At 73.0% G+C, this 111,201-nt stretch carries 105 protein-coding genes, 1 tRNA gene, 3 pseudogenes and 1 riboswitch (1 of these 110 cut by a window edge); of the genes and pseudogenes, 69 read left to right on the forward strand and 40 right to left on the reverse strand.

The features are described 5' to 3' along the window. Positions 1-23 precede the first annotated feature (23 nt). Complete coding sequence (locus tag IF129_RS14955; RefSeq protein ID WP_191210155.1) at positions 24-1,844, reverse strand: bifunctional metallophosphatase/5'-nucleotidase; 1,821 nt, start codon at positions 1,842-1,844, stop codon at positions 24-26. A gap of 131 nt (positions 1,845-1,975) precedes the next feature. On the opposite strand from IF129_RS14955, the gene mshD reads away from it, so the two are divergent. From mshD to IF129_RS14975, 4 genes are all read left to right on the forward strand, one after another. Further along, positions 1,976-2,890, forward strand: coding sequence for a mycothiol synthase (gene mshD / locus IF129_RS14960; RefSeq protein WP_191210156.1), 915 nt, complete (start codon positions 1,976-1,978; stop codon positions 2,888-2,890). A 337-nt stretch (positions 2,891-3,227) separates the two neighbouring features. After that, complete coding sequence (locus IF129_RS14965; protein ID WP_191210157.1) at positions 3,228-5,492, forward strand: RNA degradosome polyphosphate kinase; 2,265 nt, start codon at positions 3,228-3,230, stop codon at positions 5,490-5,492. Next, complete coding sequence (locus tag IF129_RS14970) at positions 5,476-6,618, forward strand: CHAD domain-containing protein (protein WP_381480009.1); 1,143 nt, start codon at positions 5,476-5,478, stop codon at positions 6,616-6,618. The genes IF129_RS14965 and IF129_RS14970 overlap by 17 nt, the downstream gene beginning before the upstream one ends. After that, entirely contained in the window at positions 6,599-7,078 is a 480-nt protein-coding gene (locus IF129_RS14975; protein ID WP_191210158.1) for an NUDIX hydrolase, read from the forward strand. The genes IF129_RS14970 and IF129_RS14975 overlap by 20 nt, the downstream gene beginning before the upstream one ends. 497 nt (positions 7,079-7,575) lie before the next feature. Here the strand turns inward: IF129_RS14975 and IF129_RS14980 are convergent, their stop codons facing one another. Then, on the reverse strand, positions 7,576-9,009 hold the full coding sequence (locus tag IF129_RS14980) for a glycosyltransferase family 39 protein (RefSeq protein ID WP_318153753.1): 1,434 nt from the start codon (positions 9,007-9,009) through the stop codon (positions 7,576-7,578). Positions 9,010-9,384: 375 nt separating this feature from the next. Between IF129_RS14980 and IF129_RS14985 the strand changes: the two are divergent. After that, a pseudogene (locus tag IF129_RS14985) lies at positions 9,385-9,534 on the forward strand (NUDIX domain-containing protein); the annotation flags it as partial. A 59-nt stretch (positions 9,535-9,593) separates the two neighbouring features. Here IF129_RS14985 and IF129_RS14990 read toward each other — a convergent pair. Both IF129_RS14990 and IF129_RS14995 read right to left on the reverse strand, forming a co-directional pair. Beyond that, complete coding sequence (locus IF129_RS14990; protein WP_318153754.1) at positions 9,594-10,838, reverse strand: hydroxymethylglutaryl-CoA reductase; 1,245 nt, start codon at positions 10,836-10,838, stop codon at positions 9,594-9,596. Between the two features lie 80 nt (positions 10,839-10,918). Then, positions 10,919-11,722: a class I SAM-dependent methyltransferase gene (locus tag IF129_RS14995; protein WP_191210161.1), complete on the reverse strand. Its 804-nt coding sequence runs from the start codon at positions 11,720-11,722 to the stop codon at positions 10,919-10,921. Positions 11,723-11,860: 138 nt separating this feature from the next. Here IF129_RS14995 and mshA point away from each other — a divergent pair, with 138 nt between their 5' ends. The 8 genes from mshA (at position 11,861) to IF129_RS15035 (ending at position 21,184) form a co-directional block, all read left to right on the forward strand. Continuing rightward, a complete protein-coding gene (gene mshA / locus IF129_RS15000) occupies positions 11,861-13,180 on the forward strand; it encodes a D-inositol-3-phosphate glycosyltransferase (RefSeq protein ID WP_318153755.1) in 1,320 nt (439 codons plus the stop codon). After that, positions 13,173-13,664, forward strand: coding sequence for a type III secretion system chaperone family protein (locus IF129_RS15005; RefSeq protein ID WP_191210162.1), 492 nt, complete (start codon positions 13,173-13,175; stop codon positions 13,662-13,664). Before mshA ends, IF129_RS15005 begins: the two co-directional genes overlap by 8 nt. A gap of 177 nt (positions 13,665-13,841) precedes the next feature. Continuing rightward, positions 13,842-14,840 carry a class I SAM-dependent methyltransferase gene (locus tag IF129_RS15010; RefSeq protein ID WP_191210163.1) on the forward strand — a complete coding sequence of 333 codons (999 nt, stop codon included), beginning with the start codon at positions 13,842-13,844 and terminating at the stop codon, positions 14,838-14,840. A 527-nt stretch (positions 14,841-15,367) separates the two neighbouring features. Further along, positions 15,368-16,204 carry an alpha/beta fold hydrolase gene (locus tag IF129_RS15015; protein WP_191210164.1) on the forward strand — a complete coding sequence of 279 codons (837 nt, stop codon included), beginning with the start codon at positions 15,368-15,370 and terminating at the stop codon, positions 16,202-16,204. A 195-nt stretch (positions 16,205-16,399) separates the two neighbouring features. After that, positions 16,400-17,407 (forward strand): helix-turn-helix transcriptional regulator, encoded by a 1,008-nt coding sequence (locus IF129_RS15020; protein WP_191210165.1) that lies wholly within the window; start codon positions 16,400-16,402, stop codon positions 17,405-17,407. Positions 17,408-17,559: 152 nt separating this feature from the next. Beyond that, positions 17,560-19,413: an alpha/beta hydrolase gene (locus IF129_RS15025; RefSeq protein WP_318153756.1), complete on the forward strand. Its 1,854-nt coding sequence runs from the start codon at positions 17,560-17,562 to the stop codon at positions 19,411-19,413. A gap of 300 nt (positions 19,414-19,713) precedes the next feature. Next, entirely contained in the window at positions 19,714-20,613 is a 900-nt protein-coding gene (locus IF129_RS15030) for an AraC family transcriptional regulator (protein WP_191210166.1), read from the forward strand. A gap of 25 nt (positions 20,614-20,638) precedes the next feature. Continuing rightward, the gene (locus tag IF129_RS15035; RefSeq protein WP_191210167.1) at positions 20,639-21,184 is read left to right on the forward strand and encodes a GNAT family N-acetyltransferase; all 546 of its coding nucleotides are present in this window, start codon (positions 20,639-20,641) and stop codon (positions 21,182-21,184) included. 58 nt (positions 21,185-21,242) lie between these two features. Here IF129_RS15035 and IF129_RS15040 read toward each other — a convergent pair whose 3' ends face one another. Continuing rightward, positions 21,243-22,445, reverse strand: a complete 1,203-nt coding sequence (locus IF129_RS15040; RefSeq protein WP_191210168.1) for an extracellular catalytic domain type 1 short-chain-length polyhydroxyalkanoate depolymerase — start codon at positions 22,443-22,445, stop codon at positions 21,243-21,245. A 239-nt stretch (positions 22,446-22,684) separates the two neighbouring features. On the opposite strand from IF129_RS15040, the gene IF129_RS15045 reads away from it, so the two are divergent. The 9 genes from IF129_RS15045 (at position 22,685) to IF129_RS15085 (ending at position 31,860) form a co-directional block, all read left to right on the forward strand. Then, positions 22,685-23,950 carry a substrate-binding domain-containing protein gene (locus tag IF129_RS15045; protein WP_191210169.1) on the forward strand — a complete coding sequence of 422 codons (1,266 nt, stop codon included), beginning with the start codon at positions 22,685-22,687 and terminating at the stop codon, positions 23,948-23,950. After that, positions 23,947-24,690 carry an ABC transporter ATP-binding protein gene (locus IF129_RS15050; protein WP_318153757.1) on the forward strand — a complete coding sequence of 248 codons (744 nt, stop codon included), beginning with the start codon at positions 23,947-23,949 and terminating at the stop codon, positions 24,688-24,690. The genes IF129_RS15045 and IF129_RS15050 overlap by 4 nt, the downstream gene beginning before the upstream one ends. An 8-nt stretch (positions 24,691-24,698) precedes the next feature. Next, positions 24,699-25,457, forward strand: a complete 759-nt coding sequence (locus IF129_RS15055) for an ABC transporter ATP-binding protein (RefSeq protein ID WP_191210333.1) — start codon at positions 24,699-24,701, stop codon at positions 25,455-25,457. Next, positions 25,457-26,386, forward strand: coding sequence for a branched-chain amino acid ABC transporter permease (locus tag IF129_RS15060; RefSeq protein ID WP_191210170.1), 930 nt, complete (start codon positions 25,457-25,459; stop codon positions 26,384-26,386). The genes IF129_RS15055 and IF129_RS15060 overlap by 1 nt, the downstream gene beginning before the upstream one ends. Further along, positions 26,383-27,444, forward strand: a complete 1,062-nt coding sequence (locus tag IF129_RS15065) for a branched-chain amino acid ABC transporter permease (protein ID WP_191210171.1) — start codon at positions 26,383-26,385, stop codon at positions 27,442-27,444. Before IF129_RS15060 ends, IF129_RS15065 begins: the two co-directional genes overlap by 4 nt. After that, positions 27,441-28,361 carry an alpha/beta fold hydrolase gene (locus IF129_RS15070; RefSeq protein ID WP_191210172.1) on the forward strand — a complete coding sequence of 307 codons (921 nt, stop codon included), beginning with the start codon at positions 27,441-27,443 and terminating at the stop codon, positions 28,359-28,361. Before IF129_RS15065 ends, IF129_RS15070 begins: the two co-directional genes overlap by 4 nt. A gap of 11 nt (positions 28,362-28,372) precedes the next feature. Further along, positions 28,373-28,999, forward strand: coding sequence for a universal stress protein (locus tag IF129_RS15075; protein WP_191210173.1), 627 nt, complete (start codon positions 28,373-28,375; stop codon positions 28,997-28,999). A gap of 126 nt (positions 29,000-29,125) precedes the next feature. Then, positions 29,126-29,896: a 3-hydroxybutyrate dehydrogenase gene (locus IF129_RS15080; RefSeq protein ID WP_191210174.1), complete on the forward strand. Its 771-nt coding sequence runs from the start codon at positions 29,126-29,128 to the stop codon at positions 29,894-29,896. A gap of 5 nt (positions 29,897-29,901) precedes the next feature. Further along, a complete protein-coding gene (locus IF129_RS15085) occupies positions 29,902-31,860 on the forward strand; it encodes a helix-turn-helix domain-containing protein (RefSeq protein ID WP_191210175.1) in 1,959 nt (652 codons plus the stop codon). Here the strand turns inward: IF129_RS15085 and IF129_RS15090 are convergent. The 3 genes from IF129_RS15090 to IF129_RS15100 form a co-directional block, all read right to left on the reverse strand. After that, on the reverse strand, positions 31,816-33,240 hold the full coding sequence (locus IF129_RS15090; RefSeq protein ID WP_191210176.1) for an MFS transporter: 1,425 nt from the start codon (positions 33,238-33,240) through the stop codon (positions 31,816-31,818). The two genes, IF129_RS15085 and IF129_RS15090, sit on opposite strands and share 45 nt — an antisense overlap. A gap of 171 nt (positions 33,241-33,411) precedes the next feature. Continuing rightward, positions 33,412-34,512 carry a DNA alkylation repair protein gene (locus IF129_RS15095; protein ID WP_191210177.1) on the reverse strand — a complete coding sequence of 367 codons (1,101 nt, stop codon included), beginning with the start codon at positions 34,510-34,512 and terminating at the stop codon, positions 33,412-33,414. Positions 34,513-34,575: 63 nt separating this feature from the next. After that, positions 34,576-34,881, reverse strand: a complete 306-nt coding sequence (locus IF129_RS15100) for a hypothetical protein (protein ID WP_191210178.1) — start codon at positions 34,879-34,881, stop codon at positions 34,576-34,578. Between the two features lie 107 nt (positions 34,882-34,988). Here IF129_RS15100 and IF129_RS15105 point away from each other — a divergent pair, with 107 nt between their 5' ends. From IF129_RS15105 to IF129_RS15115, 3 genes are read left to right on the forward strand one after another with little or no spacing between them, the layout of a single operon-like run. Further along, entirely contained in the window at positions 34,989-35,534 is a 546-nt protein-coding gene (locus IF129_RS15105; RefSeq protein ID WP_191210179.1) for an ABATE domain-containing protein, read from the forward strand. 45 nt (positions 35,535-35,579) lie between these two features. After that, positions 35,580-36,368: a DUF72 domain-containing protein gene (locus tag IF129_RS15110; RefSeq protein ID WP_191210180.1), complete on the forward strand. Its 789-nt coding sequence runs from the start codon at positions 35,580-35,582 to the stop codon at positions 36,366-36,368. A gap of 10 nt (positions 36,369-36,378) precedes the next feature. Next, positions 36,379-37,140, forward strand: a complete 762-nt coding sequence (locus IF129_RS15115) for a phosphoglyceromutase (RefSeq protein ID WP_191210181.1) — start codon at positions 36,379-36,381, stop codon at positions 37,138-37,140. Between the two features lie 92 nt (positions 37,141-37,232). On the opposite strand, the gene IF129_RS15120 is transcribed toward IF129_RS15115, so the two are convergent. Continuing rightward, a complete protein-coding gene (locus tag IF129_RS15120) occupies positions 37,233-37,673 on the reverse strand; it encodes an ATP-binding protein (RefSeq protein WP_191210182.1) in 441 nt (146 codons plus the stop codon). 323 nt (positions 37,674-37,996) lie between these two features. On the opposite strand from IF129_RS15120, the gene IF129_RS15125 reads away from it, so the two are divergent. Then, the gene (locus tag IF129_RS15125; RefSeq protein ID WP_191210183.1) at positions 37,997-38,755 is read left to right on the forward strand and encodes a GntR family transcriptional regulator; all 759 of its coding nucleotides are present in this window, start codon (positions 37,997-37,999) and stop codon (positions 38,753-38,755) included. A 1,162-nt stretch (positions 38,756-39,917) separates the two neighbouring features. Here the strand turns inward: IF129_RS15125 and IF129_RS15130 are convergent. Next, a complete protein-coding gene (locus IF129_RS15130) occupies positions 39,918-40,499 on the reverse strand; it encodes an HD domain-containing protein (RefSeq protein ID WP_191210184.1) in 582 nt (193 codons plus the stop codon). Positions 40,500-40,519: 20 nt separating this feature from the next. Beyond that, positions 40,520-41,518: an XRE family transcriptional regulator gene (locus IF129_RS15135; protein WP_224755008.1), complete on the reverse strand. Its 999-nt coding sequence runs from the start codon at positions 41,516-41,518 to the stop codon at positions 40,520-40,522. A 332-nt stretch (positions 41,519-41,850) separates the two neighbouring features. Between IF129_RS15135 and IF129_RS15140 the strand changes: the two genes are divergently transcribed. Continuing rightward, complete coding sequence (locus tag IF129_RS15140; RefSeq protein ID WP_191210186.1) at positions 41,851-42,777, forward strand: TauD/TfdA family dioxygenase; 927 nt, start codon at positions 41,851-41,853, stop codon at positions 42,775-42,777. Here IF129_RS15140 and IF129_RS15145 read toward each other — a convergent pair. Next, positions 42,774-43,547 carry a glycosyltransferase family 2 protein gene (locus tag IF129_RS15145; protein WP_191210187.1) on the reverse strand — a complete coding sequence of 258 codons (774 nt, stop codon included), beginning with the start codon at positions 43,545-43,547 and terminating at the stop codon, positions 42,774-42,776. The genes IF129_RS15140 and IF129_RS15145 overlap by 4 nt on opposite strands. Before the next feature lie 66 nt (positions 43,548-43,613). Between IF129_RS15145 and IF129_RS15150 the strand changes: the two genes are divergently transcribed. Beyond that, a complete protein-coding gene (locus IF129_RS15150) occupies positions 43,614-44,870 on the forward strand; it encodes a nucleotide sugar dehydrogenase (protein WP_191210188.1) in 1,257 nt (418 codons plus the stop codon). Between the two features lie 227 nt (positions 44,871-45,097). Here the strand turns inward: IF129_RS15150 and IF129_RS15155 are convergent, their stop codons facing one another. Further along, the gene (locus tag IF129_RS15155; RefSeq protein WP_191210189.1) at positions 45,098-45,454 is read right to left on the reverse strand and encodes a hypothetical protein; all 357 of its coding nucleotides are present in this window, start codon (positions 45,452-45,454) and stop codon (positions 45,098-45,100) included. Between the two features lie 84 nt (positions 45,455-45,538). Next, entirely contained in the window at positions 45,539-46,117 is a 579-nt protein-coding gene (locus IF129_RS15160) for a helix-turn-helix domain-containing protein (protein WP_191210334.1), read from the reverse strand. Positions 46,118-46,207: 90 nt separating this feature from the next. Between IF129_RS15160 and IF129_RS15165 the strand changes: the two genes are divergently transcribed. After that, the gene (locus tag IF129_RS15165) at positions 46,208-47,221 is read left to right on the forward strand and encodes an NAD(P)/FAD-dependent oxidoreductase (RefSeq protein ID WP_191210190.1); all 1,014 of its coding nucleotides are present in this window, start codon (positions 46,208-46,210) and stop codon (positions 47,219-47,221) included. Then, complete coding sequence (locus IF129_RS15170) at positions 47,221-48,468, forward strand: MFS transporter (protein WP_191210191.1); 1,248 nt, start codon at positions 47,221-47,223, stop codon at positions 48,466-48,468. Before IF129_RS15165 ends, IF129_RS15170 begins: the two co-directional genes overlap by 1 nt. Before the next feature lie 47 nt (positions 48,469-48,515). On the opposite strand, the gene IF129_RS26965 is transcribed toward IF129_RS15170, so the two are convergent. Together IF129_RS26965 and phoU are read right to left on the reverse strand one after the other, a co-directional pair. Beyond that, complete coding sequence (locus IF129_RS26965; protein WP_191210192.1) at positions 48,516-49,868, reverse strand: Fic family protein; 1,353 nt, start codon at positions 49,866-49,868, stop codon at positions 48,516-48,518. Positions 49,869-50,692: 824 nt separating this feature from the next. Then, on the reverse strand, positions 50,693-51,388 hold the full coding sequence (gene phoU, locus IF129_RS15180; RefSeq protein WP_191210193.1) for a phosphate signaling complex protein PhoU: 696 nt from the start codon (positions 51,386-51,388) through the stop codon (positions 50,693-50,695). A gap of 345 nt (positions 51,389-51,733) precedes the next feature. Between phoU and IF129_RS15185 the strand changes: the two genes are divergently transcribed. Both IF129_RS15185 and IF129_RS15190 read left to right on the forward strand, forming a co-directional pair. After that, positions 51,734-53,176 (forward strand): sensor histidine kinase, encoded by a 1,443-nt coding sequence (locus IF129_RS15185; RefSeq protein ID WP_224755009.1) that lies wholly within the window; start codon positions 51,734-51,736, stop codon positions 53,174-53,176. Continuing rightward, a complete protein-coding gene (locus IF129_RS15190) occupies positions 53,173-53,856 on the forward strand; it encodes a response regulator (RefSeq protein ID WP_191210194.1) in 684 nt (227 codons plus the stop codon). The genes IF129_RS15185 and IF129_RS15190 overlap by 4 nt, the downstream gene beginning before the upstream one ends. A gap of 139 nt (positions 53,857-53,995) precedes the next feature. Here the strand turns inward: IF129_RS15190 and IF129_RS15195 are convergent, their stop codons facing one another. Then, entirely contained in the window at positions 53,996-54,766 is a 771-nt protein-coding gene (locus tag IF129_RS15195; RefSeq protein WP_191210195.1) for a DUF461 domain-containing protein, read from the reverse strand. Positions 54,767-55,305: 539 nt separating this feature from the next. On the opposite strand from IF129_RS15195, the gene IF129_RS15200 reads away from it, so the two are divergent. The 7 genes and pseudogenes from IF129_RS15200 (at position 55,306) to IF129_RS15230 (ending at position 62,335) form a co-directional block, all read left to right on the forward strand. Further along, the gene (locus IF129_RS15200) at positions 55,306-55,788 is read left to right on the forward strand and encodes a CarD family transcriptional regulator (protein WP_031508181.1); all 483 of its coding nucleotides are present in this window, start codon (positions 55,306-55,308) and stop codon (positions 55,786-55,788) included. 448 nt (positions 55,789-56,236) lie between these two features. Then, on the forward strand, positions 56,237-57,019 hold the full coding sequence (gene ispD / locus IF129_RS15205; protein WP_191210196.1) for a 2-C-methyl-D-erythritol 4-phosphate cytidylyltransferase: 783 nt from the start codon (positions 56,237-56,239) through the stop codon (positions 57,017-57,019). Further along, positions 57,009-57,503 carry a 2-C-methyl-D-erythritol 2,4-cyclodiphosphate synthase gene (gene ispF / locus IF129_RS15210; protein ID WP_191210197.1) on the forward strand — a complete coding sequence of 165 codons (495 nt, stop codon included), beginning with the start codon at positions 57,009-57,011 and terminating at the stop codon, positions 57,501-57,503. Before ispD ends, ispF begins: the two co-directional genes overlap by 11 nt. A 138-nt stretch (positions 57,504-57,641) precedes the next feature. After that, positions 57,642-58,055 carry a PPOX class F420-dependent oxidoreductase gene (locus IF129_RS15215; RefSeq protein ID WP_191210198.1) on the forward strand — a complete coding sequence of 138 codons (414 nt, stop codon included), beginning with the start codon at positions 57,642-57,644 and terminating at the stop codon, positions 58,053-58,055. Between the two features lie 118 nt (positions 58,056-58,173). Further along, positions 58,174-59,574: a cysteine--tRNA ligase gene (cysS, locus tag IF129_RS15220; protein WP_191210199.1), complete on the forward strand. Its 1,401-nt coding sequence runs from the start codon at positions 58,174-58,176 to the stop codon at positions 59,572-59,574. A 53-nt stretch (positions 59,575-59,627) separates the two neighbouring features. Next, positions 59,628-60,590 carry a 23S rRNA (guanosine(2251)-2'-O)-methyltransferase RlmB gene (rlmB, locus tag IF129_RS15225; RefSeq protein ID WP_191210200.1) on the forward strand — a complete coding sequence of 321 codons (963 nt, stop codon included), beginning with the start codon at positions 59,628-59,630 and terminating at the stop codon, positions 60,588-60,590. A 93-nt stretch (positions 60,591-60,683) separates the two neighbouring features. Next, positions 60,684-62,335 (forward strand): annotated as a pseudogene (locus IF129_RS15230) (DoxX family membrane protein). A 142-nt stretch (positions 62,336-62,477) separates the two neighbouring features. Here IF129_RS15230 and IF129_RS15235 read toward each other — a convergent pair. The 3 genes from IF129_RS15235 to IF129_RS15245 form a co-directional block, all read right to left on the reverse strand. After that, positions 62,478-63,278: a nucleotidyltransferase family protein gene (locus IF129_RS15235; RefSeq protein ID WP_191210201.1), complete on the reverse strand. Its 801-nt coding sequence runs from the start codon at positions 63,276-63,278 to the stop codon at positions 62,478-62,480. 42 nt (positions 63,279-63,320) lie between these two features. After that, complete coding sequence (locus IF129_RS15240) at positions 63,321-63,743, reverse strand: hypothetical protein (protein WP_191210202.1); 423 nt, start codon at positions 63,741-63,743, stop codon at positions 63,321-63,323. A gap of 257 nt (positions 63,744-64,000) precedes the next feature. Then, positions 64,001-65,119: an ABC transporter ATP-binding protein gene (locus tag IF129_RS15245; RefSeq protein WP_191210203.1), complete on the reverse strand. Its 1,119-nt coding sequence runs from the start codon at positions 65,117-65,119 to the stop codon at positions 64,001-64,003. Positions 65,120-65,351: 232 nt separating this feature from the next. Here IF129_RS15245 and IF129_RS15250 point away from each other — a divergent pair. From IF129_RS15250 to IF129_RS15275, 6 genes are all read left to right on the forward strand, one after another. Beyond that, positions 65,352-65,426: transfer RNA gene (locus tag IF129_RS15250), tRNA-Thr, on the forward strand. A gap of 200 nt (positions 65,427-65,626) precedes the next feature. Further along, the gene (locus tag IF129_RS15255) at positions 65,627-66,466 is read left to right on the forward strand and encodes a helix-turn-helix domain-containing protein (protein ID WP_191210204.1); all 840 of its coding nucleotides are present in this window, start codon (positions 65,627-65,629) and stop codon (positions 66,464-66,466) included. After that, positions 66,442-66,654: a DUF397 domain-containing protein gene (locus tag IF129_RS15260; RefSeq protein WP_191210205.1), complete on the forward strand. Its 213-nt coding sequence runs from the start codon at positions 66,442-66,444 to the stop codon at positions 66,652-66,654. The genes IF129_RS15255 and IF129_RS15260 overlap by 25 nt, the downstream gene beginning before the upstream one ends. Before the next feature lie 66 nt (positions 66,655-66,720). After that, the gene (locus IF129_RS26765) at positions 66,721-68,115 is read left to right on the forward strand and encodes a hypothetical protein (RefSeq protein ID WP_191210206.1); all 1,395 of its coding nucleotides are present in this window, start codon (positions 66,721-66,723) and stop codon (positions 68,113-68,115) included. A 96-nt stretch (positions 68,116-68,211) separates the two neighbouring features. After that, on the forward strand, positions 68,212-68,970 hold the full coding sequence (locus tag IF129_RS15270) for a peptidoglycan recognition protein family protein (protein WP_191210207.1): 759 nt from the start codon (positions 68,212-68,214) through the stop codon (positions 68,968-68,970). 53 nt (positions 68,971-69,023) lie between these two features. After that, the gene (locus IF129_RS15275) at positions 69,024-69,686 is read left to right on the forward strand and encodes a pentapeptide repeat-containing protein (protein ID WP_191210208.1); all 663 of its coding nucleotides are present in this window, start codon (positions 69,024-69,026) and stop codon (positions 69,684-69,686) included. A gap of 46 nt (positions 69,687-69,732) precedes the next feature. On the opposite strand, the gene IF129_RS15280 is transcribed toward IF129_RS15275, so the two are convergent. Continuing rightward, on the reverse strand, positions 69,733-70,227 hold the full coding sequence (locus IF129_RS15280; RefSeq protein ID WP_191210209.1) for a hypothetical protein: 495 nt from the start codon (positions 70,225-70,227) through the stop codon (positions 69,733-69,735). Between the two features lie 172 nt (positions 70,228-70,399). Here IF129_RS15280 and IF129_RS15285 point away from each other — a divergent pair, with 172 nt between their 5' ends. Beyond that, the gene (locus IF129_RS15285; RefSeq protein ID WP_191210210.1) at positions 70,400-71,227 is read left to right on the forward strand and encodes a class I SAM-dependent methyltransferase; all 828 of its coding nucleotides are present in this window, start codon (positions 70,400-70,402) and stop codon (positions 71,225-71,227) included. Here IF129_RS15285 and IF129_RS15290 read toward each other — a convergent pair. The 3 genes from IF129_RS15290 to IF129_RS15300 form a co-directional block, all read right to left on the reverse strand. Beyond that, entirely contained in the window at positions 71,151-72,251 is a 1,101-nt protein-coding gene (locus IF129_RS15290) for a monodechloroaminopyrrolnitrin synthase PrnB family protein (RefSeq protein WP_318153758.1), read from the reverse strand. The two genes, IF129_RS15285 and IF129_RS15290, sit on opposite strands and share 77 nt — an antisense overlap. Positions 72,252-72,253: 2 nt before the next feature. Beyond that, the gene (locus tag IF129_RS15295; protein ID WP_191210211.1) at positions 72,254-72,961 is read right to left on the reverse strand and encodes a methyltransferase domain-containing protein; all 708 of its coding nucleotides are present in this window, start codon (positions 72,959-72,961) and stop codon (positions 72,254-72,256) included. A gap of 132 nt (positions 72,962-73,093) precedes the next feature. After that, positions 73,094-73,669, reverse strand: a complete 576-nt coding sequence (locus tag IF129_RS15300) for a TerD family protein (protein WP_191210212.1) — start codon at positions 73,667-73,669, stop codon at positions 73,094-73,096. Between the two features lie 155 nt (positions 73,670-73,824). Here IF129_RS15300 and arfB point away from each other — a divergent pair, with 155 nt between their 5' ends. From arfB to nagA, 3 genes are all read left to right on the forward strand, one after another. Next, positions 73,825-74,262, forward strand: coding sequence for an alternative ribosome rescue aminoacyl-tRNA hydrolase ArfB (gene arfB, locus IF129_RS15305; RefSeq protein WP_191210213.1), 438 nt, complete (start codon positions 73,825-73,827; stop codon positions 74,260-74,262). Positions 74,263-74,349: 87 nt separating this feature from the next. Further along, the gene (locus IF129_RS15310) at positions 74,350-75,282 is read left to right on the forward strand and encodes an ROK family protein (protein ID WP_191210214.1); all 933 of its coding nucleotides are present in this window, start codon (positions 74,350-74,352) and stop codon (positions 75,280-75,282) included. Then, positions 75,279-76,445 (forward strand): N-acetylglucosamine-6-phosphate deacetylase, encoded by a 1,167-nt coding sequence (gene nagA / locus IF129_RS15315; RefSeq protein ID WP_191210215.1) that lies wholly within the window; start codon positions 75,279-75,281, stop codon positions 76,443-76,445. Before IF129_RS15310 ends, nagA begins: the two co-directional genes overlap by 4 nt. Positions 76,446-76,465: 20 nt before the next feature. Here the strand turns inward: nagA and IF129_RS15320 are convergent, their stop codons facing one another. Next, positions 76,466-77,509 (reverse strand): hypothetical protein, encoded by a 1,044-nt coding sequence (locus IF129_RS15320; protein WP_191210216.1) that lies wholly within the window; start codon positions 77,507-77,509, stop codon positions 76,466-76,468. A gap of 90 nt (positions 77,510-77,599) precedes the next feature. Next, a complete protein-coding gene (cdgB, locus tag IF129_RS15325) occupies positions 77,600-79,276 on the reverse strand; it encodes a diguanylate cyclase CdgB (RefSeq protein ID WP_191210217.1) in 1,677 nt (558 codons plus the stop codon). A gap of 293 nt (positions 79,277-79,569) precedes the next feature. On the opposite strand from cdgB, the gene IF129_RS15330 reads away from it, so the two are divergent. From IF129_RS15330 to otsB, 3 genes are read left to right on the forward strand one after another with little or no spacing between them, the layout of a single operon-like run. Further along, a complete protein-coding gene (locus tag IF129_RS15330) occupies positions 79,570-80,181 on the forward strand; it encodes a flavin reductase family protein (RefSeq protein ID WP_318153759.1) in 612 nt (203 codons plus the stop codon). Between the two features lie 53 nt (positions 80,182-80,234). Continuing rightward, the gene (locus tag IF129_RS15335; RefSeq protein WP_224755010.1) at positions 80,235-80,540 is read left to right on the forward strand and encodes a DUF3263 domain-containing protein; all 306 of its coding nucleotides are present in this window, start codon (positions 80,235-80,237) and stop codon (positions 80,538-80,540) included. Positions 80,541-80,550: 10 nt separating this feature from the next. Next, positions 80,551-81,384, forward strand: a complete 834-nt coding sequence (otsB, locus tag IF129_RS15340) for a trehalose-phosphatase (protein WP_191210218.1) — start codon at positions 80,551-80,553, stop codon at positions 81,382-81,384. Between the two features lie 16 nt (positions 81,385-81,400). Here the strand turns inward: otsB and IF129_RS15345 are convergent, their stop codons facing one another. The 3 genes from IF129_RS15345 to IF129_RS15355 all read right to left on the reverse strand — a co-directional run bounded on the left by IF129_RS15345 (position 81,401) and on the right by IF129_RS15355 (position 84,468). Next, positions 81,401-81,898: a GNAT family N-acetyltransferase gene (locus tag IF129_RS15345; protein ID WP_191210219.1), complete on the reverse strand. Its 498-nt coding sequence runs from the start codon at positions 81,896-81,898 to the stop codon at positions 81,401-81,403. A 76-nt stretch (positions 81,899-81,974) separates the two neighbouring features. Then, complete coding sequence (locus tag IF129_RS15350; protein WP_191210220.1) at positions 81,975-83,432, reverse strand: alpha,alpha-trehalose-phosphate synthase (UDP-forming); 1,458 nt, start codon at positions 83,430-83,432, stop codon at positions 81,975-81,977. Positions 83,433-83,508: 76 nt separating this feature from the next. Next, complete coding sequence (locus IF129_RS15355; RefSeq protein WP_191210221.1) at positions 83,509-84,468, reverse strand: glucosyl-3-phosphoglycerate synthase; 960 nt, start codon at positions 84,466-84,468, stop codon at positions 83,509-83,511. 158 nt (positions 84,469-84,626) lie between these two features. Next, a riboswitch (SAM riboswitch) is annotated at positions 84,627-84,780 on the forward strand. Between the two features lie 17 nt (positions 84,781-84,797). Between IF129_RS15355 and thrC the strand changes: the two genes are divergently transcribed. The 3 genes from thrC (at position 84,798) to IF129_RS15370 (ending at position 87,084) form a co-directional block, all read left to right on the forward strand. Next, positions 84,798-86,099: a threonine synthase gene (gene thrC / locus IF129_RS15360; protein WP_191210222.1), complete on the forward strand. Its 1,302-nt coding sequence runs from the start codon at positions 84,798-84,800 to the stop codon at positions 86,097-86,099. Positions 86,100-86,134: 35 nt separating this feature from the next. Next, positions 86,135-86,416: a MoaD/ThiS family protein gene (locus IF129_RS15365; protein WP_191210223.1), complete on the forward strand. Its 282-nt coding sequence runs from the start codon at positions 86,135-86,137 to the stop codon at positions 86,414-86,416. Between the two features lie 464 nt (positions 86,417-86,880). Beyond that, a complete protein-coding gene (locus IF129_RS15370) occupies positions 86,881-87,084 on the forward strand; it encodes a cold-shock protein (RefSeq protein WP_004929928.1) in 204 nt (67 codons plus the stop codon). An 83-nt stretch (positions 87,085-87,167) separates the two neighbouring features. Here the strand turns inward: IF129_RS15370 and IF129_RS15375 are convergent, their stop codons facing one another. Then, complete coding sequence (locus IF129_RS15375) at positions 87,168-87,695, reverse strand: transmembrane transport protein (RefSeq protein ID WP_191210224.1); 528 nt, start codon at positions 87,693-87,695, stop codon at positions 87,168-87,170. Beyond that, a complete protein-coding gene (locus IF129_RS15380) occupies positions 87,692-88,258 on the reverse strand; it encodes an RNA polymerase sigma factor (protein ID WP_318153762.1) in 567 nt (188 codons plus the stop codon). Before IF129_RS15380 ends, IF129_RS15375 begins: the two co-directional genes overlap by 4 nt. A gap of 340 nt (positions 88,259-88,598) precedes the next feature. On the opposite strand from IF129_RS15380, the gene groL reads away from it, so the two are divergent. From groL to IF129_RS15395, 3 genes are all read left to right on the forward strand, one after another. Then, positions 88,599-90,227 carry a chaperonin GroEL gene (gene groL, locus IF129_RS15385; protein WP_191210226.1) on the forward strand — a complete coding sequence of 543 codons (1,629 nt, stop codon included), beginning with the start codon at positions 88,599-88,601 and terminating at the stop codon, positions 90,225-90,227. Positions 90,228-90,487: 260 nt separating this feature from the next. Beyond that, the gene (locus IF129_RS15390; protein WP_191210227.1) at positions 90,488-91,945 is read left to right on the forward strand and encodes an alanine/glycine:cation symporter family protein; all 1,458 of its coding nucleotides are present in this window, start codon (positions 90,488-90,490) and stop codon (positions 91,943-91,945) included. A gap of 204 nt (positions 91,946-92,149) precedes the next feature. Continuing rightward, complete coding sequence (locus IF129_RS15395; protein WP_191210228.1) at positions 92,150-93,655, forward strand: hypothetical protein; 1,506 nt, start codon at positions 92,150-92,152, stop codon at positions 93,653-93,655. Positions 93,656-93,698: 43 nt separating this feature from the next. On the opposite strand, the gene IF129_RS15400 is transcribed toward IF129_RS15395, so the two are convergent. Then, complete coding sequence (locus tag IF129_RS15400; RefSeq protein WP_191210229.1) at positions 93,699-94,091, reverse strand: STAS domain-containing protein; 393 nt, start codon at positions 94,089-94,091, stop codon at positions 93,699-93,701. Between the two features lie 354 nt (positions 94,092-94,445). Between IF129_RS15400 and IF129_RS15405 the strand changes: the two genes are divergently transcribed. Genes IF129_RS15405 through IF129_RS15415 form a run of 3 tightly spaced genes read left to right on the forward strand, consistent with a single transcriptional unit; the run spans position 94,446 to position 97,821 of the window. Continuing rightward, positions 94,446-95,681 (forward strand): PP2C family protein-serine/threonine phosphatase, encoded by a 1,236-nt coding sequence (locus IF129_RS15405; RefSeq protein WP_191210338.1) that lies wholly within the window; start codon positions 94,446-94,448, stop codon positions 95,679-95,681. Beyond that, positions 95,663-97,378, forward strand: a complete 1,716-nt coding sequence (locus IF129_RS15410) for a sensor histidine kinase (protein ID WP_191210230.1) — start codon at positions 95,663-95,665, stop codon at positions 97,376-97,378. The genes IF129_RS15405 and IF129_RS15410 overlap by 19 nt, the downstream gene beginning before the upstream one ends. Next, positions 97,375-97,821, forward strand: coding sequence for a response regulator (locus IF129_RS15415; RefSeq protein WP_191210231.1), 447 nt, complete (start codon positions 97,375-97,377; stop codon positions 97,819-97,821). The genes IF129_RS15410 and IF129_RS15415 overlap by 4 nt, the downstream gene beginning before the upstream one ends. A gap of 193 nt (positions 97,822-98,014) precedes the next feature. Here IF129_RS15415 and IF129_RS26425 read toward each other — a convergent pair. Continuing rightward, positions 98,015-98,500 (reverse strand): annotated as a pseudogene (locus tag IF129_RS26425) (MarR family winged helix-turn-helix transcriptional regulator); the annotation flags it as partial. 183 nt (positions 98,501-98,683) lie between these two features. On the opposite strand from IF129_RS26425, the gene IF129_RS15425 reads away from it, so the two are divergent. Both IF129_RS15425 and IF129_RS15430 read left to right on the forward strand, forming a co-directional pair. Further along, a complete protein-coding gene (locus IF129_RS15425; RefSeq protein WP_224755012.1) occupies positions 98,684-99,220 on the forward strand; it encodes an NUDIX domain-containing protein in 537 nt (178 codons plus the stop codon). A gap of 36 nt (positions 99,221-99,256) precedes the next feature. Next, the gene (locus tag IF129_RS15430; protein ID WP_191210233.1) at positions 99,257-100,072 is read left to right on the forward strand and encodes a MerR family transcriptional regulator; all 816 of its coding nucleotides are present in this window, start codon (positions 99,257-99,259) and stop codon (positions 100,070-100,072) included. A gap of 33 nt (positions 100,073-100,105) precedes the next feature. Here the strand turns inward: IF129_RS15430 and murQ are convergent, their stop codons facing one another. Next, positions 100,106-101,032: an N-acetylmuramic acid 6-phosphate etherase gene (murQ, locus tag IF129_RS15435; RefSeq protein WP_191210234.1), complete on the reverse strand. Its 927-nt coding sequence runs from the start codon at positions 101,030-101,032 to the stop codon at positions 100,106-100,108. Between the two features lie 63 nt (positions 101,033-101,095). Next, positions 101,096-102,097 (reverse strand): MurR/RpiR family transcriptional regulator, encoded by a 1,002-nt coding sequence (locus IF129_RS15440; protein WP_224755013.1) that lies wholly within the window; start codon positions 102,095-102,097, stop codon positions 101,096-101,098. A gap of 80 nt (positions 102,098-102,177) precedes the next feature. On the opposite strand from IF129_RS15440, the gene IF129_RS15445 reads away from it, so the two are divergent. Both IF129_RS15445 and IF129_RS15450 read left to right on the forward strand, forming a co-directional pair. After that, positions 102,178-102,540 carry a hypothetical protein gene (locus tag IF129_RS15445; RefSeq protein ID WP_191210236.1) on the forward strand — a complete coding sequence of 121 codons (363 nt, stop codon included), beginning with the start codon at positions 102,178-102,180 and terminating at the stop codon, positions 102,538-102,540. Next, the gene (locus IF129_RS15450) at positions 102,537-102,821 is read left to right on the forward strand and encodes a DUF4031 domain-containing protein (RefSeq protein WP_191210237.1); all 285 of its coding nucleotides are present in this window, start codon (positions 102,537-102,539) and stop codon (positions 102,819-102,821) included. Before IF129_RS15445 ends, IF129_RS15450 begins: the two co-directional genes overlap by 4 nt. Here the strand turns inward: IF129_RS15450 and IF129_RS15455 are convergent. The 3 genes from IF129_RS15455 to IF129_RS15465 all read right to left on the reverse strand — a co-directional run bounded on the left by IF129_RS15455 (position 102,733) and on the right by IF129_RS15465 (position 105,168). Further along, positions 102,733-103,347, reverse strand: coding sequence for a flavin reductase family protein (locus tag IF129_RS15455; protein WP_191210238.1), 615 nt, complete (start codon positions 103,345-103,347; stop codon positions 102,733-102,735). The two genes, IF129_RS15450 and IF129_RS15455, sit on opposite strands and share 89 nt — an antisense overlap. Positions 103,348-103,432: 85 nt before the next feature. Then, positions 103,433-104,371, reverse strand: coding sequence for a dihydrodipicolinate synthase family protein (locus tag IF129_RS15460; protein WP_191210239.1), 939 nt, complete (start codon positions 104,369-104,371; stop codon positions 103,433-103,435). Continuing rightward, entirely contained in the window at positions 104,368-105,168 is an 801-nt protein-coding gene (locus IF129_RS15465) for an aldolase (protein ID WP_191210240.1), read from the reverse strand. The genes IF129_RS15460 and IF129_RS15465 overlap by 4 nt, the downstream gene beginning before the upstream one ends. A 216-nt stretch (positions 105,169-105,384) precedes the next feature. Between IF129_RS15465 and IF129_RS15470 the strand changes: the two genes are divergently transcribed. Then, the gene (locus IF129_RS15470) at positions 105,385-105,954 is read left to right on the forward strand and encodes a helix-turn-helix domain-containing protein (RefSeq protein WP_191210241.1); all 570 of its coding nucleotides are present in this window, start codon (positions 105,385-105,387) and stop codon (positions 105,952-105,954) included. Between the two features lie 77 nt (positions 105,955-106,031). Continuing rightward, positions 106,032-106,385: a VOC family protein gene (locus IF129_RS15475; protein WP_191210242.1), complete on the forward strand. Its 354-nt coding sequence runs from the start codon at positions 106,032-106,034 to the stop codon at positions 106,383-106,385. Between the two features lie 34 nt (positions 106,386-106,419). Here IF129_RS15475 and IF129_RS15480 read toward each other — a convergent pair whose 3' ends face one another. Beyond that, positions 106,420-107,844 carry an amidase gene (locus IF129_RS15480; RefSeq protein ID WP_191210243.1) on the reverse strand — a complete coding sequence of 475 codons (1,425 nt, stop codon included), beginning with the start codon at positions 107,842-107,844 and terminating at the stop codon, positions 106,420-106,422. A gap of 155 nt (positions 107,845-107,999) precedes the next feature. Between IF129_RS15480 and IF129_RS15485 the strand changes: the two genes are divergently transcribed. After that, a complete protein-coding gene (locus tag IF129_RS15485; RefSeq protein WP_191210244.1) occupies positions 108,000-108,482 on the forward strand; it encodes a hypothetical protein in 483 nt (160 codons plus the stop codon). 41 nt (positions 108,483-108,523) lie between these two features. On the opposite strand, the gene IF129_RS15490 is transcribed toward IF129_RS15485, so the two are convergent. Continuing rightward, positions 108,524-109,087 carry a TIGR03086 family metal-binding protein gene (locus tag IF129_RS15490; RefSeq protein ID WP_191210245.1) on the reverse strand — a complete coding sequence of 188 codons (564 nt, stop codon included), beginning with the start codon at positions 109,085-109,087 and terminating at the stop codon, positions 108,524-108,526. Positions 109,088-109,227: 140 nt separating this feature from the next. On the opposite strand from IF129_RS15490, the gene IF129_RS15495 reads away from it, so the two are divergent. After that, on the forward strand, positions 109,228-111,201 hold the 5' portion of the coding sequence (locus tag IF129_RS15495; protein ID WP_191210246.1) for a SpoIIE family protein phosphatase. Its footprint extends 480 nt past the window's final position; 1,974 of the gene's 2,454 nt are visible here — the first part of the coding sequence; the start codon lies at positions 109,228-109,230; its stop codon lies beyond the right edge, outside the window.

Below are 111,201 nucleotides of genomic sequence, written 5' to 3' on the forward strand. Positions count from 1 at the left end.
GCGTCCGGCTGGCGCGCCGTGCGTCAGCGGACGACGGTGATGCGGTCCGCGGCGGGGGCGTCCAGCGGATCGGCCGCCGAGGAGTGCGCGAGCAGGTACTCCTCCAGGGCCCGCAGGTCGTCGCCGCCGACCAGCGGGTCCGTGCCCCGGGCCAGCGTCGCGAAGCCGTCCCCGCCCCCGGCCAGGAAGGAGTTGACGGCCACGCGGTAGGTGCGGTCGGCCTCCAGCGGCTCGCCGTTCACCCGGACGGAGTCGGCCACGACGCGCTCGGCTCCGGAGCGCGTGAGGTCCAGCGTGTAGGTGAACCCGTCCGACACCTGGAGGATCTTCGGCGCGTCGGCGTTCGCCCCGCTGACCTGCTCGCGCAGGACCGCGAGCACCTGGTCACCCGTCAGCGACACGATGTTGACGGTGTTCGTGAAGGGCTGGACGGTGTAGCCCTCGGCGTAGGTGACGACGCCGTCGCCCTCGGAGCCGGAGGCCGCGTAGGTGAGGTCGGCGCGGATGCCGCCGGGGTTCATCAGCGCCAGGTCGGTGGCCGCGTCCTGGGTGCGGGCGTGCGCGAGCTGGGCGTCGGCGATGAGGTCGCCGAGCGGCGTCTCCGGCACGGTGCGGTCGGCGGTGATGTCCTCCGAGACGTGCCCGATCGGCCGGTTCGCGACCGGCGCGGCCAGCTCCTTCCACCGGTCGATGAGCGAGGTGAGGTCCCGCGCCCTGGGCTGCTCGCGGTCCACCACGTGGTTCGTCCCCGTGACCGAGGTGCGCACGACGTCCCTGGTGCGCCGGTCGTACTCCATGTTCAGCTCGGTGAACAGGCGGCCGTAGGAGGCGGCCGACGTCACCAGCCGGTCGTTGCCCTCCGGATCGGGCAGGCTGCACACGTACGGCTGGTGGGTGTGGCCGGTGACCAGCGCGTCCACCCCGGCGTCCGTGCGCGCGGCGATGTCCACGATCGGGCCGGAGACGCCGCCGCCCGAGGCGTCGCAGTCCGCGTTGTACGCCGGGGAGGCCGGGTAGCCGCCCTCGTGCACCAGGGCGATCACGGCGTTGACGCCCTTGCGGCGCAACTCCTTCGTGTACCGGTTGATGGTCTCCGCCTCGTCGAGGAACGTCAGGCCCTCGATGCCCTCCGCCGAGACGATGTCGGGCGTGCCCTCCAGGGTGACGCCGATGAAGCCCACCTTGACACCGCGCATCTTCTGCACCGTGTAGGGCTTCAGCAACGGCCGACCGGTGTCCTCGTGCACCACGTTGGCGGCCAGGATCGGGAAGTCGGCGCCCTCGAACGTCCGGTCCTCGGCGTAGCAGCCGTCCACCGGGTGGCAGCCGCCCCGCTGCAACCGCTTCAGCTCGTCCTGGCCCTCGTCGAACTCGTGGTTGCCGACGCCCACGACGTCCATGCCGAGCGCGTTCATCGCCTCGATGGTCGGCTCGTCGTGGAACAGGCCCGAGAGCAGCGGGCTGGCGCCCACGACGTCGCCGGGCGCGACCGTCACCGAGTGGCGCTCGCCCCGGCGGGCCTCGCGCAGCGCCGTCGCCAGGTACTCCACGCCGCCCGCGTCGATCTGCTCCGTCGAACCGTCGGGGTGCTCGTGCGTGACACGGCCCGAGGAGCCGGTGGGCGGCTCCAGGTGGCCGTGGAAGTCGTTGACGGCCAGCACCTGGAGGTCCACGACGCGGCCGTGGCCCGGCGTGCCGGGCCGGTCGCCGTGCCGCTCGGGAGCGGCCTGGGCGGACGGGAGGGCTGCCGCGCCGAGCGCGAGCGTGGCGGCGAGGCCCGCCGCGGTCGCGGCGAGTCGGCGCGGCAGCCGTCGCCCGGAGGCGGTACCGGGGGCTTTGGACATGGGTGTCCCCTTCGCGGAGGGTCGGATCGACGCTGTTCGAGCAAGCGGCAGCCTACGGTCAACGCGCGTAGCGTGTCAGGAGCCGTGCGGTAACCGGCAGGTGGCGATCTGCGGGCGTACGCTTCGGTCCCATGAACGACGTGGTGGTGACAGACCGGGTGTCCGACGAGGTCGTCGGCGAGGCACTGGCCCTCATCGAGGCGGCGGCCCGCACCGACGGCCAGGCCGCGGTGTCCGAACAGGGAAGACTGCAACTGCGCGGCGGACACCGTCCGGGTGTCACGCATTTCCTCGTCCGTTCCGGTGGCGAACTCGTCGGCTACGGACAGCTGGAGGAGACCGACCCCGTCGAGGCCCCCGCCGGGGAACTCGTCGTCCACCCCGCCCACCGGGGCCAGGGGTACGGCCGCGCCCTCGGCCTCGCCCTGCTGACCGCCTCCGGGCGCCGGCTGCGGCTGTGGGCCCACGGCGGGCACGCCGCCGCCCGGCACCTCGCGCAGACGCTCGGCCTCACCCTCTTCCGCGAACTCCGCCAGCTGCGCATGCCGCTGGCCGCCGACGCCCTGCCCGAGGCCGAGCTGCCCCCCGGCGTCTCCCTGCGCACCTTCGTCCCCGGCAAGGACGACGCGGCCTGGCTGGAGGCCAACGCCGCCGCCTTCGCCCACCACCCCGAGCAGGGCTCCCTCCTCCAGCGCGACCTCGACGACCGCAAGAACGAGCCGTGGTTCGACCCCGAGGGCTTCTTCCTCGCCGTGCGCCCCTCCGGTGCCGTCGGCACCGAGGAGATCGTCGGCTTCCACTGGACGAAGGTCCACGAGCAGGAGGGGCTCGGCGAGGTCTACGTCGTCGGCGTCGTCCCGGGCGCCCAGGGCGGCGGCCTCGGCCGCGCGCTCACCACCGTCGGCCTGCGGCACCTGGCCGTCGCCCGGCACCTGCCCGTCGCGATGCTGTACGTCGACGCCGACAACGCGCCCGCCCTGGCCGTCTACGAACGCATCGGCTTCCGCACCCACGCCGTCGACCTCATGTACCGCACCGAAACCTGACCCCCACCCCCGCACCGCGTGGCGGGGAACGCGGCGTGACCGCCGGGTCCCGAACCGACCTCCGGCACCCACGTGCCGTCCTGACCGGCGACGTCGGCACCCCCGCGCGTCGGGCGGGGTGACCCTGGTGGACGCCCGTCCGTCATGCCTGCGTAACCGGCGATTCAGACTCGGTTGCGAGCATCGCGGAATGCAGCAACCGCACGGCAGGCCGACAGGCGTCCCCGGGGGGACCGGGCAGTCCGGCGTGCCCGCACGGCCGCGCTCGCCCGAACGGCCGCACCGGCCCGTGGGCCGGCCCGTGCGGTCCGCCGGGGAAGGGCGGAAGAATGGGGGAATGAGTCAGTCCGCGCATTCCGCCCAGCCGTCCGGCACCTCCGAGGGCGTGCAGCCGTCCGTGGGGTCGATCGCCGCCTCCCGTCCGCACGCCGTGAACGTCCCCACGCTCGGTGTCAGCTCGCTGGCCGGTGCCATGGACCCGGACCTGGACTCGGAGCCGGACTCCTACGACCCCGACGCCCAGGACGCCGCCGACCTGCCGCAGGGCCGCTTCCTGGAGCGGGAGCGCAGCTGGCTGGCGTTCAACGAGCGGGTGCTGGAGCTGGCCGAGGACCCGGACGTCCCGCTCCTCGACCGCGCCAACTTCCTGGCGATCTTCGCCGGCAACCTCGACGAGTTCTTCATGGTCCGCGTCGCCGGGCTGAAGCGGCGCATCGCGACGGGTGTCGCCAACCGCTCGGCGTCCGGGCTCCAGCCGCGTGAGGTCCTGGAGCTGATCTGGACGCGCTCGCGCGAGCTGATGGCCCGGCACGCGGCCTGCTACCAGCAGGACGTCGCCCCGGCGCTGGCCGACGAGGGCGTGCACCTGATCCGCTGGGCGGAGCTCACGGAGAAGGAGCAGGCGCGCCTCTTCACGCTGTTCCGGCAGCAGATCTACCCCGTGCTCACGCCCCTCGCGGTCGACCCGGCGCACCCCTTCCCCTACATCTCTGGCCTGTCGCTGAACCTCGCGGTCGTCGTGCGCAATCCCGTCAGCGGGCACAACCACTTCGCCCGCGTGAAGGTGCCGCCGCTGCTGTCCCGGTTCCTGGAGGCCTCGCCGCAGCGGTACGTGCCGCTGGAGGACGTGATAGCCGCCCACCTGGAGGAGCTGTTCCCCGGGATGGACGTGCTGGCCCACCACATGTTCCGCGTCACCCGCAACGAGGACCTGGAGGTGGAGGAGGACGACGCCGAGAACCTGCTCCAGGCCCTGGAGAAGGAGCTGATGCGGCGCCGCTTCGGGCCCCCGGTGCGGCTGGAGGTCGAGGAGTCCATCGACCCGTACGTGCTGGACCTGCTGGTGCGCGAGCTGAAGGTCTCGGCGTCCGAGGTGTACCCGCTGCCGGGACCGCTGGACCTCTCCGGCCTCTCCGCCATCGTCTCTCGCGTCGACCGCCCCGAGCTGCGCTACCCGAAGTTCATCGCCGGGACGCACCGGGACCTGGCCGAGGTGGAGTCGGCGTCGGCGCCGGACATCTTCGCCGCGCTGCGGGAGCGGGACGTCCTCCTGCACCACCCCTACGACTCGTTCTCCACGTCCGTGCAGGCGTTCCTGGAGCAGGCGGCGGCCGACCCGGACGTCCTGGCGATCAAGCAGACCCTCTACCGGACCTCCGGCGACTCGCCGATCGTCGACGCGCTCATCGACGCCGCCGAGTCCGGCAAGCAGGTGCTCGTGCTCGTCGAGATCAAGGCGCGCTTCGACGAGCAGGCCAACATCAAGTGGGCGCGCAAGCTGGAGGAGTCCGGCTGCCACGTCGTCTACGGCCTGGTGGGACTCAAGACCCACTGCAAGCTCTCCCTCGTCGTGCGGCAGGAGGGCGACCAGCTGCGCCGCTACGCCCACGTCGGCACCGGCAACTACCACCCGAAGACGGCCCGCCTGTACGAGGACCTGGGCCTGCTGACGGCCGACCCGCAGGTCGGCGCGGACCTCTCCGACCTGTTCAACCGGCTCTCCGGCTACTCGCGGCGCGAGACCTACCGCCGGCTGCTGGTCGCGCCGACGTCACTGCGCGACGGCCTGGTCTCCCGGATCACCAAGGAGATATCCCACCACCGCGCCGGACGGCCCGCGTTCGTGCGGATGAAGGTCAACTCGATCGTCGACGAGGCCGTCATCGACGCCCTGTACCGCGCCTCGCGGGCCGGGGTGCCCGTGGAGCTGTGGGTGCGCGGGATATGCGCCGTGCGGCCGGGCGTCCCCGGGCTCAGCGAGAACATCCGCGTCCGCAGCGTCCTCGGCCGCTTCCTCGAACACTCCCGCGTCTTCGCGTTCGGCGCCGGCGGCGACCCGGAGGTGTGGATCGGCAGCGCCGACCTCATGCACCGCAACCTCGACCGCCGCATCGAAGCGCTCGTGCGCGTCACCGACCCCGCCCACCGGGCGGCGCTCAACCGGCTGCTGGAGACCGGCGTGGACGACGCCACCGCCTCCTGGCACCTCGGCCCCGACGGTGACTGGACCCGCCGGGCCACCGACCCCGAGGGCCGGCCGCTGCGCAACGTACAGGAAATGCTCATCGACGCCCGGAGGCGCCGACGTGGCCCCACGACATGACCTCACGGCCGACGGCACCAAGCCGTCGGCCGCCGCGGCACCGCGCGCCCTGGTGCCGCACGCCCCCGGGCCCCGCACGGAGCGGCCGGGCCCGGGCGGCGCCGAGGGGGAGAGGCCGCCCGCCGTCGGCGGCACCGCCGGCGAACTGCTGGCGGGCTACCTGCACCACCAGGCCGCCGAGCTGCTGCGGGCCCTGCGGATGCACGAGGAGACGGCCGGCAGCGCCGAGGCCGCGGCCGAGGCCGCCCAGGCCGTCCGGCACCTGCGCCGCGCCGCCCGCCGCATCAGCGGCACCCTGCACACCTTCCGGCGGCTGCTCGACACCGCCTGGGCCGACGAACTCGCCGGGGAGCTGAACTGGCTCTCCGAGCTGCTGACCCGCGAGTACGACTACGGCAACCGGCTGGAACGGCTCCTGGCCGCGCTGCACCGGCTCTCCTCGGCACCCGGGGAGCCGGACGGCACCCGGAGCGCCGGACGTCCCGGGGTGGGCGCGGCCCGGGCGGGGGCCCTGCTGGAACGCCAGCTGACGCTGCTCCGCACCCGCGCCCACTCCGCCGCCCTCCAGGCCCTCGGCTCCGGCCGCTTCCACGCGGTCGCCGACGCCGTCGCCGTCCTGGCCTCCGAGGTGCCGCTGGCGGGCGAGCCGGACGGCGCGGCCACGGGAGCGGTGGCGGCCGACGGCGGCGTCGCGCGGCCCGCCGCGGTCGTCCTGCGGCCGAGCGCCGAGCAGGCCCACCGGCGGCTGGTCGACGCCGTCGACTCGCTGCCGTTCGGGCCCGGCGCCCTCGCCCACACCCTCACCGTCGCCGAGGACCGCTACGACGGCGCCTGGCACCACGTCGGCACGCTGCTGCGGCAGGTCCGCTACGCACAGGAGGTCATGGGGGAGGAGAGCCCCCCGCTGACGACGGCCGCCCGCCACCTGCGGCGGCACCGGGAGGCGGCGGAGGCCGCCGCTGCCGCCGCCTCGGCGGGCCGCACGCCCCGCATCGCCCCGGCCACCGCCTACGCGCTCGGGGTCCTGCACGCCGACCAGCGGCATGAGGTGGAGGCCGCACGATTGGCGTTCTGTCGCGTCTGGCATCCCTCGGGAGGCGCCGATCATGCCCCCCTCCACGTCTGACGCCGCGCCGCGCGGCGCGCCGGTCCACGCGGCCGGCTGCGTCCTGTGGCGCGCGGAGCGTGGCGACCCGGCCGTGGACGACGCGGTCGACGGCCACGCCGCCCTCGACGCCGCCGTCGATGTGGCCCTCGTCCACCGGCCGAAGTACGACGACTGGTCCCATCCCAAGGGCAAGCTTCATCCGGGCGAGAGCGCCGAGGCGGCGGCCGTGCGCGAGGTCCGCGAGGAGACGGGCGCGCGGTGCGTCCTCGGCGCCCGTCTCCCCACCGTGCGGTACGCGGTGGAGGGGCGTCCGAAGACGGTCGACTACTGGGTCGCCGAGGCGGTGTCCGGCTCGTTCGTCCCCAGCCGTGAGATCGACCGCGTCGCCTGGCTGCCACCCGGGCGGGCCCGGCTCCTCCTCACCCACCCCCGCGACCGCGCCCTCCTCGACGCCGCCCTCACCGCCCTGACCCGCTGAGCGCGCCGTCTGCGGGGGATCTACCGGTGAGGGGTGCTCCGGTTGCGCGCCGGGAGCTTGATCGCGTTCCGTACCCGGTGATCCACTCGGCAATCTTTACGGTGTGAGATTCTTGAGAAGTCCCTAGATGGGCCGCAGGTTGCAGAGGCGCTACGGGACTGGCGCGCCTGCATGGATGGCGAAGGTTTCGAGTACGGGCATCCGTACGAGGCGAATGATGCCAGTGAGCCTTTGCCATCCTCGCGCCGAGCTGGCCGGATGGAGGGCGAGGAGGGCCAGATGGCTCTCTCCAGTTCGTGGGCGGCCCAACTCATAAGGTCTCCCCCCCCCATTTTCGGCGATCAACAATTCACTCGGAAATGGCGACACAAGCAATCACTAGACCTGGCCCCACAAGCCAATGGAGCCGTGGTGTCACAAAGATGGCCCCGCCGAGGACGAGGACGGCCCCGGCCGTCAGATGGACGGCAGCCTCCGGCCTGCGGGTGCGGCGGAGGTCAGCCACGGTCGATCTCGATTCCGGCGCAGTCACGAGCCCAGAGACGGACCTCAGCCCCGTGCACCATGACGCGTTGACACACGGTGAAGTGGCTCTGAAGTGTCTCCCGTTTGATCTTCTCCTGAGACGTCTGGTCCAACGGCTGGCCCGCGGGGTCGGTCAAAGCGATCACCCGATCCTCAGCGAGAATCCGACGACGGATCTGATCGCCCGGGTACTCGACACCGCGGAGTGTTCCCGAAGCTGCGGGCGACTGGGCCAACGCGATGTCGTTGAGCCGGCCGTAGAGGACCGGGTCGTGCAGGACCCAGTCTCGACGGCGAGCCGGCATCAGGAGCACAGCGTCGCCTGGTTGTGCGATCTCATTCACCACTTCGCTGATGGCAAGTACGTTGTCCTTGCGGGCTTCTGGGGAGCGGATGGTCGCGTGCCATGGGGCGAGGAACGCGATCACGACCGCGGGGATCGCAGCGACCGCGGCCCAGCTGTGGAGTGGCCGGCGGTGGTACTTGCGAAGCCCGTCAGAGTGGAGCGCTCGGTCTCCGGCGGCTCCGACGAGAAGGGCGAGGCCGGCCATGGAGTACATGACGTACCGGTCGACGTAGTACGGTTTGATCATCGAAATGAGCATGAGCAGCCCTGTCGGCACGACGAGCAAGGGCAAGGCCACGTCTCGTAGGGCAAGTGAGCCTCGTGCGGTCGGCTTCACCGTGCTCAGGAGAATACCGACAGAGGCGACAGCGATAAACCCGGCCCATTCCACCAACCCGGGGCGGGAGAGCCAACCGAGCTGTGCTTCTGCCTGCCCGACAGCGAGGAGCCCCAGAGGGGCGCTTCCTGCTCCCACGCAGAACACCGAGAGCAGGAAGCGCCGTTGGATCACGCTTGACACGCGGGTCAGGCGCAGCGTCACCCCGTGCGCCACCACAGCGAGCACGGCGAACAGGTTGAGCCAGCAACCCAGGGTCGCCACGATGGCGTATCCGCCCCAGAAGCCCGGGTGGCCGCCCTGAACGGCGCGCACGAAGAACCAGGAGGACCACACCACGCAAGCGGCCACAAGAGCGTAGGAGCGGCCCTCCAGCGCGTAGTCCTGCACCATGGGCGTCGATGCGTACGCCATCCCCGCGAGGAAACCCGCTCGCGGAGAGACAAGTCGTCCCGCTACAGCGGCGACACCGACTGTCGCCACTGCGGTGGCCAGTACGGACGGCGCGCGAAGTGCGACCGTTCCCCCGTCCCACAGTGCGAACCAGCCGTGCACCATCAGATAGTGGAGCGCGTGGACGGCGTCAATGTCTTGAACGAGCAGCCACAGTTCGCTCAGAGAGCGATGTGCCACGCTTTCGGTGACCGCCTCGTCCCGCCACATGGAACCGCCGCGTCGTGTTCCCCAGGCGCCTAACCCAAGGCTCAGCAGGGCGGGCAGCACGAGGGTGAGCCACCGGCGATCCCGTCTCGGCGCCGGCGGCATCGTGGTCGGCTGGTCAATGGTCTTCGCTTGAACTGCCGAAATGGTGTTCCCCCCTCTTTCGGTCCTTACGTCAGACCGGTGCTTCCGTGGTCAGCCCGGTGCGCGACAGCCTGAACAGTACGGCGACTGCCGCAGGTAGTGGCGTCAGACCTTCGAAGATCAGCCAGACTCGTGAACCCCGGATCCGGGAACCTGTTCAGACGATTAGCAGCACGAGGTGGAGGCCGCGCGATTGGCGTTCTGTCGCGTCTGGCGCCACTCCGGAGGCGCCGATCACGCCCCCACGTCTGACGCCGGCCGCGCGGCGCGCCGGTCCACGCGGCCGGCCGCGTCCTGTGGCGCGCGCGGCCGTGGGCCGTCGCCCTCGTCCACCGGCCGAAGTACGACGACTGGTCCCATCCCAAGGGCAAGCTGCATCCGGGCGAGAGCGCCGAGGCGGCGGCCGTGCGCGAGGTCCGCGAGGAGACGGGCGCGCGGTGCGTCCTCACCGCCCTGACCCGCTGAATCCTCGGCCCGCGTTTCCGTCCCTGCGGGGTTCCGCCTCAGTCCGAGGAGGGGGGTCGGTTGCGCCCGAGTCGTTCGTGGGCGTCGACGAAGTCTCCGGACACGACGGCGGAGACCGTCGAGAGATCCAGAGCGAGAGCGAAACCGGCGATGATCTCCGCCAGTCGCTGGGAACCTCCCTGACCGGTGCACCCCATCATGGCCAGGAACTCGTTCTGTGTGGGCAGGCCGGTCCCCCCTCCGACGGTGCCGAGGGTCAGGCCGGGCAGGGTGATGCAGGCGTGGACGCCGTCCTTCGTGCGTTCGAGCGTGAAGTGCCCCACGCTGGATTCGTGGGTGCAGGCGATGTCCTGGCCTGTGGCCGTGAAGACCGCCGCGACGATGTTGGCGGTGTTGGCGTTGGACCCGAGCGTTCCGCTGTGGACGGCTCCCGCCATGATGTGCTGGTGCCCGGAGACGAGAGCATCAGGTGTGGTTTTCAGGACGCGTTCGACAACCTCAGTCGGCAGGACACAGTCGGCGACGACGCGTGTTCCACGGCCCTCGGCCACAGCCTGGGCGGACGCCTTCTTGTCGCCGGACGAGTTGCCCTCGATGATGAAGGACTCGAAGTCCTCCTCGGCGACCAGGCGCCGTTGCCCCATGAGCCACTGGCAAGCATGCCAGGTACCGACAGTCGTCATGTTCTGCCCGGCCGCCTCCCCCGTGGTGTAGCGGAACCTCAGGTGTACGGTTCTGCCGAGCAACACGGGCTCGATCGATAAGAGTTCGGCGTGCCGGGAGATCTCGCGCACCTTCTCGCGCAGCTCGCCGAGGTGTTGGGGGACGGCGGCGGCGAAGCGGCTTGCCCCGGCCAGCCGTGAGAACACGAAGACCGGAGCACGCGTGATGGCCTGAAAGGCAGTACGGGTACTCACGCCGCCCGACAGGGTCAGAGCCAGAGCACCCCGTGTCGCCGATGCCACCAACGCGCCTTCGGTCGTCGCCAGAGGGGCGTAGATCTCGCCCCGCACCACGGGCCCGTCGAACAGCAGGGGCCCGGCCACGCCGACCGGGATCTCGACGGAGCCGACCAGCCCCTCGATGTTCCCTGACAGTTGTTCGGGGTCGAGCCGGGTGTGTTGCAGCGTGCCCAACGCCGTTCCCGTCACCTCACGGAGCCACGTCAAGCGGGAGACACGTGCTGCCTCCGTGTGTAGGCCCTTGCCCGGCACGAATCGTTGCGCTCTTCCCGATGGAGACGTACCGCTTACGTGTTCACCGCTTCCGGAACTCATGGCCATCACCTTCCTCCTATGGGAAGGCTTCCCCGATATCCTTGAGCAGACCCCCGTTTCGGACCTTCGCGACTTGTCCGGCCCGTTCACTCGCCCAGCGGCGCCAGGGCCGCCCAGGGGAGGGTGATCTCGCCCTGGCGCCAGCGGGTGGCGGTGTCGGCCACGGGCCAGCGGGCCGAGACCGCGCGGACGGCGGCGATCCAGCGCTGGCGGGCACCGAGCGGGGCCAGCGGGGCGGCGGACGCCCAGGCGGCGTCGAAATCGGTGAGGAAGGCGTGCACCGGCTCGCCGGGGACGTTGCGGTGGATCAGCGCCTTCGGGAGACGTTCGGCCAGATCGGAGGGGCGTCCGAGGGCCGCGAGCCGGGCGGCGAACGTCACGGTGCGCGGACCCTCGGGGCCGAGGGCGACCCAGACGTGGCGACGGCCGATCTCGTCGCAGGTGCCCTCCACGAGCAGGCCGCCGGGGGCCAGCCGTGCGCACAGCCGTGCCCAGACGGCGGGGACGTCGGCCTCCGGGTACTGCCGCAGGACGTTCGCCGCGCGGATCAGGGTCGGCCGCTCCGGCAGCGGCACCTCGAACCCGCCGCGCACGAAGCTCAGCCCGTCCCGCAGGTAGGGCGCGGCGGCGGCCACCCGGTCGGGGTCGATCTCCACGCCGGTCACACGGACGTCGGCCCGCACCCGGCGCAGCCGCTCCAGCAGCTCGACGGCCGTCCAGGGCGCGGCGCCGTAGCCGAGGTCGACGGCCAGCGGCGCGGTGGCGCGACGCAGCGCGGGCGCGTGCGTGGCGGCGATCCAGCGGTCCATGCGGCGCAGCCGGTTCGGGTTGGTCGTGCCGCGCGTGACGGTCCCCACCGGGCGCGGGCGGGAGGCGGCGGGCGAGGGCATGGAGGCCAGCGTACGGCTCCGTGCCGCAGGTCACGGTTGGGCAAAATCGGGAAGAGCGGGCAACCGTCCGGCGTTGCCGCCCGGAGGAACAGCCGTACCAGGAGTCCGCCAGACCGTCGGCCTTAGGGAGAGCACAGGGTGAGCTCGTACGTCACGAGGCTCGGACGGCGGCTGGGGCTTCCCGGCAGGGTGCCCCGCCGCGTCGCCATGCTCAGCGTCCACACCTCCCCGCTGCACCAGCCGGGTACGGGGGACGCGGGCGGGATGAACGTCTACATCGTGGAGCTGGCCCGGCAGCTGGCCCAGCTCGGCATCGAGGTGGAGATCTTCACCCGCGCCACCACCGGCGGGCTCGCGCCGGCCGTGGAGCTGGCGCCGGGCGTGCTGGTGCGGCACGTGGACGCCGGGCCCTACGAGGGGCTGAAGAAGGAGGAGCTGCCCGCGCAGCTGTGCGCCTTCACGCACGGCGTGATGCAGGCGTGGGCCCGGCACCGGCCCGGCCACTACGACCTCGTCCACTCGCACTACTGGCTGTCCGGCCATGTGGGCTGGCTGGCGGCGCAGCGCTGGGGGGTGCCGCTGGTGCACGCCATGCACACGATGGCGAAGGTGAAGAACGCGGCGCTCGCCGAGGGGGACGCGCCCGAGCCGGCGGCCCGCGTCATCGGGGAGACGCAGATCGTGCGGGCCGCCGACCGGCTGGTGGCCAACACCGCCGAGGAGGCCGGGGAGCTGGCGCGGTACTACGACGCCGACCCGGCCCGCACCGCCGTCGTCCACCCGGGCGTCAACCTGACGCGCTTCCGCCCCGCCGACGGACGGGCCGCCGCACGGGCCCGGCTGGGCCTGCCGCAGGACGCCCTCGTCCCGCTGTTCGCGGGACGCATCCAGCCGCTGAAGGCCCCGGACATCCTGCTGCGCGCGGTGCACCTCCTGCTGGAGGAGGACCCGGGGCTGCGCGGACGGCTGGTCGTGCCCGTCGTCGGCGGCCCGTCCGGCAGCGGAATGGCCCGGCCGGAGGGGCTGCAGAAGCTGGCGGCGAAGCTCGGCATCGCGGACGTCGTCCGGTTCCGGCCACCGCTCGGGCAGGAGGCGCTGGCGGACTGGTACCGGGCGGCGAGCGTCCTGGTCATGCCGTCGTACAGCGAGTCGTTCGGGCTGGTGGCGATCGAGGCGCAGGCGTCGGGCACACCGGTCGTGGCCGCCGCCGTCGGCGGGCTGCCGGTGGCCGTCCGGGACGGGCTGACCGGCTACCTCGTCGCCGGGCACGACCCGGCGGACTACGCCCGCGCCCTGCGCCGGTTCGCCGCCGAACCGGACCGCGTCACCCGAATGGGGGCGGCGGCGGCGGAGCACGCGCGGGGCTTCGGCTGGGCCGCCGCCGCCCGCAGGACCGCCGACGTCTACGCCGACGCGCTCGCGGCGCGGCGAGGTCGCCTACGATCGCTGCATGTCTGACGCCGCCGCAGTGATCGAGCAGACGCTCGCCGACGCCGAGCTGGAGTGGGAGTCGCCGAAGCCGGGCACCTACGTCGTCACCCTGCCGGGCACGCGCAAGCTCTCCACCACGTGCCAGCTCATCGTCGGCGCGCACTCCCTGTCCGTGAACGCGTTCGTGATCCGCAACCCCGACGAGAACCACGAGGGCGTCCACCGCTGGCTGTTGGAGCGGAACACCCGTCTGTACGGGGTGAGTTACGCCATCGACCACCTCGGGGACGTCTACCTCGTCGGACGGCTGCCGCTCGCCGCCGTCACGCCCGAGGAGCTCGACCGCATCCTCGGCACCGTGCTGGAGAACGCCGACGGCTCGTTCAACCACCTGCTGGAGCTGGGCTTCGCCGGGGCCATCAAGCGCGAGTACGCCTGGCGGACCTCCCGGGGGGAGTCCACCCGGAATCTGGCCGCCTTCACCCGCCTGACCGGGGAGAACCGCGAGTAACACCGGCGCCGGCTGCGGGCGTCCCCGGTGCACGTCTTCCCGGTCCGGGACGGCGGGGGTAGGGTCCCGAGTCACGATCCCGCAACGCGGAGATCACGGTCGGGCACGTCGTCGTGACCGTCCGGGGCTCCGTGCTGCCCCGCACGTCCTCCCGACCCGCACGGAGACGGATAGCCGATGACGGCAACGAGCGCCACGCCCGCCCAGCCCTCCCCGTCCGCCGCCGCGACCACCCCACCGGCGGCGGGGGCTCCGGAGGACGCGCTGCCCCGGCCGACGCGGTTCGCCGACGTCAAGGGCTGGTTCTTCCCCGCCGACCAGCACCTCTTCGCCTGGTTCCTCGACCGCCAGGAACGCCTCGGTGAACCCGGTGACCTGCTGGAGCTCGGCTCCTACCTGGGCAAGAGCGCGATCTTCACGGGCGCCCGGCAGCGCCCCGGCGACCGCTTCACCGTCTGCGACCTCTTCGACGCCCCGGCCGAGGACGCGGCCAACGCCCGCGAGATGCGCGCCTCCTACGCCACGCTCAGCCGCCGCTCCTTCGAGGCCAACTACCTCGCCTTCCACGACGCACTGCCGACCGTCGTGCAGGGCCTCACCTCGGTGATCCGCGACCACGTCCCGGACGCGAGCTGCCGCTTCGCCCACATCGACGCCTCCCACCTCTACGAGCACGTGCGCGCGGACATCGAGGCCGTCGGCGCCATGCTCGCCCCGCACGGGATCGTCGCCCTCGACGACTACCGCTCCGAACACTGCCCCGGCGTGGCCGCCGCCACCTGGGAGGCCGTGCTCGTCGGGCGGCTCCAACCCGTCTGCGTCAGCGGCAACAAGTTCTACGGGACGTGGGGCGACCCGCGGCCCGTCCGGGCCGACCTGCTGGAATGGCTCTCCGGACAGCAGGACCTGTGGTTCGAGGAGCAGTCCGTCGCCGGGCACCCGCTGATCCGCGTCAAGCCCCGCAAGGGCGCCGCCGAACCGCCGCAGCCCGCTCCCCGGCACGCCGCCGGCGCGTCGGCGGCCTCGGCCACCTCGACGTCCGCCCCGCCCACCCGCCGTGCCGCCCGCCCCGCGCCGAGGCCCCGGGGACCGCTCGGCGCCGTCCGTCGCGTGGCGGTCGACCTGCTCCCGCCGATCGTGACCCGCGCCCTGCTCTCCGCCCTCCGCCGCCGCTGACACCGAGGCCACCGCTCCGCCCTGAGCGCGGGCGCAGCACGGTGCCTCGTCAGGCAGAGGCCCTCGACACGACCCGGACCAAGGAGCAACGGTCGGACATCGCCGGGCAGCGGCCATGCGCGGAGGTCCGGTGGGCACGCATGCTGGTCTCTGCTCACAGGGACGGGGGCGTCGGTGGAAGCGACCAGGAACCGCGGCGTGGCGCGCGCACGCACGGGATTCGGCCTGGCGGTGACGGTCGTTCTGCTGCCGTTCGGTGGCTACGGGCTGGTCAGGGCGGGGGCCCGAAGGAGCTTCGATCGTGGTCGGCCTGCCGTCCGTGATCGTCTGTTCCGTCCTGCTACCGGCTCCGCCCTTCTGCTTCCGACGGTGTTCGGGAGCTTGTACGTGGTTGCCGTACTCCGCCTCGGCGGGCAGTGAGGCGTCCGGCGACGGGCGCACCGATGAGTTCTCCGTTCCACGGGAGTCCTACCGGTGGCAACAAGCAGCACAGCCGTACGGCCCCTACGTGAACCGGAGAGATGACGATGTCAACAGCCCGAGAGCAGTCAGCCGGAGTCGAGGCCCGTGTCGTCTCCGCCGACGGCACCGAGATCGCATGCGAGCAGTCGGGGCGCGGGCCGGCCGTCATCCTGGTCGCCTCGGCGCTGGCGGACCGCTCCGACACGACCAAACTGGCGGCTCTCCTCGCCCGGCACTTCACCGTCGTCAACTACGACCGGCGCGGCCGGGGTGCCAGCGGCGACGCCGACGCGTACACCGTTGACCGCGAGGTCGAGGACATCGCGGCGCTGGTCGAACACGTCGGCGGTGCGGCGTCGCTGTTCGGCTCGTCCTCGGGGGCGGTCCTCGCCCTGCGCGCGGCCGCCGCAGGAGTGAACGTCGAACGCCTGGCTCTGTACGAGCCGCCGTTCGTGGTCGCCGAAGGCGACGACGGACCGCCCAGGGATCTCGCGCGGCAGGTCACCGGGCTGCTTGCGGAAGGTCGGCGCAGTGACGCGGTCAAGTACTTTATGACCAGGGTGCAGGGCATGCCCCGCCTCGCCGTGTCCTTCATGAGGCTCATGCCGAAGACGTGGGCGAACCTCACCGGGCTGGCCGGCACGCTGCCCTACGACATCGCGGTCATGGGCGATACCCAGCAGGGCAGGCCGCTCGATGCCCGGGAGTGGAAGGGGGTGGCCGTACCCACCCGTGTACTGACCGGCGGCAAGAGCCCGGCCGCGTTCCGGCGCGCCGCCCTCGCCCTCACCGAGGTCCTGCCGCAGGCCGACCACCGCACCCTGCCCGGACTCAACCATGGCGCCGTCGTCATGGCCCCGAGGAAGATCGCCCCGCAGATCACCGAGTTCATGAAGGGATGAGCGTGTCGTGCGAGCGGTGCGGCGGCGCTCGGCGCCCCGTCATGCTCGGAGCGGGGCGCGCCCCGCCGCCGGTTGACCGCCGGACCCCGGGCGACCACACCGGACGAAACGGCCCACGGTCACCACATCGGGGTGCTGCGGGGAGCGCCCGATAGGCTCGCGGGTGGAGCCACACACCGGGGGAGTGACCGCACCATGTCCCAGCCGCCGGAGCCCGAGACCGGGCCGCAGCCGCCGTCCGACCCGCCGGTGCGCGGCCTGACGCCGGAGGCCGAAGCGCTGTACCGGGCGCTGCTGCTGGGCGGACGTGCCCCGGGCGTCGGGGCCGTCGACGGCGCCGACCCGGCCGGGGGCTCCGGAGGCGTGCTGGCGGAGCTGGAGCGGCTCGGCCTCCTGGCCCGCGACGCCGACGGCGTGCTCCGCGTCCGTCCGCCGCGTCTCGCCCTGGAGCGGTGGGCGGCGGAGCGCGAGTTGGAGGCCGTGCGGGCGCGGCAGAGCGCCGACGACCTCTCCCGCCTCTACACCGTCCACACCGGGGCGGGCGCCCAGTTCGCCGAGGTGCTGGAGGGTGAGGAGGCCGTCGTCGGCACCTTCGAGGCCATGCAGGCCGAGGCGCGGGAGCAGATCCGGGGTTTCGAGCGGGGCTCCTACCTGCGTCCGGAGGAGGTCGGGCCGAACCCGGCGCAACTGCCGTCCATGGAGCGCGGCGTGGCCTACCACGTCGTCTACGACGCGGCCTTCCTCCAGACGGAGGTGGGGCTGCACTCCTTGCAGGAGGCCGTCCGGGCCGGGGAGAACGCCCGCGCCTTCCCCGGTGTCCCGATGAAGCTCGTCATCGCCGACTCCTCCCGCGCCCTCATCTCCGTGCCGCCGCGCTCAGGGCACGGCGTGATGGCGCTGCTCGTGCACCCCTCCATGCTGCTGGACGCGATCATCGAACTGTTCGAGGCGTTCTGGCGGCTGGCGGTCCCCGTCGGGGCCGTGCCCGGCCGTGCCGGTGTGCCCGTCGGGTCGGAACCCAGCCCGGACACCCAGCGCCTGCTGGCCCTGCTGAGCGCGGGTTCGACGGACGAGGCCATCGCCCGTGACCTGGGTGTCAGCCAGCGCACCGTCCACCGCAGGGTGAGCCGACTGCAGGAACTCCTCGGCGCGCGCACCCGGTTCCAGCTCGGTGTGCAGGCCGCGCGGCGGGGCTGGCTCTGACACCGAACTTTTGTCGGAAACCCGTCATGACGGGAACCCGACATGTCCACGGGCTTCCGCGCAGGTGGCGCCGCCGGTCAGGGTGACGCGACGCTCCCGCCCGGCGGACCGTACCCGGGCCGGGGCGACCCCCTACCCCGGAAGGACCCTGCGTGTCTGCTCGTAGACGCCTCCCCGCGCGCCGTGCCCTGGGCGCCACCGCGACCGCCCTCGCCGCCACCCTGCTCGTCACGCCGCTGGGCGCGGGCCAGGCGTCCGCCGCCCCGGCCGCCCCGAAGTCGGCCGATCCCGACACCGCCGCACTGGCCGGAGCCCTCACCGACCAGGAGATCGACTGGGAGGAGTGCGCCTTCCCGGGGCTGGCGAAGGAGAGGGCCGACAGCCTGCGCACCGTCGAGGGGCTCGCCTGCGCCACCGTCACGATGCCGCTCGACTGGCACGACGCCGACAACGGCAGGACGATCGACGTGCGCATATCCCGCACGCGGACCAGCGACCGGGACGACCGCGACCGCCAGGGCATAGCGCTGGTGAACCCCGGCGGGCCCGGCGGCTCCGGTCTGCCGTGGGGCGCGGCCATGGCGCAGCGCGCCCCCGAACTGGCCGAGTACTACGACTTCGTCGGCTTCGATCCACGCGGCGTCGGTCAGAGCACTCCGCTGACCTGCACCTACACCGTCCCCGACGACCCCTCGGACCAGGACGCCGTGAACCGCGCCAAGGTCGAGGGCTGCATGGACGGCGGCCTCGCCCCCTTCATCACCACCGAGCAGACCGCCTACGACATGGACTTCATCCGCGTCCTGCTCGGCGAGCCGAGGATGAGCTACATCGGCTACTCCTACGGCACCTGGCTCGGCACCTGGTACGCGGCGACGTTCCCCGGGAAGTCCCACCGCTTCCTGCTCGACTCCTCCACCGACGTCACCGAGCGCTCCCTGGAGCGCACCTGGGACCTCCAGCCGCCCAGCCGTGACCGGCAGTTCCAGGAGGCCCTGCTGCCGTACATGGCCCGCAACGACGACGTCTACGGCCAGGGCACCGACCCGATGAAGATCCGTGAGCACTTCGAACGGGCGGGCGGCACGCGCGAGTTCATCGGCCAGCTCTTCATGGCGTACTACATCATCCCCGCCATGTACAGCACCGACCAGTACCCGACGGCCGCCTCCGCCGTGGCCGCCATCGCCGCCGACGGCATCCCCGAGGAGGGCACCGAGGAGCAGGCCGTCGAGACGGTCATCGACAACATCCTCGCCGTCGACCCGCTCACCGCCGACCAGCGCGCGTTCGTCGCCGAGGCGAAGGCCGACATCCTGGAGGCCGTGGAGGCCCGGCAGGACGGTCCGGGCGCGGCGGCGGCCACCGAGACGTTCGACGCCACCTTCGAGGCCATCCGCTGCCAGGACGGCCAGTGGAACCAGAACCTCGACCACTGGCAGCGCTGGCTGAAGCGGCAGGAGCGGCACGCCCCGCTGATGGCGCCGTTCAACTCCACGCCGCTGTGCGCCTACTGGCCCACCGACAACCGGATGCCGAAGGCGAAGAAGAAGACCTTCCCCGAGGTGATCGTCCTGCAGTCCGAGCTGGACGCGGCCACCGCCTACGAAGGTGGTCTCGCCACCGCCAAGGGGCTCCCGGGCGCCGCGATGATCAGCGTCGACAACGAGGGCAGCCACGGCCTGTTCCCCTACGGCACCACCTGTGTCGACATGCCGGTGATCAACTACTTCCTCACCGGCCAGCTGCCGCGCAAGGACTTCACCGGCTGCCAGGCCCTCCCGCTCCCCGGCGAGGAGGAGACCGTCGAGGTGGCCGGCGAGATGAAGAAGAACGGCAAGATCAAGCTCCGGATGCGCACCGACGAGGTCCGCGAGGCGAACCGCCTGGTGCGTGACCTGCTGCGCGAGGCGAACACCCCGGAGCCCTCCGAGGCCGCCGCCTCGCAGTCCTCCGGCGCCGAGGTGTCCCAGTCCTCCGAGGCCGGAGCCTCCCAGTCCTCCTGACGCGCCACCCCCCCGGGGCCGGGCCGCACACCAGCGGCCCGGCCCCTTCGCGTCGTCGGGCCACCCCCGGGGCCCGGCCCGCCCCCCGCGCGGGTCGGACCGCCGGGCGGTCCCCGTCGGGTCGGACGGGGCCCGGGCATCGTCCCCAACCCGGCCGCGTCCGCCCCTATTCCGCGTTCCGCGTTCCGGGTTCCCGGTTCCGCGTTCCGCGCCGCCACCCGACCGAAGCGGGCACGGATGGTCGGGTGCGGAGCACGGCCGCCTCCCTAGCGTGAGGCGTGTCAAGGGAAGGAGACCGGGGTGCTGGAGCGGCTGAACGAGGCCATGGGCCACATCGAGGACCACCTCGACGGGCGGATCGACCCGGAGGAGCTGGCCCGGATCGCCTGGACGTCCCCGTACCACCTGCGGCGGATGTTCTCCGCGCTGGCGGGGCTGCCGCTCTCGGAGTACGTCCGCAGGCGCCGCCTGACCGTCGCCGCCGCCGAAGTGATGGCGGGCGAGCGGACGCTGCTGGAGATCGCGCTCCGGTACGGCTACGGGTCCGGCGAGGCGTTCGCGCGGGCGTTCCGTGCCCTGCACGGCGTCGGACCGGCCGAGGCCCGCAGGAGCGGGGCCGTACTGGAGTCCCAGCCCCGGATGTCCTTCCGCCTCATCATCGAGGGGAGCAGCAGCATGCGGTACCGCATCGTGGAGAAGGACGCCTTCACCGTCGTGGGGAGGAAGGCCCGTGTCCCCCTCGTCCACGAGGGGGTCAACCCGGCCATCGCCGCGTTCATCCGGGGCCTCGGCGCCGGGACGGTCAGCCGGATCGAGGCCCTCTCGGACACCGAGCCCCACGGCGTCGTCGGGGTCACGGACGACCTGGCCGACAGCCGGGCGGAGGGCACGGAACTGGACTACTACCACGCCGCCGTCACCTCGCGGGCCCCCGAGGACCTGGACGGGCGGGACGGAACGGACGGCGCGGACGGTCTCGACACCCTGCGCGTCCCGTCCGGCACCTGGGCCGTCTTCGACGGCGACGGCCCGTTCCCCGCCGCGCTGCAGAACCTGTGGCGCGACGTGTACACGCAGTGGTTCCCCTCCAACCCGTACGCCTCCCGGCCCGGGCCGGAGCTGCTGCGCACCCGGCTGTCCGCCGACGGCGCCACCGCCGACGCCGAGATCTGGATCCCCGTCGGCCGCACCGCGTCCTGACCGGCGGCGCGGTAGCGTGCCGTGCATGGTGGACGACGCGGTGGTGCGGGTGGCGCACACGGCGCAGTGCGGCCCGGAGCTGCTCGGCGCCGCGCGCGAACTGGTGGTGGCGGCCTTCGCCGGTGACTTCGCGGACGAGGACTGGGAGCACGCTCTCGGCGGCCTCCACGTCCTCGTCAGCGAGGAGGACCGCCTCGTGGCGCACGGTGCGGTCGTGCAGCGGCGGCTCCTGCACGGCGGGCGGGCGCTGCGCACCGGGTACGTGGAGGGCGTCGCGGTGCGCGCGGACCGGCGGCGCGCGGGGTACGGGGGACTGGTCCTCGGCCGGTTGGAGGACGTCGTGCGCCGGGCGTACGACCTCGGCGCGCTGGCCTCCACCGAGGCGGGGCTGCCGTTCTACGCGGCCCGGGGCTGGCAGGTGTGGCGGGGGCCGACGTCCGCGCTCACTCCGGCCGGCCGGGTGCGCACGGAGGACGACGACGGCGGCGTCTTCGTCCTCCCGGTCCCCGGCGTCCCGCTGGACCCGGACGGGGAGCTGACCGCCGACTGGCGCGACGGCGACGTGTGGTGACCGCGTGTCGGCGGCCGGTGTGCTCCCGGGCGGTGGCCCGGGAGCACCGGGCGGTGGTTCAGCAGCCCGCCGTGCGTGCGTACCAGCCGGGACGGGTCTCGGTGAGTGAGGTGAGGGTGTAGATGTTCCACAGTCCGAGGGCGTCGCCGGAGCCGACGGCGTAGGCGTGGCCGTAGCGGACGGTGGCCCGCCCCGCCGTGACGTGGGCGTAGTTGCTGGCCGTCACGCACGCGGGCGTACCCGGGTCGCCCGGATCGCCGGGGTCGCCCGGGTCCGAGGGCCCGTCGCCGACGCCCCAGTCGGCGGTGATGGTCGACGTCGAGCACAGCACGTCCGCGAAGTAGGTGCCGGAGGTGCCGCAGCCCTCGCCCGGCCGGACCGGCACGGCGTGGCCCATGCCGGACGCCGTGTAGTGGCGGACGGCGACGCCCGCCGGGCCGTCGTACGTCGTGCGGGTGACGTTCCCCGGCAGCGTGGTGGAGCCGTCGGGCGTGGCGTCCGTGCCGTGCACGTCGGTCCACTGCTTGACGGACTCCGTGGCGTTGGCGGGACGCACGGTGCCGTCGGCGCTGCCGTGCCACACGGCGACGGACGGCCAGGGCCCGTCGTACCCCGGGTTCTCGGCGCGCACGAGGTCGCCCCAGCGCTCCGGGGACTTCGTCACGCCGGGGTTCATGCAGCCGAACGCGCCGATCATGTTCGTGGCGCAGCCGTGCGGCACCCCGGCGAGCACCGCGCCGCCCGCGAAGACGTCCGGGTAGGCGGCGAGCACGGAGGACGCCATCGCGCCGCCGCCGGAGAACCCGGCGACGAACACCCGGTCCGGGTCGGCGTCGGCGGCGGCGACGGTGTGCGCCACCATCTGGCGCAGCGAGAGCGCCTCACCCCGGCCGCGCGAGGTGTCGCCGGGCTCGAACCAGTTGAAGCAGCGGGAGGCGTTGTTGCCCGTCTCCTGCTGGGCGGCGACGAGCGCGAAGCCGCTCGTCCCGGCGTCCCGGAGCCACCCGGAGGCGCCCGCGTACTCGGCGGCGCTCTGCCCGCAGCCGTGCAGGACGAGGACGACGGGCGCGCCGGTGGGCAGGTCGTCGGGCAGGTGCCGGTACATCGTCAGGGCGCCCGGGTTCGAACCGAACCCGGTGACGCGTTCCAGGGCGGGTTCGGCGGCGTGCGCGGTCGTGGCGAGGCCGGTGAGCGTCGCGAGGGGCAGGGTGAGGGCGGCGAGCAGGGCGGCGGCCCGGCGGAGTGGTCGTGGAGCTCTCATCGTGGGAATCCTTCGGCCTGAGGTCCTTCGTGGAGCCGGCGGTGGGGGAGGGGACGGGGGTGTCCCGCACCGTAGGGCGGTGAGGTGCGCTCCCCGAACGTGTCGTCCGCACACCGCGCGCGGCCCTCCGGTGGCCGTGGGGCACATTGCTGGCCGGTGCCGGGGGGCGGAGGCTGCCGTGTCAGCACACCGTCGCGGCCCGCGCCGCGCAGGCCACGCACCACGAGGAGCCCGCCGCCATGCCCAGACCCTTCGCCGTCCGGAGCGACCGCCTCCGCCCGTCCGCCGCCGGACCGTCCGCCGTCCCCGCCCGTCGTGCGCGGCGCGGCGGGCGGCGCCCCCTGCTCGTCGCCGTGGCGCTCGCCGCGTCGGCCGCGCTGACGGCCTCCTGCTCCAGCCCCGGCGCGAGCGCGGGCGCGGGCGCGTCCGACGAGGTGAAGGTCGCGCTGGTGACCTCTGTGAGCGGGCCGCTGGCCGGCTACGGCGAGCAGTACCTCCAGGGCTTCGAGGCCGGGCTGGACCACGCGACGGGCGGCACGGGCGAGGTGGACGGCGTCCGGATCACCGTCCTGGAGGACGACGACGCGGGCGACCCGGCGAAGGGCGTCTCCCTCGTCAAGAAGCGCATCGGGCAGGGCGTGCCGATCATCGCCGGGACGGTCGTCTCCGGGGTGGCCACGCAGATCGCGCCGGTCGCCGCGCAGAACCGCACGCTCTACGTCTCGGGCCCCGCCGCCACCGACGCCCTGACCGGCATCAACGACTACACCTTCCGCTCGGGCCGCCAGACCTACCAGGACGTCGTCACGGCCCGGGAGATCCTGGCCGCCGAGGAGGGCGCGGAGGGCGGCAAGGACGTCGTCGTGCTCGCCCAGGACAACGCCTTCGGGCAGGCCAACGCGGCCGCCGTCGAGGAGGTCCTGGGCGGCGACGGGACGACCGTCACGCCCGTGCTCGCCCCGCCGGGCGCCACCGACCTGACGCCCACCGCCCGCAAGGTCCTGGCGGCCGAACCGGACATGGTGTTCGTGGCGTGGGCCGGGGACACCGCGCAGTCGATGTGGTCCACCCTCGAACAGCAGGGCGTCCTGGAGGAGGCCACCGTCGTCACCGGGCTGGACATCCGCGCCGGCTACCCGGCCTTCGGCGCGGCCCGCGACCGGGTCACCCTCCTCGCGCACTACGTGCCCGGCGCGACGAACACCCCCGAGGCGGAGGCCATGCGCGCCTACTTCGAGGAGAAGGGCTGGGAGGAGGACCTGTTCAGCCCGGACGGCTTCACCGCCGCGCAGCTGGTCGTGCGGGCGGTCGAGGCGGGCGGCCGGGACGGTGACGTCGAGGCCATGGTCGAGGCGCTGGAGGGTTTCGCGTTCTCCGGGGTGAAGGGGCCGACCCGCGTGCGCGCCGAGGACCACGCGCTTCTCCAGCCCATGTTCCAGGCCGCGTTCGACGGCGACCTCCCCTCCGTCACCCGCACGCTGGAGCCCGGCAAGGTGGCTCCGTGACGGCCGCCGCTCCGGTGCTGGAACTGGCCGGGCTGAGCTGGCGGATCGGCGCCGTCCGCATCGTCGACGACGTCCACCTCGCCGTGCCCGAGGGCGAGTTCCTCGCCGTCATCGGCCCCAACGGGGCGGGCAAGACGTCGCTGTTCAACCTCGTCTCCGGGGTCCACCGGGCGACGTCCGGAGCCGTCCTCCTGGACGGTCGGGACGTGACGCGGCAGCCCCCGCACCGGCGGGCCCGCGGGGGCATCGCCCGCACCTTCCAGTCCTCCTCCGTCTTCGCCACCATGACGGTCGCCGAGCACGCGGAACTGGCCGCCCGCGCGGCCGGCGCCCGTCGCGTCACCGCCGCCGCGGTGACGCGACTCCTGGCCCGGGTCCGGCTGGAGCACCGTGCCGGGGACCTCGCGGCCGGGCTGAGCCACGGCGACAAGCGGAAGCTGGAGCTGGCCATGCTGCTCGCCCCCACCCTGGCCGGGGACGGGCCGCGGCTGCTGCTCCTGGACGAGCCCATGGCGGGCGTCGCGGCCGAGGAGACGTCCGAACTCAGCTCCGTACTACGGGAGTTGCATCAAGGGGAAGGACGGACCGTGCTCATGGTCGAGCACCACATGGACATCGTGCTGGGGCTGGCCGACCGCGTCGCCGTCATGCACCACGGACGGCTGCTGGCCGCCGGCACCCCCGCCGCCGTGATGGCCGACGCCACCGTCCAGGACGCCTACGTCGGGGAGGCCCTGTGAACGCCGCCGTGCCCCCGCCGCCGCTGCTGGAGATCGCCGGGCTGCACGCGGAGATCGCCGGCTCCCGCGTCCTCCAGGGCGTCGGCTTCACCGTCCCCGCCGCCGGGGTGACGGCCCTCCTCGGCCGCAACGGCGTCGGCAAGACGACCACGGTGCGCGCCGTCCTCGGGCTGCTGCCGGACGGCGGGCGCGTCACCGCCGGTACCGTCACCCTCGCGGGCGAGGACATCACCGGCGAGCCGACGCACGTCACCGTCCGGCGCGGGGTCGGCTACGCCCCCGAGGACCGGGGCGTGTTCGCGCAGCTGACCGTCGCGGAGAACCTGAAGCTCGCCGAACGCCCCGGCTCCGCGCACCACTACGACCTCGTGCACGACCTGTTCCCCGAACTGCGCGCCCGCCGCGCGCAGCGGGCCGGTTCGCTCTCCGGCGGACAGCAGCAGATGGTGGCCATCGCCCGCACCCTGCTCAACGACAACCGGCTCGTCATCGTCGACGAACCGACGAAGGGCCTCGCCCCGCGCGTCGTCACCGAGGTCGCCGAGGTGCTTCAGCGGGCGTCGCACCGTGTGCCGTTGCTGCTCGTCGAGCAGAACCTGGCCCTCGTGCGCCGCCTCGCCCGGGACGCCGTCGTGCTCGACGCCGGCCGCACCGTCCACACCGGCCCGGCCGCCGAGCTGCTGGCCGACCGGGAGCTGACGACGGCCCTCCTCGGCGTCGGCGCCCGTCCGGGCCACGCCACCACCCCCAGCGGAGGAGCCGCCTGATGGACACCTTCGTCCTGCTCACCCTCACCGGCTTCGGCCTCGGCGCCCTGTACTTCCTCATCGCCTCCGGACTCGCCCTCATCTTCGGGCTGATGGACGTGCTCAACTTCGCGCACGGTGCCTTCCTCACCGTCGCCGCCTACACCGCCTGGGCCACGGCCGACGCCGTGTCCGGCATGGGCGGGCTGCTGCTCGCCGCGCTCGTCGGCACGGCGACGGGGGTCGCGCTCGCCGTCGCCGTCGAGTTCGTGCTCATCCGGCGGCTGTACGGGCGGCCCAAGGAGCAGATCCTCGTCACCGTCGGCCTCTCCCTGGCCGTGCCCGCCGCCGTGCAGACGCTCGCCGGTGCGGACGCCCGTACCTTCCCGGTGCCGGACGCGCTGGCCGGCACCGTCGGCGTGCTGGGCGCGCAGGTCCCCGTCAACCGGTTCGCGCTCATCGGCGTCGCCCTGGCCGTGCTGATCGGTGTCCGGCTGTTCCTCGACCGCACCCGCTACGGGCTCGTCGTGCGGGCCGGGGTGGAGGACCGGGCCATGGTCACCGCGCTCGGCGTCGACGTGACGCGCGCGTTCACCGTCGTGTTCGCCCTCGGCGGCGCGCTCGCCGGCCTGGCCGGCGTCCTCGGCGGGCTGTACTTCGGCTCGCTCTCCCCGCACCAGGGCACCGGGCTGCTGGTCTTCGCGTTCGTCGTCGTCGTCATCGGCGGGCTCGGCTCCCTCACCGGCGTCGCCCTCGCGGCGCTCGCCGTCGGACTCACCCAGCAGTACGCCAACTACTACGCGGGCGGCTACGGCGACCTGGCCGTCGTCGCGCTGCTGGCCGCCGTCGTCCTGGCCCGCCCGGTGCCGGGCGCGCCGCGGGCCGCCGAGCGGCTGCGACGGCTGCTGCCCGCCCCGCCCGCCGCCCGCACCGAAGGAGGCCGCGCATGACGGTCACGTCCGCCCCGACCACCGCGCCGGCCCCCGGTGAGACCGGGCCGCCCGGCCGGGCGCGGCGGCGGGCCCTGCGCCCGGCCGCCGTCCCCGCCGCCGTGTTCCTCCTGCTGGCCCTCCTGCCCTACTCGGCGCTGGAGGTGCCCGTCCTGCTGGACGGCCCGCTCAACGCCCCCGGGTCGCTGCAACTCCTCGCGCTGTGCCTGGTGTTCGCCGGTCTCGCGCTGGGCTACGACCTCATGTTCGGCCGCACCGGGCTGCTCTCCTTCGGCCACGCCCTCTACATCGCGGGCGGCGCCTACGGCACGCGGCTCGCCATGACCGAGTGGGGCCTCACGCTCGTGCCGGCGGCGCTCCTCACCCTGCTGCTGGGCACCCTCGCCGCCGTCGTCCTCGGCGCGATCTCCCTGCGCACGCTCGCCCTCGGCGGCATCGGGTTCGCCATGGTGACGCTCGCGTTCGCCCAGGCCGGGTCCCTCCTCGTCGGCCGCAACCCCGGCGGGCTCACCGGAGGCGAGGAGGGGCTGCCCCTGCACGCCGCCGGGGTGCCGGAGGCGTTCGTGGGCGTGGCCAACACCGTTCACGTCTACTGGCTGGCGCTCGGCTACCTCACCCTGGTCGCCGCCGTCGTGTGGGGGGTCACCGCCCGCCCGGTGGGCCGGGTGTGGCAGGCGATCCGGGACAACGAGCAGCGCGTCGCCGTCCTCGGCCGCGACCCCTTCCGGTACAAGCTGGGCGCCTTCGTGCTCGCCTCCGCGCTCGCCGTGCTGGGCGGCGCCGTGCACCTCCTCGTCACCGCCGGGGCGACCCCGCACTCCAGCACCCCGACGTTCACCCTGACCCTCCTCGTCATGGTCGTGCTCGGCGGCAGCGGCACCCGGTGGGGGCCCGTCGTCGGCGGAGCGCTGTTCACCTTCCTCGACCAGCGGCTCGCCGCCTTCGCGGACGTCGCCGAGCCCCTGCTCGTCCTCGGCACGCTGTTCGTCCTCGCCGTCTACGCCGCCCCCGGCGGGCTGGTGTCCCTGCGCGCACGGCGGCGCGGGAGGACGGCGTGAGCGCCGGGCGTCCGCGCCGGGAGCTGGCCGTACCCGTCCGGGACGGCCGGCTCGCCGTCACCCACTGGCCGGGGGAGGGCGTGCCCGTCCTCGCGCTCCACGGCATCACCGCCAACGCCCTCGCCTTCGCCGACGTCGCCGAGGCGCTCGGTCCCGACGTCCCGGTGTACGCGCCCGACCTGCGCGGCCGGGCCGGCTCCGCCCACCTGCCGGGGCCCTACGGCCTCGCCGCCCACGTCGCCGACGTGCGCGCACTGCTGCACCACCTCGGCCACGCCCGCGTCGTCCTCCTCGGCCACTCCATGGGCGCGTTCGTCGCCGCGCTGGCCGCCGCCCGGCACCCGGAGCCGTTCCCGCACGTCGTCCTCGTCGACGGCGGCCTCGGCTTCCCCCCACCCGGGGGAACCGACGTCGACGCGCTCCTCGAAGCCGTCATCGGCCCCGCGATGCGGCGCCTGCGCATGACCTTCCCCGACCGGGACGCCTACCGCGCCTTCTTCCGCTCCCACCCCGCACTGGCGGCGCACTGGAGCGACCGCGTCCGGGCCCACGTCGACCGGGATCTCGTCGGCACCCCACCGGACCTGCGCAGCAGCTGCGTCCTGGACGCCGTGCGGGCCGACGGCGCGGACGTCCTGCACGACCCGGAGGTCCTCGCCGCCCTGCACCGGCCCCGGACGCGCGCCACCCTCCTGTGGGCCGAACGCGGCCTCCAGGACGAGCCGCGGGGCCTGTACGACGCCGAGCGGGTCGCCGCCGCCGCCCTCGACCCGCAGCGCGTCGACGTCCGGCGGGTGCCCGGCGCCAACCACTACTCCGTCCTGCTCACGCCCGCCGCGACGACGGCCGTGGCCGCCGCCGTCCACCGGGCCCGCACGACCTGCGCGTCGAAGGGACATGAGCCGCAAAAGACATAAAATGATCGTCTATGAGTGGTCTCGTGTACGTCCTGATCGTGGTGGGGGTCTGGATCTCCGTCGGGCTGCTCGCCGCCTGGTGGATGGCCCGCCGAGGCCACCGGCACTGGTCGTGGCCCGCCATGGGCGTCGTCTTCGGCCCCTTCCTGGCCCTCGCCGCGAGCGAGCGCGTCCAACGCCACCCCGACCTGCTCTCCCGCACCGACTCCGGTGCGCACGGGCCGGGCGGGCTGCGGGTGCTGGTCGGCGTGGACGGTTCGGCGGCCTCCCAGGCCGCCCTGGACCTCGCCGTCGAGCTGTTCGGCCCCTACGTGGAGACGCTCGTCGCCGCCGAGGTCGTCGGATACGACGCCGCCGAGGACGAGCACGACCCGAGCATCGCCGCCGCACGCGGCCGCCTCGCGGCCCTCGCCGAGCGCAGCGGGGGACGCGTGACCGAGTACGACGTCCTGTCCGGGCCCCCGGCGCAGGCGCTCGTCGGCTACGCCCGGGAACAGGGCCTCGACCTCGTCGTCGTCGGCAGCCACGGGCGGGGGCTCTCCCGCCGGCTGCTCGGCGACGTCGCCCACGCGCTGGTCCGGCAGACCACCGTGCCGGTGCTCGTGGCCGGCGGCCACCCCCGCCCGTCCGGCCGGTGAGCACCGGGGCACGCGTCACCCCGGCGCCGCCCCGACCCGGTGCGTGCGGCCACACCACACCACCGGGCCCAAGTGTGGACGGCGGACACATCGGGAGCGGCCCGCCGGGTACCTAACCTGCCGCACATGACGCCACACTCCGTCACCCTCGACCTCGGCGGGCGCACCGCGCTCGTCACCGGCGCCGCCAGCGGGATCGGGCGCGCCTGCGCCCTGCGGCTGGCCGCCGCCGGAGCCAAGGTCCGCGCCGTGGACCGCGACGCCGAAGGGCTGGCCGCCCTCGAACGGGCCGCACCCGACGCCGTCGAGACCGTCCGGCTCGACCTCACCGACCTGGCCGCCGCCGAACAGGCCGCCGCCGGGGTGGACGTCCTCGTCAACAACGCCGGGCTCCAGGTCGTGCGCCCCCTGGAGGAGTTCCCGCCCGACGCCTTCCGGCTCGTGCTGACCGTCATGCTGGAGGCGCCCTTCCGCCTGATCCGGGGCGCCCTGCCGCACATGTACGGGCAGGAGTGGGGGCGCGTCGTGAACATCTCCTCCGTGCACGGCCTGCGCGCCTCCGCCTACAAGGCGGCCTACGTGGCGGCCAAGCACGGGCTGGAGGGCCTGTCCAAGGTGACGGCGCTGGAGGGCGCGGCGCACGGCGTCACCTCCAACTGCGTCAGCCCCGCCTACGTCCGCACGCCCCTCGTGGAGCGGCAGATCGCCGACCAGGCGCGGCTGCACGGCATTCCCGAGGAGCGCGTCGTCACCGACGTCATGCTGACCGACTCGGCGGTCAAGCGGATGGTCGAGCCCGAGGAGGTCGCCGAGGCGGTGGCCTACCTGTGCGCGCCGCAGTCCTCGGTGATCACCGGCAGCTCCCTCCCGCTGGACGGCGGCTGGACGGCACACTGACGCCCATGCACGACGAGCCCGCCCCGCCCCGCGCCGACCCCGCGCCGCCGCACGCCGACCCCGCGCCGCCGGGCGAGCCGTCCGGCGGGCCCGCGCCACGTGACGCGTCCGGCGGCGCAACCGCGTCCGACTACCTCCGCCTCCTCGTCGGCGGCGCCCCCGCCGAGGCGTTCGACGGGCCCACCACCCCCGACCGGCTGCTCGCCCTGCGGCTGCGCGCCGAGCTGGAGGGCCGGCGGCGCCGCGAGGCCGAGCTGACCGCGCTCATCGAGACCGCCCACGACCTGGCCGGCCTGCGCGACCTCGACGCCGTCCTGCGCGCCATCGTGCAGCGCGCCCGCTCCCTGCTGGGCACCGAGGTCGCCTACCTGACCCTCACCGACCCCGAGCGCGGCGACACCTACATGCGCGTCACCGAGGGCTCCGTCTCCGCCCGCTTCCAGCAGCTGCGGCTCGGCATGGGCGAGGGCCTGGGCGGACTCGTCGCCCAGACCGCCCGCCCCTACGTCACCGACGACTACTTCCGCGACAGCCGCTTCCAGCACACCGGCACCATCGACGGCGGCGTCCGCGAGGAGGGCCTCGTCGCCATCCTCGGCGTCCCGCTGACGCTCGGCGGCGACGTCATCGGCGTCATCTACGCCGCCGACCGGCGGGCCCGCGTCTTCGAGCGGGAGCAGATCGCGCTGCTGTCCTCCTTCGCCGCGCACGCCGCCGTCGCCATCGACACCACGCGGCTCATCGCCGAGACCCGCGCCGCGCTGGCCGCGCTGGAGGCCACCAACGAGTCCATCGAACGGGCCGGGGAGGTGCACGACCGGCTGACGGAGCTGGTGCTGCGCGGGGGCGGCGTGGCCGACGTCGCCGCCGCGCTCTCCCACGTCCTGGACGGTCCGGTGGAGTTCCGCGAGCCGGAGGACGCCACGGAGGCCGTCGAGCGCTCGGCCCGCGAGGGCCACGCCGTCCGCGCCTCCGGGGCCTCCGGAGCCGTCGGGGCCGCCGACGACACGACCGAGGACGGCGAGTGGGCGGCGGCCGTCGCGGCGGGCGGCGAACTGCTGGGCGCCCTCGTCCTGCACGGCCGACCCGCCCTGGACCCCGTCGACCGGCGCACCCTGGAGCGCGCCGCCATGGTCACCTCGCTCCTCCTCCTCGCCCGCCGCTCCGCCGCCGAGGCCGAGCAGCGCGTGCGCGGCGAACTGCTCGACGACCTCCTCGACGCCCCCGAGCGCGGCCCCGCCCTGCTGCGGCAGCGCGCCGCCCTGCTCGGCGCCGACCTGGACTCACCCCACGTCGTCCTCGCCGCGCGCCCCGAGCACCACGAGCACCGGGGCCGCCGGGGGCAGGGCGACGGCCGGCAGCGGCTCTGGTCGGCCTCCTCCCACCTGGCGGCCACGGCCCACGGGCTCGCCGCCGCCCGCGACGGCGGTACCGTCCTGCTGCTGCCGCTGCCTTCCGGGGCGACCCCCGGCGACCTGGCCCGCCGCACCGCCGCACAGCTCGGCGCCGCCGTCCACGCCCCCGTCACCGTGGGCGCCGCCGCCCCCGTCGCCGGGACCGCCGAAGTGGCGGCCCGCTACGCCGAGGCCCGCCGCTGCGTCGACGCGATGCGGCTGCTGGGCCGCGACGGCGAGGGGGCCGCCGCCGAGGACTTCGGCTTCCTCGGCATGCTCCTGGCCGACGCCCGCGACGTCACCGGCTTCGTCCGGCGCACCCTCGGCCCCGTGCTCGACTACGACGACCGCCGGGGCACCGACCTCACGGCCACCCTCGCCGCCTACTTCGACAGCGGCATGAGCCCGGTGCGGGCCAAGGACGCCCTGCACGTCCACGTCAACACCGTCGCCCAGCGGCTGGACCGGGTGGCCCGGCTGCTGGGCGACGACTGGCAGTCCCCGGCCCGCGCCCTGGAGGTGCAGCTAGCCCTTCGGCTGCACCGGCTCTCGGGCGCCTTCGACGGCTGAGGACCCCTCCGGCGCGGCGGGCTCCGCAGGACCGCGCACCCCGTCACCGTCCGGGCCGTCGTCCGTCAGGTCCCGCATCCGCGTCTCCCGGGCGCACAGGATGGCCACCACCGTCAGCGCCGCGGCGGCCATGACGTAGAGGGAGACCGGAACGGAGCTGTCGAAGTCGGCCAGCAGCGCGGTCGCGATCATGGGGGCGGGCGCCCCCGCCGCCACCGAGGAGAACTGCGCGCCGATCGACGCCCCCGAATACCGCATGCGGGTCGCGAACAGCTCGGCGAAGAACGCCGCCTGCGGCGCGTACATCGCCCCGTGCAGCACCAGCCCCACCGTCACCGCGAGGAGCACCGCACCGAAACTCCGGGTGTCGATCAGCGCGAAGAACGGGAACATCCACAGCCCCACGCCCGCCGCGCCGATCAGGTAGACCGGCCGCCGACCCAGCCGGTCCGAGAGCGCGCCCCACAGCGGGATCGTCGCGAAGTGCACCGCCGAGGCGATGAGCACGGCGTTCAGCGCCAGCTGCCGCGAGAGGTCCAGCTGGTCGGTGACGTAGACCAGGATGAACGCGGTGACGACGTAGTAGCTGATGTTCTCCGCCATCCGGGCGCCCATCGCCACCAGCACGTCCCGCCAGTGGTGCCGCAGCACGGCCAGCAGCGGCGGCTGCTCCGGCTCGGCCGACCGCCCCCGGCGTTCCTCCGCCTGCCGCAGCGCCTCCTTGAACACCGGCGACTCGTCCACCGAGATCCTGATCCACAGCCCCACGAGCACCAGCAGCCCCGACAGCAGGAACGGCACCCGCCAGCCCCACGCCAGGAACGCGTCCTCACTGAGCAGCGCCGTCAGCGCCGCCAGCACACCCGTCGCGAGCAGCTGCCCGGCGGGCGCGCCCGTCTGCGGCCACGACGCCCAGAAGCCGCGCCGCCGGGCGTCCCCGTGCTCCGAGACGAGCAGCACCGCGCCGCCCCACTCACCGCCCAGCGCGAACCCCTGCACCAGCCGCAGCGACGTCAGCAGCAGCGGCGCGACCGACCCGATGGTGGCGTGCGTCGGCAGCAGGCCGATCGCGAACGTCGCACCGCCCATCAGCAGCAGACTCAGCACAAGCAGCTTCTTCCGCCCCAGCCGGTCGCCGTAGTGGCCGAACACCAGCGCGCCGATCGGCCGCGCGGCGAACCCGATGGCGTACGTCAGGAAGGCCAGCAGCGTGCCGACCAGCGGATCGGAGTCGGGGAAGAACAGCTCGTTGAACACCAGCGCGGCGGCCGCGCCGTACAGGAAGAAGTCGTACCACTCGATGGTGGTCCCGATGAGGCTGGCGGCGACGATGCGCTTGAGACTCGCGGGGGCCGGCGGGCCCGCTGCGGGGGAGGCCATGTGCACCACTTCCAGGCGATGTGCGGGGACGGGGGACGTGTCGCGGACGTCACGAACTCGCCACACCGTAGGAAGCCCGCGCACGGCCGCGTATGTGCCCGGACCCCACAGTTGCCGCCGTGCGCATGAGTCGCGGTCCCATCGGGCCGCGCCCGGGTCCCGGTGTGTGGCTCATGCCGGGTGCGGGCCGAGGAGGGTGAAGTCAGCGGTTCCGTGCCGTCGTCCGTTGACCTGGAGCGTCACCCGGTGCGGCCCGGGGTGGTAGCGGCGGGTGCTCAGCGGCCGGAACGAGTGGCGGCGCTCACCCGACCACCGCTCCCCCGGGGCCAGGGTCCGCGTGGTCAGCTTGAAGACCTTCGGGCTCAGGCTCCCGTCGGCCCTGCGGTGGTGGACGACGTAGTCGACGACCACGCGGACGGTCGTCCGTCCGGTGTTGACGACCGCGTACCCGAAGGCCAGGTGCCCGCCCTCGCGGACCTCCGGCGTCCGCACCTCGGGCCCGGTGACCTCGACGGCGGCGTCCGGATCGTGCCCCAGGAGCAGCAGGGCCCTCGGGCGGCCCGCCTTGACGAGGGTCCGCAGCCCGTGTCGCACCACGGACGCCGTGGTGGGGGCGGGGTCGGCCAGCCACCGCTCGGCGGTGTCGAGAGCGGCGTGCGGGTGGTCGCGGCTGATGTCGTTGAGATGGTTGGCGACCGACCGCCGGACGTACGGGGAGGTGTCCCGGTACAGCGCGTCCAGCACCGGCAGCGCGGGACGGGGGTCGGTGACGAGCTCGGGCAGCCGGGGCGCCCAGGGCAGGCGGGGCCGGGTGCCCTCGCTCGCCAGTCGGCGCACGTGCGGGTCGGCGTGATCCGTCCAGGCCAGCACGGTCCGCAGCGCCCGGTGCAGGTCGCACCGGAGGAAGGGACGCACGGCGGCCTCGGCGGTGAGCCGTGGAGTGAGCTCGGCCAGCAGGTCGAGCCCGGGTTCGAAGACCCCGTCGGGGAGTGCCCGTTCGGGGACGGCCGCAGCCACGGGGAAGGTCATCCACCCGTTGAAGCAGGGGTCCCGCAGCGCCGCGCGCACGACGCTGGAGAAGCCCGGGTAGGTCCCCGGCAGATCGGCGAGCACGGCGTCCCGCACGGCCGCCACACGGCCGGAGAACGTCAGGTCGGGCAGCCCGGCCCCGCAGTCCCTCAGAGCGGTGGTCGAGGGAGCGCCCGCACGCAGCATGACGGCGGCCAGGCGGACGGTGGTCGGTGCGTCGAGCAGTTCGTCGGCGGTGGGCACGGCGGCTCCTCCTCACGTGGGCGCCCGGCCCCGCCCGGGGCGCGGCCGGGCGGGGCGGCGGCGTCAGGGCCGGGGTCGGGCGGTGTGCAGCACCTCGGCGTGCCGCATCTCGTGGACGTCGCCGATCAGGCCGAAGAACCCGGCGGCAGCGGGGTCGCCCGGCATCTCGCGCGCCGCGCGGGCAGCCGCCTCGGGTGAGGCCCACAGCAGGAAGTCCACGAGTGAGCCGTCCTCGCAGCGGGCGAGGTACCCGCCGAGGAAGTCGGTGCCGTAGCGCTCGCCGAGCAGGGCGACCAGCCCGTCGCGCCGGGCGGTCAGCTCCTCGGCGTCGCTCGCCTCGAAGCGTACGTACTCGATGGTCGTGGTCATGGGGTGCTCCTTCCGAACAGTGAGTCACGGATTCGTGTACTCAAAACCGTGACGGACGCTATCACGGTTTCCGGAAGTCGAATCCGTGCGTCCGGTAGGTTGGGGGCATGAGCCTCCAGAGCCTCCACGCGATGCCGTGGATCGGCGAACACGCGGTCCTGGACCTGGCCAACACCGTCGTGCGCGGCGCCGGACCGGACCGCGCCGACATCGACCTCCTGGCCGACCCGGAGCTACGAGCCACGTGGCGTGAACAGGCGGCCGACCGCGCCCTCGCGGCCCTGCCCGTGGGCGAGCTGACGGACCTGCGCCACCCCGTCCGGGCAGCCCTGGACGCGGCGGCGCGCCGGGCCCCCCTCCCCGCATCCGCACGGACCCGGCTCAACACCCTCGCCGCCCACGCCCCCGTCACCTACGAGATCGGCGACGACGGCCGGCTCACCGAACGCGAGGGACAGAACCCCGCCGCCGCGTCCGTGGCCCGCCGCACCCTCGTCCTGGCGGCCGGGGAGGAGCAGGCCCGCCTGCGCCTCTGTCCCGCCCCGAGCTGCGGCATGTACTTCCTGGCCCGCCGACGCGACCAGGGCTGGTGCTCCGTCGCCTGCGGCAACCGCGCCCGCTCGGCCCGCAGGCACGCCGCCCGTGCCCGCTGACCGCCGCACCCCCCGTCCCGCCGCCGGGAGGCGCATGCTGGGGGCATGGGTGTCATCGTCGGAACGTCCGGGTGGCAGTACCGGGACTGGAAGGGCGTCCTCTACCCGCCGGAGCTACCCGGCCGGCTCTGGCTGGAGGAGTACGCCCGGCACTTCCCGACGGTCGAGAGCAACGCCGCCTTCTACCGCCTGCCCTCCGCCGAAACCTTCGCCGACTGGCGCGAGCGGACACCCGACGGCTTCGTCATGGCCGTCAAGGCCAGCCGCTACCTGACCCACCTCAAACGCCTCCGGGAACCCGAGGAACCCGTCCGCCGCCTCCTCGCGCACGCCGCCGGGCTGGGCCCCAGGCTCGGCCCCGTCCTCCTCCAGCTCCCGCCGACCCTCCGCGCCGACGCCGCCCTGCTCGACACCTGCCTCGCCGCCTTCCCGCCGACCGTCCGCGTCGCCGTCGAACCCCGGCACCCCACCTGGTGGAACCCGGAGATCCGCGACGTCCTCACCGCCCGCCGCGCCGCGCTCTGCTGGGCCGACCGCGCCTCCCACCCCGCCACCCCGCTGTGGCGCACCACCGACTGGGGCTACCTCCGCCTCCACGCCGGCCGCGCCCGCCCCTGGCCCCGCTACGGCCCGCAGGCCCTGCGCACCTGGGCCGCCCGGATCGCCGACACCTGGCCCCCCGACGCCGACGTCCACGCCTACTTCAACAACGACCCCGGCGGCGCCGCCGTCCTCGACGCCACCCTCTTCACCCGCTTCGCCCGCTTCACCGACCCACCCGGCCCCGGTCCGTCAGGTGGAACGCCGTCCGGGGGCGACGGGGTCACGCATTAGGCTGAGAGCCATGGCCGACGCGACGTACAAGCTGATCCTCCTCCGCCACGGCGAGAGCGAGTGGAACGCGAAGAACCTGTTCACCGGCTGGGTGGACGTCAACCTCACGGACAAGGGCGAGACGGAGGCGATCCGCGGCGGCGAGCTGCTGCAGGACGCCGGCCTGCTCCCCGACGTCGTCCACACCTCCGTGCAGAAGCGCGCGATCCGCACCGCCAACCTGGCCCTGGACGCCTGCGAACGCCACTGGATCCCCGTCCACCGCTCCTGGCGCCTCAACGAGCGGCACTACGGCGCCCTCCAGGGCAAGGACAAGGCCCAGACCCTCGCCGAGTTCGGCGAGGAGCAGTTCATGCTGTGGCGCCGCTCCTACGACACCCCGCCGCCCGTCCTCGAGGACGGCGCCGAGTGGTCGCAGAGCGACGACCCGCGCTACGGCATGATCCCCCCGGAGCTGCGCCCCCGCACCGAGTGCCTCAAGGACGTCGTCCACCGGATGATGCCCTACTGGTACGACAGCATCGTCCCGGACCTGATCACCGGCGGCGTCGTGCTCGTCGCCGCCCACGGCAACAGCCTCCGTGCCCTCGTCAAGCACCTCGACGGCATCTCCGACGCCGACATCGCGGGCCTCAACATCCCCACCGGCATCCCGCTCTCCTACGAGCTGGACGCCTCCTTCCGCCCCGTGAACCCCGGCGGCACCTACCTCGACCCGGAGGCCGCCAAGGCCGCCATCGAAGCCGTCAAGAACCAGGGCAAGAAGAAGTAAGCCCGTACCAGTCAGCCCCCGCTCCTGCGGCTACTTCGCAGGAGCGGGGGCTGACTGGTGTATTCGGGCCGTCGTCCGCCCGATCGGCCGTATCAGGACGGGGGCCAGGCGTCGGCGACCGTGAAGGAGACCACCGTTCCGCCGAAGCGGCTCGGCCCACAGTGCCAGGAGTCGGCGATGGAGTCGACCAGCAGGAGCCCGCGCCCGTGCGCGTCGCTCGCGTCGGGGCATCTCAGCCGCACGCTCTCCGGGAGTCCCGGATTGTGCACCTCGACCCGGAGCGAGGTCCCCGCACGGAACCACTCCACTCGGACGAGCCAGGATTCATCCGACCTGCCGTGGACGACGGCGTTGGTCACCAGTTCCGAGAGCATCAGGACGCAGTCGTCGACCGAACAGGCCGGGTGGTAGGGAGTGACGAACCTCCGGAACCAGTGCCGGGCCCGGGGTACGGACTCCGCGACGGGAAACAGAGCCATCGCGCCGAGGCGCGGTGACTCGTCACTCGGATGGAGGTCGATCGAGTAAGCCATCAGTACTCACTCCCGCCGCTGCGGTCGCAGTGGAGGTGATGTCGACTGTGGCGCTCCTGGCCGTCCGTGCTGCTGAGCTTTGCAGTCGACATTCTCGCCGCTGACACCACGGCAGCCGGGGGATCGATCCCGAACGACGCCATACAACACCCCTCATTTCGGAGAACGCTCGGCGACATCTCTAGACATGGACTGTGGCGAACATCTCTAGAGACGTCAAGTCCCCTGTTGAGCCCTGCTCTTGGCGGCCAGCACGGCTACTCGGAGCGAGCGAACCCCTGACCTGTGGCCTAAGGTGTCTAGAGATGGAGAGGAGGGTCGGAATGGCCAACACCGGAGACGACCGGCGTCCCAAGTACCAGCGGATCGCTGACACGCTGCGCGAGGCGATCCGGTCGGGCGAGTACGGTCCCGGTGATCGACTCCCGGGAGAAAATGACCTCATGGCCACGCACGGCGTGGCTCGCATGACGGCCCGCCAGGCTTTGAGCGTCCTCCGGGACGAAGGCGTCGCCGAAGCCCGTAAGGGCGCCGGCGTGTTCGTCCGGGAGTTCCGCCCGCTTCGGCGCCAGGGCATCCAGCGTCTCGCCCAACAGCAATGGGGCAACGGCCGTTCCATCTGGTCGGCCGACATCGAGAACCGCTCACTCGAAGTGGACCAGGTCACGGTGTCCGACGAAGCAGCGCCTGACCGTATCAGCGCGGTCTTGGACTTGGCCGACGAGGAGACGGTGTGCGTGAGGCGTCGACGCTTCGTCCTGGACGGCAAGCCCGTCCTGCTCGCGACGAGCTATCTGCCTGCGTCCCTGGTCGCCGGGTCCGCGATCACGGAGGAGGAAACCGGGCAGGGCGGTACGTACGCCAGGCTCGCCGAAATCGGCTACAAGCCCGTGCACTTCCGTGAAGAGATCCGCTCCCGTATGCCTTCGAAGGCTGAGGCGACGCAACTCAGCATGTCCGCGGGTACGCCTGTCATCCTCGTCTGCCGCACCGCATACACAGACGAAGGCCGCCCTGTAGAGGTCAACGAAATGACGCTGGACGCCGCCTCGTACATCCTGGAGTACGACTTCGACGCTTGAGTCCGGGCTGTCCCGACCAGTGAGCGAGGTACCACCTTCTTCCCGGGTTCAAGGCGCCCCGCGCACGGCGCGTCCGCCGTCGGTGTCCGCGGCCTCCATGTCTCCGCCACCGGCGTCGGCCGCACCAGCCAGCGGGGTTGCGGTCACAGAGAGCGCCGTCGGGGGTCGGTCGTATCCACGACTCAGGCACCTCCCCGGCTCGGGTCCCTCATCAAGCACTACGCGGGCAGGCCACCGCCCAAAGTCGCTCCACCGGCCTTCTGGGGCTCTCCAACGGCATCGGGGTATCGTCCAGCCGTGGGAGACGACGAAACCACGCAAGACGGGACACCTGAGTACTACATCTGCATCGTGTGCACTGACCGTGGACAGCATGGCGGTATCCGACTCACGACGGCTCGGAAGACCTCCGAAGAGCGAGGCATGAGCTTCGCGCTGGAGCACTTTGCTCCGCCTATGGCGGATGCTGAACCTCGCAGCATGATCGGCCACGACTCATATACCTTCATATGTCCGAGATGTGGTCGCACTCCTCAGATTCAGCGGGAGAGGTGGTGGCGGATCGTCGACGCCGCCGCAGAGGAGGGGATGGACGAACTAGACATTTCTCGGCTACCTTTCTAAGGCTACTGCGCGAATGTGGCCCCTGTGCGAGGACGGGGTAACTTTCCAGTCGATCGACTACGACTCGACGCATGCCTCAGCCCGCTCATCCGGTGGGGAGCTTCAAGCTGCCCACGGAGTAGATGTGCAGGCTTTTCTGTATGACGTGATCACCAACGTCGGTGCCGCCCTCGCAGTAGTCGTGACTGCCAGGGCTTACCGCTGGCTCTCCTCTTTTCCTAGGAAGCGCTTCGGCAACTCCCACCCCCAAGTGGAGACGGCGGAAGAGGGCGCAACCGAGAGAGGGGAAGGCTGAGGCAGGCATCTACTCCCGGTCTTCCCGCCGAGGCTGGGGCCGCCCGTGGGCCGTGCGAGGGCGGCCCCAGGTGACCCATGTAGCCCGCTCCATCGCAGGTCACAACCGCATCCGGTCAGGTGACCAGCAGGGCCAGTCAGAACCAGGGCAAGAAGAAATAGAGTTTGTGATCACGCCCCGACCTGCACTTATGGTGTGGGCCGGGGGCGTTTTCACAGCCTGCGCCCAACGGGACGGCCCGGCTCAGCGGAGGTACGTCTGCTGCCACTCGATCGAGGTCATGTTCAGTGCAGCCTCGGCAAGGGCCTGGGCGGAGGCCGTCTTGAGCTTCGAGAGGCTGCTGTCAATCCAGGGCTGGACGTTGGAGCATCCCTGTTCCCGATACTCCACGGCCTGAACCAGGCACTCCAGCTTGTCAGCGTCGTGCGCGCAGACCACTTCGAGTGAGTCACCGTTCTCGTACTCCTCCACGATCCGCCTCGCCCCAGCCCTCACCGCCGGGTGTGCTGCCGAGACCTGATCTGCGGTCACCTTCTCGTTGCCGATGGCTTCGAGGTAGCGCCGGCCGATGTGCGGGATGTCGCCGACCCGGGTCTCCTGGGTGTCGTGCCAGAGGCCCAGGAGAGCCGTCCTGCCCGGGTCGGCGCCCTCCATCATGGCGAGCACGGAGCCGATGAGAGCAACCCTGAAGCTGTGCTCGGCGATCGTCTCGGGGTCCTTGACCCCGGCGATCCACCAGCCGGACCGCTTGGCTCGCTTCAGCATCCCCATCTCCAGCAGGAAGCCTGCTGTGCCCTTCGCCTGCTCGTGCTCTGTGTCCGCCATAAGACGCGTCCTCCTGTGTGTCACGTGCGGTTCTCGCGTAGAACGTAAGCCACTGCGCTGAGTTCCCGCCTTGATCGCACGGAGATTCGGTCGTGGTCGAGAAGTCGGGCTGTGCGCAGCGCGATTTGATCTGCCAGCTCGCGGTCCGCCAGAGGCAGCCATCTGTGAGATGTGAGCAGTGCCCAGAGGGAGTGGACGTACAGGTCCACGTAGCCGGGCGCCTGGTGGAGGCCGTTCGCGAGACCTCTCAGTAGGCGTACAGGCTCCCAGTCGGTTGGCCGCTCCCGCATGAAGCCGTCATTCGCCTGCGGCTCCCGGATGGCCCCGAGCCAGTAGGCCCAGTAGTTGAGGTTCGCTGTCTCGGCCGTGTCGTCGTCCACCATCGCCCTGTCGATGAAGTCCAACAGTGGTTGGCTGTCCCCCAGTCGTACGAGTGCAGTCGCGGTTGACCGTGCCGTTGCCCAGTGGGGCGTCCAGCCTCGGGCCGCAATCAGATCACGTCGAGCGTGTAGTGCATGCCCCACCCATGAGCTTGCTTCCGTCGCCCGGTCGTACGAGCACAGGTAGAGCGCCTGTCGGTGGAGAAGCAGCCCGTCCTCACCTTCGCGGACGGCCGAGTCCGCAGCGTCTCGTAACCGCGAGAAGAACGTGTTGCGGTCCGGAGCGGACAGCAACGGCGCCTTGGCGACAGGGCCTCGGCGACTTTGTGTCGAACGACTGATGAGGGCGGGCGGGGTGGTTCCGTTTAGGGCCCAGGCGATCATGTGGGCCGTGTCGCGAGTGTGAACCCAATCAGCGAGAGGGTGACGCCGTATCTCCTCGGGGTGAGTCGTCGCACTGATGATGCGGTCCGCATCCATGGCAGCATCGAGCATCCTGAGGACGCAAGAGTCGGCGCCGAGGGCCAGCAACCGGCGCCGGATGTCGAGGACCATGCCAGCCTTGACGTTTGCGAGCGGCCTGCGCCCGGACTCCCAGCCTTGCCACGTGGCGAGGTCAACCCCCATGGTTTCAGCCATGCCTACTTGAGTGTTGCTCTGGCTTCGCACGCTTTCCCGGGCCATGCGAAGTAAGAACCCTGCGATGGCACCTGTTGCAGCACGCCGTCGTGCGGTTCCTTTCGCGGTCATGCCGCCTCCTGTGCGTTCGACCCTCCAACCCGTACCCACAGTCAGTCCTACTCCACCCCAAGCGACCGTAGATTCTGGAAACGGAATCATCCACCTCCCGTCGGGTTGGGGGCCTCATCTCAACCAGGGCATGACGCCGCAGTCACGAACGCGACCTGACGCGCGGACAGATCAAACGGGTCGGGCCGTGGTGACCTACTCAAATGACATGCACAGAAGGGATGGCTGCCGTGGGCTCTCTGCCACATGGCCGCGCAGGCACGTTCATCTACCTGCCGGGCCGGCTTGAGGAGGCGCTGATCGATCTTGCAAAGGACCTCCCGGCTTGGAGTATGAAAGGCACGTTCCTGACTGATTCCACGCTCACGAGGTACCGGGCTGAACTGGCCTCGGCTCCGAATTACCAGGAAGCCGTCAGTGCCCTTCTCGAGGCGCTGGGCGGAGCATCGGGCGGATACGCCGTGGTACGCCTGGGGAATATCGCTCATGCGTTAGGGATCGGTGATGGTTTCCTTCGTCTGGCGACTGCGATCCTCTCCGCTGTCGCAGTGCCCTTTCAACCGTTCACGCGATGGCCGCTGTGGAAGGAACTGGGGACCAACCTCAACGCCAAGCCCGGGCTATCCACGGGCGTGGGGTACAACGCGTTCCACATGGACTTGGTGAACGTAACTCATCCCCCGGACTACACAACACTGTTGTGCGTCCGACCCGATCCGCTCGGTGCGGGCGCGAGTATCCTCTCCAATGCGCGCGAGGCCGTATGCCGCCTGGCGCCATCAAGTCGCGCTCTCCTGGCCGATGCGGCCTACCGCTACGGCAGCTTCTTCGAGCTGTCAGATGTCGGCGAGGAGTACGCTCCGTTCCCGGTCCTGGACGGTAAACCCGTTGACACCGGGTTCGTTCGCTTCACGGCCAAGATGCTGGCCGAGTCCGATCTTGATGAGGAGCACGCCTCCGCTGCCAAGGAGCTTGCTGACCAGATGGTTGCCGGGCAAGTCTCCTTCACGCTCCAACGTGGTGACTTCCTGATCGTGAACCAACACCGCTGGGTCCACGGCCGCGAACCACTAGCGGAAGGCCAGCACGAAGTCTCGCACGAGAAGCGCCGCCTGCTGCTTCAACTGTTCTTGCGTCGCAGAAGCTAGATCCGGGAGTTGCGCAGCGACTGCCACACGGCACCGGCCAGGGCCCGTGTCGATCGGGCTACCGACAGGTGCTCGTGCTTGCGGCACAGCTCCCAGTTGTACTGGACGAGGCTGAGCTTGTTGGAGGACAGAGAGCCCGCTTGGTGGGCCCGGTACACCGCCAGCGGCTCCTTCAGCCCCCGAGCGTCGAAGCCACCCCGCATGATCGACAACCACAGGGCGTAGTCCTGGCGCTTACGCATCTCCGGCATCAGCCTGGTGCCCAGCACGTTGCGGTCATACATGGCGGTCAAGGCTCCGATGTAGTCCCGGACGAGCATCTGGCGGTACTCCACGTGTTCCTTCGCGTGAATCACCCGCCCATTCGGGACGAAGTCGGTGCTCTCGCCCGCGTAGTCGGCAGACATCTTGAAGTAGGAAGTGAAGGTCAGCGGCGCGCTGCCCTCTGCGGCGAACGCGAGCTGCCGTTCTGCCTTCTCCGGCAACCACATGTCGTCGCTGTCGAGAAAGGCGATGTAGTCCCCCTTGGCTCGCTCCATAGCGCGGTTCCGGGCGCGGCCCGCACCGCCTCGCTCGGGAGCCGATTCCGGCAGAACCCGCTCGTCCTCCCGGGCGAAGTCCATCAGCAGGTCCATGGAGTCATCGGTCGATCGGTCGTCGGTGATCAACAGCTCCAGATCGCTGTGGGTCTGCGAGAGCACCGACCGAATCGCTGCACCGAGAGTCGTCGCCGAGTTGTACACGGGCATCACGACAGACACCAGGGACACAGCACTACTCCTTGCTCAGTCAGGAACGACGGTTCATTCAAGCATCGCGATGGAATAGGAGCTGCCATGGATGTTGTCGTAGCTGGTCAGGGCTACGTGGGGCTTCCGCTGGCCGTGCGCGCCGCAGAGGTGGGCCACCGCGTCGTCGGTTACGACGTCGACCCACAGCGCGTCCAGCAGTTGGCCGCAGGCCGCTCCTATGTGGAGGATGTGGCGTCCGCGCGGCTCCGCGCCGTGCTGGAATCCAAGGCCTACCGTGTGATCGCCGATGCCGACGCACTGCCCCCGTACGATGTCGCGGTGATCACCGTGCCGACCCCGCTGCGGGACGGGGTGCCCGACCTGACCTGCGTCGAGTCCTGCGCCCAGACGATCGGCGAGCACCTGCGTCCCGGCGCGACTGTGGTCCTAGAGTCCACGACGTACCCCGGTACTACAGAGGAGCTGGTGCTACCGATCTTGGAGAAGGCATCCGGCCTGACCGCTGGCGCGGACTTTCACGTCGGCTTTAGTCCGGAGCGTATCGACCCGGGAAACAAGGCGTGGCCGTTCGAGAAGACACCCAAGGTGGTGTCCGGCATCGATGCCGCATCGCTCGACGTGGTCAGGAGCTTCTACGACACCGTGGTGGAGATCACGATCACGGTTTCCGGGACGAAGGTCGCCGAGCTGACCAAGCTGATCGAAAACACCTTCCGACATGTGAACATCGCGCTGGTCAACGAGATGGCGATGCTCGCGCGCCCGCTCGGGGTGAGCGCCTGGGAGGCGATCGACGCCGCCGCCTCAAAGCCCTTCGGCTACATGCGCTTCACTCCCGGGCCCGGCGTGGGCGGACACTGCCTACCAATCGACCCCTCACTCCTGTCCTGGAAAGTAGAGCGCGCGGCCGGCGTTCCGTTTCGCTTCGTGGACCTCGCCAACGACGTGAACGCCCACATGCCCGACTACGTGGTCCGGAGGCTCACGGAGGCATTCAACACACGCCGCATGGCAGTCAGGGGGTCTCGCGTCCTGCTACTTGGCCTGGCGTACAAGGCGAACACCTCCGACGCCCGCGAGTCGCCTTCCGTACGAGTGGCCGAGCTACTGCTCGACCTCGGGGCCGAGGTTCGAGGGGCGGACCCGCATGTCGTAGACGACATCCACATCAACACGCCACTGACTCGAGTCATCGCAACGGCGGAGGAGATCGCCGCATCCGATGCTGTGGTGCTGCTGACAGACCATGCGGAGTTCGACTACGAGACCGTCCTGAAGCACGCTCCCTACGTGCTCGACTGCCGAAACCGACTATCCGGTGCGAACGTCGAGGTTCTGTAGGAAGGGCTGGCACTGTGACTGGAGTTGCTGGTTGCGCTGTCGATCACTCTTCTTTCGCTAGCTGTTTCGCAAAGACGAGCAGTCGCGCTACTCGCTTGCCGTGGCGTTGGAATCCTGCACTACTCGTGAGGCCCAAGCGATGCCTCCCGGGACCCCCAGGTTCGCTGCGGCCCGGTCGGGGGTCGTGCCGGGCCGCAGCGGTGGCGGGTTGCTGTCGCCGGGTGGGGTCAGTGGTCGGTGTAGCTGAAGTCGCCGACGGTCCAGGCGCTGATGTCCTCGATCGCGACGCGGTACATTCCGCCCGTCTCGGGGATCCCCACCGTGCCCTGGAGGATGCGGGCGACGTGGAAGTGCAGGTGTGTGGGCGGTCCGCTCGTGGTGGGGGCACCGAAGGCGGCGGAGAACTCGCTGAGGCGCTCTGAGGCCGTCAGCACCTCCGACACCCTCTGCCTCCACACGGCTTCGGAGGCCAGTCGACCGGTGATGACGGCACCACCGGTGACCACGGTCAGGGACATCTGGTTGCTCTGCCCGGACTCCACCAGGGCGGCGACGGCGACGAGCAATTCATCGGGCTTCGACACGAGCACATCATATTCGCCGCTCCTCCGGCGTCCCGAGCCCCGTACCCGCCAGAGCCCGAGGCGATCGGAGGGAGCCGGTGCCGGTCAGCGCCGCCGGGTGCGGAGGTGGATGCGTTCACCCTGCTTGCCGAAGAGGCTGAGGACCTCGACGCTGCCGCGGCCTGCGGCTCCGAACCAGTGGGGGATCCGGCAGTCGAACTCGGCGGCCTCGCCGGCGCCCATGACGAAGTCCTGGTCGCTCAGTTTCACGCGGAGTCGTCCGCGCAGGACGTACAGCCACTCGTAGCCGTCGTGGGTTCGCAGGTGCGGCTCGCTGTCGTGGGCGGGAATCGTCATCTTGTACGCACGCGGTTCGCCCTGCTGGCGGGAGAGCGGGACCAATACGCGGCCGTCCTTCCTGGTGGGCTGCTGGGGCACGCGCGGGTCGAGGATCCGGGGTGCGGCGACGATCTCGTCGAGGGGGATGCCCAGGGCGGCGGTGATCGGCAGGAGGAGTTCGAGGCTCGGCTTGCGCTGCGCGGACTCCAGCCGGGACAGGGTGCTGGTCGAGATGCCGGTGGTGCGCGCGAGGTCGGCCAGACTGACGCCCTTCTTCAGCCGGGCGCTGCGCAGGCGGGGGGCGATCTGCTCGATCGCGGCGGTGACGCTGGGCTGGTCCTCCATGGTCTCAGTCAAGCAGCGCGTCCCGGAACCGGCAACGAATGTTGTCGGAAGTGAAACAGGCTGCGGATCCTTTCGGTGGAGGTGATCCACATGGACGCAACGCGGCAGTCGACGACCGGATCGCAGGCGGAGACACTGTGGGACGGCATCATCGTCGGGGGCGGGGCCGCCGGCCTGTCGGCCGGGCTGGTGCTCGCGAGGGCACGGTTCGCGACCCTGGTCGTGGACGGCGGCGAGCCCCGCAACGGGCCCGCCGACCACATGCACGGGTATCTCACCCAGGACGGCCTGGCGCCGAAGGAGTTCGTCGCCAGGGGCCGGAGCGAGCTGGGTCGTTACGGCGGGACGCTCGTGCGGGCGTCCGTGGTCGAGGCCGTGCGGACGTCGGTCGGCACGTTCGAGCTCCGGCTCGACGACGGCAGGGTGCTGCGGTCCCGGTCCGTGCTGGTGGCGACCGGGCTGAGCGACGAGCTCCCCGACGTCCCGGGACTGGCCGAGCGGTGGGCGTCCACGGTGCACCACTGCCCCCACTGCCACGGCTACGAGGTGCGGGGGCGCGGGATCGCCGTACTCGGCAACCCGGCGACGGCGATGACGTCGGCGGTGTCGGCGCACCTGGCCGCGCTGATGCGCCGCTACAGCTCCTCGGTGACGTTCTGCACCAACGGCACGGAGGTCGGCGACGGCGAACGGCGGCGCCTGGCCGCGTACGGCGTACGGCTGGTCGACGCTCCTGTCACGCGGGTCGCGACGCCTGCCGGTACGGCGGGCGGGAACACGGTGGCGATCGAGCTCGGCGACGCCGAGACGGTCCTGTGCGAGGCCGTCTTCGTGGCGCCTCGCCCGGTGCCCCACGACGCGGTCCTGACGCAGCTGGGTGCCGCCGCGGACCCGGCGAGCGGCCTGGTCGCCGTCGACTCCCAGGGGGCGACGAGCGTTCCCGGGCTCTGGGCGGCCGGGAACGTGGTCAACCCCCGGGCGCAGGTCGTCGCCGCCGCGGGAGCGGGTTCGACGGCGGCGATCAACATGGCCGGCCGGCTGCTCGACCAGGAGTTGTCCGCCGCCGTCGACCGGGGGCGGCCCGACGGCGGGGGCGGGCACTGATGGTCGGCACGGTCGCGGAGTCGTCCCCGGGCGGTCGGTCCACGCGACTGCCCGCCGGGGTGTATCTGCTCGGCTTCAGCCTGTTCGCCATGGGCAGCGCGGAGTTCCTGCTGGCCGGCGTTCTGCCGGCGGTCGCCGCCGACCTGGACGTCACGCTCTCCTCGGCCGGGTTCCTGATCACGGCGTTCGCACTGGGCGTCGTGGTCGGCGGGCCGCCGTTCGCCGTGCTCAGCCTGCGCTGGCCACGCCGTGCCGCGCTCGTGGTGAGCCAGTGCGTCTTCGCCGTCAGCATCACCGTCGGACAGCTGGGCGGCTACGAGGTCCTGCTGGTCGCGCGTCTGGTCGCGGGCGTCGCCTACGCGGCCTTCTTCGCCGTGGCGACGGTGACGGCGATCGGCCTGGTGACCCCGGACCGCAAGGCCCGCGCCTCCGGCGTGGTGGTGAGCGGGCTGAGTGTGGCCATGGTGGCCGGTGGTCCCGGGGGGACGCTGCTCGGCCACGTCACCGAGTGGCGCAACGGCTTCTGGGCCGTCGTCGCCCTCACGGTCGTGGGGATCGTCGGGTGCCTCCTCGGGCTGCCCGCCGCCGATCCCGACTCCGCCGATCCCGCCGGCTCCTCCCGGTCCGGCGTGTCGCGGGAGCTCGCCACCCTGCGGAGGCCGAGTCTGTGGATCGTCTACGCGGTCACCATCCTGACCACGGCCGCGTACATGATCACGTTCAACTTCCTCGCGGCCATGCTCGACGAGATCACCGGTATGCCGGACGTGTGGATCCCGGCGGTGCTCGCGCTCTTCGGGGCCGGTGCCTTCGTCGGCCTGTCCCTCGGCGGCCGGGTCGCCGATCAGCGGCCGCACCTGGCCCTCCTGACGGGCGCGTCGGCGATCGTGGTCCTGTCGGTGGTGATCGCCGCCTCGATCCGGCAGATCTGGGTGGTGGTGCCCGCGGTCTTCCTGATCGGTGTCGCGGCGTTCGTGCTGAATCCCGCCGTCTTCGGACGCGTCTTCACCGTCGCGGCCGACGCGCCCACGCTCGCCGGTGCCACGGCCGTGTCGGCGTTCCAGCTGGGCATCAGCATCACCCCGGCCCTCGCAGCCGCCGCTCTCACCCAGGGGGCGGCCCTCACCGTCGTGTGCCTGATCGGGGCCGCCCTCGCGGCGTCCGCCGTCCCCCTCGTCCTCCTCGACCGGTCACGCGACGCGACGGTCCGGGGCCGACCCGTGGGAGCCACCGCCGCGCGGTGGTGAGCACGTAGCGACGGCGGTGCCCCCGGCCGGGGCATCCGGTCGACTTCCTAATGGTCCGCCATCGCGTGCAACCTGGCCTCAAGGTCCGCTACCGGCGACCAGATGAACGCCCGGCCGGAGCGCCGTTTGTTCAGGAGCCCTTGTGCTTCCAGCCCGATAAGGTCCTGTCGAGCCGTCTCGTAAACGATGTTGTGGCTGCTCATGTGTGACTGCGCGGTGACGGAGGCGTTCGGGTTCTTGGTCACGTATTCTAGGAGAGTCAGCTGCCTGTGATTGAACCAAGTGGCGGCGCCTGAAATCCTCCTTTGCAGTTCCTTGACGTCTTGCGCCTTCTTCGCGAGGTAGGAATGAAGGTTCTCGATTGATCGCTGTAGCACGTTTAGTTGATGAAGGTGGAAGTACGTCAGGTCGTTTTCGTCATCTTCGCTGTAGAGGTAGCTGTGTGCATATTTCACAGGAGCATTCTTGAGAATCTGCGAAATGGCGACGAATTCTGTGAGCCAGTACCCCTGGTTCAACATGGACCAGTAGAAGAGTGCCCGAGCGGTCCGACCGTTTCCATCTTCGAAGGGGTGATCGTAGCCAATCATGAAGTGCACAGTGATGGCGCGAAGTACAGGGGGGATGTAGCTTTCTTCGTCAAGTTGCCCGTTGGCGAATCGGCACAGTCTCTCCATGCGTTCGGGCAGCATCTCTGCCGGCGGCGGAGTGTGGAGGAGAAGCCCGTCGTCGGCGAAAACGCCCACTCGTTCTTCACCTGGCACCTGAAAGCGCCCCGACGACTCTGCGTTGTCGAGTGTGCCGTCGGTCACCACCCTGTGGATCTCACAGATGAGCTCGGGGGTGAGTTGACTGTCTTTGATCTCTCCGATCATTCGCATCGCTTGGAAATTGTTCACGATCATTCGCTCGTCGCGAGACCGGGGTGCACGTCCTGCTCGCAGCATCTCTTTGGCTACCCGGCGGGTGGTCGAAGCTCCTTCGAGCTGGCTGGAATTAATTGCCTCCTCGATGAGGCTGTCCACGAGATACCTGTCTCGTGTTGCGGGGTTTGTCACCTGTTCGCTGATGGTGATTTTGCCACTGGCGTCGCGCGTGACCTGCTCGAGTGCCTTCAGGACTCGATCGGGCAAGGCGAACGTAAAATTTCTATCTTCAACGTCGGCGAGGGGTAGCTTCCGCTGCATCTGGCGGCGGGTGATCCTGATTCTCGCCCACCATTCCTCGTGAGTCAGGCCTTCCGGGGGGTTCTTGAAACGAATTTTCTCCCAAGGCAAATATTCATCCGCAGGTCCGGACCGCGGACTCACGAAAATGCGAGCGACCTTCTCGGTGTTCTTTTCCTTGAGGAGAGCATTGAGCAAGTCGTCCGGATTGGGTGGTGGCATCGGGCGCTTCACGTGGCTCTCCGTCGGTCAGCGTCGGGGCGTATGGCGGTCAGTGCGGCCGACGGGCCGCTGCTACCAGCCGAGCACTCAGTGCTACCAGATCAGTGGGTCCTGAGGGTCGGAAGGAGGTCCCCGCTGATCTACTAGCCAACTACTGTTTTCTACCAGACTAGTAGTGTGTGTTGGCCTACTCCACAGACGACGGTGTGCGACGCACTGGGTCAGCAGGGGCGCGAGCTTCCTCTACCCGGAGGCGGGCACCGACGCGCAACGGAAGCTTCGAGCTTGGCCTCTTGCACGCGCGGAGGACTGCTCGCCCCCGTGCCGGCGCGCCAGCTGATGATCGCGCACAGCCGGACTCGGCAGGCCCAGAAAGTGCTCGGCCAACGGCGGCAGCGCTGCGAAGCCGGGGCCGTCGACATCGTGGTGGCCGCCACGGCCGAGTTGAGGGGCGGACTCCCCCCCCGCCGCGCCCGGAACCCCGCGTGCGTCGCCCGTTGCCGTCACCTGACAGGCACTCCCGGCTGAGGAGCCCGGAGCCGGCAGGGGATCACCGCCGCGCGGTGGTGAGCACGCGGCACGGCGGTGCCCCCGACCGGGGTCTCCGGTCGGGGGCACCGCCGTGCTCCTCGGGGCTAGCCGCAGCCGCCTCCGCAGTTGCAGGGACCGCCGCCCTGGCAGCCGCACTGGCAGCCGGGGCCGCAGCCGCAGTTCCGTTCGGGTTCCGGGGTCTGCGCGTTCCGCACGGCATTCCTCCTTGAAGCTGGGCTGAGCATCAGCCCTCCCAGGGAACCGCGACGCGGGCGGGCGCATCAACGGCGCGTGGGGGCACGCGCTCAGTCGGCGGCGGGCTCCTCGGCGGCCGCGACGACGGCGGCCGGGTCGATCTCGTCCGCGTAGTCGCCGGTGACGAGGTAGACGACACGACGGGCGACCGAGACGGCGTGGTCGGCGAAACGCTCGTAGTAGCGGCCGAGCAGCGTCACGTCGACGGCGGTCTCGATGCCGTGCTTCCAGCGGTCGTCCATGAGGTGCTGGAAGAGGGTGCGGTGCAGGTCGTCGATCTTGTCGTCGTCGGCCTCCAGCTGGAGGGCCAGGTCGACGTCCTTGGTGATGATGACCTCGGCGGCCTTGGCCATGAGCCGCTGGGCGAGCTGGCCCATCTCCAGGATGGTCGCGTGCAGGTCGCGCGGGACGGCGGAGTCGGGGAAGCGCAGGCGTGCGACCTTCGCGACGTGCTGTGCCAGGTCGCCGGAGCGTTCCAGGTCGGCGCTCATGCGCAGTGAGGTGACGACGATGCGCAGGTCGGTGGCGACGGGCTGCTGGCGGGCGAGGAGCTGGATCGCCTTCGTCTCCAGGTCGCGCTGGAGCTCGTCGACCTTGTCGTCGTTGGCGATCACGCTCTCGGCGAGCTTGAGGTCCGCGTCGAGCATGGCCGTCGTGGCGCGGCCGATCGCGGAACCGACGAGCCGGGCCATCTCGACCAGGCTGTCGCCGATCGCATCCAGCTCCTCGTGGTAGGCGTCCCGCATGGTGGTCCTTCCCTCGCTTCTGGCCAAAGTGCCGCGTCCGGACCCGCGGCGGGGCCGGGTGTTCTACGCTGCCACGCTGGGGCGGCAAGGCGTCCGCAGTGGCCCTGCCAAGTGAACCACTCCGGACGCGCGGGTGAACTCTGGGCGTCGGCGGCGCCGGGGGCCGTGCGGGCGGCCTCCGGGGCCGCGCGAACGAGGAGCCGGGTGGGTGCTTGTGCCGGTTTGCGGCATTGGTGCCCCATCCAGTGAACCGCCGTGGTCGTGGCGGTGAACTCTGGGGGACGAGTGTTCGAGCCGACCCGGCAGATCTGGGAGGGGCTCCCTCGACGCGCTTAATCTGAAGCCATGGACGTGAACGCGGCGATCGCCGCAGTGGCCGCGATCGCCGGTGTGTGCACCGGCGCCATCGCCGTCCTCGCGTTCCGCTGGAGCGAGCGGGAGCAGAGCCGGCCCACGCGGTCCTCCCTGCACACGGAGCCGGTGCTGCCGCCGGGCGTCGACACGGTGCTGTCGGTGCTGCGGTCCTCGGCCGTCGTGCTGGACGAGGGCGACGCCGTCGTGAAGGCCAGCTCGGCCGCGTACGCGCTCGGCCTCGTGCGCGGCGGGCGGCTGGCCGTGGACCCGATGCTGCAGATGGCCCGGGAGACGCGGCGGGACGGCGAGATACGGCAGGTCGAGTTGGACCTGGCCCGCAGAGGCAGAGGGGACGCGCTGGCGGTTTCCGCCCGCGTCGCCCCCCTCGGTTCCCGGCTGGTGCTGCTGCTGGTGGAGGACCTGACGGAGTCGCGTCGCATCGAGGCGATCCGCCGCGACTTCGTGGCGAACGTCAGCCACGAGCTGAAGACGCCCGTGGGCGCGCTGTCGCTGCTGTCGGAGGCCGTGGTGGACGCGAGCGACGACCCGGAGGCCGTGGAGCGCTTCGCGGGGCGGATGCAGAAGGAGGCCACGCGCCTGACGAACCTCGTGCAGGAGCTGATCGACCTCTCACGGGTGCAGAACGACGACCCGCTGGAGGACTCGGAGCCGGTCGCCGTCGAGGGGCTGATCGAGGAGGCCATCGACCGCAGCCGACAGGGCGCGGCGGCCAAGCAGATCACCATGGCGACGGCCGGAGCGGAGCACCTGTACGTCTTCGGCCACCGCGGGCAGCTCGCGGCGGCGCTCGGGAACCTCGTCGAGAACGCCGTGAACTACTCCCCGCCCCGGACGCGGGTCGGCATCGCCGCCCGCCGGGTCGCCGTACCCGGGGGCGACATGATCGAGATCGCCGTGACCGACCAGGGCATCGGCATCTCCGAGCGGGACCGGGACCGCATCTTCGAGCGCTTCTACCGCGTCGACCCGGCCCGCTCCCGGGCGACCGGCGGGACGGGTCTGGGCCTGGCCATCGTCAAGCACGTGGCGGCCTCGCACGGCGGCGAGGTCACCGTGTGGAGCGCCGAGGGCCAGGGCTCCACGTTCACCCTGCGACTTCCCGAGGCCGGACAGGCCAGGGAACGGGCCGAGGAGAGCCGCCGCAGCCGTACCCGGCTCAGCGGAGCGCTCCAGGAGCCCGGGGACTACCACGGTCCCGAGGGCGAGGAGGCCGGCGAGCCGGTCGACCCCGTCGAACCCGTGGGCCCGGTCAAGCCCGTCAGCCCGATGGACGGGCCCGGCGGCGGAGCGGCCCTGCCGCGCACGCGCTCCCGGCGTGCCCGCCACACCGGCGGTGCGGAGGGCACCGTCGAGGGACGGCCCTACGAGACCTACACCCAAGATCAACTCTCAGCCCCGGAGGTCCTCCCGTGACCCGAGTGCTCGTCGTCGAGGACGAGGAATCGTTCAGCGACGCGTTGTCGTACATGCTGCGCAAGGAGGGCTTCGAGGTCGCCGTCGCGGCCACCGGGCCCGACGGTCTGGACGAGTTCGAGCGCAACGGCGCCGACCTCGTTTTGCTGGACCTGATGCTGCCGGGCCTGCCCGGCACCGAGGTCTGCCGTCAGCTGCGCGGAGTGAGCAACGTGCCCGTCATCATGGTCACGGCCAAGGACAGCGAGATCGACAAGGTCGTCGGTCTGGAGATAGGAGCCGACGACTACGTCACGAAGCCCTTCTCCTCGCGGGAGCTGGTCGCCCGTATCCGCGCGGTGCTGCGCCGCCGCGGGGACGGCCCGGAGGAGGCGGCTCCGGCGGCCCTGGAGGCCGGGCCGGTCCGGATGGACGTCGACCGGCACGTGGTGACGGTCTCCGGCGGCAAGGTCGACCTGCCGCTGAAGGAGTTCGACCTGCTGGAGATGCTGCTGCGCAACGCGGGCCGGGTGCTGACGCGGATGCAGCTCATCGACCGCGTCTGGGGCGCGGACTACGTCGGCGACACCAAGACGCTCGACGTCCACGTCAAGCGGCTGCGCGCCAAGATCGAGCCGGACCCGGGGGCGCCGCGCTACCTGGTGACGGTGCGCGGCCTGGGCTACAAGTTCGAGCCCTGAGGGGTCTCCGCCCGGGCGTGAGCGTCCGGGCCACGACGCGAGCGGGCCCCGGCCGGATGGTCAGACATCCGGCCGGGGCCCGCTGCTGCGTCCTGCGTCCCGCGCTGTGCGGGAGCCGCGTGCGCCCGGCGGCCGGGGCTCAGCGGGCGGACTCGACGCCGTCGGCCGGGACGTCCACGCCGGCGGCGTCGTCCGCGTCGTCGTCGCCGTCGTCGTCCGTGTCGTCGCCCCCGACGCCGTCGTCGAGCCCGGCGCCGTCGTCCTGCGCCTCACCCTCCGCCGGGAGCTCACCCTCGGGCGACTCCCCGGTCCCGGGCGACTCCTCGGCCTCGGGGGACTCCCCGCCCTCGGCGGCGTCCTGCTCCGGGCCGTCGCCCGAGGGTGAGGCCGACGGGCCCCACTCCTCGTAGGTGATGTCCTCCGCGGGGAAGACCAGGGCGCGGACGTCGATGTCGCCGGTGGCGCTCAGTTCGAAGGTGAGCTGCTGGGCCTCGCCGTCGGTGATGTCCTGGTCGCCCGCGTTCTGGACGATGGCGGACGCGTTGCCCTCGCCGCCGAGCATCAGGTGCCCGCCCGCCGGGACGGTCAGCGAGCCGCCGTCGGCCGGGGACAGGACGAAGGTGCCGGTGCCGCCGTCGGAGCGGAAGCTGATGCCGCCCAGCGTCTCGTCCTCGTCGCCGCCGTTGAAGATCCGGGCCGTGATGCTCGCCGGGCCGTCGGCGTCCTCCGAGGTGATCACGGTGACGTTCTGCAGTTGGATGTCCCCGACCCGCTTCAGGACGTTGTCCGGGCGGATCTGGTTCGTGCCCGCGTCGAAGCCCGCGCCGCATCCGGCCAGCGAGAGGGACGAGAGCGCGAGAACGGCGGCGGCGACGGCGCCGCGTCGAAGGCTGCTGCGGCTGCTGCTCACGGCGGCGCATCTCCTAGCGGTGAGGGACGGAAGGGGTCTGTCAGCGGCTCAGCGTACCGACCCGGGATGACGCGACCGCACCCGACCCGCCTGTCGTCCGAGCCCTCCCGCGCGGCTGCGACCGGGTGGACCGCCGGGCCCGGTGGGGCGAAATGAACCGGCGGCCCCCACCGGATTACCGGTCGGCGAATGTGGCGGGGAACTCGCGAATTGATCATTCCCCGCCCTTCGGTCGGCGTTCGCGGATGCGTTGCGCGAACGCCGACCGAGGGAAGCGGTGATCAATTGCCGACGTCGAACAGGCATCCAAAAATTCCGGCATTTCGGGCATCGATAATCCGGCCCCGGGGCCCGGTCCGGTGGATTCGCGGAGCGGCGAGAGGGGCCCCCACCTGCGAATACCCGGTTGCACGGCGGGGTCGCAGCACGGTACAGGCATGCTTGTCAAGCCCCGAGATAGGCCCTGACCTGCGGAAATGCCATTCAGGGCACCTCCTTCCCGTGCTATCCTGGATAGCCACGGAAGGGGTACCTGTCACATGACGTTCAAGGTTGGCGACACCGTGGTCTATCCCCATCACGGGGCCGCGCTGATCGAGGCTATCGAAACTCGTCAGATCAAAGGCGTGGACAAGACCTACTTGGTTCTGAAGGTCGCCCAGGGCGACCTCGAGGTTCGTGTGCCGGCGGAAAACGCCGAGCTCGTCGGCGTGCGTGATGTGGTCGGCCAGGACGGGTTGGACCGGGTCTTCGAGGTGCTGCGCGCGCCGTACGCCGAAGAGCCCACCAACTGGTCCCGCCGCTACAAGGCGAACCTGGAGAAGCTCGCCTCCGGCGACGTCATCAAGGTGGCCGAGGTCGTGCGCGACCTCTGGCGCCGTGAGCGTGAGCGGGGCCTCTCGGCGGGTGAGAAGCGCATGCTCGCCAAGGCCCGGCAGATCCTGGTGAGCGAGCTGGCCCTCGCGGAGAACACCAACGAGGACAAGGCGGAGGCGCTGCTCGACGAGGTGCTGGCCTCCTGAGCGGGCTCGGCCTCCTCGGCGGCTCAGCCTTCTGGAGCCGCTGACCGTTCCCGTCCGCCGGCCCCCGCCGGTGGTGCCGCGTGGAACGGACGACGCGTCGACGCGCACTGTGCCGTGGTGCCCGAGTGACGACCGCAAGGCCGTCCGTCTCGGGCGCCGCGGCATTTTGCCTGCGTCCCGGCGGTGGTACTCCCGGCCCGGTGCCTCGGGTACGGACGTTTCGGCCGGATGCCCGCCCCCGGGGAGTCCGTTGGTGGTCCGTTGGCACGGCCGACACCGAGAGGACCGCTGACGGCGCCGTCGGAGCTGTTCCCTGAAGACCGGAAATGCCGGGCCCGGGCAGCCGACCCGGTCGGTTGTCACGGAAGGGACCGACCAAGGTCTCGCGCCCGGCACGCTGTGTGCCATACCCATCTCAGCCAAGGACACAAACCTGAACGCGCAAGCAATGTCCGAGCCTCTGTCCGACGGTGACGACCGCCCGGCACCCCGCCCGGCGCGCACCGCAGTCGTCATCCCCGCCGCCGGGCGCGGCGTCCGCCTCGGGCCGGGCGCGCCCAAGGCGCTGCGCGCGCTGGGCGGGACGCCGATGCTCGTCCACGCCGTCCGGGCCATGGCCCGGGCCCGGGACGTCGGCCTCATCGTCGTCGTCGCCCCGCCGGAGGGGGCCACCGACGTCCGCCACCTCCTCGACGCCCACCCGCTGCCGTCCACCGGCCACACCGCCGACGTCGTGGTCGTGCCCGGCGGCGCCACCCGGCAGGACTCCGTCCGCCTCGGTCTGGCGGTGCTCCCGGAGGAGATCGAGGTCGTCCTCGTGCACGACGCCGCCCGCCCGCTGGTCCCCGCCGAGACCGTGGACGCGGTCATCGCCGCCGTCCGGGCCGGTGCGCCCGCCGTCGTCCCGGCCGTGCCGCTGACCGACACGGTCAAGCAGGTCGACCCGCGCGGCGACGGCACGCCCGAGCCCGTCACCGGGACACCGGAGCGGGCCCTGCTGCGCGCCGTCCAGACGCCGCAGGGCTTCGACCGGGCGCTGCTGGCCGAGGCCCACGCCGCCGGCCCCGCCGAGGGCGAGGGCGCCACCGACGACGCGGGCCTGGTCGAGCGGCTGGGCCGGCCCGTCGTCGTCGTGCCCGGGCACGAGGAGGCGTTCAAGGTCACCCGACCGCTGGACCTCCTCCTCGCCGAGGCCGTACTCACCCGACGGAGGGCCAAGGATGGCTTCTGACGCACCCCCGCTCCCGCTCGTCGGCATCGGCACCGACGTCCACGCCTTCGAGCCCGGCCGCCCGCTGTGGTGCGCCGGGCTGCTGTGGCCGGAGGGGGACGGGCTGGCGGGTCACTCGGACGGCGACGTCGCCGCGCACGCCGCGTGCGACGCGCTGTTCTCCGCCGCCGGCGTCGGCGATCTCGGCGCCCACTTCGGCACCGACCGGCCCGAGTGGTCCGGGGCGTCCGGCGTCACGCTCCTGGCGGAGGCGGCGCGGATCGTGCGTGCGGAGGGCTTCGCCGTCGGCAACGTCGCGATCCAGGTCGTCGGCGTGCGCCCGAAGATCGGCCGCCGCCGGGACGAGGCGCAGCGGGTGCTCGCCGAGGCCGTGGGCGCGCCGGTCTCCGTCTCCGGGACGACGACGGACGGGCTCGGCCTGACGGGACGGGCCGAGGGCCTCGCCGCGATCGCGACGGCACTCGTGTACCGCCGACCCGTCTGACGCGCGCCTCCCCGTCCCACGCGTGCGTCGGACGGGGACGGTCCCCGGAATGGCGGGCTTGAACACGCCGTTCGGGTGGGTACGGGTGGAAGGTCACCACCCCCACGCACCGCACGGACCGTAAGGGAGGGCGCGGCCATGGCAGTCGTGCTGTCGGACGAACTGAAGCAGCTCCTGGACACCAAGGTGTTCATCACCGTCGCCACCATCCAGCCGGACGGCGGCCCGCAGACCTCACCGGTCTGGGTGAAGCGCGACGGCGACGACGTGCTGTTCTCCACCACGCTCGGGCGGCGCAAGGAGAAGAACCTGCGCCGCGACCCCCGCATCAGCATCGTCGTGCAGCCCGCCGACCGCCCCTACCAGTACGCCGAGATCCGGGGCCGGGCCACCATCACGACCGAGGGCGGCCAGGAACTCATCGACGAGCTGTCGATGAAATACGTCGGGAAGCCGTACGGCGAGTTCAACCCGGGCTCGGCCCAGGAGGCCGACCGGGTCGTCATCCGCGTCACCCCCGACAAGGTCGTCGGGATGGGCCAGCTCGTCTGAGGGGGCGCCGGACGCCCGGGGCCCGTGGACGTTCGGGCCCCGGCGGCCCGCCCACCGGCCGCCGGGCCCCGTGGCCGTGAGCGCATGGGGAGCCGCCCGCGTCTACTACCCTTGACGGGTGACTCTTCGCCTGTACGACACCAGCGCCCGGCAGATCCGTGACTTCACCCCCCTCACCGAGGGCTGCGTCTCGATCTACCTGTGCGGCGCCACCGTGCAGGCCGCCCCGCACATCGGGCACATCCGTTCCGGGCTGAACTTCGACATCATGCGCCGCTGGTTCACCCACCGGGGCTACGACGTCACGTTCGTCCGCAACGTCACCGACATCGACGACAAGATCATCACGAAGTCGGCCGAGCAGGGACGCCCCTGGTGGGCGATCGGCTACGCGAACGAGCGCGCCTTCAACGACGGCTACGAGGCCCTCGGCTGCCTCCCGCCGACCTACGAGCCGCGCGCCACCGGGCACATCCCCGAGATGACCGCCATGATGGCCGCCCTCATCGACAGCGGCCACGCCTACGCCTCCGAGGGCAACGTCTACTTCGACGTGCGCTCCTACGACCGCTACCTGGCCCTGTCCAACCAGGACCTCGACCACCTCCTCCAGCCGTCCGCCGAGGGGGAGACCGGCAAGCGCGACCCCCGCGACTTCGCCATGTGGAAGGCGGCCAAGCCCGGCGAGCCGCAGTGGGACACCCCCTGGGGACCCGGCCGCCCCGGCTGGCACCTGGAGTGCTCGGCCATGGCCCACAAGTACCTCGGACCCGCCTTCGACATCCACGGCGGCGGCGTCGACCTCGTCTTCCCGCACCACGAGAACGAGATCGCCCAGTCCGCCGCCTACGGCGACGACTTCGCCACCTACTGGCTGCACAACGCCTGGGTGACGATGAGCGGCGAGAAGATGTCGAAGTCCCTCGGCAACTCCGTGCTCGTCTCCGAGATGGTCAAGCAGTGGCGCCCCATCGTGCTGCGCTACTACCTCGGCACCCCGCACTACCGCTCGACCATCGAGTACAGCGAGGACGCGCTGCGCGAGGCCGAGACGGCCTTCGCCCGCATCGAGGGCTTCATCCACCGGGCCGTCGAGCGGACGGGCCCGGTCGAGCCCGCCGCCGAGGTGCCCGCCGCCTTCGCCGAGGCCATGGACGAGGACTTCGGTGTGCCGCAGGCGCTCGCCGTCGTCCACACCACCGTCCGGCACGGCAACGCGGCCCTGACCGCCGACGACAAGGACACCGCCACCACCGCCCTCGCCGACCTGCGCGCCATGCTCGGCGTCCTCGGGCTCGACCCGCTGGACCCGCACTGGCACGGGGCCGGGCACGAGAGCGGCGAGCAGCTGCACGGCGTCGTCGACTCCCTGGTCCGCCTCGTCCTGGACCAGCGCCAGGCCGCCCGCGCCCGCAAGGACTACGCGACGGCCGACGCCATCCGCGACGAACTCTCCCGCGCCGGCCTCGTCATCGAGGACACCCCGCAGGGTCCGCGCTGGGAGCTCGGCGCGCCCTGACGTCCGCGCCGCACCCCTGAACTTCACGCAGTACCACCGGAAAGAAGGACCCCATGGCCGGCAACAGCCAGCGGCGCAACCGCCGCTCGTCCAACAAGAAGGGCGCGCAGGTCGGCAGTGGCGGCCAGCGGCGCCGGGGCCTGGAGGGCAAGGGCCCCACCCCGCCCGCCGAGATGCGCAAGGGCCACGCCAAGCAGCGCGCCGCGCAGGCCCGCGCCCGCCGCGCCACCGGCCGTCCCGCACCGCGCCGGGGCGGCCCCAAGGGCACGGCGGAGCTCGTCGTCGGGCGCAACCCCGTCTTCGAGGCGCTGCGCGACGGCGTCCCGGCCACGACGCTGTACGTCCAGCAGTACATCGACAGCGACGACCGGGTGCGCGACGCCCTCAAGCTCGCCGCCGACCGCGGCGGCATCCACCTGCTGGAGGCCCCCCGGGCCGAGCTGGACCGCATGACGAACGGGCTCAACCACCAGGGCCTCGTCCTCCAGGTGCCGCCCTACGACTACGCGCACCCCGAGGACCTCACCGCCGCCGCCCACGACGCCGGCGAGGACCCGCTGGTCGTCGCGCTGGACGGCGTCACCGACCCGCGCAACCTGGGCGCCGTCGTCCGGTCCGTCGCGGCGTTCGGCGGACACGGGGTCGTCGTCCCCGAGCGGCGCGCGGCCGGGATGACGGCAGGTGCCTGGAAGACGTCCGCCGGGACGGCCGCCCGGACCCCCGTCGCCCGCGCCACCAACCTCACCCGCGCCCTGCAGGGCTACCAGAAGGCCGGGCTCATGGTCGTCGGCCTCGCGGCGGACGGCGAGGCCGAGCTGACGGACCTGGACCTGCTCGACGGCCCGGTCGCCATCGTCATCGGCAGCGAGGGCAAGGGGCTCTCCCGGCTCGTCAGCGAGGCGTGCGACGTCCGCGTGCGCATCCCCATGCCCGGGGAGGCCGAGTCCCTCAACGCCGGAGTGGCCGCCGGCGTCGCCCTCTACGAGGCGTCCCGCCGCCGGACGGGCCGCCGCTGACCCCGGTCCGCGACCCGGCGGGGACGCCCTTGACGGGTCGCGGACAGATCGGCGGGGTCAAGGCAGTGTCCTAAAGGTCCGTCACTCGGTTAGATGAGTGTGGACACCAGAACACCCCGCACGCCCACCGGGGGAAGCCCGGGCGGCTACTTCGACGATGAGCCGATCCTCAGCTCCGTCAAGGTGCCGAGCGACCCGGCGCAGGTCATTGTCAACCACGTGAGCTTTCGGGTGAAGCTCGCCACGCCGCCCGAGCCGGGGAGCCTGGCCTCGGCGGACACCACCCGGATCCCGGCCGTCCCCGCCGTCGGAGCCACCGCCCCCCTCAGCCCGGCCGCCGCGCCCCCGTGGCGGGGAGCGGCCACACAACTCCCGGCGACGCCGCCGGGCCGCTGCTGGACGCCGTCCGACCCGGCGGCCTCAGCACCGTCCCACCCCAGGCGGACGGGCCGGACCGCCGCGCGGCCGTCACCACGCAGGTGCTGCCCCGCGTCACCCCGGACCTCACCATCCCGCCCGCCGTCGTCGCCCCCCGCACACCCGAGTCCGGTCGGCCGCCGCTGGACGACGTCCGCTCCGCCGACGGCGCCTGGGACACCCCGGCCCGGGGCACCGAAGCCTTCGACGCCGGCCGCTACGACCTCGCCCCGGACGGCCGCCACCCGTCCCGCGACGCGGGCGACCGCGCCCGGCACGCCTACTACCCCGGCCGCCGCATGAACCTCGGCGTCGTCCTGCTGCCGCTGCGGATCTTCCTCGGCTTCATCTCGGTCTACGCCGGGATGGGCAAGCTCACCGACCCCGTCTACTTCGACGGCGGTGCGCGCGGCTCCATGATGGGCTGGCTGAACTCCCTCGAACCGTGGGCCATCGCCGGGCCCCTCCACGGCTTCGCGCTCTCCCACCCCGTCGGCGCCGGCCTGACCGTCGCCTTCCTCCAGGTCCTCGTCGGCGTACTCACCGTCTTCGGCCTGTGGCAGCGCGTCGCCGCGTCCGTCGGCGCCCTGCTGTCGGCGGCGCTGCTGGTCACCGTCAGCTGGCGGACCGTCCCCGTCTACGACGCACCCGACATCATCTACCTCGCCGCCTGGTCCCCCCTCGTCATCGCGGGCGCCCCCGTGTACTCGCTCGACGCCCGGCTGACCGGCGAGGCGTGGCGGCGGCTCGGCCCCCGGGTCTCGCTGTGGGACCTGCGGCGGCGGGTCCTGCGCCGGGGCTCGCTCATGGCCGCCGTCATCGCCGGGTTCACCCTGCTCGTCGGCTCGCTGCTCGGCAGCGCCGTGCGCTCCGCCGAGGTCACCACCGTGCCCGAGCCGGGCGACCCCCTCCGCAACCACCTGCCCGGCTCGCCGCTCCCGCAGGACCCGGCGACACGGCCCAGCCAGGGCACGACCAGCGGCCCCACCGCCGGCCCCACCGCCGGGCCGACGGCCGGACCCAGCGCCGCGCCGAGCGAGGGGGCCGCCGCCCGGGAGACCGCCGGGACGGGCAGCGCCACCGAGCAGGGCGGTCCGACGCAGGACCAGACGGTGCAGGCGCCCCAGCCGCCGCCCGCCCCGGAGGCCCCCGCGCCCCCGCCGGCCCCGGAGCCTCCCGCCGACGACGGCGGCACCGGCTCCCCGGGGACGAACGGCGGCAGCACCGGCGGGCCGTCCGACCCCGGCGGGGACGACTCCTCCGGCGGCGCGTCCGGTGGCTCGGACGGCTCCTCCGGCGGCGGCGCACTCGGCGGCCTCCTGGGCTGACGGTCACGCCGGCCCCCGTCGAACCGGGGGCGCACGTCCACGCGGAAGGGGCGGGTCCCGAGATCCGGGTCCCGCCCCTTCGCCGTGCCCTCGCGTCGTGCGGGCTGTCCGGGCCGTCGGCGCTGTCCTGGCGGCCGGGCCGTCAGCGCGCCGGAGCCTCCCCGGCGGTCGGTGCGGAGGGCTCGTCCTCCGCCGAGGACGCCAGCTCCTTCGCCGCCTCCGACAGGTCCTTCGCGGTGTCGATGGCCCGCCAGTACGCCCCCTGCGGCAGCGGGTACCCCGCCAGCCGGCCCTCCCGCGCCAGCTGCGGGAACGTCGTCCGCTCGTGGTCGCCGCGCTCCGGCAGCAGCGCCGTGAACTCCGGCGCGCACACGTAGACGCCGGCGTTGACCTCGTACGTCGTGGGCGGTGCCTCGATGAAGTCGGTCACCCGCCCGAAGCCGTCCGTGCGCACCGCGCCCCAGGGGATGCGCGGCCGGGCCAGCGCCAGTGTCGCCACCGCCCCCCGCTCGTGGTGGAACGCGGCCATGTCGCGCAGCGGGAAGCGGGTCCAGATGTCACCGTTCGTCGCGTACCACGGCTCGTCCGCCCGGGGGAGCGCCTGCGCGGCGAACCGCAGGCCGCCGCCGCGCCCCAGCGGCTCCGGCTCCACGACCGTCGTCACCCGCAGCGGCCCGGCGCCCGGTTCCCCGCCGACCAGCGGCAGCTCCGCGGACGCCAGCCACTCCTGGAGCACCGAGGCCAGGTGGCCGCACGAGACGACGACGTCCGTGACGCCCTCGTGCGCCAGCCAGGACAGCTGAAAGCCGATGATCGGAGCCCCGGTCCCGGGGATCTCGATCATCGGCTTCGGCCGGTCGTCGGTGTAGGGCCGCAGCCGGGAGCCCTGGCCCCCGGCCAGGATCACCGCCTGCGTGGGATGAACGCGTGGGTCGTCTGCCATGCCCCGAACGCTATCGGGCCACGGCCGTCCGGCCCCGGCATCTCAGCGGAAGTCGGCCACGCCCGCGGCGAACGAGGTGTCGCACACCGGGCGCGCGAAGCGCTGCGCCCGCTGCGCCGATCCGTACTTCTGGACGGCGGCCTGCCCGAGCGCCCGCGCGATCTCCACACAGTGCTTGGCGAGCGAGGGCCGCTCGTCCACCGCGCGCTGGAGGCCGGAGAGGGCCACCCCCGGGTCCTCCTTCTGCAACTCCGTCAGCAGGCGGTCCCGCAGCACCTCGTGCGGGGCACGCTTCCTCGTCTCCTGACCGGACGACGCCCGCTCGGCCGAGGCCGTCAGGATCTGCGACTCGGACGGCGCACCCGACCACGGCACACGGGCCACGGCCAGCGTCCCGGACAGAACCAGAACGACCGGGAGGACAAGGGCGAGACTTCTGCCGATACGGCGCACTGCCTGATTCACTGGTGTCTTCCTCGCAACGGGTGTCCCCTGCGATGCCAGGGGCGGAACGGGCGCGCCCGCGAAGGGCACACCGTGTGATGGTAGCGAGGAGTAGCTGAATGACGACATTCTGTCACTCTGATGAGTGAACAAAAAGTGGTTTCGCGGGCAGCATGTTGACGTTGGGCGACGCAGACGCCCGGGAGCAGCCTCCCGTGGCGGACGGGAAGGGGGCCCGCCCTCCACGGGCGAGCCCCCTTTCCGTCATCCCGGAGGTGTCAGTCGCTGAGCCGGTCACCCGACGACGTCGCGAAGACGTGCGACTCGCCCGCGCGCGGCATCACGTGGATCTCCGAGCCCTTCTCCGGCACGCCCCGGCCGTTCACCCGCACGACGAGGTCCTTCGCCTCCCCGCCGACGTGCGCCGTGCCGTAGACGAACGCGTCCGCGCCCAGCTCCTCGACCACGTTCACCGTCACGGCGAGACCGGCCGGCTCGTCCTTGGACAGCCCCTGCGCACTGCCGTCCACGAGGTCGAAGTGCTCCGGGCGGACGCCGACCGTCACCGTCTTGTCGCCCTGCGAGGCGGCTCCCGCCACGGCCTCGCGCTCCACCGGAACCACGCTGTTGCCGAACTTCACGCCGCCGTCGGTGATCGGCACCTCCACCAGGTTCATGGCGGGGGAGCCGATGAAGCCCGCGACGAAGAGGTTCGCCGGCTTGTCGTACATGTGGCGCGGCGAGTCCACCTGCTGGAGCAGGCCGTCCTTGAGCACGGCCACCCGGTCGCCCATCGTCATGGCCTCGACCTGGTCGTGCGTGACGTAGACCGTCGTGATCCCCAGCCGCCGCTGGAGGCTCGCGATCTGCGTACGGGTCTGGACACGGAGCTTGGCGTCGAGGTTCGACAGCGGCTCGTCCATGAGGAAGACCTGCGGCTCGCGCACGATCGCGCGGCCCATCGCCACGCGCTGCCGCTGACCGCCGGAGAGCGCCTTCGGCTTGCGCTCCAGGTAGTCGGTGAGGTCGAGGATCTTGGCCGCGTCCTCCACCTTCTGCCGGATCTCCGCCTTCGGCACCCCCGCGATCTTGAGCGCGAAACCCATGTTCTGGGCGACGCTCATGTGCGGGTAGAGCGCGTAGTTCTGGAACACCATGGCGATGTCCCGGTCCTTCGGCGGCAGGTGGGTGACGTCCCGGTCACCGATGCGGATGGCGCCCGCGTTGACGTCCTCCAGTCCCGCGAGCATCCGCAGGGACGTGGACTTGCCGCAGCCCGAGGGGCCGACGAGGACGAGGAACTCGCCGTCCTCGATCTCGATGTCGAGCTGGTCGACGGCGGGCTTCTCGCTGCCCGGGTAGATCCGGGAAGCCTTGTCGTACGTGACCGTAGCCATGCTGTTGTGTCTCCTTCACCGGCAGGAACGTGCCGGACGATCCGAGTAAAGGGAGGTGTCGTCCACGGGAGTGTGAACGTTCCCGCGACGTTAACCCGCGCGCGTTCGATTTGTCAGCACCCGGCGAGCGGCGCAACCGACTCTTGACCTGCCCGGCGCGGCCCCGTCGCGCGGGCCCCGCACCGAGGGCGGGTGTGTCGGCCCGGGTGTGTAGAGTGGTCGCGATTTGTCTGCCGCCTTAGCTCAGCCTGGCTAGAGTCCCGGCCTTGTAATCCGGTGGTCGTCGGTTCGAATCCGACAGGCGGCTCTCTCCGCGCCGGGGAGGAGCATCGCTCCTCCCCGGCCGCACGTCCCCTCTCCGTCCTGTCGGCATCCCGCACGCCGACGCGGTTGTCGTATTTCATGCCTTTCGCTGGGCTTCCTGGTTCACCCTTCCGGCCCCCGTGCGTGTGCATAGGCTTGCAGCCGGTGATCGCCTCACGTCGCAGACCGCGAAGGGGAGCCGGTATGGCCGGAGCGATGAAGGATCTCGACCCGTCGACATCCGTGGCCGCGTTGCTGGGTACGAAGCTGCGGAAGCTACGGACGCGGGCCGGACTGACCCAGCGCGAGCTGGGCAAGAAGGTGTACGTCTCGCACAACCGGATCGCCCAGATCGAGCTGGGCACGGACCCGCCGAGCGAACAGCTGATCCAGGCCCTGGAGATCGCGCTCGACGCGCAGGGCGACCTGATGGACATCTGGCTGCTGATGCGCTGCTCGCCCCTACCTCAGTGGGTGGAGCGCTACGTGCAGCTCGAGTCCGAGGCGGTTCGCGTCTGCACGTACACGGGCATCGTTCCGGGCATGCTCCAGACGGAGTTGTACGCGCGCGAGGTCCTGCGGCTCGGGCGGCCCGCCACCACGGACCTGTGGTCGGAGCGCGTCCAGGCGCGACTTCGGCGACAGGCCCGCCTGGACGAGCGTGAAGCGCCCGTTCTGTGGAGCATTCTCGACGAGACGGTGTTGCGGCGACCGGTGGGCGGACCGGCTGTGATGTGCGAGCAACTCGGCCACATCCTTGCCATGGCCGAGCGACCGAAGGTCTACGTCCAGGTCATGCCGCTGTGCCACGTGCACCCGGCGATGAGTGGATCGGTGGAGCTTCTGACTCTGGGCGACGGCAGTCGTGTCGCCTACCTGGAAGGCCACGACTCAGGTGTGCTCGTGGAAGATTCGAACCCTGTCGCGGAGTACGCCCTGACGTACGATCTGCTCCGAGCCCAGGCTCTCCCGGTAGAGGAGTCCCTGGACGCGATCCGTGAGGCGATGAGGGGCTACTCATGCGAGCTGGTTCGGAGCGGTTGACGGCTGTCACCTGGCGCAAGAGCACCCACAGCAACGAGGCGGGCGGCTCGTGCCTGGAGGTCGCCGACGGGGTGGCCGGGGTCGTGCCGGTGCGGGACAGCAAGCGGTGTGCGGGGCCGGTGCTGGTGTTTCCGGCGGCCTCGTGGCACGCGTTCGTGGGAGTGATCGGGGACCGCTCCGCGTCGTAGTGGTGTCGTCACCCGGGTGGGGGCCGCGAGGGCGCGGGCGCCGGGCGGGGGCGGCACGGTGAGGGGGTGGACGGGAAGCGGAGTGTGCGGGCCGTGGCGGCCTGCGTGGTGCTGGGCCTCGTGGGCTGCGCGGGGTGTGCGGGCGGCGGACCCCGGTTGGAGGGGGTCGTCGTGGCGTCGCCGTCCGCCCGGGGGCCGCTGGACGGGCCGGCGGCCGAGGTGCAGGCGGCGGTCGCGCGGGTGTGGCCCCGGACGGCCGCGCTCTGGCCGGGCGTTGACCTCTCCGGGCACCACGTGCTGCTGACGGACGGCGAGCACGGCTGGCTGGTGGACGCGGTCGGGATGAGCCGCGTCGGGTCGGCGGAGCTGGAGCGTGCGGGGGTGGACGTCCCGGCGCCCGGTGGCGCGGAGCGGACGACGTGGCGCGGGGAGGCGGCGGTGGTCGTCCGACCGCCCGCCGGGGCGGCAGCGCAGGACGACCCCGTGGCGGCGGGGCTGGAGTTGTTCGCGCTGGCCACGCGGGCGGCGTTCGCGCCGCCCGGTGAGGACGTGTCGGAGGCGGCGGCCGGGGAGCGTGTCCGGGCGTATCCGCTGCAGGCGGAGCCGCGGGTCGTGCGGACGATGGTCCACGACAGTCTGCTGGCCGCCTACCGGCGACCGGGGGAGCGGGCCGAGCGGCTGGCGGCGGCGGCCTACTGGAACGAGCAGTGGCGGCGGCGGTTCCCGGCCGAGGCGAAGGGGTCGGCGGAGGCGGACCTGCGGGCGGGGGCCGCGGCGTACTTCGCGCGGTACGCGGTGGCGATGGCGACGGCGGACGATCCGGCGGAGCACCTGATGGCCACGTTGCGGCCGCTGGCCGGGGAGGCCGCCGGGGACCCCGCCGGGGAGGCGGGGGCGATCGGCACGGTGGCGCTGCTCAACGCCGACGCGCTCGGGCTGGGCGTCAAGGAGGGATTGCTGCGGAAGGGCGTGCCGCCGGTGGACGCGGTGCTGGCGGAGCTGGCGGACGTCGAGCCGGTGCGGCAGTCGGCGCCGGAGGCGGTGCGGGAGGACGTCGAGCGGTCGACGGCCGAGCGGAACGAGCGGCTGGGACGGGCGATCGGTCCGTTCACGCGCGCGATGGAGGACGAGCGCCGTCCGCTGCTGATGCTGCCCGCCGGGTCCGGGCGGGTGGTGGGGGAGGGGCTGTTCACGACGGAGGGGCTGCCGGTCGACGCGGTGGTGCCGGGTGGCCGGGGCCGGTTCGTCCTGGAGTCGGGGACGCTGGCGCTGGACGGCGTGACGGTGGCCCGGATGCCGGGGCCGGACGGCGGGGCGTACGTCGCGGTGCCGCTGGACGCGGACGGCGAGGGCGTGTCGCTGGCGGGCGAACAGCTGACGCTGGCCGGGGGCGGTCTGCGGGGGGCGGTCGACGTCCGGGTGGCGGAGGAGGGCGGTCGGCGGGTGCTGTACGCGCGGTGACGCGCCGGTTCCGGGACGGGTGTCCGCCGTCGACGTGTCACCCGAACGGGTGTCCTCGGCTGGGGGAACGGGGGCGGTCGGGTGACGGTGGGCGGCATGAGGCCGAGCAGGCTCGCACGGGCGGCGGCGGTGCTGCCGCTGGTGCTGCTGTTCACCTGGAGCGCCCCGCAGTGGCGGGAGGAGGCTCCGGAGCGGGAGGCGCGTGCGCCCGTGACGGGTCCGGCGGCCCCGAAGCCGGCGGTGGTGGGGCGGGAGGTGTGGCACGCGGACGAGGCGGCGGTGCGCGAGGAGCCGGCGTACACGCGTCCGGCGGAGGCGGTGTTCGTGCACCACACGAACCATCCGAACGGGTACGACTGCGAGCGGGACGTGCCGGGGATGCTGCGGGCGATGCAGCGGCAGCACATCGAGGGGCGCGGGTGGGACGACCTCGGCTACAACTTCGTCGTCGACCGGTGCGGCACCGTCTACGAGGGCCGGGCCGACAGCGAGCGGCGGACGGTGCTGGGGGCGCACACCAAGGGCTTCAACACGCGGAGCCTGGGGATCGCGGCGCTCGGCCGGTTCGGGGAGGGCGAGGAGGTGCCGCGTCCGATGCTGGAGGCGATCGCGGCGGTGGCGGCGTGGAAGCTGGGCCGGGAGGTGGACCCGAGGGGGCGGGTGCGGATGGAGTCGACGAACGACGCCAGCCGCTACCCGGAGGGGACGGACGTCACGCTGGACGTGATCGCGGGGCACCGGGACGGCTACGACACGGACTGCCCGGGGCAGGCGCTCTACGACGCGCTGCCCGAGCTGCGCGTCCTGGTGGCGCGGCTGCGCGACGACCACGCTGCGCAGGCGCAGGGGGAGTGACGCCCCGTCCCGGCGGCCGACGCGATGTCGGTGGGGCGCGGCAGGGTGGGGGTATGACGCCGCGTACCGGTCCGAAGCCGCCCCGCCCGCCCGCTGTCTCGCTGCCCGAGCTGCGTCCGCACGACGGGCCGCTGGAGCCGGAGGGGGACTACGACGGGGAATCCTTCACCTCCCTCGACCTCACCGGTGCCGACGCCCCCGGCGCCCGGTTCCTGGACTGCGCGCTGCGCGGCGTCACGCTGGACGAGGCGGGGCTGCGCGGGGCGCGGCTGACGGACTGCGTCCTCGACGGCGTCCGGGGGGTGGGCACCGACCTGGTGAACGCGCGGCTGCGGGACGTGGAGTGCGCCGATCCCCGGCTGGGCGGCGTGCTGGTGCACGGCGCGTCCCTGTCGCGGGTGCGGGTGCGCGGCGGCAAGCTGGACTACGTCAACCTGCGCGCGGCCACGCTGACCGACGTCACCTTCGAGGGGTGTGTGCTCGTGGAGCCGGATCTGGCGGGGGCGACGCTGACGCGGGTGGCGTTCCGGGACTGCGTCCTGCGGGACGTGGACCTGACGGGCGCGGTGCTCGCCGACGTGGACCTGCGCGGGGTGGCGGAGCTGTCGCTGGTGCGCGGGGTGGAGCGGCTGGCGGGGGCGACGATCACGCCGACGCAGCTGCTCGATCTGGCCCCCGCGTTCGCCGGGCACCTCGGCGTCCGGGTCGAGCCGTGACGCACGGGCCGGGTCGGGCGCGACGCACCCGGGGGTCGGGCGCGGCTCACACGCGGGGGAAGCGGGCCTGGAGGTCCCAGACGACGGGGTTGTCGCCGAGGTCGCCGTGCAGGTCGACGAGGTCGGCCACGAGGTCGTGGAGGAAGTCGCGGGCCTCGCGGCGCAGCTCGCCGTGGGAGAAGCTCAGCGGCGCCTCGTCCGGCGCCCAGTCGGCGGTGATCTGCACCCAGCCGAAGCGCCGCGTGAGGCGCAGCCGGTCGGCGGACTCGGTGAAGTCCAGCTCGGCGCGCTGGGGGCGGGACGCCCGGCTGCCGAGGGGGTCGCGGTCGAGCCGTTCCACGATGTCGCACAGGGCCCAGGCGAAGTCGAGCACCGGGACCCAGCCCCAGGCGGTGGCCAGCTCCCGGTCGGCGTCCACGTCGGCGAGGTAGACGTCGCCGCAGAACAGGTCGTGCCGCAGCGTCCGGACGTCGGCCTCGGCGTACCGCGTCTGCGGCGGGTCGGGGAAGCGTCGGGAGAGCGAGTAGCCCAGGTCGATCACCCGCCCATGCTCGCACGGCGCGCCCGGCCGCCGTCGTTCACCGGTTCGGGTGACGCGCCGCGGCGTCTCCCTGACGTGGCGTCATCGCGTCGGCCCGTCGTGTGCCCTGGCCCCGGACGGCGTGGGGCGGCCCGGTAGGTTCGCCGGGAGCCGACCACGGAGGGGGACCGCGATGACGGGGAACACGTACACGTTCGGGGCCGAGTGGGACGAGGAGCGGGCGCGGTTGGGGCGCCTCGCGCAGTTCTGGGCGGCGGCCACGGAGCGGGCGGTGCGCGCGGCGGGGGTGCGGCCGGGGGCGTCGTGCCTGGACGTGGGGGCGGGGGGTGGCGAGGTCAGCGCGTTGCTGTCCGGGCTGGTCGGGGAGCGCGGCCGGGTGGTGGCCCTGGACCGGGACGTGCGGCATCTGCGCGCGGCGGACCTGCCCGCCCAGGTCGAGGTCCGGGAGTACGACATCGTGGCGGACGGGCCGCCGGTGGGGGAGCGGTTCGACCTGGTGCACGCGCGGATGGTGCTCTCGCACCTGCCGGAGCGGGCGGAGGTGCTCGACCGGCTGGTGGAGCTGTGCGCGCCGGGCGGGTGCGTGCTGCTGTCGGAGTTCGACGTCGACCGCCCCGCGCCGCCGACCGCGCCGCGCACCCCTGCTGAAAGGTTTCAGCTGGTGCACGACGCGGTGGTGGCGGTGCTCGGCGGCCACGGCTGCGACGGCCGCTTCGGGCACTGGATGCCGTCGGCACTCGCCGCCCGGGGGCTGACGGAGGTGGACGCCGTCGTGGACGGCGGGGCGATCCGGGGCGGGACGCCCGCCGCGGAGTTCTACCGGCTCACCTTCCTCCGGTTGCGGGAGCCGATCCTGGCGCAGGGCCTCGCTCCGGCCGACGTGGTGGAGCGGGTGCTGACGGAGCTGACCGACCCCGACTTCGTCACCCTCTCCGTGCCGCTGGTGTCGGCGTGGGGTCGGCGGCCCGCTCCCGGGCCAGCCGGGCGTTCTGCCGGGTGAGCAGCAGCACCTCCTGGAGCAGGTCGACGCTGCCGCCGCCGCTGCCCACGGGGTACAGGCGCAGGTCCTCCCCGTAGGCCGCGCGGGCGATGCGCAGGTGGCGGCCGCGGAAGGTGGTGACGGTGCGCAGGAGGTCGACGAGCGCCGCCGCACCGGCCCGTACGGCGTCCCTGCGCGGGCCGTCCGCCGCCGTCAGCAGCCGGCCCACCGCCGAGGGTGCGCCGTGCCAGCCGGCGTGGAGCGCGCGCCAGCGCGGCAGCCCGTAGGGCACCGACTCCAGCACGAACTGCTCGTACTCGTCGACGCCCGCGTCGGACAGCCACACCACCTCGTCGACGAGCCACAGCGGCACCTGCGCCGCCGCCGGCCCGAGGTAGGGGAGGCCGTCGACGTTGAACTCCTCGAAGTAGGGGCGCATGGTGCGGGCGAAGAACTCCGGGCTGACGTCCGCGACCACCTGGTCGATGACGTCGACCATCACCGCGGTGTGCGCGCCGATCTCGCCGACGAGCGGGGCGAAGGCGGGCTGCCACGGCTCCGTGCGGCTCAGCTCCTCGCCCAGCTCCAGCGCGGCGTGCAGCCTCGGGAAAGCCTGCCGCACCGCGTCCTGGAGCACGTGCTCGGCGGCCTCGCCGGTGTAGGTGCGCCGCCGCTCGCCGGTCGGGTTCCACACGCAGTAGTGCAGCACCGTGTCGCGCGGCACCATGTCGGTGCGCCGGCCCAGCTCCCGCAGGACGGGGATCAGCTCCGGGACGACGCGGCCCGGCTGGACGCCGTGCCGCTTGACGGACCCGGCGACGATCCCCAGGTCCCGCATCGCGGCGAGGCACTCGTCGCGGGTGAACCCGCCGAGGCGGGCGGCGTCGGGCAGCAGCCCGCGCAGCGCCCCGGTGAGCGCGAACAGGTCGACCCGCGCGTTCATGTCCGGCAGCCGGGCGCAGACCGGGTCGGCGCGCAACGGGTCGGCCGTCCGGACGGCGCGTATCTGCTCGGCGGAGCCGTACGCGTCACTCGGTGTCCGCACGGTCACCTCCCACGCCGCACGCGGGCGTACCGCATCGGCACGGTCAGCGCGCCCGCGTCGCCCGACTCGACGCTGCTGCCCTGGAAGCCGCCGGTCTCCACCAGCTCCAGCCCGGCACCGGTGAGCACCTCCTCCAGCTCGCCCGGGGCCATCCGGGCCGGGACGAGACCGGCCGCGAGGATGTCGTCCAGCTTCGAGGGGCCCCCGCCCGTCCGGGGCCAGGCGGCGAACAGCTCGGACGCCTCCGGCGCCAGCTCGATCACGTAGCCGTGTCCGCGCTCGCCCAGCAGCGCCGCCAGGGAGCGGGCGGCGGGCTGCCGCAGCCCGTCCGGCAGCTGGTGCAGGACCGTGCGGACGTAGACGTTCTGGTCGCCGAACTCCGCGTGCAGCCGGGCCGCCGCGTCCCGGTCGCACAGGTCCAGTTCCCGGTACGCCACGTTGGGGTGCGGGTGGAGCCGGCGGGCGGCCGCCAGCGCGGAGGCCGAGACGTCGTATCCGAGGACGTGCGCGAAGTGCGCGGCCAGCGCCCCGGTCTGACGCCCGTTGCCGCACCCGACGTCCGCCACCGGCAGGCCCGGCGTGAACCAGTCACGCAGGACGGGCAGCTGCCGTTCCACGGCCTCGGCCGGGTCGACGTCCCACAGCGTCGCGCCGTCCTCCACCGGCCGTTCCCGCCAGAAGGCTTCCCATGTGCTCGCGTTCCCCTGCACGTCACATCTCCTTGACTGTTCGGACACGGCAGATTTGTCGTGACTCAGCTTCACTCGGCAGGACTTGGCCGCATACGCCAGAACACGACAGAAGGGGCCAGACCGCCGGTCTGGCCCCTTCTTCCCGTCGCGTCAGACGTTGACGCCGAAGTCCTGGGCGATCCCCGTCAGGCCCGAGGCGTAGCCCTGGCCGACGGCGCGGAACTTCCACTCCGCGCCGTTGCGGTAGATCTCGCCGAAGACCATAGCGGTCTCCGTCGCCGCGTCCTCACTGAGGTCGTAGCGGGCGATCTCGTTCTGGTCCGCCTGGTTGATGATGCGGATGAAGGCGTTCCGCACCTGGCCGAAGTTCTGGCTCCGCGATTCGGCGTCGTAGATCGAGACCGGGAAGACGATCTTGTCGATCTCGGCGGGCAGCGTCTGGAGGTTGATGTTGATCTGCTCGTCGTCGCCGCTGCCCTCGCCGGTGCGGTTGTCACCGGTGTGCACGATCGCCTGCTCGGGCGAGGCCGTGTTGTTGAAGAAGACGAAGTGCCCGTCCGAGTGGACCTTCCCCTGGGCGTTCACCGCGATGGCGCTCGCGTCCAGGTCGAAGTCGGTGCCGGTGGTGGTGCGGACGTCCCAGCCGAGGCCGACCGTCACCGCGGTGAGACCCGGGGCCTCCTTGGAGAGCGACACGTTGCCGCCCTTGGAAAGGCTCACAGCCATGGGATCAGTCCCTTTCGTTAGCGATTCTGGTCGTCGTCGACGACGGTAACTGCGTCGTCGACGACGGTACCTGCACTTCCCCCAACGTCAGGTGGGTACGCGCGGGTTCCTGGTCCGGCGAAAAGACCGTGCATCCGCCCGGCGGAGGGGGAATCATGAAACGCATGTCCGGTCCCTACGTCATCCGCGGTTCCGTGGCCCTTCCCGAGGCCGAGCTGAGCTGGCGGTTCTCGAAGTCCTCCGGGCCGGGCGGCCAGCACGTGAACACCACCGACAGCCAGGTGGAGCTGCGCTTCGACCTGGCCCGCACCTCCGCGCTCCCGCAGGTGTGGAAGGAGCGCGCGCTCGAACGCCTCGGCACGCGGCTGCGGGACGGCGTCCTGACCGTGCGGGCGGGCGAACACCGCTCGCAGTGGCGGAACCGGGAGACGGCCGCCGTCCGGATGGCGTCGCTGCTCGCGGAGGCCACCGCTCCGCCGGGTCCCGCCCGCAAGGCGCGGAAGGTCTCGCGCGGTGCGAAGGAGCGGCGGCTGCGGAGCAAGCGGATGCGCAGCGACGTGAAGCGGGGTCGTCAGGGCAAGGGCTGGGACTGACCACCGGGCCCCGCCTCGCACAGTCGACCACGGCTGCCTGAACGAGTGGACTAGACCTCTTGGGGTCCTTCGGGCGACACTGGCCCCGTGAAATACGTCATCGCCCTCGATGTGGGCGGCACCGGCATGAAGGCCGCCCTCGTCGGCCCGGACGGTGGCCTGCTGCACGAAGCCCGTCGCCCCACCGACCGCGGCCGGGGCCCGGCGGCCGTAACCGCCGCCGTGCTCGGCTTCGCCGCCGACCTCGCCCGCGCCGGCGCCGAACGGTACGGCCGGGCCCCCGCCGCGGCCGGTGTCGCGGTGCCCGGCATCCTCGACGAGCCGGCCGGCGTCGTGCGCTTCGCCTCCAACCTCGGCTGGACGGACCTCCCCCTGCGCGACCTGCTCGCCGAGCACCTCGGTCTGCCCGTCGCCCTCAGCCACGACGTGCGCACCGGCGGGCTGGCCGAGGGCCGCATCGGCGCGGGCGCCGGCGTGGACCGCTTCCTCTTCGTGCCGCTGGGCACCGGCATCGCCGGCGCCATCGGCATCGACGGCCGGGTGGAGGCCGGTGCGCACGGCGGGGCGGGGGAGATCGGCCACGTCGTCGTCCGCCCGGACGGCCCGGCCTGCGGCTGCGGCCAGCGCGGCTGCCTGGAGACGCTCGCCTCGGCCTCCGCCGTCGGCCGGGCCTGGGCGCGGGCCAGCGGCGACGCGACCGCCACCGCCGCGGACGCCGCGCGGGCCGTCGTCGCGGGCGATCCGCGCGCCGTGGCCGTGTGGCAGGAAGCCGTGGACGCCCTCGCGGCGGGCCTGGTCACGGCCGTCACCCTGCTCGACCCGCGCACGCTGATCATCGGCGGGGGCCTCGCGGAGGCCGGTGACACCCTCTTCACGCCGCTGCGTCGGGCCGTCGCCGCCGCCCTGACCTTCCAGCGCACCCCTCTGATCGTTCCGGCCGCCCTCGGGGACGCCGCCGGCTGCCTGGGCGCGGGGCTCCTCGCCTGGGACCTACTCTCCGCGGAGGTCGCGACCCGATGACGAAGCAGCTCACCCTCACCGGGGCCCGTGTCGTCACGCCGGACGGAGTGCTGGACGGCGGCCGGGTGACCGTCGCGGACGGGCGGATCACCGCCGTCGACGCCGCCCCGGCCGCAGCCGCTCCGGACCCCGCCGACGTCGACCTCGCCGGGCACTGGCTGGTGCCGGGGTTCGTGGACCTGCACAACCACGGCGGCGGCGGCGCGTCCTTCACCTCCGGGACGCCCGAGGACGTGCTGACCGCCGTCCGGACCCACCGCGAGCACGGCACGACGACACTGGTCGCCTCCACCGTCACCGGTGACCTGGACACCCTCGCCCGGCAGGCGGGACTGCTCTCCGAACTGGTCGAGCAGGGCGACCTGGCGGGCGTCCACTTCGAGGGCCCGTTCATCTCCCCGTGCCGCAAGGGAGCGCACAGCGAGGCGCTGTTGCGCGACCCCGACCCGGCCGAGGTCCGCAAGCTGGTCGACGCGGCCCGGGGAACGGCCGCCATGTGCACGCTCGCCACGGAACGCCCCGGCGGGCTGGACGCCGTCCGCGTCCTCGTCGAGCACGGCGTCATCGCCGCCGTCGGCCACACCGACGCGACCTACGAGCAGACCCGTGAGGCGATCGAGGCCGGCGCCACCGTCGCGACGCACCTGTTCAACGCCATGCCGCCGCTCGGCCACCGGGCCCCCGGCCCGATCGCCGCCCTCCTGGAGGACGAGCGGGTGACCGTCGAGCTGATCAACGACGGGACCCACCTGCACCCCGCCGCGCTCCGGCTGGCCTTCGACCGCGCGGGGCGCGACCGCACCGCGTTCATCACCGACGCCATGGACGCCGCCGGGTTCGGTGACGGCCGCTACCGCCTCGGCCCGCTGGACGTCGACGTGGTCGACGGCGTCGCCCGCATCGCCACCGACGACGGCACACCCGGCTCGATCGCGGGCTCGACGCTCACGCTCGACGCGGCCCTGCGCCGCTCCGTGACGGAGGACGGCATCCCCGTGGAGGACGCCGTGCGCGCCGTGTCCACCACCCCGGCCCGGCTGCTCGGCCGGGCCGACCGCGTCGGCGCCATCGCCCCCGGCCTGGACGCCGACCTCGTCGCGCTCGACGCGTCCTTCACCGTCCGCGCGGTGCTCCGCCGGGGAGCGTGGGTGGTGAAGCCGTAGGGACCCCGGCGCCGGGGGCGTCAGCCCCCGGCCGGGGTGAGCCAGACCTGGTCGACGGCGACGTCGCAGGAGTCGCCCTCGGCGCAGGTCAGCCGGAAGGTGTTCGTGCCTTCTTCCACCCTGACCTCGCCGTAGGTGTGCGTCCAGGACTTCTCCCAGTCGCCCTTGGGGCCCTTCGCGAAGTTCTTGAAGTTGACGTTCTGCGGCTTCGGCGCGTCGTTGACCTGGAGGCTGAGCTTCATGTCCTTGCCGGGGACCGTGTAGCCGTAGTAGAGCCGGTAGGTGCCCGCCTCGGGCACCTCGGTCGTCCAGGTCACCGTCGCGCCGGGCTTGTTCAGACCGGCGACGTACTTGCCGTCCTCGGCGCGGGAGCCGGGGATGTCCCCGGCGACGATGGGGCCGTTGTCGAGCCGCAGGCTGGAGGCGTCCTCCGTGGGCAGCTCGGCCTCGCCGTCCTGCCCGTCCTCGCCGTCCTCGTCCTTCTTCGGGGCGTCGTCCTTCGGTTCCTGCTCGTCGGAGCCCGGCTGCCGGTCGCCGTCGGCGGCGGAGTTCGCGCCCGCCCTGTCGTTGTCGTCCCCGGAGAACGCGACGGCCGCGCCGACGCCGACGAGGACGGCACCCACGACCGCGAGGGCGGCGATGAGCATCCCGTTGCGGCGCTGACCGCCACCGTGGCCCGACGGTCCCGGCCGGCCCGCGCCGCGCGTCGCTGCCCGGCCGCCCGGCTGGGTCTCCGGGGCCGCGTAGTGGGCGTTCGGGTAGGCGGCCTCCGGCGGGGCCTGCGGCGGGTAGCCGTAGCCCCCCGTCCTGCCGTGGGCGGCCTGCGGGTTCTGCGGGGGATAGCCGTAGCCGCCCGTCCCGCCGGGAGCGCCCTGCGGCGGCTGCGCCGGGGAGCCCTGCGGGGTGCCGTAGCGGCGCTCGCCCACCGGGCGGACCTGCTGGTAGGAGGTGCGGGGGACGCCCTGCTGCGGGGCCGCGCCGGGGGCGCCGCCTTCCTGGCGGTACAGGTAGCCGAAGGGGTCGTCGCCCTCCGGCGGAGTCGTACCGTTATGACCGGCGGTCATCCCCTGTTCTCCTCATACGGCAGTAGCTGACCTCGCGCAGCCTACCCCGTTCGGGGGACGGCGGGCGGGGACGTCCTGGGGCGAACGCCCCTATCCGGCTCTCCGGTGCCCCTTTGACCTGGAACGTTTCTCGACGTACATCCGCTGGTCCGCCGACTGCAAAATCTCCTCCACGGACTCTCCACAGGAGGCCCATCCGATGCCGAAGCTCGCGCCGACCCGCACCTGGCGGCCGTCGACGCGTATCGGCGGGATGATCGCGTTGCGCAACCGCACGGCGAGGTCGCTCGCGTCGGCCGACGCGAGCCCGTCGGCCAGCACGACGAACTCGTCGCCGCCGAGCCGGGCCACGGTGTCGTTGTCGCGGACGGCGCCCGCCAGCCGCCGGGCGACCTCGACGAGGACGGCGTCACCGCAGTGGTGCCCGAAGCGGTCGTTGATCGACTTGAAGCCGTCCAGGTCGCAGAAGAGCACGGCCAGGCCCTTGTCCGAGGGGTCCTCGCCCGACGGGGCGGTGAGGTGGACGTGGTGGTCGAACCCGGGCGCGACCGGCGGCGGGACGGCCGGACCGTCCGGGCCGGGGCCTCCGCCGACACCGTGCAGGTCGGGGAAGACGGCCGCCATCTCGTGGATGTCCGCCCAGGCCGGGTCGGCGCCCGGGTCCGGGACGGTGTGCACCGGGGAGAGCGCCGGGCGTTCGCAGAGCCGGGCGCTGAGCCGGGCGCGCAGCTCGGCGCTGTTGGGCAGCCCGGTCAGCGAGTCGTGGCTGGCCCGGTGGCGCAGGTGCAGCTCGTGCCGCTTGCGCTCCTCGATGTCCTCGACGTGGGTGAGCAGGAAGCGCGGCCCGTCGGCGACGTCGGCGACGACCGAGTTCCGCAGGGACACCCACACGTAGCTGCCGTCCCTGCGGCTCATGCGCAGCTCGGCCCGGCCGCCCTCGGCGGCGGTGCGCAGCAGGGTGCCGATGTCCTCGGGGTGGACGAGGTCGGAGAAGGAGTAGCGGCGCATCATCGACGCCGGGCGGCCGAGCAGGCGGCACAGGGCGTCGTTGGCCTTGATGAGCCGCCCGTGCTGGTCGCCGCCCATCTCCGCGATGGCCATGCCGCTCGGCGCGTACTCGAAGGCGGCCCGAAAGCTCTCCTCGCTGGCCCGCAGGGCCTGCTGCTCGCGCTCCAGCCGGACGAGTGCGCGCTGCATGTTGGCGCGCAGCCGGGCGTTGCTGATGGCGATGGCGGCCTGGAAGCCGTACATCTGGAGGGCCTCGCACCCCCAGGCGCCGGGGCGGCGGCCGTTGCGGGGCTTGTCGACGGATATGACGCCGAGGAGGTCGCCGTCGGCCGTGTACATGGGGGCGAAGAGCCGGTCCATGGGGTGCCACTCGTCGGCGAAGCGCGGGGCCGGCCCGGGGGTGTGCCACTGGGGGACGTCGTCGTCGTCCAGCACCCAGCCCTCGTTGTACGGGACGAAGCGCAGCTCCCCCCATGCCTCGCCCATCGCGAGCCGGCGTTCCCAGGAGGCGCGGGAGCCCACGCGCCCGGCCATCATCGCCTCGGCACCGGTGCTCCCGGCGACGGCGGCGACGACGAGGTCGCCGTCGGGGCGGACGAGGTTGACCGCCGCCATTTCGAAGCCGAGGCCCGTGACGACGCCGTCGGCGACCGTCTGGAGGGTGTCGGCGAGACTGCGGGCGGTGTTGAGCTGGGCCACGGACTGGTGGAGACGGCGCAGCGTGGTGAGGCGGACGTACGGCTCAGAGTCGGTGTCCATCTGCCTCCCCCGTGGCTCGTTCGTTGATCCGACATGCCACTCGTCCGAGTGTTCCCGCCACTGAATCACAGGCTGCTCCTCACTCGGTACACAGGGTCAACGATTAATCTCATCTGTGACTCATGTCACAGGAGGCGTTCCGGAACTCACCGTGTGTGGGTTTTCGCAGGTCGCACGGGGCGGTGGCGCCAGGCGGACGCGGGCCCCGCGGCGGGCCCCGACCCCGGTCGTAGGACCCGTCTGGTCCCCCCGCCCGATGCGGTCGGCCGGCTCCCCTCGTTACCGTCCGGAGCGTGTATCCGACAGCTCCACCCGCAGCCCATCACCCCGCCGCCACCGCCGGGACCCACCACCCGGGCCCGGCCGACCGCTCCGCCCCCGACGCCGTCCCCCATGCTGGAGGGGTGAACGAGGAGCAGTTCCGGGCGGCCATGGCGCGGCTCGCCGCCGGTGTGGTGCTGGTGACGGCCTACGACCCGGAGGACGGGCCGCGCGGCGCCTACGTCGGCATGACGGCGACGGCGTTCGTCTCCGTCAGCCTCGACCCGCCGCTCGTGCTGCTGAGCGTGCGCACCGGCTCGCGGATGGACGAGCTGCTGGAGCGGCGCGAGGTCTGGGCGGCGAACCTGCTCGCCGAACACCAGCGCCAGACGGCCGGCCGGTTCGCGATGAAGGGCAGGCTGAGCGACCACCTCCTCTTCCGCGAGCTGCCGCACACGCCGGGGGAGGCGGCCGGGGCACCGCTCGTCCACGGCGCGCTCGCCCACCTGGAGTGCCGCACCGAGCAGCGGCACCCCGCCGGTGACCACACGCTGCTGGTGGCGCGCGTGCTCACGGCCGAGGTGCCCGGCGTCGACGGCAAGCCGCTCACCTACTACCAGGGCCGCTACCGCGCCCTGCGCTGAACCGTTTCCGCCGCCGGATCCGGTTGTCGGACCCGCGCACTACGGTGTGGGCCATGGAGGAGAGCACGGCGGAGCGGGTGGACGGACCCCCGGCTGAGAACGGGGACGGCAGCCCGGCCGGGGAGTCGCGGGGGCACGGCCTGTCGACGCGGGAGGCGGCCGTGCTCGCGGTCGAACGCCGCGGCTGGCCCGGCCCCGGCGCCAAGGAGCGGGCCATACGCGAGCGGCTCGGCACGTCGCCGACCCGCTACTATCAGCTGCTCAACGCCCTCCTCGACGACCCCCGCGCCCTCGCCCACGACCCGGTCACGGTCAACCGGCTCCGGCGGGTGCGGGACGCCCAGCGCCGCCGCCGGTAGTCTCGCGCCCATGGTCCGCTTCGACGCGCACACCATCACCCCCGCCGGCCGGGCCGGGCTGGCGGCCCTCCGGGCCGAGCCGGGCCGTTCCGTGGTCGCCCTGGACTTCGACGGCACGCTCGCACCGATCGTGCCCGACCCCGAGGACGCGCGGCCGCACCCCGACGTCCTGCCCGCGCTGGCCCGGCTCGGCCCCCGGCTGGCGGGCGTCGCCGTCGTCACCGGGCGTCCCGCCGAGGTCGCCGTGCGGTACGGGGGCTTCGCCGGAGTGCCGGGGCTGGAGGGGCTCACCGTCCTGGGCGCCTACGGGGCCGAGCGCTGGGACGCCGCGACGGGCACCTTCTCGGCGCCGCCGCCCGAGCCGGGTGTGGCCGCCGTCCGCGCCGAACTGCCCGGCCTCCTCGCCGGACTCGGCGCCCCGGAGGGCGTCCGGACGGAGGACAAGGGGCTGGCCGTCGCCGTCCACACCCGGCAGTCCGCCGACCCGGCGGGGGCGTTCGCCGCGCTGCGCGCGCCGCTGGCCGAGCTGGCCGCCCGCCACGGGCTCCACCTCGAACCGGGCCGCTTCGTCCTGGAGCTGCGGCCCCCGGGGATGGACAAGGGCATGGCCCTGACCGCCTACCTGGCCGAGCGGGACGCCGGGCCCGTGCTCTACGCGGGCGACGACCTGGGCGACCTGGCGGCCTTCGCCGCTCTCGAACGGCGCCGCGCCGACGGCCGGCCGACCCTGCTGGTCGGCGCCGCCCCCGAGGTGCCCGCACTGGCCGAGCGCGCGGACGTCGTCGTGCCCGGTCCGGCCGGCGTCGCGGCCCTGCTGACCGCGCTCGCCCGGCCGGAGGGGTAGCGGGCGGTGCGGGCGCTCAGGGCACGGGCGGCAGGGCGAGCCACTCCGCCCAGGTGAGGTCGTGGCCGATGTGGCGCGGCCGCCGGAAGGGCCAGGCGGTCGCGATCCAGCGCGGTACCAGGGCGTCGAGCGCGCGCTCCGTCTCGCTGCCGGCCAGCTCGTCCACCACCCACCAGCACACCTCCGCGTCGGAGCCGGTGCGCTCGGGCGGGTCGACGTAGACGCAACCGAGGAGTGCCGTCTCGTCCTCGTTCAGCAGCGCGTAGTTGAAGGACTCGTGCGCGGCGATCTCCCGCTCGTGCCGCAGCAGGTCGACGCGGTCCTCCTCGTAGGTCATCGTCTCGGCGGGCCAGCCCCAGGCCGGGCCGAAGGCCTCCCACAGGCGCTCGCGGGAGTTCATGACGGCGGGGTAGTCGATCGCGGTGTCCGATTCCCGGATCGGCCGCAGGTGCAGGGATGTGCCGGGCACGGGTACGTGGACCGGGTGGACGAAGTCGTCGGGCAGCCAGCTCATGATCGCCGAGGCTACCTCCGGCGGTGACGGCCCGCGCGGGAGTTTCCGGCGGCCCCGCCGGCCGTCCCCGGCGTGCTCAGCCCTCGCGCAGTGCGGTGAGCTGGGCCAGGAACCAGTCGCGGGGCGGCAGGGCGGTCGCGGCGGCGGCGAGCCGCTTCGTCCCCTCCGCCCGCGCCTCGGGCGGGACGGCGAGGGCGTCGGCCAGGGCGCGGGCCGTCGCGGCGACGTCGTAGGGGTTGACGAGGATCGCGTCCTCGCCGAGGTCGGCCGCGGCGCCCGCCTCCCGCGAGAGCACCAGCACGCAGCCGTCGTCGGAGACGACCGGCACCTCCTTGGCGACCAGGTTCATGCCGTCCCTGATGGGGTTGACCAGCGCGACGTCCGCCATCCGGTAGGCGGCCAGGGAACGGGCGAAGTCGTCCTCGACGTGCAGGACGACCGGCGTCCAGCCCACGGTACCGAACGCGTCGTTGATCTCCCCGGCGACACGGGCGACCTCGGCCGTGTAGTCGCGGTAGACGGCCAGGTCCTGCCGGGAGGGGTAGGCGAAGGCCACGTGCACGACGCGCTCACGCCACCCGGGGTGGTCCGTGAGCAGCCTGCGGTAGGCGTGCAGGCCGCGCACGATGTTCTTGGACAGCTCCGTGCGGTCCACCCGCACGATGGTCCGGCGGCCCTCGCCGACCTGCGCCCGCAGCACCGCCCCGCGCTCCTCGACGTCGGGCCGGTGGGCGCGTTCGCGCAGGAAGTCGGCGTCGGCGCCCAGGCCGTGCACGCCGACGCGCGTCGTGCGCCCGGCGTGGGTGACGCGCAGCTCGCCGTCCGCGGACCCGACCGTCGCGCCGAGCACGTCGGCGCAGCACGCGGCGAACGCCTCGGCCCAGCGCCGGGTCAGGAACGCCGCCCGGTCCGCGCCGAGCACGCCGCGCAGGACGGCGGCGGCGGCGTCGTCGGGCAGCATCCGGTAGTAGTCGGCGGGCGCCCACGGGGTGTGCGAGAAGTGCCCGATGCGCAGGTCGGGGCGGAGGGAGCGCAGCAGCTCGGGCACCAGCGTGAGGTGGTAGTCCTGCACGAGCACGACCGCGCCCTCCTCCGCGTCGCGGGCGAGCGCCCGCGCGAAGGCGGTGTTGTACGCCTCGTACGCCGCCCACTGCCGGGCGAAGGAGGCGTCGAACGCGGGCTCCAGCGGCGTCTGGTAGAGCATGTGGTGGACGAACCACAGCACCGAGTTGGCGACGCCGTTGTAGGCGTCGGCGAAGGTCTCGGCGGGAATGTCGAGCATCCGCACCCGCTGCCCGCCGGTGTCCTCGCGGGGCAGCAGCCCGTCCGCGCGGCGGGCGGCCTCGCGGTCACCCTCGCCGAGGGCGGCGCAGACCCACACGGCGTTCGCCTCGGGGCCGATCGCGGAGAGCCCGGAGACGAGGCCGCCGCCGCCGCGTTTCGCGGTCAGCGACCCGTCCTCGGCGATCGCGTAGGAGACCGGACCTCGGTTGGAGGCGACCAGGACCTGGGGCACGCGGGACTCGGCGACCATGCGGCGAGCGTATCCGCATCGACCCCCGTTCAAACGGCCGTGCGGTTGTCGCGGAGCCGCACCCGGCGGAAACCGGTCACGCCGCGTGCCGGGCGGCCGTGTACTCCGGCACGGTGCCCATGGGCGGCCGCTCCTCGGTGTCCACCGGGTGCGTGCGCGGCACGAAGCCGCCGGCCTCCTCGCGGGCGAACTGCGTCAGCTCGGCGTGGGTGAGCGGGACGCGGGCGATGCGCCGCTGGGCCGTGCGGTAGATGGCCGCCGCCATCCGGCCCAGGGCCTGCCCGTCCTGGTTGCGGTGCTTGCGCACGCCGACGTCCACCTGGGCGAGCCCGTCCAACCCGACCGCGTGCAGGGAGTCGACGAGGAGGGCCAGCTCGACGCCGTAGCCGACGGGGAAGGGCAGCCGTTCCAGCAGCGAGCGGCGGGCGGCGTACTCCCCGCCCAGCGGCTGCACGAAACCGGCGAGCCGTGGCCAGTGCAGGTTCAGCAGCGGGCGGGCGACCAGCTCGGTGACGCGCCCGCCCCCGGCCGGGTTGTCCCCGAGCGGTCGGTCGTACATGGCCTTGACCAGCTGCAACGCCGGGTCGGTGAGCAGCGGCCCGACGATGCCGGAGACGAACCGGGAGCGGAAGTCCCGCAGGTCGGCGTCGATGAAGCACACGATCTCGCCGCTGGTGGCCAGCAGCGAACGCCACAGCACCTCGCCCTTGCCGGGGACCGCCGGAACGCGGGGGAGCAGCGCGTCACGGTGGACGACCTTCGCCCCGGCCGCCGCCGCCACGTCCCCCGTCCGGTCGGTGGAGCCGGAGTCGACCACCACCAGCTCGTCGACGAGGGGGGTCTCGGCCGTCATCAGCTCCGCGCGGATCGTCGCGACGATCTCACCGACCGTCGCCTCCTCGTTCAGTGCGGGAAGGACGACGCTCACACTGCCGCGCGCCCCCGCCGCCCGCTTGGCGGCCAGCAGCCCGGCCAGCGGGCGCTCCTCGGCGCTCCAGGAGCGCCGGTGCAGCCAGCTCTCGACCTCGTCCAGCACGTGTCCGCCTCCTGACGTCGGCCGCGAAATCCCGCGTCTCGCGGTTCGGACGACCGCATCCACCCTCGGGGCCGTCGGTTACAGTCTTGAACAGCGCACGTGACCTCCGCATGTCGGGGCGCGTCGCTGCCGACAAACGCGCCTGACAAGCGCCATAGAGCTCATCCAGAGGGGCAGAGGGAACGGCCCGTTGAAGCCCCGGCAACCCTCCCGCGCGTCATTACGTCATTCCGGTTCATTCCGGGGCGAAGCCGCCGTGGGGAAGGTGCCAATTCCGTCCTGCGGCGAAGGCCGTCGCGGGGAAGATGAGGAGAAAGGGCCTCGCCTCCATGGCTGTGAACACGGTCGCAAGCACCACCGCATCCGACTCCACGCACCCCGGCGTCTCTCTGGGACCGGCCGTCGCGCTGTCCTGCCGCGAGTGCGGCGAGCGCATCCCGCTGGGCCCGCACTTCGCCTGTACGGCCTGTTTCGGCCCGCTGGAGATCGCCTACGAGCTGCCGGAGGGCGACCCGGAGGCGCTGCGCGCGCGGATCGAGGCGGGCCCGGACACCATCTGGCGGTACGCTCCGCTGCTGCCGGTCCCCGCCGACGTCGCCGCCAAGCCCAACCTGAACCCGGGCTTCACCAGGCTGGTGCGCGCCGACCGCCTGGCGGCGGAGCTGGGCGTCACCGGTGAGCTGCACGTCAAGGACGACTCCGGCAACCCGACGCACTCCTTCAAGGACCGCGTCGTCGCCATCGCCGTCGAGGCCGCCCGCGCCTTCGGCTTCACCACGCTCTCCTGTTCCTCCACCGGCAACCTGGCCGGGGCCGTCGGTGCGGCGGCGGCCCGTGCGGGGCTGCGCTCGTGCGTCTTCATCCCGCACGACCTGGAGCAGGGCAAGGTCGTCATGGCCGCCGTCTACGGGGGCGACCTGGTCGGCATCGAGGGCACGTACGACGACGTGAACCGTTTCTGCAGCGAGCTGATCGGCGACCCGGCCGGTGAGGGCTGGGGCTTCGTCAACGTCAACCTGCGCCCCTACTACGCCGAGGGCTCCAAGACCCTCGCCTACGAGATCTGCGAGCAGCTCGGCTGGCGTCTGCCGGACCAGCTCGTCGTCCCCATCGCCTCCGGCTCCCAGCTGACGAAGATCGACAAGGGGCTGCGCGAGCTGATCGCGCTCGGGCTCGTCGAGGACCGGCCCTACAAGATCTTCGGCGCCCAGGCCGAGGGCTGCTCGCCGGTCTCCCAGGCGTTCAAGGGCGGCCACGACGTGGTGCGGCCGGTGCGACCGGACACGATCGCCAAGTCGCTCGCCATCGGCAACCCGGCCGACGGACCCTACGTGCTGGACATCGCCCGCCGCACCGGCGGCGCGGTGGAGGACGTCACCGACGCCCAGGTCGTGGACGCCATCAAGCTGCTGGCCCGCACGGAGGGCGTCTTCGCCGAGACGGCGGGCGGGGTGACGGTGGGCGTCACCCGCAAGCTGATCGAGAACGGCCTGCTCGACCCGACCCTCACGACCGTCGTCCTCAACACCGGCGACGGCCTGAAGACGCTGGACGCCGTCGCGCCGACGACCGGGCCGAGCGCCGTCATCCGCCCCTCGCTCGACGCCTTCCGCGCCGCCGGCCTGGCCTGAACCCCGCACCCACGATCCACGAAGGTGAACCGCACATGAGCGTCAACGTCCGCATCCCGACCATCCTGCGCACCTACACCGGCGGTCAGGCCGAGGTCGCCGCCGAGGGTGCGACCCTCGGCGAGGTGCTGGCCGACCTGGAGAAGAACCACACGGGCATCAGCGCGCGCGTGCTGGACGACACCGGCAAGCTGCGCCGTTTCGTGAACATCTACGTCAACGACGACGACGTCCGCTTCGCCGAGGGCCTCGCGACGGCGACCCCGGACGGCGCCGGCGTCTCCATCATCCCCGCCGTGGCCGGTGGCGCGGTGTAGGGCACGTCCCACCGCGTCCCGTTCGTGTGGTCCCGCCCCTCCGGGGGCGGGACCACACGCGTTCCGGGCGGCGGACATCCAGCGCGTGCCGTGGACCGCTAAGCGGAAGTGGGTGTTCCGATTTCCACGAAGCGGTAGAGTGTGCGCCGAACCCCCTTTCGGATGTGACTCGCAACGACAAGTTGTGCGCCAAGTTCTGCCCGAAGCGCAGGGACGTTTGTCGCGTTGGCCCGACTATGCCCGGCCCGGAATGCACCGGTTCGATGCCGTGTGCCCGCTGTCGACCGATCCGTCCCGCGCGGATTTCTCGTCTGATTGACCTGTTGCACAGGGCGTTCATCCAGATACATTCAGCGGCGGTCGACGCGTTCCGGCGCACAACACCCTCACGACCCAGGGGGTGACTCTGACCCGGGCCCGCGGAGTGCGGGCTCGTGCAAGGGCCAGTAATAGGGGAGTTAGGAATGGCTCAGGGCACCGTCAAGTGGTTCAACGCGGAGAAGGGCTACGGCTTCATCGCGGTCGACGGTGGTGCGGACGTGTTCGTCCACTACAGCGCGATTCAGATGGACGGCTACCGCACCCTTGAGGAAGGGCAGCGGGTCGAGTTCGAGATCTCGCAGGGGCAGAAGGGGCCGCAGGCGGACATGGTCCGTCTCAGCGCCTGAGCGACGACCGCCACACACCACACGCGCGAAGGGCCCGGCCGCAGCCGGGCCCTTCGCCCGTTCCCCGCCCCGCTGACGCCCCGTCAGTCCCGCACGCCGGACTCCGCCCGCAGGGCGTCGCGCCGGTCCAGCAGGGCCCGCCGCCGACCCCGGGCCCGACCCAGCAGCAGGGCCGCGGCCGTCACCGCGAGAGCGCCGGCCACGCCCGTGCCCACCGCCAGCGCGGCCGTGCCCCGGACGGCCGCGAGGACGACGGCGCCCAGTGCGGTCGCCGAGGCGGCGCCGAGCGCGACCCCGGCCGCCAGCACCCGGTCGGCCCCGTACAGGGGGTGACGGCGCGTCAGCGTCCAGCACGCCAGGGCGGCCCAGGCCAGGCCGACGGCGATCAGCCCGGCGAACGCGACGCGGGTCCGCAACGGGAGCGGCGCCGGCTCGGTCGCCCACAGCAGCGTCAGCAGCGCGGCTCCGCAGCCCCCGGCGAGGCCGGTCGCGAGGTGGCGCACCCGGCGGCCCAGCGAGGTCTCGCGCGCCAGGGTGCGCACCAGCTCCTCCGGCACCTCCCGGGGCGCCGGGCGGCGGTCGCCCGGGTTCCGGCGGTCGTGCTCGTTCATCGGTCGTGTCCCCTCTCGGTCAGGATGTCGCGCAGCATGCGGCGGGCGCGGAAGAGCCGGCTCTTGACCGTGCCCGCCGGAACGCCGAGCACGTCGGCGCAGCCGGCCGTCGGCAGATCCGCGAGGTGGAACAGCACCAGCACCTCGCGCTCGGCGGGTGGCAGGTCCGCCAGCCCGGCGTGGACCTCCAGCCGGTCCAGGACGTCGCCGGGGAAGTCCCCCGGGTCGACCGGCGCCCCGGGCGCGTCGGCGAGGTCCACGGACCCGAACGGTGCGGCACGGCCGCGGCGGAGGTGGTCCGCGAGGGCGCGTCGCGCGATCGTGAACAACCAGGGCGCGAACCGCTCGGGCTCCCGCAGCTTCGGCAGGCCCCGCAGAACGCCGATCCACGTCTCCTGGGCGAGGTCGTCCGCGACGCCGTCCCCGCCGGTCGTGGCCCGCAGGTACCGCCACAGCGGACCGTGCCAGGCCCGCACCAGCCCGGTGAACGCCTGCCGCTCCCCGAGCTGGCAGCGCACCACCAGCAGGGCGTCGTCCTCCTTCTCGGGCTCGGGCTCGGCCACCCGACCCTCCTCTCTTCGGCATGCCGGTGCGGTGTTCCCGCTGCTCGACCGGCAGGTCACCGGTAAGTCGGCGGCCGGAGCGGAAAGGTTCACGCCCTCGCCCCGGCCCGTGGAGGGCGCGGCGCCGGGTCGGTCCCGATGCGGAGGCGCTTGCACTCGGAGGGGTCGAGTGCTAATCATTGGGCTTAGCACTCTGCACGTGAGAGTGACAAAAAGAAGGACCGGTTCGGTGAGGTCCGCGAGGCCCGGCGGAAGGAACGCCGGTGCTCCGCAGGCCGTCCGTCGCGGGCGCCAGCGCGGTCCGGAGCAATCCACCCCAGTCCTGGGAGGACCACTTCACATGGCCAAGATCATCGCGTTCGACGAGGAGGCGCGGCGCGGCCTCGAACGCGGCATGAACCAGCTCGCCGACGCCGTCAAGGTCACGCTTGGCCCCAAGGGTCGCAACGTCGTGCTGGAGAAGAAGTGGGGCGCCCCCACGATCACCAACGACGGTGTCTCCATCGCCAAGGAGATCGAGCTCGAGGACGCCTACGAGAAGATCGGCGCCGAGCTCGTCAAGGAGGTCGCCAAGAAGACGGACGACGTCGCCGGTGACGGCACGACGACCGCGACCGTCCTCGCCCAGGCGCTGGTCCGCGAGGGCCTGCGGAACGTGGCCGCCGGTGCCAACCCGATGGCGCTCAAGCGCGGCATCGAGCGCGCCACCGAGGCCGTCTCCGCCGCCCTGCTGGAGCAGGCCAAGGACGTGGAGACGAAGGAGCAGATCGCCTCCACCGCCTCCATCTCCGCCGCCGACGTCCAGATCGGCGAGCTGATCGCCGAGGCCATGGACAAGGTCGGCAAGGAAGGCGTCATCACCGTCGAGGAGTCCCAGACCTTCGGTCTGGAGCTGGAGCTCACCGAGGGTATGCGCTTCGACAAGGGCTACATCTCGGCGTACTTCGCGACCGACATGGAGCGTATGGAGACCGTCTACGACGACCCGTACATCCTCATCGCGAACTCCAAGATCGGCAACGTCAAGGAGCTGCTCCCGCTCCTGGAGAAGGTCATGCAGTCGGGCAAGCCGCTGCTGATCATCGCCGAGGACGTCGAGGGTGAGGCCCTGTCCACCCTGATCGTCAACAAGATCCGCGGCACCTTCAAGTCCGTCGCCGTCAAGGCCCCGGGCTTCGGCGACCGCCGCAAGGCCATGCTCGGCGACATCGCCATCCTCACCGGTGGCCAGGTCGTCTCCGAGGAGGTCGGCCTCAAGCTGGAGAACGCCGGTCTGGAGCTGCTCGGCCGCGCCCGCAAGGTGGTCGTCACCAAGGACGAGACGACCATCGTCGACGGTGCCGGTGAGAGCGACCAGGTCCAGGGCCGGGTCAACCAGATCCGCGCCGAGATCGAGAACTCCGACTCGGACTACGACCGCGAGAAGCTCCAGGAGCGCCTCGCGAAGCTGGCCGGCGGCGTGGCCGTCATCAAGGCCGGTGCCGCGACCGAGGTGGAGCTCAAGGAGCGCAAGCACCGCATCGAGGACGCGGTGCGCAACGCCAAGGCCGCCGTCGAGGAGGGCATCGTCGCCGGTGGTGGCGTGGCCCTGCTCCAGGCGTCCAGCGTCTTCGAGAAGCTGGAGCTCGACGGCGACGAGGCCACCGGTGCCGCCGCCGTCAAGCTGGCCCTGGAGGCCCCGCTCAAGCAGATCGCGGTCAACGCCGGTCTCGAGGGCGGCGTCATCGTGGAGAAGGTGCGCAACCTGACCCCGGGCCACGGCCTGAACGCGGCCACCGGCGAGTACGTCGACATGATCGCCGAAGGCATCATCGACCCCGCCAAGGTGACGCGCTCGGCGCTGCAGAACGCCGCGTCGATCGCCGCGCTGTTCCTCACCACCGAGGCCGTCATCGCCGACAAGCCGGAGAAGGCGGCCGCCGGCGCGGCCGACCCGACCGGTGGCATGGGCGGTGGCATGGACTTCTGATCCCCCGCGGATCAACGTCCTCCCCCTTCCGGGGCGCCGGGGCGGCACCCACACCGGGTGCCGCCCCGGCGGCATGTCCCCGTGGTCTTCCGAATCGCCGCTTATCTGTGAGAATGCGCACGTCAGGCGTGCCTGTTCAGCCGTGTCCGGCCCTGGATAACCTCCCGTGAGCCGACCGGCCCGCGTACGCGATCCGTACCGTCCCGCCGTCGGACCCCGGACAGTCCACCCGACTCACGAGGACGGGACGCACCACGCCCATGAGCACGCTTGACGCCCTGATCGTCGACGTCAACGACGTCTTCTGGACCTATCTGCTGATCCCGCTCGTCGCGGTCGCCGGCCTCTACTTCACCCTGCGCTCGCGCGGGGCCCAGATCCGACTGCTGCCGGACATGCTGCGGGTCCTGAAGGACCGTCCCGCCGGGGGCGTCAGCCCCTTCGGAGCGTTCACCATCTCCGCCGCCGCCCGGATCGGCACCGGCAACATCGCGGGCGTGGCCACGGCGATCACCCTCGGCGGCCCCGGCGCCGTCTTCTGGATGTGGGTGATGGCCCTCGTCGGCGGCGCGTCGGCGTTCGTCGAGTCCGTCCTCGCCCAGCTCTACAAGGTGCGCGGCAAGCAGCCCGGCACCTACCGGGGCGGCCCGGCCTACTACATGCAGCGCGCCCTCGGCAAGCGCTGGCTCGGCGTCCTGTTCGCCGTCCTCATCACCCTGACCTTCGGGTTCGTGCTGACGGCCGTGCAGTCCAACACGATCGCCGTCGCCGTCGAGGGATCCATGGGCGGCGTGGACTCCGGCTGGTTCCCGCCCCTCCTCGGCATCGCCCTCGCGGGCCTCCTCGCCCTCGCCGTCTTCTTCGGCGTCAAGCGCCTGGCGAAGGTGACGACCACGCTCATCCCCGCGATGGCCGGCCTGTACCTGCTCCTGGGCACGGTGATCGTCGTCCTCAACGCGAGCCAGGTCCCCACCATGCTGGGCGACATCGTCGGGGGCGCGTTCGGGCTGCGGGAGGTCGCCGGGGGCGCCGTCGGCACCGCGATCCTCCAGGGCGTGCGGCGCGGCATGTTCTCCAACGAGGCGGGCATGGGCTCCGCCCCGAACGCCGCCGCCTCGGCCGAGACGAGCCACCCGGTCAAGCAGGGCCTCGTCCAGACGTTCGGCGTCTACTTCGACACGCTCGTCGTCTGCACCATGACCGCCTTCGTCGTGCTGAGCGCGAACCCCTCGCTGGGCGAGCGGGGCGGCGCGGACGTCACGCAGTCCGCCTTCTCCGCCACCCTCGGCGGCTGGGGCGCGCACGCGCTGACCCTCATCGTCTTCATGCTGGCCTTCAGCTCGATGATCGGGAACTACTACTACGGCGAGTCCAACATCGAGTTCATGACCGGCAACCGCTCCGTCATGACGGGATACCGCGTCGTCGTCCTCGGCTGCACCGTGCTGGGCGCCATGGGGTCGGTGAGCGTCGTGTGGAACCTGGCGGACATCACCATGGGCGCGATGGTGCTGGTCAACCTGCTGACGATCCTGCCGCTGTCCGTCGTGGCCTTCCGGCTGCTGAGCGACTACCAGGCCCAGCGCCGCGCCGGCCTCGACCCCGTCTTCACCCGCGACCGCGTGCCCGGGCTGCGGGGCGTCGCGTGCTGGGAGCCCTCCGGCACCTCCCCGCAGGCCACCCCGCAGGACACCGCACACGCCACCGCCCGGAGCTGACGCCGCAGCGACGGCGCCCGGCCGCCCGTGCGGGCGCCGTCCGCGCGCGGTGTCGGGGACACCCGGGGGCGGGCTCTCCTTCGGGGGAGGGCTTACGCCGGACGGCGGCCGGTGTGTGGCCGGGCGCACGGGTTCGCCCGAGGGTTGCGGGTACACGGGTGCGGCACCGGAACGCGCACCCGCTCGACGTGTGAGGGCTCAGCAATGCAGTCATCGCCCCTGGCTCTGGCCGGCCGTCAGGAGGCGCGGTTCCGCGCCGCCCTGCGCCTGCACGACGCGACGCCCGAACGGCCCGGCCGGTGGATCGGCCTCGTCGCCCTCGCCTTCACCCTCGTGCAACTCGTCCTCGTCGTGCCCGGGCTCGGGCTCGGCTGGGACGAGACGGTCTACCTCAGCCAGGTCGGGCCGGACGCCACGACGGCGTACTTCAGCGCTCCCCGCGCCCGGGGCGTGAGCTTCCTCGTGGCGCCCGTCGCCGCGCTGACCTCGTCCGTGCTGGCCGTGCGGATCTACCTGGCCGTGCTCTCCGGCGCGGCGCTCTTCCTCGCGTTGTGGGTCTGGCGCGGGCTGCTCCCCGCGCCCGTGCTCGCGCTGGCGGGGGGCCTGTTCTCGTCGTTGTGGATCACGCTCTTCTACGGCCCGCAGATCATGCCCAACCTGTGGGTGGCCTTCGCGGCGCTGGCGACGGTCGGCTGTTTCCTCCGCGCCGCCCGTGACGGGCGGCACCGTGACCCGTGGGCGTTCGCGGGGGTCGGTTTCGGCATCGCCTGCGTGGCCCTGCTGCGGCCGGGGGACGCGGCGTGGCTGGGGCTGCCGCTGGTGGCCGCCGCGCTGTACGTGCGGGCCTGGCGGCGTCCGCTGCTGCTCGCCGTGCTCGCGCTCGGCGCCCTGCTCGGGGCCGCGCCGTGGCTGGTGGAGGCCCAGCTGCACTACGGCGGCGTCCTGACCCGGCTGGAGCGGGCCGGGGAGATCCAGGGCGGGCTCGGCTGGAGCCTCGCCTTCGACGACCAGGCCAAGGCGCTCGTGGGCCGGTCACTGTGCCGTCCCTGCACGATCGGGTGGGAGCACCCGGTGACGGCGGTGTGGTGGCTGCTGCTGCCGCTGCCGGTGATCGCGGGGGTCGTCGCCGCCGTCCGGGTGCGGCGGCTGGCGCCCGTGCTCATGGCCACGCTCGCCGGGCTCTCCCTCGCGGTGCCGTACCTGCTGCTCATCGACTACGCCGCCCCGCGCTTCCTGCTGCCGGCCTACGCCCTGCTCGCGCTGCCGGTGGCGCTGTGCCTGCACCGGCTGTTCCGCGCCCGTACGCCGTGGCGTCCGGCGATCGTCCTCGTCGTCGTCCTCGGCCTGGTCGGGCACGTGGCGGTGCAGGCGGCCGTGCTGCGGGACGCCGTGCGGCGCAGCGGGGCGGCGGCGGGGGCGGTGGCCGACGTCGCCGACGAGCTGAACCGGCTGGGGGTGCGCCCGCCCTGCGTCGTCTCCGGGCACGACGCGGTGCGGGTGGCCTACCGGGCGGGGTGCGACTCGCGGCAGGTCGGGGGCCACGACGGCAGCATCACGGCGCGGGGCCTGGTGGCGGCGGCGGACCGGCGGCCGGTGGCCGTCCTCGTCGCCGGGGACGAGCGTCCGCCCGCCTATGCCCGCGACTGGCCGGAGCACGCGCTGCCCGACTGGTCGAGCTCTCGGAACTACCGGGCCTACCTGGCGCCCTGAGCCCTGGCGGGGGCCGTCCCTCGGGTGCCCGGCCTCCGGGCCCTCAGCCGGTCGGGGGCCACACCGGCCGGTGTTCCGGGGGGACGGCGGCCAGGGCGGCGCCCGGCGTGGGGTAGCACCGGAAGACGTGCTGCGTGCCGGTCAGGGCCAGCATCTGGAGCACCCGGTTCCCGACGGCCGCGAGGAGCAGCTCCCCGTTGAAGCGCTGGCAGAGCCAGTTGAGGGAGAGCAGGCAGTTCAGCCCCCGGGAGTCGCAGAAGGCGAGGGCCGTCAGGTCGAGGACGAGGTGGTGGTGCCCCGCGTCGACGAGCGTCCCGGCGTGCTCCTGGAGCTGCTGCTCCGTGGAGACGTCGAGCTTTCCGGCGACCCGCAGCATGGCGCAGCCCTGGGTCTGGACGACGTCCGTCAGGGTGATGCTGTCGGTGTCACTGAACATCCCACTTCTCGCCTCCTTCGGCCAATCTTTCCAGTGTAAAGCCTTGTTGAAGGGCAAGCTTCCTTCGCGCCGACCCCTGGGCGGTTCCCCTTGCCGCGGGACGCCCCACGGGTACAGCATCCCTGGTTCCCCGGCGCCGCTCACCTCGGGATGTGCCTCCCGGCGGCCGACACGCCCGGCGGAGGTGAGGGAGGTTTCTCACACCCCGGGGCCCGGTGTTCGGATGACTGGTGCAATAGTTCGCAGGCGACAAGTACGCTCTGCTCCGTCGCTCCGCACCGACAGGCGGGCGGATGGCGGAGCCGGAGGTGGGAAGTGGCGAGCACACTGGGTGCTCCGGGCCCGGAAGGGCTCATGGCGAACGTCGCCGGGACGCAGGCGCCGAGTGGCTCCCGCATCATCCCCACGCAGGTCATCACCGTCCCCGACGTGCTCCTGGTGGAGGACGACGACGGCGACGCCCTCCTCGTCGAGGAACTGCTGCTGGACAGCGGCGTCACCGTGAACCTCGACCGCGCGCGGTCCCTGGCCGAGGCCGAGGACGCCCTGCGGGACACCGCCGTCCGGCCGCACTGCGTCCTGCTGGACCTGCACCTGCCCGACGGACGCGGTGTGGACGTCGTCGAGCAGATGCTGAAGCTGGCGCCCGGCTCCGCCGTGGTCGTCCTCACCGGCCTGGCCGAGGAGGAGGCCGGCCTCGCCGCCGTGGCCGCCGGAGCACAGGACTACCTGGTCAAGGGCTTCATCGAGCCCGCAGCGCTGGGCCGCGCCATCCGGTACGCCGTCCAGCGCCGCCAGATCGAGCAGGCCGCCGCCGCCCTCCAGGCCGGGCAGCTGCGCGCCCAGGAGAACGCCCGCCTCGAACGCGGCCTGCTGCCCTCGCCGCTGCTGCGCGGCCCCGGCGTCGACGTCGTCGCCCGCTACGAGCCCAGCCGCGCCCAGGCGCTGCTCGGCGGCGACTTCTACGATGTCGTCGGCCTGGCGGACGGCACCGTGCACGCCGTGATCGGCGACGTCTCCGGGCACGGGCCCGACGAGGCGGCCCTCGGCGTCTGCCTCCGCGTGGCCTGGCGCTCCTTCACCCTGGCCGGGCTGAAGGGCCCCGAGGTGCTGCGTCTGATGCAGGAGCTGCTGGAGGCCGAACGCACCGGCCCGGAGATCTTCGCCACCGTCACCGCCGTCGAAGTGCGGCCCGTCCTGGGCACCGCCCGCATCCTGCGGGCCGGGCACCCGCCGCTGATGCTGCGGGGCGCGCCGGGCGAGGACGTCCACTTCGTGGAGACGGCCGGCGGCCCCGCGCTCGGCCTGCTCCCCGTCGACTTCGCCACCTGGACGGAGGAGACCGTGGACCTGCCGCCGAGCGGCGCCCTCGTCCTGTTCACCGACGGGCTCTTCGAGGGCCGCGTCGACGACCGGGGCGGGCGGCTGGGCGAGAGCGGCCTGCTGGAGCTCGCTCGCACGCACGCCGCCCGGAGCGGCCCGGACTTCGTGGGCGCGCTCATCTCGGAGAGCCGGGCCCTCTCCGAGAGCCACGGCGGCCACACCGACGACATCGCCGTCGTCCACCTGGAATGGGAGCAGAACCCTTGAGCACCACCCGCGCGTCACGGGCACGGCTGCGCGTCCAGACCTGGCTGCACCTCGTGCTCGGTGCCGTCCTCCTGCTGGTCGTCGGCGCCACGGTCGCGGGCGGCGTCCTGCTGTCCCGTTCGGCCACCGAGACCGACGACCTCGTGGACCGGTTGCAGCCCGCCCGGGTGGAGGCGTACCGGCTGCAGAAGGCGCTGCTGGACCAGGAGACCGGCGTGCGCGGCTACGTCGTCAGCGGCAACGAGGAGTTCCTGGAGCCCTACACCAGCGGACTGCGCGACGAGCAGGCCGCCCTGCGGCAGCTGCGCCCGACCGCCGATGCCGACGCGACGCTCGCCGCCGACCTGGCCGAGATCGAACGCCTCGCCGCGGCCTGGCGCCGGGAGCACGCCGAACCCCTGATCCGCAGCGCCACGGCGGGGGCCGACCCGCAGTCCGCCGCACTCACCGCCGAGCTGCGCTCCAGCAAGGAGACCTTCGACCGGATGCGCGCCACGTGGCGGGACCAGAACCGGCACCTGGAGGAGGCGCGGGACGCGGCGCGCGAGGAGCTGGAGCGGAGCCGCAGGACCCACCTGTGGCTGTTCGTCGGTGTGCTCGCCGCCTTCGTCGTCACCGGTGTGGCCCTCGCCGTGCTGCTGCACTACGCGGTGGCCCGTCCGCTGCGCGCCCTGCGCCGGTCGGTGCAGCGCGTCGGCGACGGCGACTTCGCCCACCACATCCCCGCCGGTGGGCCGGCCGACCTGCACGAGGTCGCGGAGTCGGTGGAGGCCATGCGCGGCCGGATCGTCGCGGAGCTGGACGCCGCCCGGAGCCGCGAGGAGCTCCTCGCCCGGCGCACCGCCGATCTCGACCACCACACCGAGGAGCTGCGCCGTTCGAACTCCGAGCTGGAGCAGTTCGCCTACGTCGCCTCGCACGACCTCCAGGAACCGCTGCGCAAGGTCGCCTCCTTCTGCCAGCTCCTGGAGAAGCGCTACGGCGAGCAGCTGGACGAGCGCGGTCGGCAGTACGTCGACTTCGCGGTCGACGGGGCCAAGCGCATGCAGGTGCTGATCAACGACCTGCTGACGTTCTCCCGGGTCGGGCGGCTCCACGACGCCCGCGACGCGGTGCCGTTGGGGGGTGCGCTGGACAAGGCGCTGGCCAACCTCTCGACCGCCGTCGAGGAGACCGGGGCCCGGGTCGAACGCCCGGCGGACCTGCCGCGTGTCACCGGCGACCCGACGCTGCTGACGATGCTCTGGCAGAACCTCGTCGGCAACGCGATCAAGTTCCGCCACGCCGAGCGCGCCCCGGTCGTCGGCATCACCGCGTTCCCCCCGGGCGCGGACGCCGCCGGCGACGGTGCCGAGGGCGACGAGGCGGAGGAGCGCGGTGCCGGGCCGGGCCTGTGGACGTACTGTGTCACCGACAACGGCATCGGCGTCCCCGGCGAGTTCACCGAGAAGGTCTTCGTCATCTTCCAGCGCCTGCACGGCCGCGACGCCTACGCGGGCACCGGCATCGGCCTCGCCCTGTGCCGGAAGATCGTCGAGCACCACGGCGGCCGCATCTGGATCGACACCGCGCACACGGAGGGGACCCGCGTGTGCTTCACCCTCCCCGCGGACCCCGGTCCGTCCCTCCCCGCACCGACGTCCCCCGACACCGCCGACACCACCGCCGCCCCCGACGCAGCAGGAGCCACCCGATGACCTTCCCCACCGAGCCCGCCCCCGTCGACATCCTGCTCGTCGAGGACGACCCGGGCGACGAGCTGATGACCCGGGAGGCGTTCGAGGACAACAAGATCGGCAACACCCTGCACGTCGTCCGCGACGGCCAGGAGGCGCTGGACTTCCTCTACCAGCGCGGTGCCCACGAGGGCGCGCCCCGCCCGGACCTCATCCTGCTCGACCTCAACCTGCCCAAGTACGACGGGCGGCAGGTGCTGGAGCAGATCAAGTCGGACGAGAGCCTCACCCACATCCCCGTCGTCGTGCTGACCACCTCCTCGGCCGAGGAGGACATCCTGCGCAGCTACCGGCTGCACGCCAACGCCTACGTCACCAAGCCCGTCGACCTGGAGCAGTTCATCGCCGCCATCCGGAAGATCGACGACTTCTTCGTCACGGTTGTGCGCCTGCCACGGCCGTGAAACCGCCGTCGGGGCCGTCCGGACCGACCGGGCCCGCAGCCGCGGCGGGGGCCAGCGGGACGTCGGGCGCCACCGGGACGTCGGTCCCCACCGGAACCTCGGGGGCCACGGCGACGTCGGGGGTCGCCGGGCCGTCCGTGGCCCTCGGGCCGTCCTGGCTCACCGGGATCGTCACCTCGACCGGTCGGGCCCGGCTCCGCGCGGCGCGCGTCGAACCGGTGCCCGTGGACCGGATCGCGTCGCGCAGGCCGCGCAGCCCCTCCTCCAGAGCCGTCCTGGCCGGTTCGGGCATGGCGTCGATCGACGCCTGCAGCACCTCCTCGCGCCGGCGCCGCAGGTCGGTGAGGTACGTGCGGCCGGTGTCCGTCAGCCGCAGCTCCAGCTCCCGCCGGCTGACGGGGCTCGCCGCCCGTTCCACCAGTCCCAGCGCGGCCAGCCGGTCGCACAGCCGGCTCACCGAGGACGGCGCCGAGCCGAGCAGCGTGCCGAGGGTGCGCAGGTTGATGCCCTCCTCGCGGTCCAGGCTGTAGAGCACGCGCAGCTGGGAGGCGGACACCGGCGAGGACGACACGGCGTCCCGCCCCCGCTCCCACAGCACCTCAAGCAGCTCCGTGACCTCGGCAGCCGACCGCGCGGCGGCGTCGGCGTGACGGGGCGACGGTGCGGCGTTCTCGCCCATGGCAGCACTCCGAATCAGCGTTCTCAGCCCGAAGCTGTTTCTCCGCGCCAAACCTTAGCTCCGTGGTGCCCATGCCCCGTCCTGCGGAACGCACACCTTCCCACGTCAGCCGACCTGAGCCAAGATCGCTTGAACGGTGAAGGGCCCTGCGCGGCCGCCCGTTCGGGTATAGGACTGGGTCCCATGACGACGATGCGCGACGCGTCCTCCGCCGGACGCCCCTTCCCCCTCTCCCAGGCGGACTACCTGGCCACCCTCCCCAAGGCGACGATCTACGCCTGTGTCCTCCTCACCGACGGGCTCGGCCGCGTCGTCCAGCTCCGCTCCGTCTTCCGGGACCGCTCCTGGCAGCTGCCCGGCGGCAACATGGACCCCGGGGAGGACCCGCTGCGCACCGCCGTCCGCGAGACCCACGAGGAGACGGGGCTGCGCCTGCACGGTCCGCTTCCGCTCCTCCTCATGCACTACGCCCGCGCCGACTCCCGGGACGCGCCGCTCGCCAAGGTCGGCTTCTGCTTCGACGGCGGCACCCTCACCGAGCGGCAGATCGCCGGCATCCGGCTCGACCCGCAGGAGCACCACCGGTACGCCGTCGAGGACTGGGCCACCTGGGAACGCCTCATGCCGCGCGACGCCTACCGCCGCATCGCCGCCATGGCCGAGGCCCGCCGCACCGGCCGCACCGGCCTCCTGGTCACCGAGCCGCACCTCGGTGCTTGACCCTGCCACCGTGTCAGACCGTGGAGTGAGGGCGTCATGTTCGGAATCGGAGAATTCGCCACGTACGGCAGCGTGTCGGTGCGCATGCTGCGCCACTACGACGCGGTGGGGCTGCTGCGCCCCGCCCACGTCGACCCGCACAGCGGCTACCGCTTCTACGAGGCGGCGCAACTCGCCCGCCTCAACCGCGTCATCGCGCTCAAGGACCTCGGCTTCACGCTGGAGCAGGTCCGCGCGGTGCTCGACGAGGAGGTGGACGCGCGGGAGCTGCGCGGCATGCTCCGGCTGCGCCGGGCGGAACTCGCGGCGGCCATGGCGGCCGACGCGGCCCGGCTGACGCAGGTCGAGGCGAGGCTCCGATCGATCGAGAACGAGGGAAGCATGCCGTCCGACGACATCGTCATCAAGACCGTGCCCGCCGTCCGGGTGGCGGAACTCACCGCCACCGCCGACACCTTCGAGCCGGAGTCCATCGGCCCCGTCGTCCGGTCGCTCTTCGACGAGCTGTGCCGGCGCCTGGACGCCGCCGCGGTCCGTCCGTGCGGCCCGGCCGTCGCCTTCTACGAGGAGCACGACGGCCCGGTCACCGTCCACGCCGCCCTGCCGGTCGCGGCGGCGCCCGATCCGTCCTCGGGCGTCACCGTGGTGGACCTGCCCGCGCTGGAGCGCGCGGCGACGCTGGTGCACCGAGGACCCATGGCGGAGGTGATGACCAGCGTGCAGGCCCTGGCCCGCTGGGTCGAGGCGAGCGGCCACCGGCCGCTGGGCCCGCCGCGCGAGGTGACGCTGGCCTGCCCCGAGGACGCCGGGGGCTGGGTGACCGAGCTCCAGCAGCCCGTGGCCCCCGCCTGAGGCCCACCCCCGACCGGCGCGCCGCCCCCGGCGTCACCCGCGTGTGGCGTCGAGGGCGGGGCGGAGGTGGCCGCCCGTCTCGGCGAGGAGGCGGGCGGCCGTCGCCGCGTCACTGCCGGTCAGCAGCATCAGGAGCGCGGGCTTGACCTCGCCGGAGCAGGCGGCGAGAGCGGCCTCGACGGCGGCGTCGTCGGCGTCCGTCGCGAGGGTGAGGATGCGGCGCGAGCGGGCGTGGAGCTTCGCGTTGGAGGCGCGGACGTCGACCATGAGGTTCCCGTAGGTCTTGCCGAGCCGGATCATGGTGATCGTGGAGATCATGTTGAGGACGAGCTTCTGCGCCGTGCCGGCCTTCAGCCGGGTGGAGCCGGTCAGGAGTTCGGGGCCGGTGACGATCTCGATGCCGTGGTCGGCCGCGCGGGCCAGCGCGGAGTCCGCGTTGCAGGCGAGCCCGATCGTCAGGGCGCCCACCGCGCGGGCGTGCCGGACGGCGCCGACGGCGTAGGGCGTGCGGCCGGAGGCGGAGACGCCCACGACGGTGTCGGCGGCGGTGAGCTTCAGCGCGTCGAGGTCGGCGGCGGCCAGCTCCGGACGGTCCTCCGCGCCTTCGACGGGGGTCGCGAACGCGTCGGCGCCCCCCGCGAGAAGGCCGACGACGTCACCGGGCGCGGTGTTGAACGTCGGCGGGCACTCGCTCGCGTCCAGGACCCCGAGCCGCCCGGCCGTCCCGGCGCCCGCGTAGACCAGGCGCCCGCCGTCGGCCATCCGACGGGAGGCGGCGTCGATGGCGTCGGCGATCTGCGGCAGCCGGGCGGCCACCGCGGCGGGGACGCCGGCGTCCTCGCCGTTCATGAGACCGGCGATCTCCAGGGTGGGCAGCCGGTCGATCTCGGCGAGTTCGGGGCGGAACGCCTCGGTGGTGAGCGCGTCGAGCTGCGCGCGCAGCTCCCGTTCTGCGGTCATGCGAGGAGGGCTCTCTTCCGTCGGGAACGGCTCGTGCGGCGCCGGGCCACCCGCGCCCGGGCGTCAGCGCTGGGCGGGGGAGTGGCGGTGGGCGAGCGCCTCGTAGGAGGCGGCGAGGGCGGGGGCGGCGGCGTCGTAGGTGCGCTGGGCGACGCCCACGAACAGGCAGTCCACCACGAGGAGCTGGCTCGTGCGGCTCGACATGGCGGCGGGCCGCAGTTCGGTCTCGCGTGCGGTGGACGTCGTCAGGACGTGGTCGGCGTACTGGGTGACCGCGCTGTCCGGGCGGCCGGTCAGCGCCACCGTCGTCGCGCCGTGGTCGAAGGCCACGCGCAGCGGCTCGATGACGTCGACCGTGCGTCCGGAGTGGGTGACGGCGACCGCCACGTCCCCGGGGCGCAGCTGGACGGCGCCGGTGACGGCGAGGTGCGGATCGGCGTGTGCGTGGGCGATGAGCCCGATGCGCAGGAGCTTCTGCGCCAGGTCCTGGCCGACGAGGGCCGAGGCGCCGCTGCCGTACACGTCGATCCGGCGGGCGGCGGCCAGTGCGGCGCAGGCCGCCTCCACCTGCGCCGGGTCGAGCGTCGCGGCGGTGTCGCCGAGGGTCTGCTGCTCGTCGCGGGCGAGTTTGGCGATGACGTCCGCGATGGGGTCGTCGACGGCGATGTCGGCCGTGACGGCGGGCGCCGCCCCGGACGCCTGCTGCGCGGCGAGCCCGGCCAGCGCGAGCCGCAGGTCGCGGTAGCCGGGGTAGCCGAGGAGGCGGGAGGTGCGCACCACGGTGGCCTCGCTGGTGCCGGTCCGTTCGGCGAGGGCGGTGACGGTCAGGGCGGCGCACCCGGCCGGGTCACCGGCGACCGTTTCGGCCACGCGCTGCATCGAGCGGGTCATCGTCGGGGCCAGCGTGCGGACCTTGGCGGCGAGCGCCGCCGGGTCCGGCCGCTGGGCGCCGGGTGTGCCGGAACGCCGGGCCGGGGCCTGCTGCCCGCGGGGTGACTGCGGTGTGCGGCGGGGCTGCTGCCCCTGCGGTGGCGGCCCGGTGCGGCCGGTGAAAGTTTCCTTCATCACACTCCTCATGCGGTGGAAGCTATTTTCGGCCACCGGGTCCGTCAAGACGTCCCGCGCGATGCGTTCCAATGGGAGGCATGGACGCCAACGACACCGAGGCCGCCCTCCACGCGGCGCGCGCGCTGATCCTCGCCGACCTGGCGGCCCTCGACGTGGCCGGGGCCGACACCGTCACCCTGGTGGAGGACGCCGTCGTGCACCGCCGCTGGTGGGTGGGCCAGTGGCCGCAGGGCGCCGTGTACCTGCCGGGCCTCATCGCCCAGGACGTCCAGGACGCCCTGCTGGAGCGGTACGGACGCTGGCCGCTGTGCCCGCTGTGCGGGGACGCCGACCCGCACGCGCTGGACGTCGAACCGGAGCTCGGCGAGGACCCCCACTGGGTCTGTGCCACGACGGCGAGGGCCGTCGCACCCGTCGGGTCCCTGGGGGCGCGCGGGTGACGCTGTACATCGACCCGCCGACCTGGCCGGGGCACGGCCGGATGTGGTCGCACCTGATCAGCGACGTCTCCTTCGCCGAGCTGCACGCCTTCGCCGCCGACCTGGGCGCGCCGCCCCGCGCCTTCGACGGCGATCACTACGACATCCCCTCCGTCCGCTACGCCGACGCCGTCCGGGCGGGGGCGGCGGAGGTCAGCAGCCGCGAACTGGTCCGGCTGCTGACGTGCGCCGGGCTGCGCCGCCCCAAGGGCCGCCCGGCCCCGCCGCCTCACCCGCGCTGACGTCGGCCGGGACGTGGGTGGTCGTGTAGGCACCGGCGTGGCGCACCAGCGGGGACGTCGTCCTGCGGACGGCACCGGCCTCGACCTCGCCGACGACGAGCAGGTGGTCGCCCACCGCGTGGCGGGCCCGGACGCGGGCCGCCAGCCAGACGGGGGCCGCGCCGAGGACGGGCAGGCCGCCGTCCCGGTAGGCGTGCGGCGTCCCGGCGAACCGGTCGGTGCCGCTCCGGGCGAAGCGCTCGGCCAGCCCCGCGTCGTCGGCGCCGAGCAGGTGGACGGCGAAGCGGTCCGCCCGCGTCACGGCGAGCGCCGCCGAGGAGGCCGTGGCCACGCAGAAGGAGACCAGGGCCGGGCGCAGGGACAGGGACGTGAACGAGGTGGCCGTGAAACCGGCGGGGCCGGGCACGGTGACGACGGTGACGCCGGCCGCGTGCCGCCGCAGCGTCCGGCGCAGCAGCAGCTCGGGTCCGGCGTCGGATGCGGTGTCGGGGCCGGGCGGATGGCCCGGTGGGGTGTGCGGGTGCATGGGCGTGCTCCTTGGTTCCGCCGCACCGGCGGCGGGTGGTGCGGGGCCGTCGGGCGGCGGGATCGCGCCGCCCGACGGGGCCGGCTCAGCCGGCGGTGACCGGCGCGCCGTGGGCGGCGCCGTCCGGCAGCGGGCGGGAGCCGAGTCGGTCCAGCAGCTCGGCCAGTTCACGCTCCTCCGGCGCCGGCAACGGCAGCAGGGGCGGCCGGGGCGGGCCGACGGGGCGGCCGAGCCGGTCGAGACCCGCCTTGATGGTGCGCGGCAGGCCGTGGCCGACGATGAACCGCAGGAACGGCAGCAGCTCCGCGAGCAGGGCGTCGGCCCGCTCGGCCGATCCGTCGCGGGCGGCGGCGTACAGCTCCAGGCACCGGCGGGGGAGCAGGCAGGGCGCGGCGGTGCACCACCCGGCGGCACCGGCCCGGAACGCGTCGAGCGCGACGGGGTTGTTGCCGTTGTAGACCGACAGCGCCCCCTCGGACCGGTCCAGGATCTCGGAGAACCGGGGCACGTCGCCCGAACTCTCCTTGACCATCGTCAGGTTGGGGATCTTCCGGGCCAGGTCGGCGATGGTCTCGGGCGGCAGGTCGACGCCGCTGGTGGCGGGGTTGTTGTACAGCATCACGGGGAGGTCGGTCGCCCCGGCGACGGTGGCGAAGTGCCGTTCCAGCTCGGGCCCGGTCAGCTTCCAGTACGTCTGGGCCAGCACCATGACCGCCGTGGCGCCGTGACGTGCGGCGTAGCGGGCCCGGCGCACCGTCGTCGCGGTGCTCCAGTGCGAGACGCCGACCAGGGTCGGCACGCGGCCGTCCACCGTCTGGAGCACGGTGGCGCACACGGCGTCCCACTCGTCCTCCCGGAGGTAGGCGCTCTCGCCGGTGCTGCCGAGCGGGGCGACGGCGTGGCTGCCGGCCGTCACGAGGTCGTCGGTCAGCCGGTGCAGGGCGGCCGGGTCGAGTTCGCCGTCCTGGGGCGAGAAGGGGGTGACGGGGTAGGCGATGATCCCCGAGAGCGGAGGCGTGGTCATCGGACGGTGGTCCCTTCGGTGAGGCAGTCGGGGTGGTTCCGCAGGGCGCGGCGTGCGTAGTAGGCGAAGTTGGCCTGGTGGCGCCGGTCGGTGGACGTCCAGTCGTGCGCCTCGCGGGCCTGCTCCGGCGGCAGCGGCTGGAGGGTGCCCGCCGCCATGGCCAGGAGCTGGAGCTTCGCGGCCCGCTCGATGAGCAGCGCCAGGTGGCACGCCTCCTCGACGGTGCCTCCGGCGACGAGCTGCCCGTGGTGGGCGAGCAGGACGGCCCGCTTGTCACCCAGCGCCGAGGCGATGATCTCGCCCTCCTCGTTACCCACCGGGATGCCCGGCCAGTCCTTCAGGAAGGCGCAGTCCTCGTAGAGGGGCGTCGTGTCCATCTGGGAGACGACGAGGGGGATCTCCAGCATCGACAGGGCGGCGGTGTGCAGGGAGTGGGTGTGGACGATGCAGTTGACGTCCTCGCGCTCCCGGTAGATCCAGGAGTGGAAGCGGTTGGCGGGGTTGGGCATGCCCTCGCCCTCCAGGACCTCCAGGTCCTCGTTGACCAGGAGCAGGTTGTCCTCGGTGATCTCGTCGAAGCCGAGGCCGAGCCGCTGGGTCCAGTAGGTTCCGGGCTCCTCGCCCCGGCCGGTGATCTGGCCGGCGAGGCCCGCGTCGTGGCCGCCGTCGAACAGGACGCGGCAGGTCAGGGCGAGTTTCTGCCGGGTGGTCAGCTGCGAGTCGCCGAAGTGGTCCCTCATCTGCCGCTGGGCGCGGCGCACGAGGGCGTCCTTCGTCTCGCGCAGGGTGGTGGTCATGGCCGTTCTCTCCTCGGGTCTTTCCTCGGTGGCGTGCGGGCACGTCCGGTGGCCGCGACGCCGGGGGACCGGCGCCGCAGGAAACTGAGTTCACTATAGGACACCTTGTGTCCTGCGGGAAGCGGTGACACGCCGGAAGGGCGTCCGGGGGCGCGGCACGTAGGATGCGCAGGCCCCGCCGACGGCCCCGGCGGGGCGGGCGAAGGGGAAGAAGCAGTGATCAATCGGGTACGGCAGCTGCGCAAGGAGCGGCTGATGACCCTGGAGGCCCTGGCCGCGCGGGCGGGCGTGACCAAGAGCTACCTGTCCAAGGTCGAACGCGGGCACAGCACGCCGTCGATCGCCGTCAGCGCGGCACTGGCCCGCGCCCTCGGCGTCCCCCTCGACACCCTCTTCGCCGACGCCGACGAACTCACCGACGTCACCGTCACCCGGGCGGGGGAGCGCCGGCCGCTCACCCCCGGGGACGAGCCCGGTTCGCACTACGAGGGCATCGCGCTGCGGGCCGGGGCCAAGCGCATGACGCCGTTCATGCTGTACCCGCCGCACGACGTCCGGGCGACGCCCTTCCGGGACCACCCCGGGGAGGAGTTCCTGTTCGTCCACGCGGGCCGGGCCGAACTGCTCCTCGGCCGCCGCTCCGTCGAGCTCGACCCGGGCGACTCCGTCTACTTCCGCGCCACCGCGCCGCACAAGGTCCGCTCACTGGGCGAGGAACGGGCGAGCGTCCTCCTCCTCGTCTGCGACGACGGCCCGGACCCGGCGCCACACCCGCACCTGCCCTGACGTCCCGCCCGGCGCCAACCGGCTTTCCTCACCGGGATGTCGAACGCGAGAGCGCCGGACGGCCTACGCTCGCCACCATGGAGATTCTGGGTACCACACTGCGGGTCTGCGTGGACGACCTCGACGCCGCCGTCCCGGTGTACGAGCGACTGACGGGCACCGAGGGGATGCGGTTCAGCAACGGGCCGGTGGAGGCCGCCGCCGTCGGGCCGTTCATGCTGATGAGCGGCCCGCCCGCGCACGTCGACGTGCTCCGCCGCATCACCGCGACCCTCGCCGTGCGGGACGTCGAACAGGCCGTCACCGAACTGGCCGCCGTCGGCGCCGACATCGTCGTCGGCCCGCAGGCCACCCCGATCGGCCGGGCCGTCGTGGCCCGCCACCCGGACGGCTCGGTGTTCGAGTACGTCGACCGCTCCGCCGGGGCCTGAACGCGGGAACGGTCGGCGCGTGGCCGGCGCCCGGTCAGCGCGCGGCGGCGTCCTGGACGCGCGGCCAGGGGCGTTCGGCCTCCAGGGTGAACGCGACGTCCAGCAGCGTCCGTTCGTGGCCGGGCCGCGCGGAGAACAGGACGCCGACCGGCAGCCCCTCCGCCGTCGTCGTCGCGGCGGGCAGCGAGACGGACGGGGTGCCGACGACGTTGTCCAGCGGCGTGAACGCGACGTAGGCCGAGATCCGTTCGATCAGCGTGTCGTACGGCACGGCGGGGCTGAGACGGCCGAGCGGCGGCGTGGTGTGGGCGAGGACGGGGGTCAGGACGACGTCGTGCCCGCGCAGCGCCGCCGCGTACGCCTCCCGGGAGCGCCGCAGCCGCCGCAGCACGGCGGGCGTGCGGTGCGCCGCCCGCAGGTAGTCGGCGCGCAGGCCGCGGCTGAGACCGTCCATGCGGCGACGGTCGAAGTGCGCGCCCAGGCTCCGGCCCGTCGCGCCGATCAGGAACGACAGCAGGCCCCAGTAGGTGAGGAAGTCGTCCCGGAACCGGGGGTCGACGGCGATGCTCACCGGCTCGACGCGGTGGCCGAGCCGCTCCAGCGTCGCGGCGGTGTCGCACACGGCGGAGCGGGTGGCGGCGTCCGTCGCGACGCCGGTCGGCGAGTCCAGCAGGAGCCCGACGCGCAGCCGCCGCCCGCTGGGTCCCTCCAGGCGGCCGAGCGGCGGCAGGTGCGGGTTGCGCCAGTGCGTCTCGGCGGCGGCGAGGAAGGCCGCCGTGTCCCGCACCGAGCGGCTCACGACGCCGTCGCAGACGATGTCGATGGGCAGGCGGCGGCTCTGCGCGTTCGCCACCAGCCGTCCCCGCGTCGGCTTCAGGCCGACCAGCCCGCAGCAGGCGGCGGGGATGCGGATCGAGCCGCCGCCGTCGTTGGCGTGCGCGACGGGTACCGCGCCGGCGGCGACGAGGGCGGCGCTGCCGCCGGAGGAGCCCCCCGCCGAGTAGCCGGTGTGCCACGGGTTGCGGACGGGCTCGGCGTCCTCGAACTCCGTCGTCGCGTTGAACCCGAACTCCGGCAGCCGCGTCTTGCCGAGCACCGTGACGCCCGTGCCGAGGAACTGCCGGGCGAAGGGCGCGTGCCGCCGGGCCGCCCGGGGCGTGAACGCGGCGCTGCCGTGCCCGGTCGGCAGGCCGAGGTAGTCGGTGTTGTCCTTGACGAGGGTGGGCACCCCGGCGAACGCGCCGTCCGGCGGCGCGGCGGGCGCGGGCGGGTCGTGGAGGATCTGGACGGCGCCGAGCGCCGCGTCCGCCGCCCGCACCCGGGCCGCGGCGTCCCGGGCCACCTCGGCGGCGCCGACCTCCCCGCGCCGGATGCGTGCGGCGATCCCGACGGCGTCGTCCTCGCCGAGCGCGTCGTCCCCGAAGGTGTGCACCGTGGTCCGCTTCTCCGCAGCCGTCACCGCTGCCTCCGTCCGCCGGTCCGTGGTCGCCCGCCATCTTTCCTTACCATCCGGTAAGAAGCGAGCCCCCACGCGATCCGGGTAGGCGCTGCGCCTACGCTCCCTCCGGCGGCCGACCGATCCGCGGAGCGGACGCCCGACAGGAGGCCGGAGACATGGAGACAAGGGTGACGGAGATGGTGAAGGGAAGCCCGACGGCGTTAGGCGGCCTGCTCCTAGCCACATCGGCGCTGTTCGGATGCACGGCGGACGCCGGGGAGGACGGCACGGACGACGCGCGATGGTCGGACGGCGCGTCCCGCTGCGTGACCGAGCTGCGGCTCGGTCTGGCGGACGACCCGCCGAGCGCCCGTGCCGGGACCGAGTGCCGGGGCGCGCCACCGTCCCGCCAGGAGGTCACCGTCGTCATCCAGCGGTCGGGCCCGAGGGGCTGGGAGACCGTGGGAGACATGAGCAACCACGCGATCTTCGAGCCGGGGGCCGTCAAGAGGACAGACACCGACTTCCCCTGCGAGCCTGGGGAGTACCGCTCCTGGGTGACGGAGCTGACCGCCTACGGCGCGACGGACGACGACGCGCGGCCCGTCGAGCACTCGATGACCCACTTCGAACTCACCGACGACGACTGCACGTCCTGAGCGTCGGCCGGTGGCCGCCGGCGCGGCCCCGGGGGCGGGGTCTAGGGGCGGCGGCCGGTGAGGGCGATGAGGCGGTCGGCGGCCGGGGCGTCGCGGGGGACGTCCACGGCGGGCGCGAAGACCCCGGCGTCCTGCCAGGCCGGGATGAGCCCCGCGAAGCGCTCGTGGAGCTCGGCCGCCAACTCCGGGTCCAGTCCGGTCTCGACGCCGGCGCCCCGTGCGACGTCCCAGCCGTGCACGGCCAGGTCCAGCGTCATCTGCCAGGCGTACTCCTGGCCGGGCGTCGGGCCCCCGGAGGTGTGGACGGTGCCGGAGAGCGCGCCCCGGCGATGGAGGGCGGGACTGGAGACGGCTGCCGCCCGCGCCCAGGCACCGACGGGGTCGGGGCCGAGCACGTCGCCGTCGAAGCGGTCCCCGACCTCGGCCAGGGTGGCGCCGCGCAGCAGCCACGGCGCCCACAGGTGTTCGGCGGTCACGTGGTTGACGACGTCCCGCACCGACCACTCCGCGCACGGTGTGCCCGCCGTCCACCGGTCGTCCGGCACCGCGCGGACGCGGCCGTCGAAGGAGCGCAGGGCGCGGTCGAAGGCTTCGAGGAGGTCCATGCTCCCGAGGGTGCCACCCGCCCGGGCGCGGCGCCGTTCCGCCGGGCGGCGGCAGTGGGCCGCGTGGGTGAGGCGCGGTTGGTGGTCCGGTGGGCGCGCGGTGAGGATGGGAGGGGATGAACGGAGGCGGGATCGGTGCGATGAGTGATGCGAGGGCCTCCGACCACGACCTGCGGGGTCCGCTGGACGCCGGAGTGGCGGCCGCGGCGGTGCTGGACGCGCGGGGCCGGGTCGTGGGGTGGAGCCCGGCGGCCGAGGAGCTGCTGGGCCACGGGTCGGCCGAGCTGACGGGCCGCCCGTTCACGGACCTGTTCGCCGTCGGCGGCCCGGACGACGCAGGGGAGCGGGGCGGGCCCGCCGAGCTGGACGCGGTGGCGGGCGGCGTCCTCCGCGTCCACCGCGTCTTCCGCCTGGTGCACCGGGACGGCCGGGTGCTGCGCGTGGCGCTGGTGGCGGCTCCGCTCCTCGCGTCGGCGCGGGAGGAGGCGCCCGCCCGGATCGTCCTCATGGCCGACGCGGACGACCTCCAGGCGTGGCAGACGCGGCAGGCGATGCTGCGCAGCCTGGTCAACGAGTCCCCGGTGGGGCTGGGCATCTACGACACCGCGCTGCGCCCCGTCTGGGTGAACGCCCGCGCTGGGCACGAGCTGGGCTCGGCCGTCTCGACGTACGCGCAGGTGCCCCTGGACGAGGTGTGGCCGCGCGGGGAGATCATCAGCCCGCGGCACCCGCGCACCCTGGCCGAGGTGATGCGCCGGGTGCTGGCCACCGGCCAGCCCGTCATCGACCTGCACTACCGGGCCGGGCTGCCCGCCACGCCGCAGGACGAGCGGGTGTGGTCGTGCTCGTACTTCCTGCTGCGGGACGCCGCGGGGAACGCGCTGGGCGTCTGCGAGGAGTCCGTCGACATCACCGACCGCTACGCGGCGCAGGAGCGGCTCGTCCTGCTCAACGAGGCCAGCGCGCGGATCGGTACGACGCTGGACGCCACCCGGACCGCCCAGGAGCTGGCCGCGATGGCGGTGCCCCGGCTGGCCGACCGGGTCGACGTCCACCTCCTGAAGGAGCCGGTCGAGGGGCGGGACGGGCTGCTCACCGGTGACGTCGGGCTGTGCCGCGCGGCGAGCCGTACGGCCGCCGGGGAGGCCGTCGTGCAGGGCGGCGAGGTGACGGAGCCGCTGGCCGCGAGCACGCCCGCCGTGCGCTGCATGGCGCTCGGCAGCTCGCTGCTGTACGCGACGACGGACCCGGCGGGACGGGCCTGGCGGGCGGAGTTCCGGTGGCTGCTGGCCGTCCCGGTGCGGGCGCGCGGGACGGTGCTCGGCGCCGCGCTGTTCCTGCGGGCGGGCCCGGAGCCGTTCGCCGAGGACGACCGGGTGCTGGCCGAGGAACTCGTCGCCCGCGCGGGTGTGGCCGTGGACAACGCCCGCCGCTACACCCAGGAGCGCGACGCCGCCCTGATGCTCCAGCGCAGCCTGCTGCCGCGCAACCTGCCCGGGCGGACGGCCGTCGACGTGGCCCACCGCTATCTGCCGTCGGACGCGCGGGCCGGGGTCGGCGGCGACTGGTTCGACGTCGTCCCGCTCTCCGGCACGCGGGTCGCCCTGGCCGTCGGCGACGTCGTCGGGCACGGCCTGCGGGCGGCGGCGACGATGGGACGGTTGCGCACGACGGTCCGCGCACTGGCCCGGCTGGACCTCCCCCCGGACGAGCTGCTGGCCCGGCTCGACGACGTCGTCGGGCAGAGCACGGCCGAGGCCGAGGAGGACCCCTCGGCGGCGCCCGCCGAGGAGGGGAGCTGCGGCGCGACCTGCCTCTACGCCGTCTACGACCCCGTGTCCGGGCACCTGACGGCGGCCAGCGCCGGGCACCCGGCGCCGGTCGTGCGCGGGCCCGACGGCCACGTGACGCCCCTGGAGCTGGAGCCCGGGCCGCCGCTCGGGGTGGGCGGGCTGCCGTTCGAGAGCACGGAGGCCGAACTGGCCGAGGGCAGCGTCGTCGCCCTGTTCACCGACGGCCTGGTGCGGGGCGTCGGCCACGACCTCGGCGCCGGGCTCGACGCGCTCCACGACGCCCTGGCCGCCGACGCCCCCCGCGACCTGGACGCGGTGTGC

It is taken from the genome of Streptomyces chumphonensis, assembly GCF_014779715.1.
In the GTDB taxonomy this organism is placed as follows: Bacteria; Actinomycetota; Actinomycetes; order Streptomycetales; family Streptomycetaceae; genus Streptomyces; species Streptomyces chumphonensis.

What these genes read in the sequence shown, in the direction of transcription:
- cdgB (WP_191210217.1), bottom strand. Translation starts at nt 79,276, where the DNA reads ATGGACACCGACTCTGAGCCGTACGTCCGCCTCACCACGCTGCGCCGT.
- groL (WP_191210226.1), top strand. Translation starts at nt 88,599, where the DNA reads ATGGCCAAGATCATCGCGTTCGACGAGGAGGCGCGGCGCGGCCTCGAA.
- IF129_RS15490 (WP_191210245.1), bottom strand. Translation starts at nt 109,087, where the DNA reads ATGGACCTCCTCGAAGCCTTCGACCGCGCCCTGCGCTCCTTCGACGGC.
- IF129_RS15090 (WP_191210176.1), bottom strand. Translation starts at nt 33,240, where the DNA reads ATGGCCTCCCCCGCAGCGGGCCCGCCGGCCCCCGCGAGTCTCAAGCGC.
- ispF (WP_191210197.1), top strand. Translation starts at nt 57,009, where the DNA reads ATGGCTTCTGACGCACCCCCGCTCCCGCTCGTCGGCATCGGCACCGAC.
- IF129_RS15345 (WP_191210219.1), bottom strand. Translation starts at nt 81,898, where the DNA reads ATGAGCTGGCTGCCCGACGACTTCGTCCACCCGGTCCACGTACCCGTG.
- IF129_RS15485 (WP_191210244.1), top strand. Translation starts at nt 108,000, where the DNA reads ATGGAGACAAGGGTGACGGAGATGGTGAAGGGAAGCCCGACGGCGTTA.
- IF129_RS15020 (WP_191210165.1), top strand. Translation starts at nt 16,400, where the DNA reads ATGTCCCAGCCGCCGGAGCCCGAGACCGGGCCGCAGCCGCCGTCCGAC.
- IF129_RS15045 (WP_191210169.1), top strand. Translation starts at nt 22,685, where the DNA reads ATGCCCAGACCCTTCGCCGTCCGGAGCGACCGCCTCCGCCCGTCCGCC.
- IF129_RS15125 (WP_191210183.1), top strand. Translation starts at nt 37,997, where the DNA reads ATGGCCAACACCGGAGACGACCGGCGTCCCAAGTACCAGCGGATCGCT.
- nagA (WP_191210215.1), top strand. Translation starts at nt 75,279, where the DNA reads ATGACGAAGCAGCTCACCCTCACCGGGGCCCGTGTCGTCACGCCGGAC.
- IF129_RS15075 (WP_191210173.1), top strand. Translation starts at nt 28,373, where the DNA reads ATGAGTGGTCTCGTGTACGTCCTGATCGTGGTGGGGGTCTGGATCTCC.
- arfB (WP_191210213.1), top strand. Translation starts at nt 73,825, where the DNA reads ATGAAACGCATGTCCGGTCCCTACGTCATCCGCGGTTCCGTGGCCCTT.
- IF129_RS15015 (WP_191210164.1), top strand. Translation starts at nt 15,368, where the DNA reads ATGTCAACAGCCCGAGAGCAGTCAGCCGGAGTCGAGGCCCGTGTCGTC.
- IF129_RS15445 (WP_191210236.1), top strand. Translation starts at nt 102,178, where the DNA reads ATGGACGCCAACGACACCGAGGCCGCCCTCCACGCGGCGCGCGCGCTG.
- IF129_RS15040 (WP_191210168.1), bottom strand. Translation starts at nt 22,445, where the DNA reads ATGAGAGCTCCACGACCACTCCGCCGGGCCGCCGCCCTGCTCGCCGCC.
- IF129_RS15350 (WP_191210220.1), bottom strand. Translation starts at nt 83,432, where the DNA reads ATGGTCGCCGAGTCCCGCGTGCCCCAGGTCCTGGTCGCCTCCAACCGA.
- IF129_RS15080 (WP_191210174.1), top strand. Translation starts at nt 29,126, where the DNA reads ATGACGCCACACTCCGTCACCCTCGACCTCGGCGGGCGCACCGCGCTC.
- IF129_RS15100 (WP_191210178.1), bottom strand. Translation starts at nt 34,881, where the DNA reads ATGACCACGACCATCGAGTACGTACGCTTCGAGGCGAGCGACGCCGAG.
- IF129_RS15085 (WP_191210175.1), top strand. Translation starts at nt 29,902, where the DNA reads ATGCACGACGAGCCCGCCCCGCCCCGCGCCGACCCCGCGCCGCCGCAC.
- IF129_RS15150 (WP_191210188.1), top strand. Translation starts at nt 43,614, where the DNA reads ATGGATGTTGTCGTAGCTGGTCAGGGCTACGTGGGGCTTCCGCTGGCC.
- IF129_RS15395 (WP_191210228.1), top strand. Translation starts at nt 92,150, where the DNA reads ATGCAGTCATCGCCCCTGGCTCTGGCCGGCCGTCAGGAGGCGCGGTTC.
- IF129_RS15170 (WP_191210191.1), top strand. Translation starts at nt 47,221, where the DNA reads ATGGTCGGCACGGTCGCGGAGTCGTCCCCGGGCGGTCGGTCCACGCGA.
- IF129_RS15390 (WP_191210227.1), top strand. Translation starts at nt 90,488, where the DNA reads ATGAGCACGCTTGACGCCCTGATCGTCGACGTCAACGACGTCTTCTGG.
- IF129_RS15255 (WP_191210204.1), top strand. Translation starts at nt 65,627, where the DNA reads ATGGCCGGAGCGATGAAGGATCTCGACCCGTCGACATCCGTGGCCGCG.
- IF129_RS14975 (WP_191210158.1), top strand. Translation starts at nt 6,599, where the DNA reads ATGCCCCCCTCCACGTCTGACGCCGCGCCGCGCGGCGCGCCGGTCCAC.
- IF129_RS15475 (WP_191210242.1), top strand. Translation starts at nt 106,032, where the DNA reads ATGGAGATTCTGGGTACCACACTGCGGGTCTGCGTGGACGACCTCGAC.
- IF129_RS15375 (WP_191210224.1), bottom strand. Translation starts at nt 87,695, where the DNA reads ATGAACGAGCACGACCGCCGGAACCCGGGCGACCGCCGCCCGGCGCCC.
- IF129_RS15440 (WP_224755013.1), bottom strand. Translation starts at nt 102,097, where the DNA reads ATGAAGGAAACTTTCACCGGCCGCACCGGGCCGCCACCGCAGGGGCAG.
- rlmB (WP_191210200.1), top strand. Translation starts at nt 59,628, where the DNA reads ATGGCCGGCAACAGCCAGCGGCGCAACCGCCGCTCGTCCAACAAGAAG.
- murQ (WP_191210234.1), bottom strand. Translation starts at nt 101,032, where the DNA reads ATGACCGCAGAACGGGAGCTGCGCGCGCAGCTCGACGCGCTCACCACC.
- IF129_RS15105 (WP_191210179.1), top strand. Translation starts at nt 34,989, where the DNA reads ATGAGCCTCCAGAGCCTCCACGCGATGCCGTGGATCGGCGAACACGCG.
- IF129_RS15185 (WP_224755009.1), top strand. Translation starts at nt 51,734, where the DNA reads ATGGACGTGAACGCGGCGATCGCCGCAGTGGCCGCGATCGCCGGTGTG.
- IF129_RS15405 (WP_191210338.1), top strand. Translation starts at nt 94,446, where the DNA reads ATGGCGAACGTCGCCGGGACGCAGGCGCCGAGTGGCTCCCGCATCATC.
- IF129_RS15160 (WP_191210334.1), bottom strand. Translation starts at nt 46,117, where the DNA reads ATGGAGGACCAGCCCAGCGTCACCGCCGCGATCGAGCAGATCGCCCCC.
- IF129_RS15335 (WP_224755010.1), top strand. Translation starts at nt 80,235, where the DNA reads ATGGAGGAGAGCACGGCGGAGCGGGTGGACGGACCCCCGGCTGAGAAC.
- IF129_RS15425 (WP_224755012.1), top strand. Translation starts at nt 98,684, where the DNA reads ATGACGACGATGCGCGACGCGTCCTCCGCCGGACGCCCCTTCCCCCTC.
- IF129_RS15270 (WP_191210207.1), top strand. Translation starts at nt 68,212, where the DNA reads ATGAGGCCGAGCAGGCTCGCACGGGCGGCGGCGGTGCTGCCGCTGGTG.
- IF129_RS14995 (WP_191210161.1), bottom strand. Translation starts at nt 11,722, where the DNA reads ATGCCCTCGCCCGCCGCCTCCCGCCCGCGCCCGGTGGGGACCGTCACG.
- IF129_RS15165 (WP_191210190.1), top strand. Translation starts at nt 46,208, where the DNA reads ATGGACGCAACGCGGCAGTCGACGACCGGATCGCAGGCGGAGACACTG.
- IF129_RS15285 (WP_191210210.1), top strand. Translation starts at nt 70,400, where the DNA reads ATGACGGGGAACACGTACACGTTCGGGGCCGAGTGGGACGAGGAGCGG.
- IF129_RS15370 (WP_004929928.1), top strand. Translation starts at nt 86,881, where the DNA reads ATGGCTCAGGGCACCGTCAAGTGGTTCAACGCGGAGAAGGGCTACGGC.
- mshD (WP_191210156.1), top strand. Translation starts at nt 1,976, where the DNA reads ATGAACGACGTGGTGGTGACAGACCGGGTGTCCGACGAGGTCGTCGGC.
- IF129_RS15235 (WP_191210201.1), bottom strand. Translation starts at nt 63,278, where the DNA reads ATGGCAGACGACCCACGCGTTCATCCCACGCAGGCGGTGATCCTGGCC.
- IF129_RS15110 (WP_191210180.1), top strand. Translation starts at nt 35,580, where the DNA reads ATGGGTGTCATCGTCGGAACGTCCGGGTGGCAGTACCGGGACTGGAAG.
- IF129_RS15115 (WP_191210181.1), top strand. Translation starts at nt 36,379, where the DNA reads ATGGCCGACGCGACGTACAAGCTGATCCTCCTCCGCCACGGCGAGAGC.
- IF129_RS15430 (WP_191210233.1), top strand. Translation starts at nt 99,257, where the DNA reads ATGTTCGGAATCGGAGAATTCGCCACGTACGGCAGCGTGTCGGTGCGC.
- IF129_RS15200 (WP_031508181.1), top strand. Translation starts at nt 55,306, where the DNA reads ATGACGTTCAAGGTTGGCGACACCGTGGTCTATCCCCATCACGGGGCC.
- IF129_RS14965 (WP_191210157.1), top strand. Translation starts at nt 3,228, where the DNA reads ATGAGTCAGTCCGCGCATTCCGCCCAGCCGTCCGGCACCTCCGAGGGC.
- IF129_RS15460 (WP_191210239.1), bottom strand. Translation starts at nt 104,371, where the DNA reads ATGACCACGCCTCCGCTCTCGGGGATCATCGCCTACCCCGTCACCCCC.
- thrC (WP_191210222.1), top strand. Translation starts at nt 84,798, where the DNA reads ATGGCTGTGAACACGGTCGCAAGCACCACCGCATCCGACTCCACGCAC.
- IF129_RS15215 (WP_191210198.1), top strand. Translation starts at nt 57,642, where the DNA reads ATGGCAGTCGTGCTGTCGGACGAACTGAAGCAGCTCCTGGACACCAAG.
- IF129_RS15135 (WP_224755008.1), bottom strand. Translation starts at nt 41,518, where the DNA reads ATGGCTGAAACCATGGGGGTTGACCTCGCCACGTGGCAAGGCTGGGAG.
- IF129_RS14990 (WP_318153754.1), bottom strand. Translation starts at nt 10,838, where the DNA reads ATGGCCATGAGTTCCGGAAGCGGTGAACACGTAAGCGGTACGTCTCCA.
- IF129_RS15455 (WP_191210238.1), bottom strand. Translation starts at nt 103,347, where the DNA reads ATGCACCCGCACACCCCACCGGGCCATCCGCCCGGCCCCGACACCGCA.
- IF129_RS15465 (WP_191210240.1), bottom strand. Translation starts at nt 105,168, where the DNA reads ATGACCACCACCCTGCGCGAGACGAAGGACGCCCTCGTGCGCCGCGCC.
- IF129_RS15140 (WP_191210186.1), top strand. Translation starts at nt 41,851, where the DNA reads ATGGCTGCCGTGGGCTCTCTGCCACATGGCCGCGCAGGCACGTTCATC.
- IF129_RS15245 (WP_191210203.1), bottom strand. Translation starts at nt 65,119, where the DNA reads ATGGCTACGGTCACGTACGACAAGGCTTCCCGGATCTACCCGGGCAGC.
- IF129_RS15410 (WP_191210230.1), top strand. Translation starts at nt 95,663, where the DNA reads ATGGGAGCAGAACCCTTGAGCACCACCCGCGCGTCACGGGCACGGCTG.
- IF129_RS15005 (WP_191210162.1), top strand. Translation starts at nt 13,173, where the DNA reads ATGTCTGACGCCGCCGCAGTGATCGAGCAGACGCTCGCCGACGCCGAG.
- IF129_RS15010 (WP_191210163.1), top strand. Translation starts at nt 13,842, where the DNA reads ATGACGGCAACGAGCGCCACGCCCGCCCAGCCCTCCCCGTCCGCCGCC.
- IF129_RS15275 (WP_191210208.1), top strand. Translation starts at nt 69,024, where the DNA reads ATGACGCCGCGTACCGGTCCGAAGCCGCCCCGCCCGCCCGCTGTCTCG.
- IF129_RS15400 (WP_191210229.1), bottom strand. Translation starts at nt 94,091, where the DNA reads ATGTTCAGTGACACCGACAGCATCACCCTGACGGACGTCGTCCAGACC.
- IF129_RS15260 (WP_191210205.1), top strand. Translation starts at nt 66,442, where the DNA reads ATGCGAGCTGGTTCGGAGCGGTTGACGGCTGTCACCTGGCGCAAGAGC.
- IF129_RS15365 (WP_191210223.1), top strand. Translation starts at nt 86,135, where the DNA reads ATGAGCGTCAACGTCCGCATCCCGACCATCCTGCGCACCTACACCGGC.
- IF129_RS15060 (WP_191210170.1), top strand. Translation starts at nt 25,457, where the DNA reads ATGGACACCTTCGTCCTGCTCACCCTCACCGGCTTCGGCCTCGGCGCC.
- IF129_RS15415 (WP_191210231.1), top strand. Translation starts at nt 97,375, where the DNA reads ATGACCTTCCCCACCGAGCCCGCCCCCGTCGACATCCTGCTCGTCGAG.
- IF129_RS15065 (WP_191210171.1), top strand. Translation starts at nt 26,383, where the DNA reads ATGACGGTCACGTCCGCCCCGACCACCGCGCCGGCCCCCGGTGAGACC.
- IF129_RS15320 (WP_191210216.1), bottom strand. Translation starts at nt 77,509, where the DNA reads ATGACCGCCGGTCATAACGGTACGACTCCGCCGGAGGGCGACGACCCC.
- ispD (WP_191210196.1), top strand. Translation starts at nt 56,237, where the DNA reads ATGTCCGAGCCTCTGTCCGACGGTGACGACCGCCCGGCACCCCGCCCG.
- phoU (WP_191210193.1), bottom strand. Translation starts at nt 51,388, where the DNA reads ATGCGGGACGCCTACCACGAGGAGCTGGATGCGATCGGCGACAGCCTG.
- IF129_RS15120 (WP_191210182.1), bottom strand. Translation starts at nt 37,673, where the DNA reads ATGGCTTACTCGATCGACCTCCATCCGAGTGACGAGTCACCGCGCCTC.
- otsB (WP_191210218.1), top strand. Translation starts at nt 80,551, where the DNA reads ATGGTCCGCTTCGACGCGCACACCATCACCCCCGCCGGCCGGGCCGGG.
- IF129_RS15035 (WP_191210167.1), top strand. Translation starts at nt 20,639, where the DNA reads ATGGTGGACGACGCGGTGGTGCGGGTGGCGCACACGGCGCAGTGCGGC.
- IF129_RS15300 (WP_191210212.1), bottom strand. Translation starts at nt 73,669, where the DNA reads ATGGCTGTGAGCCTTTCCAAGGGCGGCAACGTGTCGCTCTCCAAGGAG.
- IF129_RS15130 (WP_191210184.1), bottom strand. Translation starts at nt 40,499, where the DNA reads ATGGCGGACACAGAGCACGAGCAGGCGAAGGGCACAGCAGGCTTCCTG.
- IF129_RS14955 (WP_191210155.1), bottom strand. Translation starts at nt 1,844, where the DNA reads ATGTCCAAAGCCCCCGGTACCGCCTCCGGGCGACGGCTGCCGCGCCGA.